This is a genomic window from Nocardioides oceani (assembly GCF_030412965.1).
In the GTDB taxonomy this organism is placed as follows: domain Bacteria; phylum Actinomycetota; class Actinomycetes; order Propionibacteriales; family Nocardioidaceae; genus Nocardioides; species Nocardioides oceani.
This window is the reverse complement of sequence record NZ_JAUHJQ010000001.1, coordinates 214743-327111: the sequence shown is the minus strand read 5'-3', so window position 1 is coordinate 327111 and position 112369 is coordinate 214743. Positions and strand designations below refer to the sequence as shown.

Sequence of the window (112369 nt, the reverse complement as noted above, 5' to 3'; positions counted from 1 at the left end):
CGTCGACCCCGACCCGCTCGACGCCGACCTGCGCCCCGAGCAGCCGCGCGCGTCGGTGCGCACCGCGCTGCGGTTCCTCCACGACGAGGGCTCGATGGGCTCGGCGGTGCACCGCTGCACCGGGGTCGGCAAGTGCGTCGTCCCCACCCTGCCCGGCCAGGGCGTCATGTGCCCCTCCTACCTCGCCACCCGGGAGGAGAAGGACTCCACCCGCGGTCGCGCGCGCGTGCTGCAGGAGGCCCTCGACGGCTCGCTCGTCGGCGGGCTCAAGGACCCGGCCGTCCACGAGGCGCTCGACCTGTGCCTGTCGTGCAAGGGCTGCGCCTCGGACTGCCCGACCGGCATCGACATGGCGACCTACAAGTCCGAGACGCTGCACCAGACCTACGCGGGGCGCCGCCGGCCGCTCACGCACTACACGCTGGGTCGGCTGCCGCGGTGGGCCGCGCTGGCCGCGCCGATGGCGCCTGCGGTCAACGCGATGATGCGGTCCAAGGCGCTGGCGCGCGTCGCCAAGGCGACCGCCGGGATCGACCGGCGTCGGTCGATCCCGACGTTCCCGGCCCGCACGCTGCGCAAGCAGGTCGCCGCCTCGGCTCCTGCGGCCCGCAGGGACACCCCCGACGTGTGGCTGTGGGCGGACTCCTTCACCGACCACTTCATGCCCGGCAGCGGCCTGGCCGCGATCCGGTTCCTGGAGTCCGCCGGGCTGCGGGTGCGGGTCATCCCGGAGGCGGCCTGCTGCGGGCTGACCTGGATCACGACCGGCCAGCTCGACAAGGCCCGCAGCATGGCCGCACGCACGGCGGCCACCCTGGCGCCGTACGTCGAGAGCGGCGTGCCGGTGATGGGGATGGAGCCGTCATGCCTGGCCTCGCTGCGCAGCGACCTGGCCGAGCTGACCGACGACCCGCGGGCCGAGGTGGTGGCGCGCGGGGTGCTGACCTTCGCGGAGGCCCTCGAGCGGCTCGACGTCGCGCTGCCCGACCTCACCGGCGTCGAGGTCGTGGCGCAGCCGCACTGCCACCAGTCGGCGGTGCTGGGCTGGGCCGCGGACCAGCGGCTGCTGGAGAAGGCCGGCGCGAGCGTCACCCGGGTGCCGGGGTGCTGCGGTCTCGCGGGCAACTTCGGCGTGGAGAAGGGCCACTACGAGGTCTCGGTCGCGGTGGCCGAGACCCACCTCCTGCCGACCGTGCGCGCCCATCCCGGCGCCGTCGTGCTGGCCGACGGGATGTCGTGCAAGATCCAGCTCGACGACCTCGCCGACGTCCCCGCGCTGCACCTGGCCGAGCTGCTCGCCAGTAGGCTCGAGGAGTGAACCCGCGCCACCGCAGACTCGTCATCCCGGTCGCGCTGGCGGTCCTCCTGGTCATCGTGGTCGTCTCGGCCGTGGTGAACCGGTGAGCGAGCCGCTCCTGCGCGTCCTCGCCCGGATGCGGGGCCACCTGCTGGACCCCGACACGCTCGTCCGGGCGGTCGCCTCCGGGCGGCAGAAGGGCCAGCAGCCGCGCTGGCGCCGCGTCGAGCTGCGCTACGTCGACATCAAGGCCGGGCGCCACCTCCAGGTCACGGCGTACGACGCCACGCAGGCGCACACCGCCAACCACGCGGTCGGCGAGGCGGCCCGCGACGCGGTCGACGAGCTGCTCGACGAGCCGTTCGCGAGCTGGCACGTCGAGACGACGACCGAGTCCCACCAGGTCCGGGTCACCAAGAAGCTCGAGGCCGTCGTGCACACGACCGCCCGCCAGGAGCCCGTCGAGCCCGACCGTGGCCACGACCGCGACAAGGAGCGGCTGCTCCCCGAGGACGACCCGGTCTTCAAGGCGCTCGGCCTGGCCGACGCGCAGGGCCGCCTCAAGCCCAGCCGGCACGCGAAGCTGCGCCAGGTCGAGGAGTTCCTGCGCCTGCTCGACGCCTCGGTCACCGACGCGATGGACAAGGGCCACCTGCGCCGGCCGACCGCCCAGGAGCCGCTGCGGATCGCCGACCTCGGCTGCGGCAACGCCTACCTGACCTTCACCGCGCAGCGCTACCTCGCCGAGGTCCGCCGGCTCCCCGTCGTCGTCACGGGCGTCGACGTCAAGGAGCAGTCGCGCGAGCACAACAGCGCGGTCGCCGCGGAGCTCGGCGTGCACGCGGAGTTCGTCGTCGGCTCGATCGCCGGCGCGCAGCTCGACCCCACCCCGGAGGTGGTGCTCGCGCTGCACGCCTGCGACACCGCCACCGACGAGGCCCTCGCCCGCGCCGTCGAGTGGGGCGCCCAGCTCGTCCTCGCCGCGCCGTGCTGCCACCACGACATCGCCGCCCAGCTGCGCCGCTCGCCGACCCCCTCGCCCTACGCGCTGCTCACCCGGCACGGCATCCTGCGCGAGCGCCTCGCCGACACCCTCACCGACGGGCTGCGCGCCGCCCTCATGCGGATGCAGGGCTACCGCGTCGACGTCGTGCAGTTCGTGGAGTCCCAGCACACCCCGCGCAACACCATGCTCCGGGCGGTGCGCACCGGGTCGCCGGTCAAGGGCGGCGGCGTGCGCAAGGAGTACGACGAGCTGGTCACCTCCTGGGCGATCCGGCCGAAGCTGGCCGAGCTGCTCGGCGTCGGCTGACCGGCGAGCGGTCCCCGATGGTGCTCGAGCGCGTGCTCACTGGCCTCGCCGCGGTGCCCTTCCTGCTCGCCGCGGCGGCCGCCCCGGCCGGCGCCGACGCGCAGGTCGTCCTCCGCTTCACCGACCCCGAGATCGTCGAGTCCAGCGGCCTCGCCGTCGTCGACGGGCTCTTCGTCACCGTCAACGACTCCGGCGACACCGGCCGCGTCTTCGCCGTCGACCCCGCCACCGGGGACACCGTCGGCGTCACCCGGTGGGCCGAGGACCCGGTCGACGTCGAGGCGGTGGCGCCCGCCGGCGACGGCTCGGTGTGGGTCGGCGACATCGGCGACAACCCCGGCTCCCGGGACTCGGTCACGGTCGCCCGCGTGCCGGTCGGGCGTGGGGACCGGTCCGTCGCGGGCTCGGCCGGCCCGGCGACGTACACGCTCGTGCACCCGGAGGGACCGCAGGACGCCGAGTCGCTGCTGGTCGACCCGCGGACCGGTGGGCTGGTCGTGGTGAGCAAGACGATCTTCGGCGCCGAGGTGCTGGAGGCACCTGTGCGGCTCGACCCCGACCGCCCCAACGAGCTGGTGGCGGTGGGTGGCGCCCTGCCGGTCGCGACCGACGGGGCGTTCTTCCCCGACGGGCGGCACCTGGTCCTGCGCGACTACGCGCGCGCGGTCGTCTACACGTGGCCCGGCCTCGAGCAGGTGGGCGAGGTGCGGCTGCCCGAGCAGCAGCAGGGCGAGGGGATCGCCGTCGACGAGCGGGGGCGGGTGTTCGTCAGCAGCGAGGGCGTCGAGGCCCCGGTCCTGCGGGTCCCCCTGCCGGCCGCGGTGCGCGACGCGGTGGAGCCGGAGGAGCCCGAGGAGCCGAGCCCCGGCCCCGCGACGGCGCCCGACGGGAGCGGCGGCCTGGGCGTGGACCTGACCGAGGTCGAGGAGGCGGACCGGCCGGAGTGGCCGTGGTTCCTCGGCGGGTTCGTCGCGCTCGGGGTGCTGCTCGCGCTCGTGCGGTCGCTGCGCCCCCGCTGACGGTTTGGTGCGACCGCGCGCGGGACACCGTCGAGCATGCCCCGCCTGCGTCGCACGTCGCCGGACCAGCCCGGCTGGACGCGCCGGCGTGCCGGCAAGGGGTGGGTCTACCTCGACCAGCACGGCCAGCGGCTGCCCGACGAGGAGGTCGGCCGGATCCGCGACCTGGTGATCCCGCCGGCGTGGAAGGACGTCTGGATCACGCCGTACGCCAACGGTCACCTGCAGGCCGTCGGCACCGATGACGCCGGGCGGCGGCAGTACCTCTACCACCAGGCCTGGCGGGAGCGGCGCGACGCGGAGAAGTTCGCGCGCATGGAGCAGTTCGGGGCCGCGCTCACCCGCGCCCGCGAGCTCGTCGTCGCCGACCTCGGCCGCGAGGGGATGCCGCTGGAGCGCGCGTGCGCGGCCGCGGTGCGGCTGCTCGACCTCGGCTACTTCCGGATCGGCAACGACGTGTACGCCGACACCAACGGCAGCTTCGGCCTGACGACGCTCGAGCGGCGGCACGTGCGCCGTCACCAGGACCGCCTCGTGTTCGCCTTCGTCGGCAAGTCGGGGGTGCAGCACCGGATCGAGATCGACGACGCGGTCGTAATCGAGACCATCGACGCGATGCGCCGGCGTCGCGGCGGGCCGGGTCGCCTGCTGTCGTACAAGGAGGGGCGGTCCTGGCGCGACGTCCTCCCGGCCCTGGTCAACGAGTACGTCCGGGCATCGACCGGCCTCGAGGCGACCGCGAAGGACTTCCGCACCTGGCACGCCACCGTGCTCGCCGCCGCGGCGCTGGCCGAGACGCCCGAGCACGGGGAGAGCAAGGCGTCGCGCAAGCGCGCGGTCTCCGGCGCCATGAAGGAGGTCTCGTCGTTCCTCGGCAACACGCCCACGCTCGCCCGGTCGTCGTACGTCGACCCCCGCGTCGTGGAGGCCTACGAGGGCGGGCGGACGATCCGGGAGGCGACCGGCCGGGAGTACGACAACCCCGACGAGCGCCAGGCCGCCCTCGAGCGCGCGACGCTCGACCTGATCAGGACGGAGTGAGCCGGTGCGGATCACCGTCGTCGAGGGCGACGTCACCGCCCAGGACGTCGACGCCGTCGTCAACGCCGCGAACCGCGGGATGCGCGGAGGCGGCGGGGTCGACGGCTCGATCCACGCCGCCGGGGGACCGGAGGTCCTCGCGGACTGCGTGCGCCGCTTCCCGCGCGGCCTGGCCACCGGCGACGCCGGCTGGACCACCGCCGGCCGGATGCCCGCCCGCTGGGTGATCCACGTCGTCGGCCCCAACCACCGCGCCGGCGAGACCGACCGCTCGCTGCTCACCTCCTGCTACCGCCGGGCCCTCGAGGTCGCCGACGAGCTCGGCGCCCGCACCGTCGCCTTCCCGCTCGTCTCGGCCGGCATCTACGGCTGGCCCCGCGAGGACGCCGTCGACGCCGCTCTCGAGGTGTTCCGCTCCGCCGACACGTCCGTCGAGGAGGCGCGGATGGTGGCCTTCGGGCGGTCGGCGTACGACCTGATCCGGTCGCGGTTGGACGACGAGCGGCCGCCAGCGGCGTCTGGATGACATGCTCGGGAGGTGGCGACGATCCCCCTCGACATCGACGGGCACAGGTTCGGCATCGACCGTGCGGTCGAGGCAGACGTCCCCGCCCTGGTCGGGCTGCTGGCCGACGACGTCCTCGGAGCCGGACGGGAGTCCCTCGACCTCGCGCCGTACCTCGCAGCGTTCCGGGAGATCGACCGCGATCCGAACCAGCTCCTCGTCACCGTCAGGGACGCTGACGGCGCCGTCGTCGGCACGCTGCAGCTGACGCTCATCCCCGGTCTCGCCCGGCAGGGTGCCACGCGGCTCCAGGTCGAGGCGGTTCGTCTCGCGAGCAGCGCGCGTGGGAGCGGGTTGGGCTCGGCGCTCTTCGCGTGGGCGCACGGGTACGCCCGCGAGCACGGCGCGACGCTTGTGCAGCTGACGACCGACAAGACGAGGACCGACGCTCACCGCTTCTACGAGACCCTCGGGTATCGAGCCAGTCACGAGGGCTACAAGCTCCACCTGTGAGCCGGCGCGCCCGTGCCCCGCCGGCTGGGTGCTCCGGCGGGGTGTGGGGCGGGGTGGCTATGGCTGTGGAGGCGTGGACTCGGGTGGTGGTTCGGGGCCGAGGTCGTGGGTGCCGTGGTGGTCGACGCGATAGGTGAGGCCGGTCGGACTGCGCCACTCGAACGTGCCCGGGGCTGGAACGGGGCGCCCTCACCCGCGAGGCAGACCGCTTGTCGCCGAACCCGCGGAACACCGACCAAGCCGGCGGCGGACCGCGACCAGGCGGCGTATCCGGCCCCGTAGCTGCCGAGACCGCAGCCACCCACGGTCCGCGCGCCGAAGTCACTGACAGGGGTCTCGACACGCTCGCTGGCGCCCGCTGCCCGACCAGCGGGTCGCGACGTCAGACGAGGCGGTCGAGGACCCAGTCGATGGAGGCGGTGAGGGCTTCGACGTCGGCAGGGTCGACGGCGGGGTACATCGCGATCCGCAGCTGGTTGCGGCCGAGCTTGCGGTAGGGCTCGGTGTCGACGATGCCGTTGGCGCGGAGGACGGCGGCGAGGCGGGCGGCGTCGACCTGCGGCTCGAAGTCGATGGTGCCGATGACGAGCGAGCGGTGGGCCGGCTCGGCGACGTACGGGAAGGCGAGTGGGGAGGCCTCGGCCCAGGAGTAGAGGGCGCTGGAGGAGGCGGTGGTGCGCTCGACCATGCCGGCGAGCCCGCCGTGGGCGAGCATCCAGTCCAGCTGCTCGGCCATGAGGAACAGCGTCGCGACCGAGGGGGTGTTGTAGGTCTGGTCCTTGGCCGACTGCTCGATGGCGGTGGGCAGGTCGAAGAACGCCGGGACGTGCCGGTCCGAGGCGCCGATCCGGGCTGCGCGCTCGAGGGCGGCGGGGGAGAGGACGGCCAGCCAGAGGCCGCCGTCGGAGGCGAAGCACTTCTGCGGCGCGAAGTAGTAGGCGTCGACCTGGGTCAGGTCGACGGGCAGGCCGCCGGCGCCGGAGGTGGCGTCGACCAGCACGAGCGCCTCGTCGGCGGAGGTGCCGGCGGGGCGTACGACGGGCGCCATGACGGCGGTCGACGTCTCGTTCTGCGCCCAGGCGTAGACGTCGACGCCCTCCTCGGCGACGGCCATCGGCAACGACCCGGGCGGCGCGGAGACGACGCTCGGCTCGTCCAGCCACGGCGCGGCGGATGCCGCGGTCGCGAACTTCTGCGAGAACTCCCCGAAGACCAGGTGCTGGCTGCGCCGCTCGACCAGGCCGTACGTCGCCGCGTCCCAGAACGCCGTCGCGCCGCCGTTGCCGAGCACCACCTGGTGCCCGTCGGGCATCGAGAACAGCTCGGCCAGGCCCTCGCGGACCCGCCGCACGACCGCGCGCACCGGCTCCTGGCGGTGCGAGGTTCCCATCAGCGTGGCCCCGGTCGCCGCGAGCGCGTCGAGGTGCTCGGCCTGCACCTTGGAGGGGCCTGCTCCGAACCGCCCGTCCGCGGGCAGCAGGTCGGCCGGGATCCGGAGCTGGATCTGGGGGTCCACGTCGGTCATGAACTGCCTTCCGGGTGGGTAGGAGTGGCTCCCTGACGACGCTGTCAGCGCCCCTGGAGTCTGGCAGCAGCGTCGAGGCTTCACGGAATCGGAGGACACCATGACCAGCACCAACCCGGGTCTGCGCAACCAGGCCGGCGCCCGCACCTTCTTCCGCGTCGCCGGCTGCGTGCTGGCTCCGGTCGGCATCGCGGTGTGCGCCTACGGCTTCATCACCTTCATCTCCTACGACGGCTGGGACGGCCCGCCGCTCAGCTCGATCGCGTGCTTCATGGGCGGCTTCCTGCTCTTCGCGGTCGGTGCCATGTTCCTCAACGCGGGCTTCGCCGGCGTGGCCGCACGCTACGGCGCGGGCGAGACGATGCCGGTGGTCAAGGACTCGGCGTCGTACCTCTCCGACGGTCGGGGGATCATGGGTGCCGGCCGCACCGTCGACGACGGCTCGCACGCTCGCGAGGCCACCGCTGCCGGCCCGTACTGCCGCTCCTGCGGCGTGCGCAACGACGCTGATGCGAGGTTCTGTGACGGCTGTGGAGGTTCGCTCGCCTGAGTCCGGCGACGGGGGGCTGCGGGTCGTCCGCGTCGACTACGGCCACCCCGACGCGCTCGCGCTGATCGAGCAGGTCCAGGAGGAGTACGTCGCCAGGTACGGCGGTCGCGACGAGTCACCGGTCGAGCCGGCGATGTTCGTCCCGCCGACCGGCAGCTTCTTCGTGGGGTACGTCGGCGACGACCCGGTCGCGACCGGCGCGTGGCGGCGCTCCGGCGTCGAGGCGCTCGGCACCGTACGGACCGCCGAGGTCAAGCGGATGTACGTCGTGCCCGCGGCCCAGCGCCGCGGGCACGCCCGCCGGATGCTCGCGCACCTCGAGCAGACCGCGGCCGCGGCCGGCTTCGAGGCGCTGGTCCTCGAGACCGGCCTGCGGCAGCCGGAGGCGATGGCGCTCTACGAGTCGGCGGGCTACGCGTCGGTGCCGGGCTTCGGCTACTACAAGGACGCCCCGCTGTCCCGCTGCTACGCCAAGGTGCTGACCCCGGCCTGAGGGCTCAGCCGAGCACGCGTCGCACCGCCTCGCCCAGCGGGGTGACCGGCCGGCCGAGCAGCGTCTCGAGGTCGATCGGGTCGACGGCCAGCTCGCCGGCGGCGATCGCCCGGTCGACGTCGGCCAGCACGGCGTCCATCGGCGCGGGCACGCCGGCGCCGGCGAGGACCTGCTGCAGCTGGTCGACGGGGACGTCGGTGTAGGCCACCTCGTGGCCGATCGCCTGCGAGACCGCGGCGGCGACCTCGGGGAGCGTGACGGCGGGGCCGCCGAGCTCGTAGACCCGGCCCTCGTGCCCCTCGCCGGTCAGCACGGCGGCCGCGGCCGCGGCGTACTCCTCGCGCAGGGCCACCGAGACCCGGCCCCCGCCGGCCGCGCCGAGCATGCCGTGCTCGCGGTAGGTCGCGACCTGGTCGGTGTAGTTCTCGACGTACCACGCGTTGCGCAGCACCGTCGTGGCGAGCCCGCTCGCCGCCAGCAGCTGCTCGGTCTCGCGGTGGGCGGCGGCGAGCAGCATGGAGGTGGTGCTGGCGCGCGGCGCGGAGGTGTAGACGAGGTGGCCGACGCCGGCGGCGACCGCCGCGTCGACGACGGTGCCGTGCTGCGCCACCCGGTCGGGCTCGGTGCCGGAGACGAGCAGCACCTTGTCCGCGCCGGCCAACGCCGCGTCGACCGCCGCGCGGTCATCGAGCTCCACCCTCAGGACGCGGACGCCGCGCTCGGCGAGGTCGGCGACGCGCTCGACCGCGCGGCCGGTGGCGGTGATGTCGGCGGCGGGCACGCCACGCTCGAGCAGGGACTCGACGACGAGGCGGCCGAGGTGGCCGGTGGCTCCGGTGACGACGATGGACATGGGTTCCTCCTGGGTTGGTGGGCTTCGGTCGCCGGTCGCAACCGGCGCCGGCCGCCCATGCTTCCCATCGGGAAGCACGCACCTTGAGGTGCACCTGTTACCCGCGGGATAGTGACCAGGTGAGCGCGCTGAGCACCGCCGTCCCGGACCCGTACGCCGCCGACTGCCCGACCCGGTCGGTGCTCGACAGGATCGGCGACCGCTGGACGGTGCTCGTCCTGCTGCTGCTCTCGCGGCGCAGCCACCGGTTCACCGAGGTCTCCCGGGCGATCGCGGGGATCAGCCCGAAGGTCCTGACCCAGACGCTGCGCGCGCTCGAGCGCGACGGCCTGGTGACGCGGGAGGTCTTCGCCGAGGTGCCCCCGCGGGTGGAGTACGCGCTGACCGACCTCGGGCACACCCTGGTCGAGGCCGTCGCGGCCCTCGCGGCGTGGTCGCGGGAGCACTTCGACGAGGTGCTCGACGCGCGGGCGGCGTACGACGCCCGGTGAGCCGGGGCATGGCCCGTCCCGGTGGTCGCGCCCGCCGATCGGGCGGACCTGCGCCGAACCGGCCCGGTCGGCCCGGCGGCGTACCTAGCCTCCTGCGGTGCTCCGTCGACTCGCCCTGCTCCTCGCCCCGATGCTCCTGACCGCCGTGCTGCTGCCGGCCGCGCCGGCGCAGGCGGCGCTGGAGGACTACGCGTCCTACCAGCCGCAGACGAAGTGCTCGCCCGGCGCCAAGCCCGGCACGGTGGCGTTGGGCCGCTGGCTGGTGCGGACGTACGGCGGGTCCTACGGCGGCGTCTCCCGGGCGTGCGGGGGCGGCACCTCCGAGCATGCCGAGGGCCGGGCGTTCGACTGGACCCTCGACGCCCGGACCAAGCAGGGCCGCCGCACCGCACGGGCGTTCCTCCGCGACGTCGTCGCGCCCGACCGCAAGGGCCGTGAGCACGCCAAGGCGCGGCGGATGGGGATCATGTACGTCATCTGGGACGACCGGATGTACGCCGCGTGGGACGCCTTCGCGCCCGAGCCGTACCTCAGCTCCTCGTGCCGCAAGCGCGCCCGATGCTCGGCCACGCTGCGCCACCGCGACCACGTGCACATCTCCCTGACCCGCCGGGCGGGCAAGGGGCGTACGTCGTGGTACGCGGGGCGCCTCGCCGACGACCGCCCGGGCGACCAGCAGGGCTGAGCCCTACTCCGCCCAGGCGGCCTTCCAGCCGTCGACGGTCTCCGGGCCGCGCGCGGCGGGGCCGGTGTAGACGGCAGAGGGGCGGATGAGCCGGCCGGTGCGCTTCTGCTCGAGGATGTGGGCCGACCAGCCGCCGGTGCGCGCACAGGTGAACATCGACGTGAACATGTTCGCCGGCACCTCGGCGAAGTCGAGCACGATCGCGGCCCAGAACTCGACGTTGGTCTCGAGCACGCGGTCCGGGCGGCGCTCGCGCAGCTCGGCCAGCGCGGCCTTCTCGAGCGCCTCGGCGACCTCGTAGCGGGGCGCGTCGAGCTCGCGGGCGGTGCGGCGCAGCACGCGGGCGCGCGGGTCCTCGGCGCGGTAGACGCGGTGGCCGAAGCCCATCAGCCGCTCGCCGCGGTCGAGCAGGCCCTTGACGTACGCCTCTGCGTCGCCGGACTCCTCGACGTCGCTGATCATGCCGAGCACCCGCGAGGGCGCGCCGCCGTGGAGCGGGCCGGACATCGCGCCGATGGCGCCGGAGAACGCGGCGGCCACGTCGGCGCCGGTGGAGGTGATGACGCGGGCGGTGAAGGTCGAGGCGTTCATGCCGTGCTCGGCCGCGGAGGACCAGTAGGCGTCGATCGCCTTGACGTGCTTGGGGTCCGCCTCGCCCTTCCAGCGGATGAGGAACTTCTCCGCGAGGGTGGCGCCCTCGTCGACGACCGACTGCGGCACGACCGGCTGGTGGAGGCCGCGCGCGGACTGGGCGGCGTAGGACAGGACCATGACCGCGACGCGGGAGAGGTCCGCGCGGGCCTGCTCGTCGGAGATGTCGTAGGTCTGCTGGAAGCCGAAGGCCGGCGCGAGCATCGCGATCGCCGCCTGGACGTCGACGCGCACGTCGCCCGTGTGGACCGGGATGTTGTAGGCCTCGGCCGGCGGGAGCCCGGGGTCGAAGGAGCCGTCGATGAGCAGGCCCCAGACGTTCTCGAACGGCACCCGGCCGACGATGTCCTCGATGTCGACGCCGCGGTAGCGCAGCGCCGAGCCCTCCTTGTCGGGCTCCGCGATCTCCGTCTCGAAGGCGACGACGCCCTCGAGCCCGTGGTGCACGTCCACCATCGTCCTGACTCCTTGTCGCAGTGCGTGACGCACCCGGACGGGTGGGCCCCCGGCATTCTGTACCCATCCCTACGCTGGCGGCATGGCCGACCCCGCTCCCGACGCCGCCCGCGACCAGCTGGACCTGCGCAGCCTGCGGCACGAGTACGCCGCGGCCGGCCTGGCCGAGGACGAGCTGGCCCCGGACCCGGTGACGATGTTCCGCCGCTGGTTCGCCGAGGTCGAGGACGCCGTCCACGAGCCCAACGCGATGGTCGTCGCGACCGTCTCCGCCGAGGGACAGCCGTCCTCGCGGATGGTGCTGCTCAAGGGGCTCGACGAGCGCGGGTTCGTCTTCTTCACCAACACCTCCTCCCGCAAGGGCTCCGAGCTGACGGCCAACCCGCGCTGCGCGCTGCTCTTCCCGTGGCACCCGCTCGAGCGCCAGGTGCGGGTCGACGGCGTCGCCGAGCCGCTGTCGCGCGAGGCCGTGGCGGACTACTTCGCGGTCCGGCCGCGCGGCTCGCAGCTGGGCGCGTGGGCCTCGCACCAGTCCCGCCCGGTCGCCGGCCGCGACGAGCTCGCGGCGGCGTACGACGAGGTGGAGCGGCGCTTCGCCGACGTGCCGGACGGCGAGCTCCCGGTCCCCGAGGAGTGGGGCGGGTACGTCGTGCGGCCGGAGGTCGTCGAGTTCTGGCAGGGCCGCCCGGGCCGGATGCACGACCGGCTCGTCTACACCCGCTCGGGTGACCGGTGGGTCATCGGCCGGTTGGCGCCGTAATTGCCTTGAGCGCCCCCCGTCCGCGACCTACCTTTGCTGCACACGGGAAAGGAGGTGGTCCGAAGAATGAGTTCTTCTTGGACGCGTGAGGTGGCTGCCCGCTAGCAGCCCCAGCAGGACGACGGGGCACATGTGCCCCTGACGCTGCTGGCGAATCCCAAGCAGCTACCCGACCCGCAGGTGAACCGGCTCCGTCCGCCGGCTGGGTCCTCGAGATCGAGGGCCACACCTGCGGGTCGCTGCATTTCCGGGGTACCGGGCTGTGGCGCACGACAAGTTGCCGGTGGCAACGACCACGGAATAAAGTTGTCGTTGTCAACCTTTGAACTCCCGTGACCGCGACACCCCTATCGACGAAGCGAGACCCCGTGACACAGGCACCACCCGCACCGACCGCCGAGCAGTCCGGCGAGATGTCCCACCGCGAGATCCTGGAGGCGCTCTCCGGCCTCCTGCTCGCGATGTTCGTCGCCATGCTGTCCAGCACGGTGGTGAGCAACGCCCTGCCGCGCATCGTCACCGACCTCGAGGGCAGCCAGAGCGGCTACACCTGGGTCGTCGTCGCGACGCTGCTGACCATGACGGCCACGACCCCCATCTGGGGCAAGCTCGCGGACCTGTTCAGCAAGAAGCTGCTGGTGCAGGCCGCGCTCGTCATCTTCGCGGTGGGCTCCCTCGTCGCCGGCCTCGCGCCCAACATGGAGGTCCTCATCGGCGCTCGCGCCTTCCAGGGCCTCGGCGTCGGCGGCCTGACCGCGCTGGTGCAGGTGGTCATCGCCTCGATGGTGAGCCCGCGTGAGCGCGGCCGCTACTCCGGCTACATCGGCGCCGTCTTCGCCACGGCGACCGTCAGCGGCCCGCTGCTCGGCGGCCTCATCGTGGACTCCCCGCTCGGCTGGCGCGGCTGCTTCTACGTCGGCATCCCGGTCGCCCTGCTGGCGTTCCTCGTCCTGCAGTTCAAGCTGCACCTGCCGGTCGTCAAGCGCGAGGTCAAGATCGACTACGCCGGCGCGACGCTGATCGCCGGCGGCGTCTCGATCCTGCTGGTCTGGGTCTCCCTCGCCGGCGACCAGTTCGACTGGGCCTCCCGCACCACCGCCGTGATGCTCGCCGCCGCCGTGGTCGTCATCGCCGCCGCGCTGTACGTCGAGGCGAAGGTCGCCAGCGAGCCGGTCGTCCCGCTCCGCCTCTTCCGCGACCGCACCACGTCGCTGGCCACGCTGGCCTCGGTGATGATCGGCGTCGCGATGTTCGGCTCGACGGTCTACCTGAGCCAGTACTTCCAGATGTCGCGCGGGATGACCCCGACCCACGCGGGCCTGATGTCGATCTGCATGGTCGGCGGGCTGCTCGTCTCGAGCATCGTCTCCGGCAAGGTCATCACCGCCACCGGGCTGTGGAAGCGCTGGCTCGTCGCCGGCTCCGTGCTGGTCGTGGTCGGCTTCGCGCTGCTCTCCCGGATCGACGCCGAGACCCCGCTGGTCGTCGTCGGCCTCTTCATGGCGGTCCTCGGCGTCGGCATGGGTGCGACGATGCAGAACCTCGTCCTCGCGGTGCAGAACAACGCCAAGGCCGCCGACCTCGGCGCCGCCAGCTCGGTCGTCGCGTTCTTCCGCTCCATCGGCGGCACGGTCGGCGTCTCCGCGCTGGGCGCGCTGCTCGCCCACCAGGTCGCCGACAAGGTCTACGCCGGGCTCGTCGCGAGGGGTGTCGACCCCTCCCAGGCCGGCGGCGGCGGCACCGGTGCCATCCCGGACCTCTCCCAGGTCGACCCGCTCCTGCGCCAGGTCTACGAGGGCGCCTTCGGGGAGGCCACCGGCCACCTGTTCCTGGTGTCGGTACCGTTCGCGGTGGTCGCGCTGGTCTGTGTGCTCTTCATCCGGGAGGTGCCGCTGCGCACCACCACCGGCGACCAGCCCGCGCCCGAGTCGGTGGCGCCCGGGGCGACCGAGGAGCTCAGCCGACGATGACCGCCACGACCGTGACCGCCACGAGCCGGGCCGGTGCGGCCGACGCCGCGGTGGGCCGCGACGACTCCCTGCGGCGACTGGAGCAGGAGGTCGGCGTGCTCATCCGGCGCGTGCGCCGCGTCATCGGCGAGCGGGCGCGTGCGGTGCACGCGGACCTGCAGCCGGCGTCGTACCTCATGCTGGGCTACCTCGCCAGCCACGGCCCCGTGCGGGCCTCGGTGGTGGCGGAGGTCTTCGGCATCGACAAGGGCGCGATCAGCCGGCAGGTGCAGCACCTCATGGAGCTCGGCCTCCTCGACCGCTCGCCGGACCCGAACGACGGCCGCGCCACGCTGCTGGCCGCGAGCGAGGACGCCGTGCGCCGCCTCGACGAGGTCGCCGCGATGCGCCGGGAGTACCTCGACGAGCGGCTCGGCGACTGGTCCGACGACGACCTCGCCGACTTCGCGGGCACGCTGGCCCGCTACAACGCCACCCTCGGCGTCGACTGAGTCCCGCCTGGAGTCCGCCTCGTGATGCCGAGCGTGCGCTCCAGCGCACGCTCGGCATCACGAGCGCTGTCCGGTCAGGCTGAGACCAGCCAGGCGGTGGTGTCGGGCGGGAGCCCGTCGACGACCGGCCCGCTGCCCAGCAGCAGCTCACCCTCGGGCAGCGGAGCCGTCGCGCTGCCGCAGTTGACCACCACCGTCACGGTGCCGCGGCGGAAGACCAGGACGTCGTCGCTGCTCGACACGACCTCGACGGCGTCGCCCGCGGTGGTGGCGAAGGTACGCCGCGCGGCCAGCGCCGAGCGGTAGAACGCCAGCGTCGAGTCGGGGTCGGCGGCCTGCGCCTCCACGCTCAGCGCGGCCCACTCCAGCGGCTGGGGGAGCCACGGCTGCTCGGCACCCGGGCCGAACCCGAACGGCGGGGCGTCGCCGCTCCACGGCACCGGCACCCGGCAGCCGTCGCGGCCGACCTCGCCGGTGCGGAACCAGGACGGGTCCTGGCGGAACTCCGGCTCCACGTCGACCTGCTCCAGGCCCAGCTCCTCGCCCTCGTAGAGGTAGGAGGACCCCGGGAGGGCGAGCATCGCCAGCGTCGCGGCGCGGGCGCGCGCCAGGCCGACCGCACCGCCGCCGTACCGCGTGACGTGCCGGACGACGTCGTGGTTGCTCAGCACCCAGGTCGGCGAGGCGCCCACCGGGGCGACCGCCTCGAGGGTGCCGGTGATGACGTCGGCGAACGCCGTGGCCGACCACGGCGCCAGCAGCCAGGCGAAGTTGAACGACTGCTGCATCTCGTCGGGGCGCACGAACCGCGCCATCGACTCGGGCGTCTGCGTCCACGCCTCGGCCACCATCATCCGGTCGCCGTCGTACGCCTCGAGGACGGCGTGCCAGCGGCGGTACACGTCGTGGACCTCCGGCTGGTCCCACATCGGCTCGTCGCGCAGCGTCCGCTCGACCATCGAGTGCTCCTCGTTGATCGGGGCGCCGCTGCCGAGCTCCTCGCCCTCGCCGACCTCCTGGTCGCGCAGGCCCTCCTCCTTGACCAGGCCGTGCGCGACGTCGACGCGGAAGCCGTCCACGCCGCGGTCGAGCCAGAAGCGCAGGACGTCGACGAACATGTCGCCGACCTCCGGGTTGCGCCAGTCGAAGTCGGGCTGGCTGGAGTCGAAGAGGTGGAGGTACCACTGGCCGTCCGGCAGCTGGGTCCACGCGGGCCCGCCGAAGACCGAGAGCCAGTTGTTCGGCGGCTCGCCGGGCCGGTCGGCGGGGGAGTCGCGGAAGATGTAGCGCGCGCGCTCCGGGCTGCCGGGCTCCGCCGCGAGCGCGGCCTGGAACCACACGTGCTCGTTCGAGCTGTGGTTGGGGACCAGGTCGACGATCACCTTCAGCCCCAGGTCGTGGGCCGTCGCCACCAGGGTGTCGGCGTCGGCCAGGGACCCGAAGCGCGGGTCGACGTCGCAGTAGTCCGCGACGTCGTAGCCGTGGTCGTGCTGCGGCGAGGTGTAGAACGGCGTGATCCACAGGGCGTCGACCCCGAGGTCGCGCAGGTACGGCAGCCGCGAGGTGATGCCGGGCAGGTCGCCGATGCCGTCACCGTCGCTGTCGGCGAAGCTGCGGACGTAGACCTGGTAGGTGACCGCGTGCCGCCACCACTCCGTGCCGGTCGGGGTTGGATCGTTCAAAGCCATGTGTCCATGAAACCAGACCGGCAGGCGAGGATGGCGGGGTGACGACACCGACCGCCCCGACGCTGACCGTGCCCGCCCCGTTCAACGGACCGCCCGGCTCGGGCAACGGCGGCTGGTGCGCCGGCGCGCTCGCGCAGCACGTCGGGGCGGGCGGTGCCGGCCGGGGCCCGGTCGAGGTCCGGCTGCGCAAGCCGCCGCCGCTGGAGGTCGCGATGCCGGTGGGCGAGCAAGACGGCTGGACCGTCGCGACCCTCGGCGGCGAGGTCGTGCTGCAGGCGCGGCCCGGCCGCGCGCCCGAGCCCCTGCCCGCGGTCGACCCGGAGGTCGCGCGGGCCGCCGCAGCGGCGTACGACGGCCTCATCGCCCACCCGTTCGGCCACTGCTTCTCCTGCGGCCCCGAGCGGGCCGAGGGCGACGGGCTGCGGGTCTTCCCCGGTCCGACCGGGCGGCCGGACGTGGTCGCGGCGCCCTGGACGCCGCACGCCGGCCACACCACCGCCGAGGCGACCTGGGCCGCCATCGACTGCGCCGGCGCGTGGGCCGCCGGGATCGGCGAGCGCGCGATGGTGCTGGGCTCGATGACCGCCGAGGTCCACGCCCTCCCCGAGCCCGGCGCCGAGCACGTCGTCGTCGGTGCCGTCCGCTCCCGCGACGGCCGCCGGCACCACACCGCGACCACGCTGCGCACCGCCGGCGGCCGCCTGCTCGCCGCCTCCGAGCAGGTGTGGTTCGAGATCGACCCCGCGAACTTCACCGGCTGAGGCACGTCCCGCCGAAGTGCTGGGCCAAGTCCGTCACCCGTCCGTGTTCCTGCAGGTCGCCGCGCCGGCGCGGGCACTTCGTGCAGCACTTCGGTGGGAGCCGACGTCAGCGGGCCCGCTCCCAGCGGGCCAGCGCCTCGCGCCGCTCGTCGGCGTGGTCGACGACCGGCTCGGGGTAGCCGACGGCGGCGCGCACCTCGCTCGAGGGCTCGTGCGGGTCGGGGACCCGGTCGGGATCGGCGAGCTCGGGGACCCAGCGCCGCACGTAGGACCCGTCGGGGTCGAACTTGCGCCCCTGGCCGGTCGGGTTGAAGACGCGGAAGAACGGCGAGGGGTCGGTGCCCGACCCGGCCACCCACTGCCAGCCGTGGTTGTTCGACGCGAGGTCGCCGTCGGCCAGCCAGTGCAGGAAGTGCCGGGCGCCGTGCTGCCACTCCACGTGCAGGTCCTTGACCAGGAAGCTCGCGGTGATCATCCGGACCCGGTTGTGCATCCAGCCCACCGAGCGCAGCTGCCGCATCCCGGCGTCCACGACCGGGAAGCCGGTCCGGCCCTCCTGCCAGGCGGTGAACAGCTCGCCGGGCTCGTCGTAGGCGAGGTTGGCGTACTGCGTCTTGTAGTACTCCCGCGCGGTCCGCGGCTGGTGCCAGAGCACGTCGGCGTAGAACTCCCGCCACGCCAGCTCCTTGCGGTACGTCGCCGCGCCGGCGCTGCGGCGACCCGCCAGGTCGGCCAGGAGCTGTCGGGGGTGCACCTCGCCGTACTTCAGGTGCACCGACATCCGTGAGGTCCCGTCCGTGCCGGGGACGTTGCGCTCCTCGTCGTAGTCGTCGACCCGGTCCTCGAGGAAGGAGCGCCACCGCTCGAGGGTCGCCTCCTCCCCGGCCTCGGGGAGCTCGAGCCCCGCGGGCAGCCGCGGGCTCGGGAGGTCGACGGTGCCCGCGTCGAGGGCCAGCCAGTCGGCGTGGGCGGGGGCGTCCTGCGGGGCCGGGCGCCCCTGCTGCTCCCAGACCCGGTGGAAGGGAGTGAACACGCGGTAGTGGTCGCCCGAGCCGCTGGTGACCGTCCCGGGCGGCACGGCGTAGGGCGAGCCGGTCCGGACGAGCCCGACGCCCTGGTCGGCCAGCGCCTGCTCGACGGCCGCGTCCCGCTCGCGGCCGTAGGGCCCGAAGTCGGCGGCGACGTGCACCCGCTCGGCGCCGGCCGCGCGGGCGGCGAGCGGCACGCGGCGCACCGGGTCGCCGCGCACGACCTGCAGGCCGGGCGCCCCGAGGTCGCGGAGCGCGGCGTCCAGGGACCGCAGCGAGGCGGCGAGGTAGCCGCGCCGGCTCGGCCCGGCCGGACCCCACAGGTGCGGGTCAAGGACGAACAGCGGGAGCACCGCGCCCTCCGCGCACGCCTCGAGCAGGGCGGGGTTGTCACGCAGGCGCAGGTCGCGCCGGAACCACATCACACTGGACACGGGTCCCCGGTGCCCAGCCGGGTGCCGGTGCACGGCCCATGGGACACAATGACCGGCGTGAGCGACCTGATCGACACCACCGAGATGTACCTCCGGACCATCTACGAGCTGGTCGAGGAAGGGATCGTCCCGCTGCGTGCGCGGATCGCCGAGCGCCTGCACCAGAGCGGACCGACGGTCTCCCAGACCGTGGCGCGCATGGAGCGCGACGGTCTCGTCACCGTCGAGGGCGACCGGCACCTCGAGCTCACCGACGAGGGCCGGCGCCTCGCGGTCCGCGTGATGCGCAAGCACCGGCTCGCGGAGCGGCTGCTCACCGACGTCATCGGCCTGGAGTGGGAGCTGGTCCACGAGGAGGCGTGCCGCTGGGAGCACGTCATGTCCGAGACCGTCGAGCGGCGGCTGCTCGAGCTGCTCGGCCACCCCACCGAGTCGCCGTACGGCAACCCGATCCCCGGGCTCGCCGAGCTCGGCCAGGAGTCGGCGCCCGAGGGCTTCATGGAGGGCGTCGAGCCGCTGTCGAAGGCGGCGGGGTTCGACGAGGGCCGCGTGCTGGTGCGCCGCATCTCCGAGGAGATGCAGAAGGACGAGGTCCTGATGAGCGCCCTGCGTCGGGTCGGCGCACTGCCGGACAAGACCGTCACCGTCGTGGCGACCGAGGAGGGTGTTCTCGTCGGCTCCGGCGGCGAGACCGCCGAGATCGTCCCCGAGGCGGCCAACCACATCTTCGTCCGGCGGCTCTGAGCCCGGCCGGCGATCATCGGCAGCGCCGAGCGCCGGCTGAGGAGATCGCGGTCCGGTCGCTGGAAGCTTTCCTCGCGGTCTGTACCGCCGCCGCCTAATCTTGCCGGTGGCGTCACCGAACCCCCCGCGGTGCCGTTGTGGATGCGCAGGCCCGCCCGGGTCGGCGACCTGGTTGGAGGGGAGACCGCGTTGCACCGCTTGACGTCGTCGGAGCCGGTCCGTGCCGCGGGCCGGGTGCGGGTCGCGCACTCGGCCACCACCTTGGCCTTCGGCCTCGAGCCCGGCGAGGGCGTGGTGCTCGAGGACCTCACCGGCGAGCAGCACCTCGCGGTGGTCGCCGACTTCGAGTTCGAGCTCGAGGACACCGTCTACCTGCTCGAGGTCGGTGGCCGCCTCCCGGCCGAGATGGCCGACCGGCTGGTCACCGGCGCCGCCGAGCCGGCGGGCGAGGAGGGGCTCACCGCGGTGGTCGAGCTCCTGGGACAGCTGCGGCGCCGCGTCGCCCGGCAAGGTCGCTGAGCAGCTCGCTGCACCCCACGTCGAGCTTGTACGTCGCCAGGTCGTCGCCGCGGGTGGCGCCCCGGTTGACCACCACGACCGGCGTGCCGGCCTTGGCCGCGCGGCGCACGAACCGCAGGCCGCTCATCACCGTGAGGCTCGAGCCCGCGACCAGCAGCGTGCCGCCGGTCGCGGCCAGCCCGTCGACGGCGTCGTAGCAGCGCTCGACCCGGTCGGCGGGGACGTTCTCGCCGAAGAACACCACGTGCGGCTTGAGCACCCCGTCGCACTCGTCGCAGCCCGGCACCACGAAGCCGGCGACCGCCTCGGCGTCGTCGAGCTCGACGTCGCCGTCGGGGTTGACTGCGACCGCGGCGTGCCGCTCGGTGAAGCCCGGGTTCGCGGCGGTCATCCGGTCGTGGAGGACCGCGCGGCTCGAGACGGCCCGGCACTCCAGGCAGACGACCTCCGCGATCCGGCCGTGCAGCGCGACGACGCTGCGCTGGCCGGCCCGCTCGTGCAGGCCGTCGACGTTCTGGGTGATGAGCAGCCCGGGGTCGAGGGCGGCCAGCGCCCGGTGGCCGGGGTTCGGCTCGGCGTGCCGCATCCGGCCCCAGCCGAGGTGGCTGCGCGCCCAGTACCGCTGGCGGGCGGCCGGACCGGACACGAACTCCCCGTAGAGCATCGGCGCGCGCGGCGGGCGGCCCGGCCCGCGGTAGTCCGGGATGCCGGAGTCGGTCGAGAGCCCGGCGCCGGTGAGGACGACGAGCGGTCCGTCCGCGAGGAGGTCCAGCGCGGCGGCGTACTCGTCCGGAGCGGTCACCGCGCGTAGCGGAGCGCGGCCCGGGCGCGGGCCTTCTCCGCCTCGACCTCGCGGTCCTTCGGCGGCGCGGTGGTGACCAGGTCGTCGAGGAGGTGCTGGGTGATGTGGGCGATCTCGGCCACCGCGCGGTCGAACGCCGCCTGGTTGGCCTGGGAGGGCTTGGTGGTCCCGCTGACCTTGCGGACGTACTGCAGGGCCGCCGCGCCGACCTCGTCGCCGGTCGCGGGCGGCTCGAAGTTGTTGAGGGGGCGGATGTTCCGGCACATGCCTCCAGCGTACGTTTTCCGCATGGCCAGCGACCGTGCATCCGACCGCCCCCACGACCTCGTCCTGCTCGGCGCGACCGGGTTCACCGGCGGGCTCACCGCCGAGTACCTCGCCGAGCGCGCGCCGACGGGCCTGCGCTGGGCGATCGCCGGGCGCAACGCGGACAAGCTGGCGGGGGTCCGCGACCGGCTGGTGCGCATCGACCCCGCCTTGGCCGACCTCCCGCTGCTGACCGCCGACAGCGCCGACCCGGCCTCGCTGGCCGAGCTCGCCCGCAGCACCCGCGTCGTCGCCACGACCGTCGGGCCCTACCTCACCCACGGCGAGCCGCTGGTCGCCGCCTGCGCCGAGGCGGGCACCGACTACCTCGACCTCACCGGCGAGCCGGAGTTCGTCGACCGGATGTTCACCGCCCACCACGTCACCGCCCAGCGCACCGGGTCGCGGATCGTCCACGCCTGCGGCTTCGACTCCATCCCGCACGACCTCGGCGCGTACTTCACCGTCCAGCAGCTCGCCCCCGTCGACGGCCCGCTCACCCTGCGCGGCGTCGTCCGCGGCGGCGGCACGGTCTCCGGCGGCACCTTCCACTCGGCGATGACGCAGTTCTCCCGCGCCCGGCAGATGCGGTCTGCCTCCTCCGAGCGCCGTGCGCTCGAGAAGCAGCTGGGCCAGCGGCCCCAGGGCCGCTCCTCCCGCGCGACGGCCGGCAAGCCCGGCAAGGACCCTGTCACCGGCTACTGGCTGCTGCCGCTCCCGACGGTCGACCCGTTCATCGTCGCCCGCAGCGGCGACGCGCTCGCGTCGTACGGGCCGGAGTTCCGCTACTCCCACTTCGCCGGCACCAAGACCCTGCGGTACGCCGCCGGGGGCGCCGCCGGCGTGACGGCCCTGACCCTCGCCGCGCAGGTCCCGCCGGTGCGCAACGCGCTCCTCGGCCGGATCAAGCAGGGCGAGGGGCCCGACGAGGCCCGCCGCGCGAAGTCGTGGTTCACCGTCGACCTCGTCGGCGAGACCGGCGGGCGCACCATCCACACGCGGGTCTCCGGCGGCGACCCCGGCTACGGCGAGACCGCCAAGATGCTCGCGGAGTCCGCGATGTGCCTCGCCCTCGACGACAACCCGCCGACCTCCGGCTCGGTCACCACCGCCGCCGCGATGGGCGACCACCTCCTCGCCCGCCTGCAGTCCGCCGGCATGCGCTTCGAGGTCCTCGGCTGATCGCCAGGACTGGTGTCTCGGCCGGAACCGGGTGCCCCAGGCAGGAGTCGAACCTGCGACCTTTCGCTTAGGAGGCGGCTGCTCTATCCGCTGAGCTACTGGGGCGGCGCGACCATCCTGGCAGGAGGCGAGTATGCCCGCGATGTGAGGGTCACCGGGTCGGTTCCTTAACCTTGGGTTTCGGGTCCGCGACGATTTCGGGAGAGGGGGACCGGTGGCGCGACGGGTGCTCGTCCTGATGGCGATCGTGCTGGGCGTGAGCGTGCTCGTGACCGCCGCGCTGGCGTCCCCCATGCGCAAGGACGTCGAGCGCACGCAGGCGACCGCCCCGACGGCCGGCCAGCGCTCCGGGATGAACCCCGACGGCTGGGAGTACGAGCGGCCGCGGCACCTCCCCGCCGCCAAGCGGGCCGGCGACGACCGGCCGAACGTCGTGCTGATCACCACCGACGACCAAGCGCTCACCGACATGCGGTGGATGCCCAAGACCCGCCGGTGGCTGGGCCGCGGCGGCGTGACGTTCCGCAACATGATCTCCCCGCACCCGCTCTGCTGCCCCGCCCGCGCGGAGATCATCACCGGCCAGTACGCCCAGAACAACGGCGTCCACACGAACGCCGGCCCCTACGGCGGCGCGGGCGCCCTCGTCGACCCCGACAACACGCTCGCCGCGTGGCTGCAGGCCTCCGGCTACCTCGTCGGGATGAGCGGGAAGTACCTCAACCAGTACGACGCCACCCAGGGCGTCCCGGACGGCTGGGACTACTGGAACGTCGCCACGACCAACGAGTTCGGCTACCTGCGCTTCCCGATGTACGGCAACGGCGAGCCGGTCTTCCACACGCGGGACTACTCCAGCGACGTCGTCCGCGACGACACGGTCCGGCTCGTGGAGGACTGGTCGGAGACCGACCAGCCGTTCTTCCTCTGGGCCTCCTACTACGCCCCGCACGGGCTCTGCAAGGACGTCGCCGGCTGCGCCAAGCCGCCGCTGCCGGCCCCGCGGCACCGGAAGCTCTACCGCCACGCCGCGGCGCCGTCGGTGGGCAAGCCGTCCTTCGACGAGGACGACGTGCGCGACAAGAGCCACGAGATCCGCAAGCGCGAGAAGGTCGGCCGGCGCTCGGCGACGTACCTCCACCGCCAGCGGATCCGTGCGCTCGCCGCCGTCGACCAGGGCGTCGACCAGACGTTCAAGGCGCTGCGCCGCACCGGCGAGCTGGACGACACCGTCGTGCTGTTCACCTCCGACAACGGCTACCTGCTCGGTGAGCACCGCTACCGCGGCAAGATCCTCCCGTACGAGGAGTCGATCCGGGTGCCGCTCCTGGTCCGCGGCCCGGGCGTGCCGAAGGGCGCCACGCGGGACCAGACCGTCACGACGGTGGACCTGGCGCCGACGGTCCTGGAGCTCGCCGAGGTCGAGCCGGGCCGCGTCCTCGACGGCCGCTCGGTCCTGCCGTTCGTCCGCCACCGCGACCGCCCGCGCCCCGACACCGACATCCTGGTCCAGGCCGGTGGGCGGCCCGACGAGTCGCCGACGCCGTGGTGGTACCGCGGCGTCCGCAACGAGCGGTGGACGTTCGTGCGGTGGAGCGAGACCGGCTTCCTCGAGCTCTACGACAACCGCCGCGACCGCTACCAGCTGCGCAACCTCGCGTACGACGGGCGCCACCGGCCGGTCGTGCGCGAGATGCAGCGCCGGCTGCGGCAGCTGCGGGACTGCGCCGGCGAGGAGTGCCGCGTCGACCTCGGTCCGCCGCCGCGACCCCGCTCCTGATCCTGCCCGGCTGAGAAGTCCCTGAGGGTTTTTGGGGTTCCCCGCGGCCGCCGGTCACAATGGGACGTTCCCGCCGACCGAAGGTGACCCATGCCCGACGAGCAGCCCGAGCAGTCCGAGCAACCGGCGCAGCCGGAGCTCGGCCCGGCGCGCGCCGAGGCACGCCGCAAGCCCGACACCCGCGGCCGCTCGGGCCGTCGCCGGGGTCGCACCCGCCGCCGCCACACGGTCGCCCGGGTCCTCGGCATCACCGTGCTCGTGCTCGCGATGGTCACCGGCCTCTCGGTGGTCTTCCTCTACCGCTCGCTCGACGGCTCGCTGGCCACCGAGGACCTCGGTGAGCAGCTCGGCGACGACCGGCCGACCGCAGTGCCGGTCGAGGGCCCGCAGGACCCGCTCAACATCCTGGTGATGGGCGACGACACCCGCGAGGGCGCCGGCAACGCGATCGACCGCGAGACCGGTGGCGGGTCGGACACGACCATCCTGTTCCACCTCTCCGCGGACCGGGAGAGCGCCTACGGCGTGAGCATCCCGCGCGACACGCTCGTCGACCGCCCCGAGTGCTACACCGAGGACGGCGACACGATCCCGCCCTCGAGCGGGGCGATGTGGAACGCGGCGTACTCCGTGGGCGGGCCGGCCTGCACGATGCGGCAGTTCGAGCAGGTCACCGGGATCAAGCTCGACAACTACGTGGTCGTCGACTTCCAGGGGTTCCAGGACATGGTCGACGCCATCGACGGCGTCGAGGTCTGCATCCCCGAGGACATCGTCGATCCCGACCACGGCATCAACCTCGAGGCCGGCACCCGCGAGATCCAGGGCCGCGAGGCGCTCAACTACGTGCGGGTCCGCGACATCGGCAACGGCTCGGACATCAGCCGGATCAAGCGGCAGCAGGCCTTCATCGCCGCGATGGCCAAGAAGGTCGTCTCGGGCAACGTCCTGGCCCGGCCCGACCGCGTCCTGAACTTCCTCGACGCCGCGATCGGTTCGCTGACTACCGACTTCGAGAACCTCTGGGACCTGAGCAAGGTCGGCTACAGCTTCCAGCACATCGGTCTGGACAACATCAAGTTCGTGACCGCGCCGTTCGAGTACAGCGAGTCCCAGCCGGGCCGCGTCGAGCTGCTGCCGGAGGCCGAGCGCCTCTGGGAGCGGATCAAGAACGACGAGCCGTTGACCCGCCGCCTCCAGGACGGCGTGATCAGCGCGGACGACGTGCCCGGCGTGAACGACGACGACCCCGGCGCCGGCACGTCGGACGGCCCGTCCGCGTCGCCGTCGGGCACGCCGGAGGACGCGGCCCGCGACGAGGAGCTCGCCGCCGTGGGGCTGTGCACGTGAGCGAGGAGCGGCCGCTGACGGAGTGGGAGCGGGCCCGACGCCGGGCCGAGGTCTTCGGCGAGGCGCTGCCCGAGACCACCCGCGACGAGCGCGACGAGACCGACCGCCGGGGCGAGCGTCGCGACGGCGACACCTGGCTGCGCGAGCAGGTGCCGCCGCACCACGGCGGCTGACCCGCGACCGGAGGCCGACCGGAGGCCGGCCGGGGCCGGGGCTCGTTCAGGCCTGCGGCTTCTGGGCGGCCAGCAGGTCGCGGATCTCCTGCAGCAGCTTGATCTCCTCGGGCGTGCCCGGGGGAGCGCTGGGGAAGTAGCGCTCCTTGGCCTTGACGTAGGGCGTCACCACGAAGAAGTAGACGACCGCGGCGAGGATGACGAACGCGACGAGAGCGGTCAGGAACGGCCCGATCAGGACGTCGCCGGGAGCGAACTTGTCGAAGTTCGGCTCCTTGCCGCCGGTGACCTTGGAGATCGCCGACATGAGCATCGAGGTGAACGCGGTGACGACGGCGGTGAACGCGGTGCCGATGATGACGGCGACCGCGAGGTCGACCAGGTTGCCGCGGAGCAGGAAGTTCTTGAAGCCGGTGAGCATGGTGCCTCCGAGGGTCCGAGGGGCGCGAGGGATCGCCCGGCACGCTAGCGGCTCCAGGCGTAGGTGAGGAAGGACCGGGTGGCGGCGTCCGCCAGCACCGTCACCTCGGTGGCCGCGGCGCCGACGACGACCAGGCGCCCGGTCAGGCCGTTGCCCCCGACGGACGGCTCGTCGTCGACCGGCAGGGCCAGGACGGGCACGCCGGCGGCGACCACGACGGCGCCGCCCGAGCCGCCAGGACGGGGGTCGGCCGCGAGCAGGTCGATCTCGTCGCCGACCTCCAGCAGCGCGGCCATGCCCGCGTCGGGCAGCCGGACCGGCACGGCGGTCAGGTCGGGCCGCCCCTCGGTGAGGCGGGGGCCGACGAGCCGGACGTCGGTCACCGGCTCGCCGCTCCGGACCGGTGCGGCCAGCACCCGCCCGACCGGGTCGGGCAGGTCGGCCGGCGCGGACCCGGGCGCCCAGGCCGCGGTGGCCAGGTCGCCGGGCGTGACCACCGCGCCCGCCGGCAGGTCCCGTGCGGCGACGGTGACGGCCACGGTGGCGGGCGGCGGCTCGGCGGTCGCCTGCAGCCCGGCGGCCACCGCGACGGCGGTGAGCACCGCGGCCAGCAGGCGGCGGCGTGCCAGCACGGCGCGGCGTACCGCGCGGGCGGAGCGGGTCAGGCGGTCGGGCAGGCGCATGGCCCGACGGTAGGCAGTTCCGCGGCGCCGTGCGCCGCGCTCTCCACAGGCGGGTGGGTCAGGAGGCGGCGGCGGTGCTCGAGGACGACGAGGAGCCGGACGAGCCGGTGCTGCTCGTGCTGCTCGTGCTGCTGCTCGAGGAGGAGTCGCCCGAGGAACCCGAGGAACCCGAGCCCGAACCCGAGGAGCTGGCGGACCCCGAGGACGAGGCGGCGGTGTCGCTCGAGGAGGAGCTCGACCGGCTGTCGGTGCGGTAGAAGCCGGAGCCCTTGAAGACGACGCCGACCGCGTTGAACAGCTTGCGCAGGCGGCCCGAGCACTCGGGGCACTCGGTGAGCGCGTCGTCGGAGAAGCTCTGGAACTGCTCGAAGGCGTGGCCGCACTCGGTGCAGGCGTACTGGTACGTGGGCAACGTTCACTCCGGGGTCTGGTCGCTCGGGGACGGGAGGCGTTGGCACTCTCGTCGTGCGACTGCCAATTCTACGACACGGCAGAATGACGCACCATGCCCGACCAGCAGACGCAGGCCCCGCGACGCCGACCGCTGGCGGCGGTGCGCGCCTGGCCGCGCTGGGCGCGCGTGTCGACGTACGTCGCGTGCGGGCTCGTCCTCGCCCTGCTCGCCGCGGCGGTGACCGTCGGGGTGCTGGTGCGCCGCCCGCTGCCGCAGACCTCGGGCACCGCCGAGCTGCCCGGCCTCGACGCCGACGTCGAGGTGCTGCGCGACGAGCACGGCGTGCCGCAGGTCTACGCGGACACGCTGGGCGACCTGGTGATGGCGCAGGGCTACGTGCACGCGCAGGAGCGGTTCTTCGAGATGGACGTGCGGCGGCACGCGACCGCGGGCCGGCTCGCAGAGCTGTTCGGCGAGTCCGCGCTCGCCAGCGACAAGGCCGTCCGCACGATGGGGTGGCGGCGGGTCGCCGCGCGGGAGCTCGCGATCGTCTCGCCGCGGACCCGCCAGGTGCTCGAGGCGTACGCCGACGGGGTCAACGCCTACCTGGCGGACCGGTCGCCCTCGCAGCTCGCGGTGGAGTACGCCGTCCTCAACGGCTCGGGCCTGGGCTACCAGCCCGAGGAGTGGTCGCCGGTGGACTCGCTGGCCTGGCTCAAGGCGATGGCGTGGGACCTGCGCGGCAACATGGGCGACGAGGTCGACCGCGCGCTGACGGCCGCCGCGGTCGGGCGCGACCGCGCGGAGCAGCTGTGGCCGGCGTACCCCGTCGACGAGCACGCGCCGATCGTGCGGCAGGGCGCGGTGGTCGACGGCGTCTTCCAGGCCGAGGCGGTGACCGGCGGCACCCGGCTGCCGCAGCGGCCGGGGTGGTCGGCGGGACAGGGCTGGTCCGGTGCCCTGCGCAGCGTCCGCGACGCGCTGGACGCGGTCCCGTCCTGGCTGGGCCGGGGCGACGGCATCGGCTCGAACAGCTGGGTCGTCGACGGCGAGCACTCCGAGACCGGTGAGCCGCTGCTCGCCAACGACCCGCACCTCGGCGCGTCGATGCCCGGGGTGTGGATGCAGATGGGGCTCCACTGCCGCACGGTCTCCGAGGCGTGCCCGCTCGAGGTCGCCGGCTTCACCTTCTCCGGCGTGCCCGGCGTGGTCATCGGCCACAACGCCGACGTCGCGTGGGGCTTCACCAACCTCGGCCCCGACGTCACCGACCTCTACCTCGAGCGGGTGGTCGGCGACGGCTACCGGTACGACGGGGAGGTGCTGCCGCTGCGCCGGCGCACCGAGACGATCGAGGTGCGCGGGCAGGACCCGGTGACCATCGAGGTGCGCTCGACGCGGCACGGCCCGCTGCTCTCGGAGGTCGACGAGGACCTGGCGGCCGTCGGCGGCGAGCAGGCCGTCGCCCTGGCCTGGACGGCGCTGCAGCCGAGCGCGACCGCGGACGCGATCCTGGCCATGAACGCCGCCACCGACTGGGACTCCTTCCGCGAGGCGGCCTCCTCCTTCGCCGTGCCCGCGCAGAACCTCGTCTACGCCGACCGCGCCGGCCACATCGGCTACCAGGCGCCCGGGGTCGTGCCGGTCCGCAAGTCCGGCAACGACGGGCGGTGGCCGGCCGAGGGCTGGCGGCCCGAGGACGACTGGACCGGGGAGAGCGTGCCCTTCGACGGGCTGCCGAGCGTGCTCGACCCCGACGAGGGGTTCGTCGTGACCGCCAACCAGGCGGTGGTCGGGCCGGACTACCCCTACGCGCTGACCCGTGACTGGGACCGCGGCTACCGCTCCCAGCGGATCCGCGACCTGCTCGAGGAGGAGCTCGACGAGGACGGCGGCCTGTCGGTCCAGGAGATGCTCGACGTGCAGCTCGACGACCTCAACCCGATGGCCCGCACGCTGGTGCCCCACCTCCTCGACATCGACCTCCCGCACGGCTACCGCTCCGACGGCCAGCGGCTGCTGGAGGGCTGGGACGGCTCGCAGCCCGCGGACAGTGCGGCCGCGGCGTACTACAACGTCGTGTGGCGCACCCTCCTCGAGCGCACCTTCCACGACGAGCTGCCCGAGGAGGTCCGGCCCGACGGCGGGCAGCGGTGGTTCGCGGTGGTCGCCGACCTGCTCGACGCGCCGGACGACCCCTGGTGGGACGACGTGAGCACCGAGGTGGTCGAGCGCCGCGACGACGTCCTGCGCCAGGCGCTGCTCGACGCCCGCGACGAGCTCACCCGCCTGCAGTCGCTGCACCCCGAGGACTGGTCGTGGGGCGGGCTGCACGCCCTCGAGCTGCGCTCGCCGACGCTGGGGGAGTCCGGCATCGGTCCGGTCGAGGCGCTGGTCAACCGCGGCGACTGGGAGCTCGGCGGCGGCTCGTCGGTCGTGGACGCGACCGCCTGGGACGCGGCCGAGGGGTACGCCGTCACGTCGGCGCCCTCGATGCGGATGGTCGTGTCGCTGGCCGACCTCGACGCGTCGCGCTGGATCAACCTGACCGGCGTCTCCGGCCACCCGGCCAGCGGTCACTACACCGACCAGACCGACCTGTGGGCGCGCGGCGAGACGATCGCGTGGCCGTTCTCCTCCGCTGCCGTCGAGGAGGCCGCGGAGGAGACGCTCAGGCTGGTGCCGGCCGGAAGCGGGTGATCCCCGCGGGGGTCGCCGCGGCGAGCACCGGCCGGTCGTGCGGCTCGGCCGGCACGTCGCGGCCGACCTCGTCCTCGAAGAGCAGCACGCACGTCCAGGTGCCGACCGGCACCCGGGCGAGCGCCCGGTCGTAGGACCCGCCGCCGCGGCCCAGCCGCAGCCCCGCGCCGGAGACGGCGAGGCCCGGGACGAGCACCGCGTCGGCGCTCGCCACCGCGTCCACGCCGAGGGAGTCCTCCGGCTCGAGCAGGCCGAGCCGGGCCGGGGCCAGGGCCGCCGAGCCGCGCCACGTGCCCCAGTCGAGGTCCCCGTCGGGGAGCAGCCGCGGCAGCACGACGCGCGTGCCGGTCGCCGCGAGGGCGTCCAGGAGGTGGGACGTACCGGGTTCCCCACCGATCGAGACGTACGCCGCGACGGTGGCCGCGCGGCGTACCTCGGGGGCCGCGAGGAGGTGCTCGGCGGTGGCGCGCGAGGCCTCCCCGAGCTCGACCAGCGGGCGTCGGCGCCGGGCCGCGAGGACCTGGTCGCGCAGGGCCGTCTTGGCGGGCAGTTGCGGGTCGCTCACCCCCCGAGCCTACGATCGAGCGCATGGGTAGTGCTGGCCTGAAGAAGGCACGCGAGAAGATGCTCGCCGCGGGGGTGGACGAGGTCGCGATCGAGACCTTCGCCCACTACTACCGCCTCCTCGAGCACGGTGAGACCGGGATGATCCCGGAGTCGACGATCGACCCGGTCGACATGGAGTCGCTCGCCGACGTGGAGGTGCCCGACGAGGTCGGCGCCGAGGCGCTGCGCACGACCGCCGTGATCAAGCTCAACGGCGGCCTCGGCACGTCGATGGGCATGGACCGCGCGAAGTCGCTGCTGTGCGTGCGGCGCGGGCTGTCCTTCCTCGACATCATCGCCCGGCAGGTGCTGCACCTGCGCAAGCAGCACGGCGCGACGCTGCCGCTGATCTTCATGAACAGCTTCCGCACCTCCGCGGACACCATGGCCGCCCTGGCGCGCTACGAGGACCTCGCGGTCGAGGGGCTGCCGCTGGAGTTCCTGCAGAACAAGGAGCCCAAGCTCCTCCTCTCCGACCTCTCGCCGGTGGCGTGGCCGCGCGACCCCGACCTCGAGTGGTGCCCGCCGGGCCACGGCGACCTCTACACCGCGCTGCGCGGCACGGGGCTGCTCGACCGGCTCGTCGAGGCCGGCTACGAGCGGGTCTTCGTCTCCAACTCCGACAACCTCGGCGCCGTCCCCGACCCGGTGGTCGCCGGCTGGTTCGCCCGCTCGGGTGCACCCTTCGCGATCGAGGCCGTGCGGCGGACCCCCTCGGACCGGAAGGGCGGGCACTTCGCCCGCCGGAAGTCCGACGGCCGGATCGTGCTGCGCGAGACCGCCCAGACGCTGGACGAGGACAAGGCGGCGCTCGCCGACCTCGACCGCCACCGGTTCTGCTCGACCAACAACCTGTGGTTCGACCTGCGCGCGATGAAGGAGGCGCTCGACGTCCGCGAGGGCATCCTCGGGCTGCCGATGATCCGCAACGTCAAGAACGTCGACCCCGGCGACAAGAGCTCCCCGGAGGTCGTGCAGGTCGAGACGGCGATGGGCGCGGCGATCGAGGTCTTCGAGGGCTCCACGCTCATCGAGGTCGGCCGGGACCGGTTCGTGCCGGTGAAGACGACCAACGACCTGCTGGTGCTGCGCTCGGACGTCTACGACATCGGCCAGGACTTCGTGCTCGACCAGGTCGCCTCCGGCATCCCGTTCGTCGACCTCGACCCCGAGCACTACAAGCTGGTCGGCGAGTTCGACAAGCGCTTCCCCGAGGGCGCGCCGTCGATGCGCGAGGCGTCCTCGCTGCGGGTCAACGGCGACTGGACGTTCTGCAAGGGCGTCTCGGTCGTCGGCGACGTCGAGCTCGACGGTGCCTCGAACGGCCGCGTCGACGCCGGCACCGTGCTGGGCGACCCCGCCGCGTCCTCGGATGGCTGACCCGGACCCGCGCTCGGTCGAGCAGCACCTCGAGCAGGTGCTCGCGGCGATCGAGCCGCTCTCCGCACACCCGCAGCCGCTCATGGAGGCGCTCGGCCTCGCCGCGGCCGAGGACGTCGTCGCCGGCGTCCAGCTGCCGGGCTTCGACAACTCCGCGATGGACGGGTACGCCGTCCGGCGGGCCGACGTGGCGACCGCGACCGCGGAGTCGCCGGTCCACCTGCCGGTCGTGGGGGAGATCGGCGCCGGGCAGTCCACCGGCCTGCTGGCGCTCGCCCCCGGGACGGCGGCGAAGATCATGACCGGCGCTCCGGTGCCCTCCGGGGCGGACTGCGTGGTGCCCTACGAGTGGACCGACCGCGGCGTCGCCCAGGTGCGCGTCGAGCGCGCCCCCGAGGTCGGCCAGCACGTCCGGCTGGCCGGTGAGGACGTCGCGGTGGGCGACCTGCTCGTCGAGGCCGGCACCGTGCTCGGCCCGCGGCACCTCGGCCTCCTGGCCTCGGTCGGCCGCTCGACGGTCGTCTCCCGGCCGCGCCCGCGCGTGGTGGTGCTCTCCACCGGCTCCGAGCTCCGCGATCCCGGCCAGCCGCTGGGGACCGACTCGATCTACGACGGCAACTCCTTCCTGCTCGCCGCATCGGCGCGCCGTGCCGGCGCCATCGCCTACCGGGTCGGGATCGTCCCGGACGAGCCGCGCGCGTTCCTCGACGCGCTCGAGGACCAGCTGGTGCGCGCCGACGTGGTGGTCACCTCCGGCGGCGTCTCGCAGGGCGACTTCGACGTGGTCAAGGAGGCGCTGCGACCGCACGGCGTGTGGTTCGGGCCGGTGGCGATGCAGCCGGGCAAGCCGCAGGGCTTCGGGTTCGTGGGGGAGGACCGGGTGCCGATCTTCACGCTGCCGGGCAACCCCGTCTCCTCCTACATCTCCTTCGAGACCTTCGTCCTGCCCGCCCTGCGCAAGCTGATGGGCCTGCGCCCCCACGCCCGCCCGCAGGTCCGCGCCCGGCTCACCCACGCGGTGACGTCGCCCGCGGGCAAGCGGCAGTTCCTGCGCGGCGAGCTCGACGGCTCCGGGAGCGTCCTGCAGGTCGCGCCGGTCGGCGGGCCCGGCTCGCACCTGATCGGCGACCTGGCCGCCTCGGACTGCCTCATCGTCGTGCCCGAGGACGTCACCGCCCTGGCCGCCGGCGACCCCGTGTCCGTCGTGCGGCTCGACGAGGAGTTCTGATGACCGTGCCCGAGCAGCCCCGCCTCACCCACGTCGACGAGGCCGGCGCCGCCCGGATGGTCGACGTGTCCGCCAAGGACGTCACCGCCCGCACCGCCACCGCCTCGGGCCGGGTGCTCGTCTCGCCCGCCGTCGTCGGGCTGCTCCGCGGTGCGGGCGTGCCCAAGGGCGACACCCTCGCCGTGGCCCGGCTGGCCGGGATCATGGGCGCCAAGCAGACCTCCACGCTCATCCCGCTGTGCCACCCGCTGGCGCTGTCCGGCGTCGTCGTGGACCTCGCGGTCGCCGACGACGCGGTCGACATCACCGCGACCGTGCGCACCACCGACCGCACCGGCGTCGAGATGGAGGCGCTCACCGCGGTCTCGGTCGCCGCGCTCACGGTCGTCGACATGGTCAAGGCCGTCGACAAGGCCGCGGTGATCACCGACATCCGCGTCGAGACCAAGACCGGCGGCAAGTCCGGCGACTGGGCCCGCCCGTGAGCACCCCCGCCGCCGGGTTGCCCGCGGCGGTCGTCGTGGCGTCCAACCGCGCGGCCGCCGGGGTGTACGACGACACGACCGGCCCGCTCATCGTCTCCTGGCTGGCAGAGCTCGGCTTCGTGGTCGACGAGCCCGCCGTCGTACCGGACGGCGAGCCGGTGGGCGAGGCGGTCCGCGCCGCGGTCGAAGCCGGCGCCCGGGTCGTGCTCACCACCGGCGGCACCGGCCTGACGCCCACCGACCGGACCCCCGACGTCACCCGCCCGCTGCTCGACCGCGAGGTGCCCGGCATCGCCGAGGCGATCCGCGCCCACGGCGTGGCGAAGGGCGTCCCCACCGCGTCGCTCTCGCGTGGCCTGGCCGGGGTCGTGGGTACCTGCCTGGTCGTGAACCTCCCCGGCTCCCGCGGCGGCGTCAAGGACGGCCTCGCCGTGCTCGAGCCGCTGCTCCTCCACGCCGTCGAGCAGGTCGTCGGCAGCGACCACGGGCGGGGCGCCGGAGGCGGCGGGAGCGAGGCGTGACCCGCGCTTGGCCGGCGCGACTGACCTCCCGGGACGTGACCCTGCGGCCGCTGTCGTACGCCGACGCCGGGCCGTGGCGCGCCGCCCGCAGCCGCAACGCCGCCTGGCTCGGCCCCTGGGACGCGACCGTCCCGCCCGGCGGCGACGCCCGCCCGACGTCGTACCGCGCCCTCGTCCGGCGGCTGCACCAGCAGGCCCGCCGCGGCACGACGTACCCCTTCGCCGTCGAGGTCGACGACCGCTTCGCCGGCCAGGTGACGGTCAACAACGTCGTCCGCGGGTCGGCGCTGTTCGCCTCGATCGGCTACTGGCTCGACCGGGACCTCGCCGGTCGCGGGGTGATGCCGCGGGCGGTCGCGCTGGCCGTGGACCACTGCTTCACCGCGGTCGGGCTGCACCGCATCGAGATCGCGATCCGCCCGGAGAACTCGAACTCGTTGCGGGTCGTCGAGAAGCTCGGCATCCGCGAGTACGGCTACGCCCCGCGCTACCTCCACATCGACGGCGCCTGGCGCGACCACCGGCTCTACGCCGTCACCGCCGAGGAGTGCCCCGGCGGGCTGCTCGCCCGGCTCGACGGCGGGGTCGGCCCGGAGCTGTAACGCGACGTTCGCTGCTGTGTCGGCACGCTGCAACGTGCCGACGGAGCAGCGAACAGCGCGTTACATGCGCTGCCCGCGACCCACCGGTCACTCCAGTCACACGAGCAATTTGCGACACACCTCTTGACATCCGCCCCAGTCCCGGCCCGCGTCCCTACGCTCGGGCCCGTGGACCTGAGCGCACTCATCTTCGTCGCCCTGGCGGTGGCCTGGGCCGTCTACCTGATCCCGAAAGCGCTCAAGCACCACGACGACGTGCAGCGCAGCCGGTCGGTCGACCGCTTCTCCGACACCATGCGCGTGCTGGCACGGCGCGAGCCGGTCGACAGCCGCGGGGCCCGGCTGGTGGTGACGCCGGGCCGCCCGGCGAGCGCCGCGGTCGTGGTCACCAAGCCGTCGGTGCGCGTGCCCGCAGGGGCGCCGAGCGTACGTCGCGCGGCCGCCGCCCAGGCCGCCCGCCGGCGTCGCCGGGTGCTCGGTGGCGTGCTGGTGCTCAACGCGGTCGTCGTGGCCCTCGCCGCCACGTCGGTCGTCTCCTGGTGGTCGGTCCTGGCCCCCGTCGCCGTCCTCGTCGCGTGGCTCGTCGCCTGCCGGCTCATGGTCCGCCAGGAGCGGGGGATCGGTCGCGCCGAGCGGCCGGCGCGGGTCCCGGTCGCCGACGAGCCGGCGGAGCAGCCCGAGCCGGCCGAGGCCGCCGAGGCCGCCGAGGCCCCCGAGGCCCCCGCGGAGCCGGTCGCAGCCCAGCCGCTCGACGACGACACCCAGGGCTTCGACGCCGTCCGCGTGGAGGACCAGCCCCGCGTGGTCGAGGCCGACGTCGACCCGTCGCTGTGGGAGCCGGTGCCGGTCACCCTGCCGACGTACGTCACCAAGCCGGCCGCCCCGCGGCGCACCGTCCGCACGATCGACCTCGACGCCACCGGCGTGTGGACCTCGGGCCGCACCGACGCCGACGCCGCCCTGGCGCGCGAGGCCGACCAGGCCGCCCGCGCGGCGAAGAAGTCCGCCGGTCCCAGCGAGGACCACCGGGCCGTCGGGTCCTGATTCGGTGCCCGCCGAGGCGGGTGCTAACGTCTTCCCTCGCGTCCCGGGTGACAACGCCCAGGGGTCGCACTGGGGCTGTGGCGCAGTTGGTAGCGCGTCTCGTTCGCAATGAGAAGGTCAGGGGTTCGAATCCCCTCAGCTCCACCACCACGATCCGCTCCTCACCGGCCACGGTGGGGAGCGTTTCTGCTTGACTCCCGACGTGACTGCGACGCCGCCGGCCGGTTGGTACCCCGACCACCACACGCCCGGCCTGCGCCGCTACTGGGACGGCACCGCCTGGACCGAGCACACGGCGCCGGTGCCGGCCCCGCCCGCGTACCCGGCCCATCCCACCCAGCTGCCGGCGCAGCCCGTCGTGCCGGCGATCAGCCGTGTCGCGAAGGTGCTGATCGGCGTCGGGGCGGCGGCGCTGGTGCTGCTGTCGGTGGCTGCGTTCGTGCTCGGCGTCCGCACGGCCGGCGGCTTCAGCGCCGACCGGGCCGGCGCGCTGTCCGGCCTGGACGCCGCGGAGGCCTGCGAGACGACGGTGGCCGAGGCGGTGCGGATCAGCGAGGAGCAGGCGCCGCCGGTGCAGCTGGAGGACGTGCGTGACCTGAGCGTGGTCGAGGACCGCCGCGAGACCTACACCGAGCCCACCGGCGACGGCGAGGCCACCGTGCTCACCTGCCGGGGGACCGGCGCCTGGTCCGACGGCGACACGACCACCGAGGTCGAGGTCGGCGTCACCGTCGACGCGGAGGGGACCTACTTCGTCTTCTACGAGGCCGTCGGCCCCGCAGGCCCCCTCGGCTGACCCGCGCCCGACCCCGGCCGGCGGCGGTGATCTGCACACAAACTCCACACGTCGTCCCCGGCTCGCACCGGTCCGCGCTCCTACGCTCGGCGGCATGAGCAGAGCACGCCGTCGGGTCCTCGTCGTCGAGGACGACCCGGTCATCAACCAGGCGGTCGCGGACCGGCTCGTCGCGGAGGGGTACGACGTCGTGCGGGCCGTCGACGGGCCCGGCGCGGTCGCGGCGCACGCCGAGCACCGGCCCGACCTCGTGGTGCTCGACCTCATGCTCCCGGGGTACGACGGCCACGAGGTGTGCCGCCGGATCCAGACCGACCGGCCGGTGCCGGTGCTGATGCTGACCGCGCGTGCAGACGAGGCCGACGTGCTGGTGGGGCTCGCGGTCGGCGCGGACGACTACCTCACCAAGCCCTTCCGGATGAAGGAGCTGGTGGCCCGCGTGGCCGCCCTGCTGCGCCGGGTCGACCGGGCGGCCGAGCTCGTCGGCCGCCGCGCCCTGGAGCTCGGCGACCTGCGGGTGGACCCGCCGGCGCGCCGGGTGTGGCGCGGCGAGGAGGAGGTGCGGCTGACGCCGACCGAGTTCGACCTGCTGCTGTGCCTGGCCGCGACGCCCGGCGCGGTCGTCACCCGCGACCGGCTGATGGCCGAGGTGTGGGGGTGGGCCGGCGCCTCGGGCACCCGCACCGTCGACAGCCACGTCAAGGGGCTGCGCGCCAAGATCGGCGCGGACCGCGTCCGGACGGTGCACGGGGTCGGCTACGCGCTGGAGACCCCCGCGGGCGGTGCGTCGTGACCCCGCAGCCGCTCGCGGCGGTCCGCTCGATCAAGGTCAAGCTCGGGCTGCTGGTCGCGGCGAGCGTCCTGGTGGCGACCGCGGTCGCCACGCTCGGCCGGGCCGGCGGCGTACCTGCGTGGTTGGGGGTGCCGGTCACCGTCGCCCTCGCGCTGGCCGTGACCCAGCTGCTCGCGGCGGGGATGACCGCGCCGCTGCGGCAGATGACCGCCGCGGCGCGCCGGATGGCGACCGGCGACCACGGCGCCCGGGTCCCGGAGACGTCGCGCGACGAGGTCGGCGAGCTCGCCCGCGCGTTCAACACGATGGCCGCCGACCTGGCCGCCGTCGACCGCCAGCGCCGCGAGCTGGTCGCGAACGTCAGCCACGAGCTGCGCACCCCGTTGACCGGCATGCGCGCGGTGCTGGAGAACCTCGTTGACGGCGTCGGCCCGGCCGACCCCGAGGCGCTGCGGCCCGCGCTCGACCAGGCCGAGCGCACGAGCCGGCTCGTCGAGGACCTGCTCGACCTCGCCCGCGTCGACGCCGGCCGGGCCCCGCTCACCCCGCAGCAGGTGCCGCTCGGCGCGCTGCTGGCCGAGGCGGTCGCCGAGGCCGCGCTGCTGGGCCGCCCGGTGACGTACGACGTCGTCGTCTCGCCGCCGGACCTGGCGGTCGCCGCCGACCCCGCGCGGCTGCACCAGCTGGTCGCGAACCTGCTCGACAACGCCTCGCGGCACAGCCCCGCGGGCGGGACGGTCCGGGTGGTCGCGGAGCAGGCGGGGGAGCGGTACGTCGTCGAGGTGCGCGACGAGGGGCCCGGCGTGGCCACGGCCGACCGGGAGCGGGTCTTCGAGCCGTTCGGCACGCTCAGTGCCGGCGACGCCGTCGGCGGGAGCACCGGCCTCGGGCTCGCGATCGCCCGCTGGGTGACCGACCTGCACGGCGGGACCATCGGCTTCGTCGAGCCCGCCGCCGGCCGTGGGGCGCGCGTGCGGGTGGACCTGCCGCTCGCGCCGCCCGAGCGGGGTGGGCCGGTGGGTCTCGAGACGGTCGTTGCGCGACCTCCTCGACCGACCGGGGACGTCGCTGCGCGACCTCCTCGACCGACCGAGGCCGAGGCGGCCGCGGAGAGCGACGTGCCCGGCCTGCTCGACGACGTCTTCGGCTCGTTCTGGCCGGCGCGGGGCGTGCCGGCGCGGGTGGGACTGCTGGCGGGCGCGGTCGTCACCGGCGTGCTCGCGGCGGCGCTGCTGCCAGAACGCGACCTGGGGCTCGGGACGCTCGTGGTCCTGCTCGCGGCCGGCGGCGTGCTCGTCACCGCGACGCCCCGCCGCCGGGACCCGTGGACGCTCACCTGCGCAGGGCTCTGCCTGCTCCTGGCCGGGGTGACCGTCGTCCGCGACGCGGAGTGGCTGGTGGTGCTCTGCCTGCTGGCGGCGGTCGCGACCGCCCTCTGCGGCGTCACCGGCGCGAGGTCGGCCGCGGGGATCGCGCTCTCCGGCCTCGCCTGGCCGCTGGCCGGCCTGCGCGGGCTGCCCTGGCTCGGGCGCACGCTGGCGACGCTCACCGGGCGCGGCGGCGGCGCGGCCCTGCTGCGCACGCTGGTCTGGTCGGCGTTGGGGCTGGTGGTCTTCGGGGCGCTGCTGGTCTCGGCCGACGCGCTGCTGGCGGAGTGGGTCGACGCGGTGGTGCCGGACCTCACCAGCGACCTGCTGGTGGCCCGGGTGTTCCTGACCGTCGCGGTCGGTGGCGTGGTCCTCGCCGCGGCGTACCTCGCCCTGGACCCGCCCCGCGTCGACCGCGCCGACCGCGACCCGCGTCCGGTCGGCCGGCGCTTCGAGTGGCTGGCGCCGGTGCTGGTCGTCGTCGGCGTCCTGGCCGCCTTCCTGGCCGCCCAGGCGACCGTGGTGCTCGCCGGGCACGACCACCTGCGCCGCACGACGGGCCTGACCTACGCGGAGTACGTCCACCAGGGCTTCGGGCAGCTCACCGTCGCCACCGCGCTCACGCTCCTCGTCGTGCGCGTGGTGGTCCGCCGGGCGCCACGAGCGACGGTCGCGGACCGCGTCTGGCTGCGCGCCGCCCTGGGCCTGCTCTGCGTGGAGACGCTCGTGGTCGTCGGGGCCGCGCTGCACCGGATGCACCTCTACCAGGAGGCCTACGGGTTCACCTCGCTGCGCCTGCTCGTCGACGTCGTCGAGGGCTGGCTCGGCCTGCTGGTGCTCGCCTCGCTGGCCTCGGTGGTCGTGCTCCGCTCGGCGTGGTTCCCGCGGTTCGTCCTGGTCAGCGGCGTGGTCGCCCTGCTCGGGCTGGCCGCCGTGAACCCGGAGGGCTGGGTCGCCGAGCACAACCTGGAGCGGTACGCCGCCACCGGCCGGGTCGACTGGGAGCACCTGCAGGGGCTCTCCGACGACGCGGTCCCGGCGCTGGTCGGCGGCTCCGCCGACCTCTCCGCGGACGACCGGGCATGCGCGCTCGGCGGCCGCTCCGAAACCGGCGAGGACCGGGACCTGTGGGAGTGGAACGCCGCCCGCTCCCGCGCGGACCGGGCGCTCGACGACGTACCACTGGAGTCCGGGGTGGCCGCTACGACCGGCTCTTCCGCGTCTCCTTGCGGTTCGCCTTCGTGATCGCGTCGACCAGCTCGTCCTTGTTCATCGTCGACCGGCCGGAGATGTCGAGCCTCTTCGCGACGTCCATCAGGTGCTTCTTCGTGGCGTTCGCGTCCACGCCCTCGGCCGTCCTCCCGCCCTTGCGCGCGGAGCCTCCGGACTTGCTCGCCTGCTTGTCGGAGGGGCCCTTCTCGTCCTTGGCCTCCCAGTGGTCGCCGACCTTCTCGAAGGAGTGCTTGAGCGCCGAGAACGCGGTGCGGTGCGCGCGCTCGCCCTCGCCGTACTCCTCCACCGCGCTGTCGTGGGCCTTGGACCAGGTGCGCTGCGCCTTCTTCGGGGAGCGCTGCAGGGTCGAGGGGAGTTCTTCCTTCGCGGGCATCGTCGCCTCCTGCATACGTCGGGAACGCTTCGTGACCGGGCCGGTACCCACCTCGGCGCGCGTCCTGCCCGCCGATCCCACCGGCGGGGACGGGGCGCGCTACAGTGGAGGAGCCGGTCCGCGTCGTCCCTCCTGTGTCGTCGCACGACCGGAGCCGCGGCCACCGACCGGTGGTCGCCCGATCCACACCGCGTGCGGACGCCTGCCTCGCCAGGCGTCGCCCCGCCCCCGCAGCAGCGGCCGGCAGCGCGTGCGGTGTCGGCGTCCCGCCGTGCCCGTGCACGGCACCGGGAGGAGAAGGCTTTGGCTCGAGGAGGCCAGCGCCGGACCGGCGCGCCCCGCAACGCCCCGCGCCGCCGTGCGCGCGAGCTCGACAACGAGGGCCTGATCCCGGTCCTCGCCCGCGCCGTGCGCGAGGTCGAGGCCAGCGCCCAGCGCGGCACGGTCAGCCCGTCGGCGCGCACGAAGTTCCAGGTCGTCGCGCAGCTGGCCCGCGAGGAGCGGGGCCGGGTCAAGACCGACACCGAGCAGACCGAGGCGCAGAAGGCCGAGCAGCTCAAGCGGCTCGACGGCATCGGCACCATCCTCGCCAAGACCACCGCCCGCGACACCTCCCTGCTCTCGCTGCTCGCCGAGGACGCACACGTCTCGGACGCCGCGCAGGAGCTCAAGCTGCGGATGCTCCGCGCCGCCGGCATGGAGCCCGAGCCGGAGCCCGAGCCCGAGGAGGAGGCCCCCGGCGCGGCGCCGGCCCCCGAGCGCCGGATCCCGCAGTCGGTCATCGCCCGCCAGCTCGCGAATCCGTTCCTCCCGCCCGACTTCAGCGTCGCCGAGGCGCGGGTCAGCCGCCCGCGGCGGCTGGCCACCTGGGAGCTGCTCGGGCCGCTCTTCCGCTCCTTCGAGTACGCCGGCGGCGGCGCGGTCTCGTGCATGCCGCTCCCGGACGCCGACGAGGCCCGGGCCGAGGTCAAGCTGCCCGGTGACCGCGAGCTGATGCCGCACCAGGCGCAGCTGGTCGCGGCCGCCGCCAAGGGCCACCGCACCTTCCTGCTCGCCGACGAGCCCGGCCTCGGCAAGACCGCGCAGGCCCTGCTCGCCGCGCAGGCCGCCGAGGCGTTCCCGCTGCTCGTCGTCGTGCCGAACGTCGTCAAGACCAACTGGGCCCGCGAGGCCGGCCTGTGGGTGCCGAACCGTCCGGTCACCGTCATCCACGGCGACGGCGAGAACGTCGACGGGTTCGCCGACATCGTCGTGGTCAACTACGAGGTGCTCGACCGCCACGTCGGCTGGCTCGGTGACTTCGGCTTCCGCGGGATGGTCGTCGACGAGGCGCACTTCATCAAGAACAAGACCTCGCAGCGGTCCCAGCACGTGCTCCAGCTCTCCGACCGGATCCGCCAGCGGATCGGCCGGCCGCTGATGATGGCGCTGACCGGCACCCCGCTGATCAACGACATCGAGGACTTCCGGGCGATCTGGCAGTTCCTGGGCTGGGTCGACGACAAGCGGCCGCTCGGCCGGCTCATGGACGCCCTCGAGGACACCGGCCTCACCCCGGCCGACCCGCCGTTCTACCCCGCCGCCCGCCGCTGCGTCATCGACATGGGCATCGTCCGGCGTCGCAAGGTCGACGTCGCCGCCGACATCCCGGCCCGACGGGTCGCGGACCTCCCCGTCGAGCTCGACGACGAGGCCGGCCGCTCCATCCGCGCGGCCGAGCGGGAGCTCGCCCGCCGCCTGGTCCAGCGCTACGACACGGCGCTGGCGACCCGCACGTCGGGCCAGACCGTCGACGGCATCGACCACGAGCTGGTCCGCCGGGTGGCGACGTGGGAGCGCGAGGACACCACCGACACCACCAGCGGCGAGAACGTCTTCGGCATGATGCGCCGCATCGGCCAGGCCAAGGCCGGGCTCGCCGCCGACTACGCCGCCCAGCTGGCGCGCAACGTCGGCAAGGTCGTGTTCTTCGCCAAGCACGTCGACGTCATGGACGTCGCCGAGGACACCTTCGCCCGCCGCGGCATCCGGTACTCCTCGATCCGCGGCGACCAGACGCCCAAGACGCGGCAGCGCAACATCGACGACTTCGTCGACGACCCCGACGTCGCGGTCGTCGTCTGCTCGCTGAGCGCGGCCGGCGTCGGGCTCAACCTGCAGGTCGCCTCGAACCTCGTGCTCGCCGAGCTCTCGTGGACCGACGCCGAGCAGACCCAGGCGATCGACCGCATCCACCGCATCGGCCAGGAGGAGCCGGTCACCGCGTGGCGGATCATCGCCGCGCAGACCCTCGACACCCGGATCGCCGAGCTCATCGACAGCAAGGCCGGGCTCGCCGCCCGCGCCCTCGACGGCTCCGACACCGAGCTGCCGAACAGCGCCGACGTCCAGCTCGAGGCGCTCGTCTCGATGCTGACCGACGCGCTGGTGCGTCGCGGGGACGCCGCCTGATGCGCCGGTCCCTCCCGGCGCTCGCCGTCGTCGGCCTGCTCGCGCTCACCGGGTGCTCGCAGGGCGAGGAGCCGCTGGTGCTCGGCGCGGACGGCTCCGGCGACTTCGACCGCGGCGCGAAGGTGACCGCCACGCTGCCGCCGGTCGGCGGCGAGGGCCCCGCCGCGGGCACGGCCCGCGCCGTGCCGGCCGGTGACGGTGTCCGCGTCGAGGTGCGGGTGCGCGGGCTCGAGCCCGGCACGTGGACCGCGACGCTCACGCCAGGCTCCCGCTGCAGCGGCGCCGTGGAGGAGGAGGGCGCGGTCGACCTGCCGGACCTGACGGTCGACGAGGACGGGCGCGGGCTGCTCGACGCGACGCTCGACGACGTACCCCTCGAGGACCTGGAGGCGGGTGCCGCCCTCACGCTCCAGGGCGCGGGCAGCACGACCTGCGGGACGCTCGCGGACTACTGAGCCCGGCCCGGGGTAACGGGCGGCCACTGACGTCGAGCAGAAGAGGTGGCGACCAGGTGGCCTCCGTGCAGCCACGGACCGTGGGGGTGGAGGAGGAGCTCCTCCTCGTGGACCCGGAGACCCGTGCCGCCGCACCCGGCGCTCAGCAGGCGCTGGCGCGCGGCTCCGACGAGCTCGACGCCGAGCTGTTCCGGCACCAGCTGGAGACCCAGACGGACCCGCTGACCGACCTCGGCGAGCTGCGCGACCAGCTGGTCCGCTCCCGCCGGCTCGCGGCCGAGGCCGCCGCGGCCGCCGGGCTGCTGACGGCCGCCACCGGGACCAGCCCGGTCGCGGGTGGTGAGCCGCAGCTGACCCGCGAGGACCGCTACCTCGACATGGGCGAGCGGTACGGCGAGGTCGCGCGGCCCGAGGGCACCTGCGGCATGCACGTGCACGTCGCCATCGACTCGCCCGAGGAGGGCGTGGCCTGCCTCGACGGGCTCGTGCCGTGGCTGCCGGTGCTGCTGGCGGTCAGCGCGAACTCCCCGTTCGACGCCGGACGCGACACCCGGCACGCCTCCTGGCGCTCGCAGGTCTGGTCGCGCTGGCCGAGCGCCGGGCCGACGGAGCGGTTCGGGTCGCTCGAGCGCTACCGCGAGGTCGGTCGGCTGCTGATCGCCTCGGGGGCCGCCCGCGACCAGGGGATGCTCTACTTCGACGCGCGGCTCTCCGCCGACCACCCGACCGTCGAGGTGCGGGTGGCCGACGTGTGCACCGACCCCGACGACGCCGTGCTCCTCGCCGCGCTGGTGCGGGCGCTCGTCACCCACCTCGCGGCCGGCCGCGGCCCCGTCGAGGGCGACCCGCCGGAGGACCTCTGGCGCGTGGAGCTGGTGCGCGCCGCGCAGTGGCGGGCCGCGCGCTACGGGTTGGCCGAGCGGCTGCTCGACCCGTGCACGGCCGAGCCCGTGCCCGCCCGCGACGTGCTGCGCACGCTCGTGGCGACCGTCCGCGAGGAGCTCGAGGCCGCGGGCGACCTGCCGCTGGTCGAGGAGGGCGTGGCGCGGGTGCTCGCCGCGGGCGGCGCCTCCCGCCAGCGCGCCGCCCTCGAGCGGGGGAGCGGCAGCCTCACCGCGGTCGTCGACGACCTCGTCAGCCGGACCAACCAGGCCTGGCGCGGCTGACCGGGCGGCCCGGGGGGACCACCCGGGTGGTGCGGACGTGACCGTTCGACGGTCGCCTGTGGGGTGGCGGCCCGCCTAGGATCGCCGTGCTCCCTCGAAAGGCTCCCTCCACCATGATGCGCAATCGCACCCTGTCCACCCTGCTCGCCCCCCTCGTCCTGGCGCTCGGGCTGTCGGTGACCCTCACCGCCCCGGCCAGCTCGCTGCGGCCGACGACCGCGGCGTCCACCTCGGTCACCGCCCCGTCGGAGGGCTACGGCTTCACCGACGGCATGGGCATCCTGGCCCTGTCCGACGCCGACCTCGACCGCACCCTCGACGCCGTGGCCGCCACCGGCGGCAGCTGGCTGCGGATGCCCCTGCCGTGGGCCCTCGTCGAGCGCACCCAGGGCTCCTACGACTGGACCCGCACCGACCGCGTGGTCGCCGAGGCCCGCGAGCGCGGCCTGCGGGTCATCGGCGTCGTGGCCTACGTGCCCGACTGGGCGCGCACGAGCGACGCCCCGACCGCCCCGCCGGCCGACCCGGCCGCGTTCGGCGCCTTCGCGGGCGACCTGGCCGAGCACTACGCCGGCTCCGTCGACACCTTCGAGATCTGGAACGAGCCGAACCTCGCGCCGTTCTACGGCGGGCAGCCCGACGCCCGCTCCTTCACGGCGCTGCTGCGCGCGGCGTACCCCGCGATCAAGGCCGTCCAGCCGCGCTCGACCGTCGTCCTCGGTGGCCTCTCCAAGGCCCGCAGCGACGCCACCGCGCCCAACACCTTCCTCGGCAACGTCTACAAGTACGGCGGCCGCGGCTTCTTCGACGCGGTGGGCTTCCACCCCTACGTCAACGCCACCGGCTACGCCGCGGACTCCCAGCGGGTCTGGCAGCAGGTCGCGAACCTGCGCGCCACGATGGTGCTGCGCGGGGACCTGCTCAAGCAGATCTGGTTCACCGAGTCCGGCATGTCGACCTGGGCCGGCGGCTACACCGCGCAGCAGCAGGCCGACGCGGCGGTCGACCAGCTCCGCAAGGCCGCGCAGGCGTCGTACGTCGGTCCGTCGATCCTGTACTCGGTCCGCGACAGCGGCGTGGTCCCGACCGACGTCGGGCAGAACTTCGGCGCGCTGATGACCCACGACTGGCGGGCCAAGCCGCTCGCGGCGGTCCTCGCCGACTGACGCCGCACGGGGCGGGTCAGGGCCGGTCCGGGCGGGTACCGGACCGGCCATGACCACCGAACCGCTGACCCCCGAGCCGCTCACCGACCCCGACCCGGACGTCGTGCCCAGCACCGATCCGGCGACGAACCCGGTGCCCACGCCGGACGCGCCTCCGGCCGAACCGGCCCCGGCAGGCGTGTAGTCCTGCCACCATGCGGGGCGTGAGCGCCCCCGAGACCGCGGACCGGGACGACCCGTTCGGTCGACCGGTCCTCCTCAGGCCCAGCGCGCACCCGCACCTCGTGCGGGCGCTGCTGGGCCTGCTCGTCGTCGCGGTCTCCCTCCTCGTCCTCGCCGCGCCGGTGTGGTTCTTCATGCACGCCACGGCCTCGGCGTGGACCGAGGAGCAGGTCGTGACGGTCCGGGTCCCGGCCGACGCCGAGTGCCGCACCGGCCCGCCGCCGGGCAGCCCGCGCACCTGCGAGGCGCTCTGGCAGGGCCCCGGTTCGGCCGACGCGACGGTCGAGGGCGAGGTGAGCGACCGGTACGGCGGCCCCGAGCCGCGACCGGGCGACTCGGTGACCGCGCGGGTGGTCGGGGACGACCTGGCGTTCACCGGCTACCAGGGAGCGCTGCTGTGGTGGGCCCTCGCCGCGCCGTACGCCGCCGTCGGCGGGCTCCTCCTCGGGGCGCTCGCCGTCGCCGGGCTGGTCCGGTACGACCCCCGCTGGTCGAGCACGCGCACCGACCTGCCGCGGCCGACGCCCGCGACGGCGGCGAGGCCCGCCGCGCTCAGAACAGCCCGCGCGACCCCAGGAACCGGTCGACGGAGATCCGCAGCGCCACGCGCTCGGGGTTCTCGCGCGGCTGGCGGTAGCGGGAGGCATAGCGCTCGACGGCGCGCGCCACGTCGTCGGGCCGGTCGGTGACCTCGGCGGTCCCCTCGAGCGTGGACCAGCGGGCACCGTCGACCTGGCACACCGCGACCGGCCCGGGTGCCTCCAGCAGGTTCCGCGCCTTGCGCGACGTGCGCCCGGTGATCACCCAGGCGCAGCCCTGCTCCGGGTCGAGCGCGCAGCCGACCGGCACGACGTGCGGCCGTCCGTCGGCGCGCAGCGTCGTGAGCGAGCACAGGTGCCGCTCGGCCCACATCGCGGCGAGCGGCTCGGGCATCGCCGAGAGCCCGGAGGCGGCCGGCGACCAGCTGGTCACCGCGGGGCCGCCGTCGGTCCGGAGGGGCGTCGGTCGGCGTCTCGCGCGGCGGTCGTCACGGCCCCGACGGTAGCCCCGGCCCCGGCGGGCCGGCTCGTGCCGCCCTGCGATGATCGGCCCCATGACCGGTTCCCCGGGCGTGCTCGTGCTCGCCGCCACCCCCATCGGGCGCGTGGCCGACGCGCCGCCGCGCCTGGCCGAGGAGCTGGCCGGCGCCGACGTCGTGGCCGCCGAGGACACCCGCCGGCTCAAGCGCCTCACCACCGACCTGGGGGTCACGGTGACCGGGCGCGTGGTGTCGTACTTCGAGGGCAACGAGTCCGCCCGCACCCCGCAGCTGCTCGAGGCGCTGCTGGCGGGTGAGCGGGTCCTGCTGGTGACCGACGCCGGCATGCCGAGCGTGTCCGACCCCGGCTACCGCCTGGTCGTCGCGGCCGTCGAGCACGACGTGCACGTCACCGCCGTGCCCGGGCCCTCCGCGGTGCTGACCGCCCTGGCCGTCTCCGGGCTGCCGATCGACCGGTTCTGCTTCGAGGGCTTCCTGCCCCGCAAGGCCGGCGAGCGGTCGCGCCGGCTCGCCGGTCTCGCCGCGGAGGAGCGGACGATGGTGTTCTTCGAGGCGCCGCACCGGACCGAGACCGCGTTGGCGGCGATGGCCGAGGCGTTCGGCGGGGACCGGCCGGCGGCGGTGTGCCGCGAGCTGACCAAGACCCACGAGGAGGTACGCCGCGGCCCGCTCGCCGACCTCGTCGCCTGGGCGGCCGAGGGCGTGCGCGGCGAGGTGACGGTCGTGGTCGCCGGCGCCGTGCCGGCCGCGCTCGTCGGCGACGACCCGGCGAGCCTGCGCGCGGCGGTCGCCGAGCGGGAGGCGGCCGGCACGAGCCGCAAGGAGGCGATCGTGGAGGTGGCCCGGCTCGCGGGTGTGCCGAAGCGCGAGGTGTACGACCTGGTCCATCGGGGAGAGGGGAAGTCATGAGCGCACGCCTGGAGCGGTTCCACCACGAGGGCCTGACCTTCGACGTCCACGACAGCGGCCCGGAGGACGGCGACCCGGTCGTCCTGCTGCACGGGTTCCCCGAGCGGGCCACCTCGTGGCGGCACGTCGAGCCGCTGCTGCACGCGGCGGGCCTGCGGACCTACGCGCTGGACCAGCGGGGCTACTCGCCCGGGGCGCGCCCCGAGGGTCGCCGGCACTACCGCACCGAGCTGCTCGCCGGCGACGTCGCGGCGCTGGTCCGCACGATCGGCCGGCCGGTCCACCTCGTCGGCCACGACTGGGGCGCGATCGTCGCCTGGACCGTCGCCGGCCTCCACCCCGACCTCGTCCGCACGCTGACCGCGGTCTCGGTGCCACACCCCGCGGCGTTCCGCCGCTCGATGACCTCCTCGCCGCAGGCCCTGCGGTCCTGGTACATCGGGCTCTTCCAGGTCCCGCGCCTGCCCGAGCTGCTCCTCGGCCTCTCCGGCGGCCGGTTCCTCGAGCGCGCGATGATCGCGACCGGCATGTCGCGCGAGGACGTCACGCGCGTCCAGGACGAGGTCGTCGCCACCGGCGCGCTGCCGCACGCACTGGGCTACTACCGGGCGCTCCCGCTCTCGGACCGCTCCGTGCTCGGCCGGACCGTCCGGGTGCCCACCACGCTGGTGTGGAGCACCGGCGACACCGCGCTCGACCGGCGCGGCGCCGAGCTGACCGGCGACCACGTGGACGCGCCGTACGAGCTGGTCGTCCTCGACGGCGTCTCGCACTGGATCCCGACCCACGCGCCCGAGGCGCTCGCCGAGGCGATCCTGGAGCGGGTGGCCGGCACGTGAGCCGCGGCCCGGGGGAGCGCCCGCCCGTCCCCGACCCGCTGCCGGCCCCGGTCGTCGACAACCACTGCCACCTCGACATCGCGCGCGACCCCGACGGCGAGGTCGACGTCCCCGCCGCCCTCGCGGCGGCCGCAGCGGTCGGCGTGCCACGGATCGTCCAGATCGGCTGCGACCTGCGCGGTGCGCGGTGGGCGGTCGAGGCGGCGGCGACGTACGACGCGCTGGTCGCGGGCGTCGCGCTGCACCCGAACGAGGCGCCGCGCCTGGCCGAGCAGGGGACCGACCTCGACACCGCGATGGCCGAGATCGAGGCCCTCGCCGGCGCGCACCCGAAGGTCCGCGCGGTGGGCGAGACGGGTCTCGACCACTTCCGCACCGGCGAGGAGGGCCGGGCGGTGCAGGTGGAGTCGTTCCGCCGGCACGTCGACCTGGCCAAGCGGCTCGACAAGACGCTGGTCATCCACGACCGTGACGCCCACGACGAGGTGCTGCGCGTGCTCGACGAGGAGGGCACGCCCGACCGCTGGGTGATGCACTGCTTCTCCGGCGACGCCGCGTTCGCCCGCGCCTGCCTGGACCGCGGGGCTTACCTCTCCTTCGCCGGCACCGTGACGTTCAAGAACGCCCAGCCGCTGCGTGACGCGCTCGTCGTCACCCCGCGCGACCGCGTGCTCGTCGAGACCGACGCGCCGTACCTCACCCCCCACCCGCACCGCGGCCAGGTCAACGCCTCCTACCTCGTCCCGCTCACCGTCCGCGCGATGGCCGAGGTCCGCGGGGACGACCTCGAGACCCTCTGCGTCGCCCTCGACGCCACCACCGAGGAGGCCTTCGGCGGCCCCTGGTGACCCCCGCGGAGACGTCGCCGCGGGGCCCTGAGAGCCCTGATTACCGGGCTGAGAGCCTGCGCACACCCGTGGACGAGGGTTTGCGCTCGCCCGCCGAGCCTGTTCTGCTGGGTGACTGATGGCCGGGATCGGGAACGATCACGCCAGTGCGCGAGGCGCGGACGACCACGGGTGGGGAAGCCCTCGGACGCCGGTGCCTCGGGCCCGACGGGGTCGCCGTGAGCGGCCAGGGGGGTGCGCACGGGTGCCCGAGACCCGGGGAGTACGACGTTCGGAGAATCGTGCGCAGCAAGCTCGCACACTGGGTGACCCGGTCCAGCCGCAGTCGACCCGTGATGGTGGTGCTCGCCGCCGTGGTCGCCCTCGCGGTCGCCGGCAGCACCCTGGGCTACTCGGCCCTCAGCAAGTCCGTGACCCTCAGCCTGGACGGCGACGCCCAGGACGTCAGCTCGATGGCCTCGACCGTCGCCGACGTCCTCGAGGACCAGGGCGTCGAGGTCTCGGCCCGCGACCAGGTCGCGCCGGGCCTCGAGGAGGAGGTGCGCGACGGGATGGAGATCTCCGTCCGCTTCGCGCGCCCCGTCCAGCTGACCGTCGACGGTGACACCTCGACCCACTGGGTCACCGCGACCGAGGTCGCCGGTGCCCTGGGCGAGATCGGCCGGGACTTCCGAGGCGCCGACCTGTCGGCCAGCCGCGGCGGCTCGATCGACCGCGAGGGCATGGCCCTGGAGGTCGTCACCCCGAAGACGCTGAAGGTGAAGCTCGGCGCGAAGGACTGGAAGAAGCGCACCGTCACCGCGCTGACCGTCTCCGAGGCGCTCGAGGAGCTCGGCGTCGACGTCGGAGGTCGCGACGAGACCAAGCCGGGCCTCGGCTCGGAGCTCGCCGACGGCGACCGGATCGTGTTCACCGACGTCCGCGTCGTCACCCGCGAGGTGACCGGTGAGGCGATCGACTTCGCCACCACCGAGCGCGAGGACGGCTCGATGCTCGAGGGCGAGACCTCCACGGTCCGCGCCGGCCGCGAGGGCCTGCGGAACGTGACGTACCGGCTGATGTACCGCAACGGCGAGCTCGTCGGGCGGGTCGTGACGAAGGCCGAGGTCACCCGTCGACCCGTCGACGCCATCGTCCGCGTGGGCACCAAGGAGCCCGAGCCCGAGGTGGCCGCGCCCAACTACGCCTCCGGCGGCACCGTCTGGGACGCCCTCGCCAAGTGCGAGTCCGGCGGCAACTGGGCGATCAACACCGGCAACGGCTACTACGGCGGCCTCCAGTTCTCGCTGTCCACCTGGCATGCGTACGGCGGCCCCGGCTACCCGCACCAGCAGTCCCGCGAGACGCAGATCGCGATCGCCGAGAAGGTCCGCGCGGCGACCGGTGGGTACGGCTCCTGGCCCCACTGCTCACAGTCGCTCGGGCTGCCTCAGTAACCTGAGGCCCATGTCTGACACCTCCGCCGGTCCGAGGCTCCTCGGGCCGGCGGAGGTGCGTTCGCTCGCCGCGGCCCTCGACCTCCGCCCGACCAAGCAGCGCGGGCAGAACTTCGTCATCGACGCCAACACCGTGCGCCGCATCGTCCGCGAGTCCGGCATCACCGGCGACGACGTCGTGGTCGAGGTCGGTCCGGGGCTCGGCTCGCTCACGCTGGCGCTGCTCGAGGTGGCGGGCCACGTGGTGGCCGTCGAGGTCGACGAGCGGCTCGCGGAGGCCCTGCCGGCGACGATCCGCGAGCACGCCCCCGCCCAGGCCCACCGGCTCGAGGTCGTCCTCGCCGACGCGATGCGCGTGCGCGAGCTCCCCGGGCCGCCGCCGACGGCGCTGGTCGCCAACCTGCCGTACAACGTCTCGGTCCCCGTCCTGCTGCACCTGCTCCAGCTGCTGCCCTCGCTCGAGCGCGGCCTGGTGATGGTGCAGGCCGAGGTCGCCGACCGGCTCGCGGCCACCCCCGGCTCCAAGGTGTACGGCGTGCCGTCGGTCAAGGCCGCCTGGTACGCCGACGTCCGCCGCGCCGGCTCGATCGGCCGCAACGTCTTCTGGCCCGCGCCCAACGTCGACTCCGGGCTGGTCGCCTGGAGCCGGCGCGAGCCGCCCGCGACGACCGCGACGCGGGAGCAGGTCTTCGCCGTCGTCGACGCCGCGTTCGCCCAGCGGCGCAAGGCGCTCCGCGGGGTGCTGCGGGGGCTGGCCGGCTCCGCCGAGGCCGTCGACGCGGCCCTGACCCACGCCGGGGTCGACCCGCTGGCCCGGGGCGAGTCGCTGACGGTCGGGGACTTCGCCCGGATCGCCGAGGGCCTGCCCGGGGCGGGCGCCGCGTGAACCCGGTGACGAGCGCGGTGACGGTCCGCGCGCCCGCGAAGATCAACCTCCACCTCGGCGTCGGAGCGCCGCGCCCGGACGGGTTCCACCCGCTGACGACCGTCTACCACGCGGTCGGCCTGTGCGACGACGTCACCGCCACCCTCGCCGACGGCTGGGGCGTCTCCATGGCGCTGCCGGACTGGATCGACGCCGACGACCTCCCCGCCGACGGGGAGAACATCGTCGACCGCGCCGCGACGTTGCTCGCCGCCCACCACGGGATCGGCGTGACCGGCCTGGTGTCGGTGGTCAAGGCGATCCCGGTCGCCGGCGGGATGGCCGGCGGCTCGGCCGACGCCGCCGCGGCGCTGGTCGCGCTGGACCGCGTGTGGGACCTGCGTACCTCCGACGAGGACCTGCTCGCCATCGCCGCCCAGCTCGGCAGCGACGTGCCGTTCGCGCTCGTCGGCGGCACCGCGGTCGGCACCGGCCGCGGCGAGCTGGTCGAGCCGGTGGTCGACCACGGCACCTGGTGGTGGGTCGTCGTCCCCTCCGAGGAGGGCCTGTCCACGCCGGCGGTCTACCGCCACTTCGACGAGATGTTCCCCGACGCGGCGCCCGAGCCGTGCGGCGCCGACGCGCTGCTCGCCGCGCTCGCGACCCGCGACCCGCACCGCCTGGCCGACGTCCTGCACAACGACCTCCAGCTGCCCGCGATCGACCTGCGCCCCGACCTCGGCGAGCTCATCGACCGCGGCCAGAGCCTGGGTGCCCTCCGCGGGCTCGTGTCGGGGTCCGGCCCGACCTGCGTGTTCCTCTGCGAGTCCGCCGACCACGCCCGGTCGGTCGCCGCAGCCCTCGAGCAGGACCACGCCCTGGTCCTGGTCGCCAACGGACCGGTGGCCGGCGCCCACCTGGTGGAGTACGCCTGAGCATGAGCAACCTCCTCAACCTCGAGCGCGTCTCGAAGTCCTACGGCGTGCGCCCGCTGCTGACCGAGGTCTCGCTCGGCATCGGCGCCGGCGACCGGATCGGCATCGTCGGCCGCAACGGCGACGGCAAGACCACCCTGCTCGAGGTGATGACCGGGCTGGAGGAGCCCGACACCGGCCGCGTCTCGCGCCAGCGCGGGCTGCTCGTCGGCTACCTCCACCAGGGCGACGAGCTGGTCGACAGCCACACCGTCCGCGAGGCGGTGCTCGGCGGGCGCTCGGACCACGAGTGGGCGGCCGACCCGCGCACCCGCGAGATCGTCGAGGTGCTGCTGGCCGGCGTCTCGCTCGACCGCGCGGTCGTGGGGCTCTCCGGTGGCGAGCGCCGTCGTTGCTCGCTGGCCGCGCTGCTGCTGGGCGACCACGACCTCGTCGTGCTCGACGAGCCGACCAACCACCTCGACGTCGAGGCGGTCGCCTGGCTGGCCCAGCACCTCGCCGCACGGACGTCCGCGCTCGTCGTCGTCACCCACGACCGCTGGTTCCTCGACGCGGTGTGCCAGTGGACCTGGGAGGTCCACGACGGGCAGGTCGACGCCTACGAGGGCGGGTACGCCGCGTTCGTGCTCGCCAAGGCCGAGCGGCAGCGGCAGATGGCGGCCTCGGAGATCCGGCGCCAGAACCTCGTCCGCAAGGAGCTGGCCTGGCTGCGGCGCGGCCCGCCGGCGCGCACCTCGAAGCCGAAGTTCCGCATCGACGCCGCCAACCAGCTGATCGAGGACGTGCCGCCGCCGCGCGACCGCCTGGAGCTGCAGCGGTTCGCGACCCAGCGGCTCGGCAAGGACGTCATCGACGTCGAGGACGTCGACCTGGTCCGTGGCGACCGGACGCTGCTCTCGCACGCGACGTGGCGGATCGGCCCCGGCGACCGGATCGGCCTGGTCGGGGTCAACGGGGCCGGCAAGACCTCGGTCCTCTCGCTGCTCTCGGGCGACCTCGCGCCGGCCGCCGGGCGCGTCCGGCAGGGGCGCACCGTCGCGATGCAGCACCTCACCCAGCAGCTCGACGACCTCGACCCCGACGGCCGCGTGCTGCCGACGGTCGAGTCGATCCGCCGGGTCACCAAGACCCTCGAGGGCCAGGAGCTGACCGCGACCGCGCTGCTGGAGCGGTTCGGCTTCACCGGGGACCGGCTGACCGCGCGCATCGGCGACCTCTCCGGCGGCGAGCGGCGGCGCTTCCAGCTGCTGCAGCTGCTGCTCACCGAGCCGAACGTCCTGCTGCTCGACGAGCCCACCAACGACCTCGACATCGAGACGCTCAACGTCCTCGAGGACTTCCTCGACGGCTGGCCCGGCACGCTCGTGGTGGTCAGCCACGACCGGTACTTCCTCGAGCGGGTGACCGACTCGGTCTGGGCGCTGCTCGGCGACGGCCAGGTCTCGATGCTCCCGCGCGGCGTGGACGAGTACCTCGAGCGCCGCGCCGCGGCCCTCCACCTCCAGGGCGTCGACGTGCCGACGGGCCCGGACCCCGTCGCGGACGGTGGCCGTGGCGGTGGCGCGGTGGGTGGCGCGGGGGACCCTGACCCGCAGGCCGGCAAGGCGAAGGTCGGTGGCGCCGAGGAGCGTGCGGCCCGCAAGGCGATCAACCGCATCGACAAGCGGCTCGAGCGGATCGCCGAGCGCGAGACCGAGCTCAACGCGCAGGTGCTCGAGCACGCCCAGGACTACGCCGCTCTGGGCCGGCTGAGCGCGGAGCTGCAGGAGCTCGCGGCGGAGAAGGAGCAGCTCGAGCTGGAGTGGCTCGAGGCCGCCGAGGTCCTGGAGTAGGTCGCGCCTGCGGGCTGCCCTCGGGGCTGATGTGGGGGTGTTCAGCGACCCTGTGGTCGCTGCACACGCGGCGTACGGCGTGTGGAGCGACCGTATGGTCGCTGAAGACCCCCTCCGGGGTCAGGCGAACGGCGCGAGCAGCCGGCGCAGCAGGTCGGCCAGCTCGTGCCGCTCGGCCGGCGGCAGGTCGGCGAGCAGGCCCTGCTCGGCGCGGAGCAGCGCGGTGAAGGCGCCGTCGACGGCGGTCTTGCCCTCCGCGGTCAGCCGGACGATCACCCCGCGGCGGTCGTCGGGGTCGGGGTAGCGCTCGACGAGCCCGCGCGCCGCGAGCCGGTCGACGCGGTTGGTCATGGTCCCGCTGGTCACGAGGGTCTCGCGCAGCAACCGGCCGGGGGAGAGCTCGTACGGCGCGCCGGCGCGGCGCAGCGCGGCGAGGACGTCGAACTCCCAGGTCTCGATGCCGTGCTCGGTGAAGGCCTGCCGGCGGGCGAGGTCGAGGTGGCGTGCCAGGCGGGAGATGCGGCTGAAGACGGCGACGGCGTCGAAGTCGAGGTCGGGTCGTTCGCGCGCCCACGCCTCGACCAGCTCGTCGACCTCGTCCCGCATGCGTCGCACTGTAGCCGAGGTCGAGAATCTTGACATCAAGATAAAGCGGGCGCACGCTGGAGGAGTGATCACGCCGCCCCGCACCCCGCACCGCTGGGATCCCGACCGCTACCTCACCTACGCCGACGAGCGCGGCCGGCCGTTCCTCGACCTGATCGCCCGGGTCGCCGCGACCGCGCCGCGCACCGTCGTCGACCTCGGCTGCGGGCCGGGCAACCTCACCGCCCTCCTGCACGAGCGGTGGCCGGACGCCGACGTGCACGGCCTCGACTCCAGCGCCGAGATGGTCGAGCGGGCCCGCGGCCGCGACGACGGCGTGCGGTACGACGTCGGCGACCTGCGCGCGTGGCGGCCGGAGGCCCCGGTCGACGTGCTGGTCTCCAACGCGACCCTTCAGTGGCTCCCCGAGCACCTCGAGCTGCTCCCGCAGCTCCTCGACCAGGTGGCCGACGGCGGGTGGCTCGCCTTCCAGGTGCCCGGCAACTTCGAGGAGCCGAGCCACACGATCCGCCGCGACCTCGCGGAGCAGGAGCCCTACGTCGCCCACACCCGTGGCGTCGCGGTGCCCGCCAGCCACGACCCGGCGACGTACCTCGACCTGCTCGCGGGGCTCGGCTGCGAGGTCGACGCCTGGGAGACGACGTACCTCCACGTCCTGACCGGCCCGGACCCGGTGTTCACCTGGGTCTCCGGCACCGGTGCCCGGCCGACGCTGCAGGCGCTGCCGGACGGGCTGCGGGAGCGGTTCGAGGAGGAGTTCAAGGCGCGGTTGCGCACGGCGTACCCCGAGCGGCCGCACGGCGTGGTCCTGCCCTTCCGGCGGGTCTTCGTGGTGGCCCGCAAGGCCGGGGCGGTGCGGTGATGCGGCTCCACCACGTCCAGGTCGCCTGCCCGGTCGGCGGCGAGGAGGGGGCCCGCCGCTTCTGGCGCGACGGGCTCGGGATGTCCGAGGTGCCGAAGCCGCCCGACCTGGTCGGTCGCGGCGGCGCGTGGTTCCGGGCCGGCGGCGCGGACGGCGCGGAGGTGCACGTCGGGGTCGAGGACCCGTTCGCCCCGGCCCGCAAGGCCCACCCCGCGCTCGTGGTCGCCGACGCCGCCGAGCTGGAGCGGCTCGGCGGCTCGCTCGAGGCGGCCGGCTTCGCGGTGGACTGGACCGAGCGGCACACGTTCCCGGCGTACCAGCGCTTCCACACGCGCGACGCCCACGGCAACCGGGTGGAGGTCCTGGCGCCGGCGTAACCCGGCCCGGGCTGCGGCGTTGTCACGTCGCCGGTGGGAGACCCCCGCCTGCCCTGGGGGCTCGGGCCCCCGCGACTCCTGCACCGCATCCCCTGTGGAGGGCCCCGTCGTGAACGACCTCGACCCGCAAGCCACCCCGCACGTCGACGCGCCTCGGGCCCTGCCGACGGCCGGCGCCGAGCCGACCGCGTCCCCGCGCGCCGAGCCGGTCGCCGTGGCTGCCCCGACGGTGCAGGCGGTGGACATGTCTGCCGTGGTCAACCGGGTCAAGCGGGCCCAGGGCCAGCTCGGCGGCGTGCTCCGGATGATCGAGGAGGGCCGCGACCTCGAAGCGGTCGTCCACCAGCTCAAGGCGGTCTCCCGGGCCCTCGACCGGGCCGGCTTCGCGCTGATCGCAGCCGAGCTGCGACAGACCGTCGTCGACGGCGCCGACGTCGGCGAGCCCGAGCTCGCCAAGCTGGAGAAGTTCTTCCTGTCGCTGGCCTGAGCCGGCCCGCCCGCGCGCTTGTAACGCGACGTTCGCTGCTGTGTCGGCACGTTGCAGCGTGCCGACACAGCAGCGAACCTGTCGTTACATGGACCCCGGCCCGCCCGCGGTTACCCGCTGGTAACGTACGCCGGCATGAGCCGAGTCCTCAGCATGTGGCGCACGACGACGGGCCTGCCGGTGGTGGGCGCGACCCTGGGGGCGCGGGCGTTCTCGCTGCTGTTCTCCCAGCAGGCGCCGTACTTCGCGACGATCCGCCCGCGGTTCACCGAGATCCGCCCGAACCGGGCCGAGCTGGTGATCCCCAAGCGCCGCCGCGTCCACAACCACCTCGGCACCGTGCACGCGATCGCGCTGTGCAACGGGCTCGAGGCGGCGATGGGGGCGCTGGCCGAGGCGACCGTGCCGGCGGACAAGCGGTGGATCCCCAAGGGGATGGAGGTGGCCTACACGGCCAAGGCCACCAGCGACATCACCTGCGTCGCCGAGACCGACCCCGAGCAGTGGACCGGCCTGCCCGACGAGGGCGCCGACCTCCACGTGCGGGTCAGCGGCACCCGCGACGACGGCACGGTCGTCGTCGAGGGCACCATCCGGCTCTGGGTGACGCCGAAGAAGCGCTGAGCGCCGGGGCGGTCAGTCGCCGGCGCCGACCGCCGCCCCGCCGCCGCCCCCGCCGGCCTGCGCCCCGGCTGCCAGGCCGGCGAGCGGGGCCTTCTCCCCGACGAGCCGCCGCTGGACCCAGGTCGCCAGCGCCGAGAGCAGCAGGTTCACGACGATGTACATCGCGGCGAGCACCGTCGCTGTCTGGAACTGGTTGCCGAACTCGGTCCAGATCGACCGGCCGATGGTGGTCAGGCCGGGCGCGAGCACGTAGTAGCCGAGGCTGGTGTCCTTCAGGGCGACCACGCACTGGCTGATGATGGCCGGCAGCATGATCTTGACCGCCTGCGGGAGCAGCACGGTGACCATCACCTGGGTCTTGCGCATGCCGAGCGCGTAGGCCGCCTCGGCCTGGCCGCGCGGCACCGCGAGGACGCCGGCGCGGAAGACCTCGGCCAGCACCGCGCCGTTGTAGAGCGTCAACCCGATCACGACCGACCAGTACGAGCCGATCCCGTCGCCGGTGCCGTAGGTGAAGAAGACGAAGACGATGAGCAGCAGGAGCGGCACGGCGCGGAAGAACTCGACGACAAGCCAGCAGGGCCAGCGCACGAACCGGTGGTCGGAGAGCTTGCCGACACCGAGGACGACGCCGAGCACCACCGCCATCAGCACCGCGGTGGCCGCCATCTTCAGCGTGTTGAGGAGGCCGTCGACCAGGAGCGCCTCGAGGTACTCGGGCGTGACGAAGGGCTCCCACAGGTCGTAGGCGAGCTCGCCGCGGTCCTGCAGGAAGAGCACGAGGCCGACGAGCGCCGCGAGCAGGAGCGCCCCGGCGACGAGGGAGTAGATCCGGTGCCGGGCGCGGGTGCGCGGACCGGGGACGTCGAACAGGACGTTGCTCATCGGGCCACCCGCCAGCGCCGCTCGAGGCCCCAGGCCCCGACGGACAGGAGCTCGACGATGATGATGTAGCCCGCCGCGAAGACGAGGAAGACGATCGTGTCGTCGGGGCTGTTGTTGGTGAAGTACCGCATCCGGGCGGTCGCCTCGACGATCCCGAAGACCGCCGCGATGGAGGTGTTCTTGGTCATCGCGATCAGGACGCTGGCCAGCGGCGGGACGACGGCGCGGAAGGCCTGGGGGAGGATGACCGACCCCATCGTCTGGCCGAACGTGAGGCCGATCGCGCGGGCCGCCTCGGCCTGGCCGAGCGGCACCGCGTTGATGCCGGCGCGGATCGCCTCGGCGACGAACGGCGCGGTGTAGAAGCTGACCGCCAGCACGCCCTTGAGCAGGAAGGGCGTGCCGACCAGCAGCCCGAGGTTCGGGAACGCGACGAACACGAACACGAAGACGATGAGGAGCGGGGTGTTGCGCACGACGTTGACGTACGTCGCCGCCGCGACCCGCAGCGGAGCCACCGGGCCGACGCGCATGGCGGCCAGCACGGTGCCGAGCAGCACCGAGACCACGCCGGAGAGCGCTGCCAGCTGGATCGTCAGCCAGAAGGCCTGGAGCACGAGGTCGAACTCGGACGTGAGGTCGTCCACGCCGTCTCCTCTCGGTCGGACGAGCGGGGCGGTCCAGGAGGACCGCCCCGCTCGGGGTCGGGGCTCGGGCCCGGTCAGACCGGGCTCGAGCGAGGGTTCTCAGCCGGTCAGGCGGCCGGGCACTCGTCCATCGCCGGCGGCTCGGGGGTCTCCACGCCGGACTTGCCGAGCGTGGCCTCGAACGCGGTGTCCCAGTCGCCGCTCTCCTGGGCCTCGGTGAGGGTGTCGACGATCCACTGGCACATCTCGGGCTCGTCGAGCGAGTAGCCGACGCCGTACCGCTCCTCGGAGAAGGGCTCCACCACGACCTTGAGGCGGTCGGGGTTCTCCGCGGCGTACCCGAGCAGGATCGCGCCGTCGGTGGTCATGGCGTCCACGGTGCCGTTGAGCACCTGGTCGACACACTCGGAGTAGGTGTCGAAGCCGCGCGGGCGTGCGCCCTCGGCCTCGATGTTCTCCAGCGACGTCGAGCCGGTGACCGAGCAGACCTCGGTGCCCTTGACGTCCTCGATGCTGTCGATGTCGCTGTCGGAGCCGACGAGCAGCTGCTGGCCGGTGACGTAGTACGGCCCGGCCTGGCCGACGACCTGCCGGCGCTCGTCGGTGATGGAGTACGACGCGATGACGAGGTCGACCTCGCCGCTCTCGAGGAACGGCTCGCGGTTGTCGGAGATCGTCTCCTTCCACGTGATGTTCTCCGGCGCGATGCCGAGGTCCGCGGCGAGGATCTTGCCGATCTCGGGGTCGAAGCCGGCCGGGGCGTCGTCGGTCGCGCCCTTGAACCCGATGCCGGGCTGGTCGTACTTGACGCCGATGACGAGCTTGCCGTCCTCGGCCAGCTCCTTCATGCGGGTGCCGTCCTCGAACTCGTCGGCGGCGTTCTCGGCCACCTCGACGTCGACGCCCTCGGCGTCGTCGCTGCCGGCGTCGCCGCAGGCGGCCAGGCCGCCGGCCAGGAGGAGGGCGGCGGCGGCCACCCGGAATCGTGCATGACGCATGGTGATCTCCTTCAGTGCTGGAGGATCTTGCCGAGGAAGTCCTTGGCCCGATCGCTCTGCGGGTTGGTGAAGAACTGCTCGGGGGCCGCTTCCTCGACGATGGCGCCGTCGGCCATGAAGACCACGCGGTCGCCGGCGGTGCGGGCGAAGCCCATCTCGTGGGTCACCACGACCATCGTCATGCCGCGCTTCGCGAGGTCGACCATGACGTCGAGGACCTCCGAGATCATCTCGGGGTCGAGCGCGGAGGTCGGCTCGTCGAAGAGCATGACCTTCGGCTCCATCGCCAGCGCGCGGGCGATGGCGACGCGCTGCTGCTGGCCGCCGGAGAGCTGGGCGGGGTACTTCTCGGCTTGGTGGCCGACGCCGACGCGGTCGAGGAGCTCGCGGGCGCGCTTCTCGGCGACGTCCTTCTTCTCCCCGCGGACCTTGATCGGGCCGAGGGTGACGTTCTCGAGGATCGTCTTGTGGGCGAAGAGGTTGAAGGACTGGAAGACCATGCCGACCTCGGCGCGCAGCGCGGCGAGCTCCTTGCCCTCCTCGGGCAGCGGCTTGCCGTCGAGGGTGATGGTGCCCTTGTCGATCGGCTCGAGCCGGTTGATCGCCCGGCACAGCGTCGACTTGCCCGACCCCGACGGGCCGATGACGACCACGACCTCGCCGCGGCCGATGCGCAGGTCGACGTCCTTGAGCACGTGCAGGTCACCGAACCACTTGTCCACGTGGTCGAGCACGACCAGGTCGTCCGTCGTCCGGTGCGTCGTCATGGCGCCGGACACTATCCACAACCGGCCCACCCGGGCCATGTCGGAGCCTGGGGTCGCGCCGACCGCGACCGGATCGTGACCAAAGGACGCACCTGCGCGCGATTCCGCGGCGTCGCGCGCCGCGCCGTACCCTCGGAGGCGCTATGTCGACGCCCCGCACCTACGAGGTCCGCACCTACGGGTGCCAGATGAACGTCCACGACTCCGAGCGGCTCACCGGGCTGCTCGAGGGTGCCGGGTACGCCGCCGCGCCGGCGGGCGAGCAGGCCGACGTGGTCGTGTTCAACACCTGCGCGGTGCGCGAGAACGCCGACAACAAGCTCTACGGCAACCTCGGCCACCTCGCGCCGGTCAAGGCGGCCCGGCCGGGGATGCAGATCGCCGTCGGCGGCTGCCTGGCGCAGAAGGACCGCACGACGATCACCGAGCGCGCGCCGTGGGTCGACGTCGTCTTCGGCACCCACAACATCGGCTCGCTGCCGGTGCTGCTGGAGCGGGCGCGCGTGCAGGAGGAGGCGCAGGTCGAGATCCTCGAGAGCCTCGACGTCTTCCCGAGCACGCTGCCGACCAAGCGCGAGTCGGCGTACGCCGCGTGGGTCTCGGTGTCGGTCGGCTGCAACAACACCTGCACCTTCTGCATCGTCCCGGCGCTGCGCGGCAAGGAGAAGGACCGCCGCCCCGGCGACATCCTGGCCGAGGTCCGCGCGCTCGTCGCCGAGGGCGTCACCGAGGTGACGCTGCTGGGCCAGAACGTCAACGCCTACGGCGTGGAGTTCGGCGACCGCCAGGCGTTCTCGAAGCTGCTGCGCGCGTGCGGGGACATCGAGGGCCTCGAGCGGGTCCGGTTCACCAGCCCGCACCCGGCGGAGTTCACCGACGACGTCATCGAGGCGATGGCCGAGACGCCGAACGTCATGCCGAGCCTGCACATGCCGCTGCAGTCGGGCTCGGACCGGGTGCTGCGCGCGATGCGCCGCTCCTACCGGTCCTCGAAGTTCCTCGGCATCATCGACCGGGTCCGCGCCGCGATCCCGCACGCCGCGATCACCACCGACATCATCGTCGGCTTCCCCGGCGAGACCGAGGAGGACTTCCTCGAGACGCTGCGGGTGGTGCGTGAGTCGCGGTTCGCGAGCGCCTTCACCTTCCAGTACTCCAAGCGCCCCGGCACCCCGGCCGCCGTCCTCGACGACCAGGTCCCGCCGGAGGTGGTCAAGGACCGCTACGGCCGCCTGGTCGACCTCGTGAACGAGATCGCCTGGGAGGAGAACAAGCAGGTCGTCGGCCGCACCGTCGAGCTGATGGTCGCCGAGGGCGAGGGCCGCAAGGACGCCGAGACGCTGCGGCTCTCCGGTCGCGCGCCCGACAACCGGCTCGTGCACTTCGCCGCCCCGGGCCCCGAGCACGGTGCCGCTGTCCGGCCGGGCGACATGGTCACCGTCGAGGTCACCTACGCCGCGCCCCACCACCTGGTGGCCGACCGGGTGCTGGCCGTGCGGCGCACCCGCTCCGGCGACGCGTGGGAGGCGCGCACGGCGGCCCCGGCCGCGCCGTCAGGTGTCTCGCTCGGCATGCCGGCGGTCGGCGTGCCCGCGCCGCTGCCAGCGGCGCCCGCCTGCGGCTGAGGGCTAGATGTCGGGCTTGGCGTCGAAGGGGTGCTCCTTCGAGCGCGGGTCCTTCGAGGGGTAGCCGGCCTTGGGCAGCACGGTGTCCGGGTTGTCCTCGGGGCCGCCCGCCGACTGCTCGGGAGGTACGTCGCCGCCGACCGCGTCCGGCTCGGCGAGCGAGTTGTCGCGGACGCCGTCGGTGCTCGTCTGCGCGGGGCCGGCGTGGCCGACCCGCTCGGAGCTGACGCCCATCCCGCCGGCGGCGCCCTGGGGGCCGTTGGCGTTGGGGTTGGACGCCCGCAGCGGCTCGGCGAGGTCGGGGTCGACCGGCGGCTCGCCCGGCAGGTCGCCGGTGCCGCCGGTCATTCGGCCTTGCCCTGCTCGGCGGCGCCCTCGTCCTGCGCCCCGGCCTCCTCGGCGCTGGCCTCGGTCGCCTCGGTCGAGGTGTCCTCGGACCCCGACATCTGCTCCTGGAGCGTGTCGGGGGTGCTGTCGTCGATCGCGGGGTTCTCCGCGGGGGTGAGGTCCGGGATGATCCGGTCGCCCGCCTCGTCGATGGCGTCGGCGCCGCCGGGAGCAGGCTCGCCGGGCTCGATCTGCGCGTCGGGCATGGGCGCGAGCTCTCCCGTCCCGGTGTCGGTGCGGGTCTCCTCGGACATCAGTCCTCCTCGTCGAAGCCGAAGGTCGAGTACGGCGTGCTGGTACCCGACCCGATGCCCCGCAACACGGCCGCCTCGTGCGGCACCACGGGGTCGGGCAGGGCGTCGAGCGGCCACCAGTGCAGGTCGGCGGCCTTGTCGGGCTCGACGACCCGCGGCTCGCCGGCCCAGCGGCGGGAGGTGAAGAAGAAGTCGACCCGTTCGTCGATCGGCTCCCCAGCGGCGGTGCGCTGCATGGCGGTCACGAACGACAGGTCGAGGTCGGCGATGCCGAGCTCCTCGCGCGCCTCGCGGTGCGCCGCGGCGTACGCCGTCTCGCCGCGCTCGACGTGCCCGGCCGCCGCGGCGGCCCAGTGCTCGTCCATGTACCCGGTCCCGCGGCGCAGCTGGAGCAGCACCTCCGTGCCGCCCGACACGCCGTCGCGGAGCAGGAAGACGTACGCCGCCGGGACGACGACGAAGCGGCCGTGCAGCGGGTCGGTCGAGGTCGGCTCACTCAGGGCGGTCACCGTGCCGGTGGTCGGCCTCGGAGCCGGCGACCGGCTCCTCCAGGTGCGACTCGTCGACCTCGCCGTGGGGCTCGCGGTCGGCCCCGGTGGGGGCCGCCGGCTCGTCGTCGCGCATCGGGGTCCCGGGCGCCTGCGGCTGCTCGGCGGGCTGGTCGGTCATGGCTGCTCCTCCTCGTCGGGCGTGGTGTCGTTCGGGGTGAGGGCCGGCTCACCGGTCGCTCCCTCGTAGACGGTGCCGGTGTCGGGGGACTCCGGCTCGTCGGGGGCGTACTCGTCGGCCTCGTTCTCGACCTGCTCGGGGGTGCTCTCGCTCATGGCTGCCTCTCCCGGCCCTACTGGCTGGGCTCGGGGAACGACGTCTCGGCGTTCTCCTCGCGGAGCTCCTCCTCGCCGGCGGACGGGTCCTGGCCGTCGGGCAGCTCGCTCCCGTGCTCGCCCGGCGGCTGCTCGTCGGTGTCGAGGAGGGGCAGGTCGCGCCCCTCGGGGATCGGCGCGGTCATGGTGACCTCCAGTCGGCTCGGGTGCGGTTCCTTGTCACACTAGCCACATGGCGCCGACCTCAATCCCGGGCCGGGTCCCGGGCCGGGCGCCGGTGGTCGCCGTCGTCGGTGCGACCGCGAGCGGCAAGACCGCGCTGTCGCTGGACCTCGCCGAGCGGCTCGGCGGCGAGGTGGTCAACACCGACGCGATGCAGCTCTACCGGGGCATGGACATCGGCACGGCCAAGGTCCCGGAGGCCGAGCGCCGGGGGATCCCGCACCACCTGCTCGACCGGCTCTCGGTGCGTGAGCCGGCGACGGTGGCGGAGTTCCAGGGCTGGGCGCGGGCCACCATCGCGGGCCTGCGCGACGCCGGCCGGGTGCCGGTGCTGGTGGGCGGCTCCGCGCTCTACACCCGCGCGGTGCTGGACCGCTTCGAGTTCCCCGGGACCGACGAGGCGGTCCGCGCCCGGCTCGAGGCGGAGCTGGCCGAGCAGGGCCCCGCCGCGCTGCACGCCCGGCTCGCCGGCGTCGATCCCGAGGCGGCCGCGCGGATCCTCGTCGGGAACGGCCGCCGCACGGTCCGCGCCCTGGAGGTCGTCGAGATCACCGGGCGCCCGTTCAGCGCCTCGCTGCCGCAGCTGGAGTACCTCGACCCGGCCACCCTCCAGGTCGGCGTCGACATCGACCGCCCGACCCTGGACGCGCGGATCGAGCAGCGGGTCGACGCGATGTTCGCCGCCGGGCTGGTCGGGGAGGTCGCGCGCCTGCTCGAGGAGGGGCTGGCGGAGGGCCGCACCGCGAGCCGCGCCATCGGGTACGTCGAGGTGGCGGCGTACCTCGCCGGCGAGCTGTCGCTCGACGAGGCTCGGGAGCGGACCGTCGTCGCCACGCGTCGCTTCGCGCGCCGCCAGGACGCGTGGTTCCGAAAGGACCCGCGGGTGGTGTGGGTCCGGCACGACGACCCGGACCGGGTGGCGCGCGCGCTCGAGGCGGTCGGCAGGGTGCGGGCATGAGGCGCACGCGACCGACCCCGACCGTCGACGACCTGCTCGCCCGGCGCACCGACGACGGCACCGGCCTGGTCGTGGCCGTCCGGACGCCGGCCGGCACGACGTACCACGCCCGGGGCGAGCTGCCCGACGGGCCGGCGTCGCTGTTCGAGATCGGCTCGGTCACCAAGACGATGACCGCGCTGCTGCTCGCCGACCTCGCGCGCGAGGGCGTCGTCGGCCTCGACGACCCGGTCGCCGACCACCTGCCGGTCGCGCCGCCGGTCAAGGGACGGCCGATCACCCTGCGCGACCTCGCCACGCACCACTCCGGCCTGCCGCGCCTGCCGCGGCGCGCGGCGTGGCGCGGCATGACCAGCGAGCGCCACGACCCGTACGCCCGCTACGACGAGGCGACGCTGTCCGCGGCCGTGCTCGCGACCCGGCCGCGGGTCGAGCCCGGTCGGCGCTTCGGGTACTCCAACCTCGGCGGCGGCCTCCTCGGGTGGGCGCTGGCCCGCGCCGCCGGCACCGACTACGCCACCCTCCTCGCCGACCGGGTCACCGGCCCGCTCGGCCTCGACGACACCGGGGTCGAGGTGCCGTCCGACCAGCAGCACCGGCTCGCCCCCGGCCACGGCTGGCGCGGCCGCCCGGCCGGCCGGTGGGACCTCGCGATGCTCGCCGGCGCCGGGGGCGTCGTCTCGACCGCCGCGGACCTGCAGCGCTACGTCGGCGCCTTCGACGCGGCGTACGACGGGCCGCTCGCGGCGGCCGCCGCCGACGCCCGGACCCCGCAGCAGCGGGCCGGGCGGGTCGGTCCGGCGAACGTCGCCCTCGGCTGGCTGGTCGTGCCCGGCGGGACGCTCTTCCACGACGGCGGGACCGGCGGCTACCGCTCCTTCGTCGGCTCCCGGCCCGACCTCGGCGTCTCCGTCGTGGTGCTGTCCGCGCGGGCCCGCGGCCTGACCGGGTTCGGGATCCTGCTGCTGCGCGCGGCCGTGGCGGACCCGTCCGCCTGACCCCAGGAGCGCAAGAACGGTCGGGCGCGGAGCGGCGGCGCGGCTCCACACTGGTCGGCATGGATGGACAGCAGGGCCGCGACCGGCTGCGGGAGCTGCTCGACGCGGTGCTCGACGAGGACAACCGGACGCTGGCGGACATGGCCGGCGACGCCTACGCCTCGCCGTACCACTTCTCCCGGCGGCTGCGCCGCGACGCCGGCGAGCCGCCGGTGGCGATGCGGCGACGGGTCGAGCTCGAGCGCGCGGCGTGGCGGCTGCGGCGGGGGACGAGCGTGACGGACGCGGCGTTCGCGGCGGGCTACGAGAGCGTCGAGGGCTTCAGCCGCGCGTTCGCGAGGGCGTACGGCGAGCCGCCGTCGGCCGTGGGCGAGGGCGCGGGCGGCTCCCGTGACCACTGGCTGCCGGCGCCGAACGGCATCCACTTCCACCCGCCGACCTCGCTGTGGATCGACGCCGGTGAGGCGGGCGGGACGACGAGCGGGCCGGCGGGCGACCCGGTCACCGAGCAGCTGGTGCGCCACGACCTCGACGACACCCGCACGCTGCTCGAGGTGGCGAAGGGGCTGGCGGCCGACGATCTCCGACGCGAGGTGCTGCCGGGTGCCCGGGTCCTCGCCTGGGACGGCGAGGAGCCGTCGCTGGCGGCGGTGCTGGAGAACCACGTCCACGCCACGGAGGTCTGGCTGGCCGCGATCGAGGGCCTCGACACCCCCGCCCGCGGCGACGGCGACCCGCGGGCGCTGCTCGAGCGGCACGACGCGGTCGCGCCCCGCTGGCTGGCGTTCGTGCGCGACGTCGATCGCCGTGGTGCGTGGGGCGACCGGCTCGTCGACGCGCTGTGCGAGCCGCCGGAGAGCTTCGTGCTCGGCGAGGTCGTCGCGCACGTCCTGACGTACGCCGCGCACCGGCGCCAGCTGGCCCGCCTGGTGCTGCGGGCGCTCGGGGTGCCGGTCGACGACGGCGACCCGATCACCTGGAACCGCGACCGCACGAGGAGCACCCGATGACCCGGACCGTCTACTACACCGCGACCACCCTCGACGGGTACCTCGCCGACGAGCAGGACTCGCTCGACTGGCTGTTCCCCCAGCCGCTCGAGGAGGGCGGGATGCTCGACTACGCGGCGTTCATCGACACCATCGGCGCGCTGGTCATGGGCGCGACGACGTACCAGTGGGTGCTCGACCACGCCGCCGAGACGGGTGAGCCGTGGTCCTACCGGCAGCCGACGTGGGTGATGACGCACCGCGACCTGCCGCGCGCCGCGGAGGACGTGACGATCGCGTCCGGCGACGTGCGCGAGGTCCATCCCGCGATGGTGGCGGCCGCCGGGGACAAGGACGTGTGGGTGGTCGGCGGGGGAGACCTGGCCGGGCAGCTCGCCGACGCCGGCCTGCTCGACGAGGTGCTCGTGTCGATCGCGCCGGTGACGCTGGGAGCCGGCCGCCCGCTGTTCCCGCGCCGGTTCGACCTGCGGCTGACCTCGCACGGGCGCAACGGCGCCTTCCTGTGCGCGACGTACGACGTCGTGGGCCCGCGCCCGCCTGCCTGAGACGGGCCCCGGGCGGGCACCTCGACAACTGTCGGCGGTCGGCGCCACAGTGGCCGGACCGCCTCGTCGCGGATCTTCTCGGGAGGAAACCCATGCGCCGTCTCGCCGCCGTCCCCGTCCTGGCGCTGCTCGCGCCCGCCCTCGTGGCCCTGCCGGCAGGCCCGCCGGCCGCCGCCGAGACGGGTCCGCCGAAGGTGCCCACCGCGGTCGGCACGGGCGGGGCGGTGAGCTCGGTCGACCCGGAGGCAACGAGGGTCGGGCTCGCGGTCCTGCGCGCCGGGGGCAACGCCGCCGACGCCGCCGTCGCGACCGCCGCGGCGCTCGGGGTCACCGAGCCCTACAGCGCCGGCATCGGCGGTGGCGGCTACTTCGTGCACTACGACGCCTCGACCGGGAGGGTCGCCACGATCGACGGGCGCGAGACCGCCCCGATGGCGATCGAGCCCGACGCGTTCGTCGACCCGGCGACCGGCGAGCCGTACCGGTTCACCCCCGAGCTGGTCACCAGCGGCGTCAGCGTCGGCGTGCCCGGCACGGTCGCGACCTGGCAGCGCGCGCTCGACCGCTGGGGGAGCCGGTCGCTGAAGCAGGTCCTCGGCCGGCCGGCGGCCCTCGCACGGCGCGGCTTCGTGGTCGACGAGACGTTCCGCCAGCAGACCGAGGACAACCGCGAGCGGTTCCGCGCCTTCACCTCGACCAAGGCGCTGTTCCTGCGCGGCGGTCGCCTGCCGGCCGTGGGCAGCCGGTTCCGCAACCCGGCCCTCGCCCGCACCTACGACCTGCTCCGGGACGCGGGCCCGCGGGCGCTCTACCGCGGTGCGCTGGGCCGCGACGTGGTCCGCACGGTCCGCAGGCCCCCGACCACCGGCTCGACCGGCCTGCCGGTCCCGCCCGGCTCGATGACGCGGCGCGACCTGCGCGACTACCGCGTCCGCGACGGTGTCGCCACCCGCACGAGCTACCGGGGCCTCGACGTCCACGGCATGCCGCCGTCCTCCAGCGGCGGCTCGACCGTCGGCGAGGCGCTGGAGATCCTCGAGCGCTACGACCTCGCCGCGATGGACGACGCCCAGGCGCTGCACCTCTACCTCGAGGCGAGCGCCCGCGCCTTCGCCGACCGCACGGCGTACGTCGGGGACCCGGCGTACGTCGACGTCCCGCTGGCCGACCTGCTCTCGCCGACCTTCGCCGCCGAGCGCGCCTGCACGATCGACCCCACCCGGGCCGCGGAGAAGCCGGTCGAGCCGGGCGACGTGTCGTCCTACGACGGGGAGTGCGCGACCTCGGTCGGCGTCGAGCCGGTCGAGGTCCCCGACACCGAGAACGTCGAGACCACGCACCTGGCCGTCGTGGACCGCTGGGGCGACGTCGTGTCCTACACGCTGACCATCGAGCAGACCGGCGGCTCCGGCATGGTCGTGCCGGGCCGCGGCTTCCTGCTCAACAACGAGCTGACCGACTTCACGACCGAGTACGACGCCGCCGACCCGAACCGGATCCAGCCCGGCAAGCGCCCGCGCAGCTCGATGTCCCCGACGATCGTGCTGCGCGACGGACGGCCGGTGCTCGCGCTCGGCTCGCCCGGCGGCTCGACAATCATCACGACGGTGCTCCAGCTGCTGGTCGAGCGGTTCGACCGCGGGCGCAGCATCGCCGAGGCCATGGCCGCACCGCGGGCGGCGCAGCGCAACACCGCGACGGTGACCGCCGAACCGGCCTTCATCGAGACCTACGGGCCGCTGCTCGAGGCCTACGGCCACGAGCTCGCCCCGGCCGGCGACGCCTTCACGAGCGCCGCCGAGATCGGGGCCGCTGCGGCGATCGAGATCGGTCCCGGCGGGCTGCTGACGGCCGTCGCGGAGCCCACGCGGCGCGGGGGCGGTTCGGCCGGCGTGGTCCGGCCGCGGGAATCGCGGTGAGGTGAGGGGGCGGCGCGCACTACCGTGGAGAGGTGACCGACACCGCCGCCCCGCCCGCCAGCGACATCACGAGCGTCGAGGAGCTCGTCGCGCTGCTGGGCGAGCCGAACCAGCGGGCCCGGGACAAGTCGCGCCCCGCGCTGCTCCCCGTCGACCGGGACTGGCTGGCCGCCTCGCCGTTCTGCGTGATGGCGACCAGCGACGCCGAGGGCCGGTGCGACGCGTCCCCGAAGGGCGACCCGCCCGGCCAGCTGGTGCACGTCCTGGACGACGCGACGATCGCGCTGGCCGAGCGGCCCGGCAACCGGCGGGCCGACGGCTACCGCAACATCCTGGTCAACCCGCACGTCGGGCTGAACTTCTTCATCCCCGGCCGGGGCGACACGCTGCGGGTCAACGGCCGGGCCCGGCTGGTCAGCGACGCGCCCTGGTTCGACGAGCTGGTCGTCAAGGGGCACCGACCGCTGCTGGCGGTGGTCGTGGAGATCGAGGACCTGTTCTTCCACTGCGCCAAGGCCTTCCTGCGCAGCGGGCTGTGGCAGCCGGAGACGTGGGACCCCGAGGCGAAGGTCCCGCGCCGCGCGCTCATCGCCAAGGAGGTCGAGGCCAACGGCATGGACATCGCGCAGCTCGACGACTACTACCGGCCGGAGAACTACGGGAAGAGCCTCTATGAGTGAGGGTTACCCCTTCCTGAAGGGGCACGGCACCGAGAACGACTTCGTCCTGCTGCCCGACCACGACGGCACGGTCCACGGCGACCTCGACCCCGCCCGGGTCGCGCGGCTGTGCGACCGGCGCGCCGGCATCGGCGGCGACGGCGTGCTGCGGGTCGTCCGCACCGAGGCGTACGCCGCGGCGCGCGAGCACGCGGACCCCGCCGAGGCGGAGTGGTTCATGGACTACCGCAACAGCGACGGCTCGCTCTCGGAGATGTGCGGCAACGGCGTGCGCGTCTTCGCGCGGCACCTGCTCGAGGAGGGTCTCGTCGAGCCGGGCCGGCCGATCCCGGTCGGCACCCGGGCCGGGGTGAAGGTGATCGAGGTGGACGGCGACCGGATCACCGTCGACATGGGGCGCCCGCAGGTGCTCGGCACGACCGAGGTCGCGGTGGGGTCGGCCCGGTGGGCGGCCGCGCACGTCGACATGGGCAACCCGCACGCGGTGGCGTTCCTCGACGAGGGCCAGTCGCTGGCGGTCGACGGCCCGGTCGGCCCGCTCGCGAGCGAGCCGGACTTCGACCGGTCGGTCTACCCGCACGGGGTCAACGTCGAGTTCGTCGAGCGCCGCGGCGCCGGCCACGTCGCGATGCGGGTGCACGAGCGCGGCTCGGGGGAGACCCGGTCCTGCGGGACCGGTGCGTGCGCGGTCGCGGTCGCGGCGGCGGTGGCCGACGGCCGGGCCGCCGGGGGACCGGGCGCGGACGCGACGTACCGGGTGGACCTGCCGGGCGGCACGCTGGAGATCACCTGGACCGCCGACGACCGGGTGCTGATGAGCGGCCCGGCGGTCGTGGTGGCCCGCGGAACCACCGCCCTGTGAGGCGCGGCGGGCCACTACAGTCCGCTGCATGGAACTCAACGGAGCCAGTGCCATCGTCACGGGCGGAGCGTCGGGCATCGGCGCTGCCTGCGCCCGCCAGCTCGCCGCCCGCGGGGCCGTCGTGGTCGTCGCGGACCTCCAGGCCGACAAGGGCGAGGCCCTCGCCGCGGAGATCGGCGGCGTCTTCGCCCGCGTCGACGTGACCGACAGCGAGCAGATCGCCGGCGCCGTCCGCGCCGCCGCCGAGATCGCGCCGCTGCGCGCGGTCGTCAACTCCGCCGGCATCGGCTGGGCCGCGCGGACCATCGGCCGCGACGGCACGCTGGAGTCGGCCCACGACCTCGACGCGTTCAAGAAGGTCGTCGCGATCAACCTGGTCGGCACCTTCGACGTGGTCCGCCAGGCCGCCACGGTGATGAGCACCCAGGAGCCGACGTCGACCGGCGAGCGCGGCGCGATCGTCAACCTCGCCTCGGTCGCCGCGTTCGACGGCCAGATCGGCCAGGCGTCGTACTCCGCCTCCAAGGGCGGCGTCGTCGGCATGACCCTCCCGATCGCCCGCGACCTCTCCGCCGCCGCGATCCGCCTCAACACCGTCGCCCCCGGCCTCATCGAGACCCCGATCTACGGCGAGGGCGAGGGCGCGGAGGCGTTCAAGGCCAAGCTGGGCGAGAGCGTGCTGTTCCCCAAGCGCCTCGGCACCCCCGACGAGCTGGCCTCGATGGTGCTGGAGTGCGTGACCAACTCCTACATGAACGCCGAGACGATCCGCGTCGACGGCGGCATCCGGATGCCTCCCAAGTAGGTCCCCCCGCCTCGTGATGCCCAGAGTGCGCTCCGCCGCACGCTGGGCATCACGAGACGATCGTCGGGGTCGGCGCGGCGCGGCGGGGTACCGGTCGTCCCATGACGGAGTTCAAGAAGGGCGACAAGGTCGAGTGGAAGTCCCACGGCGGCACCGCCGAGGGCGAGGTGGAGAAGAAGATCACCTCCGACACCCACGCCGCGAAGCGGGACGTCAAGGCGAGCAAGGACGATCCGCAGTACCTCGTGAAGAGCGAGAAGTCCGGCGGGGAGGCCGTGCACAAGCCGGGCGCGCTGAAGAAGAAGAGCTAGCCGGCCGGTGGCGCGGGGTACGCCGCCCACCCGGTGAGGTCGACGACGCGGTCGGCCCGGCGCGCGGCGGCGTCGACGAGCCGCGCGTTGGGCTCGTCCACGCGGGCGACCCACGCCTGCGCCTCCTCCGAGGTCTTGCCGTGCCGCACGTGGCGGGCGACCAGCCGCTCCTGCCGCAGGTCGTCGTCGACGTGCAGGTGCCAGACCTCGTCGAGCTGCGCGCGCACCGCGTGCCAGCGCGGCTCGTCGAGCAGCAGGTAGTTGCCCTCGGTCACCACCGTGCCGGCCGCCGGCACCGCGATCGCCCCGGCGAGCGGCTGCTCGAGGTCGCGGTCGAACGAGGGGGCGACCACCGACGGCTCGCGCCCGCGCACGCGCCGCAGCAACGCGGCGTACCCCTCGGCGTCGAAGGTCTCCGGCGCGCCCTTGCGGTCCAGCAGCCCGCGCCGGGCCAGCTCGACGTCGGCGTAGTGGAACCCGTCCATCGGGACCACGGCCAGCCCGTGCTCGGCTGCCAGCGCCGCGGCGACCGTGCTCTTGCCGACGCCGGGCGCGCCGGCCAGGCCGAGCAGGCGGATGGCGGGCGGCAGCGCGGGGAAAGGGTTGTCCACGAGACCAGTCAAGCGGGCATAGTGGAGGACCCGGAGGCGTTGAGATCTCCGAGATGACGCTGAGCACCACACCTGGCAAGACACGGAGGCACATGACCAACGCGAACGCACGGGACTTCTCGCTCGACACCGAGCTGGAGGAGACCCGCGGCTGGGACGAGGACGAGGGCACCGCCGAGCTCGACGAGCACGACGACCTCGATGACCACGACCAGGACGACCTGGACGACTTCGAGTCCGGGTACGCCGACGAGCCCGACCCCGAGGAGGAGCTGACCACCGGCCAGCTCGACCTCGCCGAGCGCCACGAGCTGCGCCGCGTCGCGGGGCTGCGCACCGACCTCGAGGACATCACCGAGGTCGAGTACCGCCAGCTGCGCCTCGAGCGCGTCGTCCTGGTCGGCGTGTGGACCGAGGGCAGCGTCGCGGACGCCGAGAACTCCATGGCCGAGCTCGCGCTGCTCGCGGAGACGGCCGGCTCGGAGGTGCTCGACGCGATCTACCAGCGCCGGCAGCGGCCCGACCCGGCGACGTACATCGGTCGCGGCAAGGTCGAGGGGCTCAAGGAGATCGTCGCCGCCACCGGCGCGGACACCGTGATCTGCGACGGCGAGCTCGCGCCGAGCCAGCTGAGGAACCTGGAGGACCGGCTCAAGGTCAAGGTCGTCGACCGGACCGCGCTGATCCTCGACATCTTCGCCCAGCACGCGAAGTCCAAGGAGGGCCAGGCGCAGGTCGAGCTGGCGCAGCTGACCTACCTCAAGCAGCGCCTGCGTGGTTGGGGTGGCAACCTGTCGCGCCAGGTCGGCGGTCGTGCCGCCGGCGGTGTCGGCATCGGCGGCCGTGGCCCCGGTGAGACCAAGATCGAGACCGACCGGCGCCGGATCAACACCCGGATCGCCAAGCTCCGCCGTGAGCTGCGCGAGATGAAGGGCACCCGCGACACCAAGCGCCAGGAGCGCCGTCGCCACCAGGTGCCTGCCGTCGCGATCGCCGGCTACACCAACGCAGGCAAGTCCTCGCTGCTCAACCGGCTCACCGGTGCCGGGGTGCTCGTCGAGGACGCGCTGTTCGCGACGCTGGACCCCACGACGCGGCGTACGACGACGGCCGACGGCCGGGTCTACACGATGTCGGACACCGTCGGGTTCGTGCGGCACCTGCCCCACCAGCTCGTCGAGGCGTTCCGCTCCACGTTGGAGGAGGTGGCCGACGCCGACCTGGTGCTCCACGTCGTCGACGGCTCCCACCCCGACCCCGAGGGGCAGATCGCCGCGGTGCGCGAGGTCTTCGCCGAGATCGGCGCGGACCAGGTGCCCGAGCTCGTGGTCATCAACAAGGCCGACGCGGCCGACCCGATGGTCCTGGCCCGCCTCCAGCAGCGCGAGCCGCACTGCGTCGTGGTGAGCGCCAGGACCGGCGAGGGCATCGACGAGGCGCTCGCCGTGGTGGAGGGCGAGCTGCCCCGGCCGGGCGTGGAGTTCTCCGCGCTGCTGCCCTACGAGCGGGGCGACCTGATCAACCGGCTCCACCAGCAGGGCGAGATCGACTCCCTCGAGCACACCGGCGACGGCACGATCGTCCGCGGCCGCGCCAACGAGGACCTCGCGGGCGAGCTGGCGGCGTACGCGCTGGCCTGACCCGCGTCGACGGCTGAGGCCGGAGCCCCGGCCGCGGGGTGCCGGTCCTGCCTGAGAAGTCGGTCATTTTGCGGCGATCCGGCAACGGTCCTGCAACAACGCCGGCGGGCGGGCGGGGCGTGCCGCACCATCGGTGCGTGCTCCTCGCCCGTCGCCCGTCGGGGCGGTCCCTCGCCCTGGCCCTGTGCCTGCTGCTCGTCGTCGGCGTGCTGCTCGTGCAGCTCGCCGAACGGGCGCGCGGTGACGGCACGAACCGCTGCGAGCGGTTCACCGCCGACTCGGCCGAGCGCGCGGAGATCGTGACGGGCGCGGGCCGCGACGTCGTCGTGATCGGCGACTCGTGGTCGGCCGGCCTCGGCCTGGACGAGATCGGTACGTCGTGGCCGTCGCGGCTCGCGGGCCGGGTCCGGGTCGCGGGTTTCTCCGGCTCGGGGTTCAGCGCCGGCGCGAGCGCGTGCGGCCCGTCGGTGTCGTTCGCGGAGCGGGCGGCTGGTGCGCTGCGCGGCCCGGTCGACCTGGTGGTCGTCGAGGGCGGGCTCAACGACGTCGACCAGCCCGACGCCGCGATCCGTGCCGGGTTCGAGCGGCTGATGGACCGGGTCGAGGCGCGGGCCGGCGGGGCGCCGGTCGTGGTGGTCGGCCCCGCGACGGCACCGTCGCGGGCAGCGCGGGTGCCGCGCGTGGACCAGCTGCTCGCGGGGCTCGCGGAGCAGCACGCGGCGACGTACGTCCCGACCAGCGGGCTGGACCTGGCCTACCTCGACGACCGGCTGCACCTGACGCCGGAGGGCCACCGCGCCTTCGGCGACGCCGTGGCCGCCGCGATCGCCGCCGCCGGCGTCTGAGCGGATCGGTCGGGGACCGCGCTAGGAGCTGAACGCGGCGTCGAAGGCGGCGCTCGGCGGGTCGTAGTCGAAGCGCCGGAGGAACGCCAGCGCCTCGGGCGCGCCGTGGAGGCGGTCCATGCCGGCGTCCTCCCACTCCACCGAGATCGGGCCGTCGTAGCCGATGGCGGCGAGCGCGCGGAAGGAGTCCTCCCAGGGCACCTGCCCGCGGCCGGTGGAGACGAAGTCCCAACCGCGGCGGGGGTCGCCCCACGGCAGGTGGGAGGAGAGCCGGCCGTTCCGGCCGCCGCCCACGCGCAGGCGGGTGTCCTTGCAGTCGACGTGGTAGATCCGGTCGGCGAAGTCGGAGATGAACGCGACCGGGTCGAGGTCCTGCCACAGCATGTGGCTGGGGTCCCAGTTGAGCCCGAACGCCTCGCGGTGGCCGATCGCCTCGAGCGTGCGGACGGTCGACCAGTAGTCGTAGGCGATCTCCGAGGGGTGCACCTCGTGGGCGAACCGGACGCCGCACTCGTCGAAGACGTCGAGGATGGGGTGCCACCGGTCGGCGAAGTCCTGGTAGCCGGCGTCGATCCGGGAGGCCGGGACCGGCGGGAACATCGCGACGTAGGGCCAGATCGAGGAGCCGGTGAAGCCGACGACGGTGGAGACGCCCATCCGCTGGGCGAGCCGCGCGGTCAGCCGCATCTCCTCCGCGGCGCGGCTGCGCACGCCCTCCGGGGCGCCGTCGCCCCAGACCCGCTCGCGGACGATCGCGCGGTGGCGCTCGTCGATCGGGTCGTCGCAGACGGCCTGCCCGGTCAGGTGGTTGGAGATCGCCCAGCAGCCCAGGCCGTGCCGCTCGAGGATCTCCAGCCGCCCCTCGACGTACCCCGGCTCGTCCCACCGCCACGCGTCGAGGTGCTCCCCGGACACGGCGATCTCGAGGCCGTCGTAGCCCCAGCCGGCGGCCAGGCGCGCGACCTCCTCCAGCGGCAGGTCGGCCCACTGGCCGGTGAAGAGGGTGAAGCGCTTGCCCATCTCAGCTCTCCTGGGGGGTCGGGGCGGGTGCGGGTACGTCGACGCGGGCGCCCGAGCGTCCCGCACTCTCCTCGATGGCCGCCAGCACCCGCTGGACGGCCAGGCCGTCGGCGAACGACGGCGACGGCTGGGTCCGGTTCGCGACCGCGGTCAGGAAGTCGGCGGCCTGCGAGGTGAACGTGCTGTCCCAGCCGAGCGTGTGGCCCGGCGGCCACCAGGCGTCGAGGTAGGGGTGGGTGGCCTCGGTGACCAGCACGCGACGTACGCCGCCGTCCGGGTCGAGCGCGCGGTCGTCCACGCCGAGCTCGTTGAGCCGCTCGAGGTCGAAGGAGAGCGAGCCGGTCGTGCCGTAGACCTCGAGCTGCAGGGCGTTCTTGCGGCTGGTCGCCATCCGGCTGACCTCCACGCTGGCCACCACCCCCGAGGCGGTCTCGAGGGTGGCCCACGCGGCGTCGTCCACGGTGACCGGCTCCGGGCCGTGGTCGCCGGCACGCTCGGGCACGAAGGTGCGCAGGTGGCCGCTGGCGGCCACGACGGGCTCGCCGAGCAGGTGGTGGAGCTGGTCGACGACGTGCGAGCCGAGGTCGCCGAGCACGCCGGAGCCGGCCGACTCGCGGCGCAGCCGCCACGTCATGGGGGCCGCCTCGTCGACGAGCCAGTCCTGGAGGTAGCTGGCGCGGACCTGGCGCACCGTGCCGATGCGGCCCTCGGCGATCATCCGGCGGGCGAGCGCGAGCGCCGGCACGCGGCGGTAGTTGAAGCCGGTCATCGTCACCACGCCGCGCTCGGCGGCGGCCGCGGCCGCGGCGACCAGCGCCTCGGACTCGGCGACCGTGTTCGCGAGCGGCTTCTCCACCAGCACGTGCTTGCCGGCCTCGAGCGCGGCCAGCGCGATCTCGGCGTGCAGGTGGCCGGGGGTGCAGATGTCGACCACGTCGACGTCGTCGCGGGTCACCACGTCGCGCCAGTCGGTGGCGGTGTCGGCCCAGCCGTAGCGGTCCGCCGCCGTCTTGAGCGCCGCCGGGTCCCGGCCGACGAGCACCTGCCGGCGCGGCCGGGGGACGTCGGGGAAGAAGGCACCGACGTTGCGCCAGGCGTTGGAGTGCGCCTTGCCCATGAAGGAGTAGCCGACGACGGCCACCCCCGGCCCGGTCGCGTCCGTCATGGGGTGCCTCCTGGGGCGTGGGCGGCGGTCGCGGTGAGCGAGCGCAGGAAGGTGAGGCCGTCGCGGGCGAGGTCGTCGGGCGAGGCGGCGAGCGGTCGCCAGATCGAGGCGGCCACGGCGATGGCGGCGTTGTCGGGGGTGAAGCTCTCGATGTTCAGCGCGCCGGCGTACCCGACCTCGTCGAGCGCGGCGAGCAGCGCCGGCCAGTCGGTCTGGTCGTGGCCGGGGGCGCCACGGTCGTTGCCGCAGACCTGGAGGTGCACCAGGTGCCGGCCGGCGCGGCGCACGGCGTCGGCGCTCGAGCGCTCCTCGATGCCGAGGTGGTAGGTGTCGAGCGCCAGGCCGAGGGTGGGCCCGAGCAGCGGCTCGAGGGCGGTGAGGGCCTGGTCGACGGTGTTGACCAGCGACGTCTCGTAGCGGTTGAGCGGCTCGATGCCGATGACCACGCCGGCGGCCCGGGCGTGGTCGAGGACCGGCGCGAGGTTCGTCCGCCACTCGTCGTACGTCGCGTGGCGCTCCTCGGCGGTCATCCGCCACACCCGACCGGTCGCGGCGTAGAACGGGCCGCACACCGAGGGCGCGCCGAGGGCGGCCGCGAGGTCGACGCAGCTGCGCAGGTAGTCCTGCGTGCGCGACACCGTCGCGGCGTCGGTGGCGACGAGGTCGCGGCCGGGGGCCATCGCGCCGACGACGTACGGCACGAGGCCGGCGTCGCGGACGGCGGCGGCGGTCCGCGCGGGGTCGAGGTGACCGGGCTCCTCGAGCGGCAGCTCGACGGCGTCGAAGCCGAGGCCGGCGACGAGGTCGAGCATGCGGGGGAGGTCGGCGTCGGTGAGCGGGGAGGTCCAGACCCAGGTGTTCACGCCCAGGGGGCGGGGTTGCGCGCGCACGGGCACACCTTCCGGTCGGCGGGAGGGGGAGGGAGAGGGATCGGGAGGGGCGGGCGGGGCACCGGCCGGGGGTCGGTCCGACGACCCCCGGCCGGCGGGGATCACGGGATCTGGCGCTCCTGCCAGACCTCCGGGTAGCCCGTCAGGTCCTCGCCGCCGAACTTGGCGTAGTGGCCGTCGGGCATGCCCTCGTTGGCCGCGAGGAAGTCGGCACGCTCCTCCTCGGTGATGGGGGTCTGCGGGAGCACCCACTCCTTCGGGACCTCCTCGCCGGCGACGATCTTCTGGATCGCCAGGAGCGGGGTGCGCCACTGGAAGTTGGAGTACACCGGGGCGAGGCCGGTCAGGCCGGTCTCCTCCCACTTGCGCAGGAAGCTCATCTCGTCCTCGCCGGTCATCACCGGGTAGTCGACGCCCTGGTCCTCGAAGGCCTCGATCGCGGCGACGGCGCCGTCACCGGCGTCCATCCACACGCCCGCGACGTCGCCCTTGGTGAGCTCGTCGGTGATGATCCCCTTGATCTTGGTGGGGTCGGCGCCGGTGAAGTAGTCGACGGCCTCGATGCCGTTCTCCTCGAAGATCTTCTCGGCCGCGGCCCAGCGGGTCTCCAGCACGTCGACGCCGGGGAGGATGCGCAGCGCGACGACCTTGTCGCCCTCCTCGAGGTTCTCGACGAGGAAGTTGGCGGTGTCGATGCCCCAGGCGTAGCCGCCGATGGGGTGGATGAAGGTCGTGTAGCAGTCGGTCTCGACGCCGCGGTCGAAGACGATGACCGGCTTGCCGGTCTCGCAGGCGCGCTCGACGGCGGGCGTCATCGCGGCGGTGGAGTTGGGGGAGATGACGAAGACGTCGCAGTTCCCCTCGCTGATGAAGTAGTCGATGTCGGCGATCTGGGTGTTGTCGTCGTCCTGGGCGTCGCGGGTCTCCATCTCCGAGATCACGCCGGCGTCCTGCAGCTCCTGGAGCTGCTGGTTCATGGTGATCCAGCCGGTCTGGCGCCACGGGTTGGAGATCGAGGCGTTGGCGAAGCAGACCTTCTGGGCCTCCTGCGAGGCGTAGTCCGCGGTGTCGGTCATCTCGCCGTCGATGTACTGCAGGTACGGCTGCTCCGGGTCGCCCTCGAAGGTCGCCGAGCGCTGCTGGTCCTGCTCGTCGAAGTCGGCCTGGACGAACCACTCCTCGCTGCCGCCCGACCCCTCGCTCTCCGAGGTGGACTCCTCACCCGCCTGCGGGGCCGGGTCGTCGATCGACTCGTCGGTGCTGCACGCGGCCAGGGCGGCCAGTGCCGCGACGGACGCCACGGCGCCCCTGAGCGACCTGCTTCGCAACGGTGTGCGCATCAGTTGTCTCCTGTGGTTGTGCCCGGGGTGGGCTGGTGGTGGGTGAGGTGCCGAGACGAGGTGGCCGAGGAGGAGCCGGTACGCCGGGGGCGACGGCCGCGCTGCCAGGCGCGACCGGCCACGGCGACGGCGGCGATGATGATCAGTCCCTGGACGGTGGCGCGCCAGGTGGACTCCACGCCGAGCGCGGTGAGCAGCACGAACAGCAGCTCCAGTGCGACCGCGCCGGCGGCGGCGGAGAGGACCCAGCCGCGGCCGCCGCCGAGGACGACGCCGCCGAGGACGACCGCGGTGATGGCGGTGAACTCGTAGCCCTGGCCGACCGAGGGGTGCACGCCGGCGTACCCGACCAGGATGATGCCGGCCACGGTGGCCGACAGCGAGGAGATGACGAACGCGCGGGTCTTGAGCCACCACAGCGAGCTGCCCGAGACGCGGGCGGCGTCGGGGTTGTCGCCGGCGGCGACGAGGCTGCGGCCGAACGGTCGGCGCATCGACCACGAGGCGAGCGCGCCGAGGACCGCCAGGATGATCAGCGGATAGGGGATCACGTCGACGACCGGCACGTCCTCGATGCCGCCGCGGCCGATCTCGCGGAACGAGTCGGCGGGGTTGCCGGTGGCCGCGCCGCCGGTGAGGTGGTCGACCAGGCCGCCGAGCGCCAGCATCATGCCGAGGGTGACGATGAAGCTCGGCACGCCCAGCAGCGTCGTGCCGAGGCCGTTGAGCACGCCGATGAGCACGCCGACGGCGAGCATGAGCAGGGTGACCGGGAGGATCCGGCTCTCGTCCTCGCCGATGAGGTTGCCGGCCATGACGACCTGCGCGGCGACGACGGCGCCCATGGAGAGGTCGAACTCCCCGGAGACGATCACGTAGTACTGGCCGATGGCGGCGATCGCGATCGGCGCCGTGCGGCCGAGGAAGCGGATCACCACGCCGGGGTCGCCGAAGTTCGGGTTGGCCAGCACGGTCGCCACGAGCAGCGCCACGACCAGGACGTAGACCGCACCGCCGGGGGTGGCGAGCGCCGCTGCGGCCCGCCCCGTCCAGCTGCGATGGTGCTCGGGGAGCGGCGCTCGCTCCGTGCGCTCGAGGAGCGGGGTCGAGGTGGTCACTTCGCCTCCTGGAGTGCGGCGTCGAGGCCGGTGGGCCGTTCGAACCGGGCGGGCCGGCGGTCGATCTCGCGGCGGGCGTAGACCGCGACCGCGACGACGATGACCAGGCCGCGGACGACGTCCTGCAGGAACGCGCTGACGCCCATGACGCCCATGACGTTGTCGAGGACGGAGAAGATCGCGACGCCGGCGAGGGTCCCGACGACGTTGCCCTTGCCGCCGGCGAGCAGCGTGCCGCCGAGCACGACCGCCGCGATCGACATCAGGTCGTAGTCGCCCTGGCTGCCGATGGTCGGGCTGCCGACGCTGAGCCGGGCCACCAGCAGCAGCCCGGCCAGCGCGGCCAGCACCGAGGACAGGGTGTGCGCGACGAGGACCGGCACCGACGTGCGGATGCCGGAGAGCCGCGCCACCTCGCGGTTGCCGCCGACGGCGTACAGGTGGTGGCCGACGCGGGTGCGCCGGAGCATGAGCACGACGAGCACCGCGCAGCCGAGCAGGATGAGCGTCGAGAGCGGCACCGGGCCGACCTGGGTGGCGCCGACCAGCCGGAAGGAGCGCGGCGCGGAGCCGTGGCTGCCCTGGTAGTTGGTCGCGAGGTAGCCGCTGATGACCAGGCCGGTGCCGAGGGTCGCGATGAACCCGTGGACGCCGAGGTAGGCGACGATCGCGCCGTTGACGAGCCCGACCGCGGCGGCCACCAGCAGGGCGAGGGCGACGGCGGGGAGCACGTTGCCGTCCTGGCCGGCCATCGTGCCGGCGGCCAGCACGCTGACCAGGCTGACGACGTACGGCACCGAGAGGTCGAGGCTGCCGACGAGGATCACCAGCGTCTGCCCGATGGCGATGAAGCCGAGGATGCTGATGCCGGTCAGCAGCGCCGAGATGTTGCCGGAGCTGAGGAAGTTGCGGCCCTCGACGGCGGTCAGCACGAAGCCGGCGACCAGGCTGACCGCCAGCAGCACCAGCACGATGCCGGTGGAGGTCAGCGGCGTCGTGCGCCGCGTGAGCGCGCTCATGCGTCCACCCCCGTCGCGACCTGGAGCACCTGCTCCTCGGTGGCGCCCGCGGGCAGCTCGCCGGCCACCCGTCCGTCGCGCATGACGACGATCCGGTCGGACATGCCGATCACCTCCGGGAGCTCGCTGGAGACCATGAGGACGGCCACGCCGCGGGCCGCGAGCGCGCGCATCAGCTCGTAGATCGAGTGCTTCGCGCCGACGTCGATGCCGCGGGTGGGCTCGTCCATGAGGACGACCCGGGGGTCGGTGGCCAGCCAACGGGCCAGCACGACCTTCTGCTGGTTGCCGCCGGAGAGGAACTGGACCTCCTGGTCGGTCGCCCGGGCCGAGACCTCGAGGGAGGACAGCAGGCCGGGCAGGTCGCGACGGGCGGCGCCGGTGCGCCGGGGGAAGACGGCCCGCACGACGCCGAGCGCGTTGTCGAGGATCGTCTGGTTCAGTGCCAGGCCGGTGGCCTTGCGGTCCTCGGTCACCATCGCCAGGCCGGCGCGGATCGCGGCGCGCGGCGAGCCGGGGCGTACGTCGCGTCCGCCGACGCGCATGGTGCCACGGGTCAACGGGCGCACGCCGAAGACGGCCTCCAGCAGCTCGGTGCGGCCGGAGCCCTGCAGGCCGGCGATGCCGACGACCTCGCCGGCGCGCAGCGTGAGGTCGACCCCGTCGACGTACCCGTTGCCGGCGCCGCGCAGCTCCAGCAGGGGCTCGCCGACCTCGGTCCCGGGGAGCGGGTCGGGGAAGAAGGAGGAGATCGAGCGGCCGACCATGAGGCGCACCAGCTCGGCGTCGTCGAGGTCGCCCGCCGGCCGGGTGGTGACCTGGCGGCCGTCCTTGAGGACCGTGATGGTGTCGCAGAGGTCGAAGATCTCCTTGAGCCGGTGGGAGACGTAGACGATGGCCACGCCGCGGGCGGTGAGCCGGGCGATGACGGCGTAGAGCAGCTCGACCTCGTGCTCGGCCAGCGCCGCGGTCGGCTCGTCCATCTGGATGACCCGCGCGTCGTAGCTGACGGCCTTGGCGATCTCGACCAGCTGCTGCTCGGCGACCGAGAGGGTCCGCACGCGCTGGCCGGCGCGCAGCCCCGTGACGCCGAGCCCCTCGAGGAGCTCCTCGGTGTCGCGGTGCATCCGCTCGACGTCGACGAGGCCGCGCCGGCGGGGCTCCCGGCCGAGGTAGACGTTCTCGGCCACCGAGCGCTCCGGCAGGAGGTTGAACTCCTGGAAGACCGTGGAGAGGCCGGCCTGCTGCGCCTGGACCGGGTGGGTGAACGACACCGGGTCACCGGCGACCTCGACCGTGCCGGCGTCGGGGGAGTGCACGCCGGCGAGGATCTTCATCAGGGTCGACTTGCCCGCGCCGTTCTCGCCGACGAGGCCGAGCACCTGGCCGGCGTGCAGCTCGAGGTCGACGTCCTCCAGGACGGTGTGGCCCGCGAAGCCCTTGGTCAGCCCGCGGGCGCGGAGGACGACGGCACCGGTGGGCGCGGTGCCGTCGGAGGGCGGGCCGGGGGTTCCGGGGGTGCCCGGGCTCTCGGTCGGCGACGTGGTGGTCACGAGCGGCACTGTGGCACGCGTCACTCACTTCTGTCGAGCGTTCGTCAAAAGTCGTTTGCTGGACGTCCAGAAGTCTCCGTGGAACACTTCCCGCCGTGCGGACCAGCGACGTCTTCGAGCTCCTCCGGGACGGTCAGCCCCGCACCCGGGCCCAGCTCGCCGACCTCTCCGGGCTCGCCCGCTCCACCATCGCGTCCCGGATCGACACGCTGATGAAGCTCGGCCTGGTGGCGCCGTACGGCGGCGGGGTCTCGACCGGCGGGCGCCCGCCGTCGCTGCTCGCGCTCAACCCGACGGCCTGGGTGGTGGCCGGTGTCGACATCGGCGCCAGCCACGCGACCGCGGCGCTGTCGGACCTCAGCGGCACGATCCTCGTCGAGCGTCGCGCCGACCTCGACGTGGCGCTCGGGCCCGACCACGTCCTCGGCTGGGTCGAGCGCGTCGTGGCCGAGCTCCTCGCCGACCAGCGCCGCGACCCGCGGGACCTGGCGGCCATCGGGATGGGGCTCCCCGGTCCCGTCGAGCACTCGACCGGCCGGGCGATCAACCCGCCGATCATGCCGGGGTGGGACGGGTACGACGTGCCCGGCCACGTCCAGCGGGCCTTCGACGTGCCCGTGCTCGTCGACAACGACGTCAACATCATGGCCCTCGGGGAGCAGCACGCCCACCTGCCCGACGTCGCGGACCTGGTCTTCATCAAGGTCAGCACCGGCATCGGAGCCGGGTTGATCTCCGGCGGCCAGCTCCAGCGCGGGGCGCAGGGAACCGCCGGCGACCTCGGCCACGTGGCCGTCGCCCGCGCCGCCGAGGTGCTGTGCCGGTGCGGGAACCAGGGCTGCCTCGAGGCCGTGGCGGCCGGGCCGGCGGTCGCCCGGTCGCTGCGTGAGGTCGGCGTCGACGCGGCCGGCTCGCCGGACGTCGTGGCGCTGGTGCGCAGCGGGGACCCTCGGGCGGTCCAGGCGGTGCGGCAGGCCGGCCGCGACCTCGGCGAGGTGCTCGCGACGCTGGTGAACATGATCAACCCCTCCGCGATCGTCATCGGCGGCTCGCTGGCCGACGCCGGCGAGAGCCTCCTGGCAGGGATCCGCGAGGTCGTCTACCAGCGCTCGCTGCCGCTGGCGACCCAGCACCTGGCCGTCACCACCTCCCGCGCCGGCGAGCGGGCCGGCGTCATCGGCGCGGCCGCGCTCGCCATCGGCCACGTCCTCTCGCCCGAGCACATCGACCGGGCCGGTGCGCTGGTGGTCGAGGCGGGCGCGACGGCGGGGCGGGTGTGACGACAGGTTCGCTGCTGTGTCGGCACGCTGCCATGTGCATGCAGAGCAGCGAACGTCGCGTCACATGGGCGTCGGCGGCGCGGCGCCGGTCACTGTCCACAGGCGACGCGCGCGACCGCGCCGGGTCTGTCGGCGCCCGCCGTTAGGGTTCTCGGGTGCCGCCGACCTCCGCCCCGACGACCCCGCCGACGACCCCGCCGACGACCCGCGTCAGCGAGGTTCTCGGGGGTGCCGTCCGTGCGCTCGGGGGCGCCGAGCGAGCCGGTCAGGTGCGGATGGCCGAGGCGGTGTCGAAGGCGCTCGCCGACGAGGAGCACCTGCTCGTCCAGGCGGGCACGGGCACCGGCAAGTCGCTGGCCTACCTCGTGCCGGCGCTGCTCCACCCCGACCGGGTCGTGGTCGCCACCGCGACGCTGGCCCTGCAGCACCAGCTCGTCGAGCGCGACCTCCCGCGGCTGGTCGAGGCGGTGGCCCGGGACGAGTCGGCCCGCGACGTCGACACCTCCTACGCCGTGCTCAAGGGCCGCTCGAACTACGCCTGCCTGCACCGCGTCCGCGAGGGCGTGCCCGACGACCAGGGGGCGCTCGTCCAGCTGCCCGAGGGCTCGATGGGCCAGAAGGTGCTCGAGCTGCGGGCGTGGGCGGAGGAGCAGGCCCAGGAGGACGGCAGCGGCGAGCGCGACAACGCCCCGCGGCACACCGACCGCGAGTGGCGCCAGGTCTCGGTCAGCCACCGCGAGTGCCTGGGGGCGACCAAGTGCCCCTTCGGCCAGGAGTGCTTCGCCGAGCTCGCCAAGGAGAAGGCGCAGCGCTCGCACCTGGTGATCACCAACCACAGCCTGCTCGCGATCGACGCGATCGAGGGCGTGCCGATGATCCCGGAGTACGACGCGGTCGTCATCGACGAGGCCCACGAGCTGACCGCGCGGGTCACCCAGGCCGCGACCGACGAGCTGTGGGCCGCCGAGGTCGAGCGGGCCGCGCGGCGCAGCCAGCGCCACGTCGAGGGCTCGCAGGCCGACGACCTCGCCGACGCCGCGGAGGCGCTGCGCTCGGCGATGACCGACGCGCGGCCGGGCCGGTTCGAGCGGATGCCGCAGGAGCTCGGCGACGCCCTGGTGCTGGTCCGCGACGCCGCGCGCGCCTGCCTGTCGGCGTACCCCAAGGGCGACGACAAGGGCGACAAGTCCGCCGACCCCGGCCTGACCCAGGCCAAGGGCTCGGTCCAGGAGGTCTTCGCGACGGCCGAGCGGATGGCCGCCGACCTCGACTCCGACGTGCTGTGGATGACCGAGGGCAGCGAGCGGATGCCCCCGCGCCTGTGCGTGGCGCCGCTGCAGGTGTGGGGCCCGATGCGCGACAAGCTGCTGCGCGAGAAGAGCGTGGTGTTCACCAGCGCCACGCTGATGCTCGGCGGCGACTTCGGCTCGGTCGCCACCAGCGTCGGGCTCAAGCCGTCCGAGCGCGTCGTCGACGAGACGGCCGACGCCCAGCGGACCGACACGGTGCTGCCCTGGCGCGGGATCGACGTCGGGTCGCCGTTCGACTACGGCCAGCAGGGGATCCTGTACGTCGCCCGCCACCTGCCCGCGCCCGGGCGCGACGGGCTCGTGAAGGCCCAGCTCGACGAGATCGTCGAGCTCATCGACGCCGCCGACGGGCGGGCGCTGGGGCTGTTCTCCTCCCGCCGGGCCGCCGAGACCGCCGCCGAGGCGGTCCGCGAGCGGCTGCCCCACCTGACCACCCTCGCCCAGGGCGACGCCCAGCTGCCAGAGCTGGCCAAGCAGTTCGTCGAGGACCCCCACACCGTGCTGTTCGGCACCCTCTCGCTGTGGCAGGGCCTCGACGTGCCGGGCGACACCTGCCAGCTGGTGCTCATCGACCGGATCCCGTTCCCTCGGCCCGACGACCCGCTGATGTCGGCGCGGCAGAAGGCGGCCGACCAGGCCGGTGGCAACGGGTTCATGCAGGTCGCGGCCACCCACGCCGCCCTGCTCATGGCCCAGGGCGCCGGCCGGCTGATCCGCACGACCAGCGACCGCGGCGTCGTCGCCGTGCTCGACCCGCGGCTCGCCACCGCCCGCTACGGCGGGTTCCTCAAGGCCAGCCTGCCCCCGATGTGGACCACCACGGACCCCTCCATCGTCCGCAAGGCGCTCGCCCGGCTCTCCGCCTCCGCGCGCGGCTGACCGCGGCCAGCCGCGAGTGCCGGCGCCTCCGCTCGTTGAGCAGCGAGCGCCGGCGTGTCCCGCTGGTTGAGCAGCGAGCGCCGGCGTGTCCCGCTGGTTGAGCAGCGAGCGCCGGCGTGTCCCGCTGGTTGAGCAGTGAGCGTCGGCGTGTCCCGCTGGTTGAGCAGTGAGCGCCGGCGTGTCCCGCTGGTTGAGCAGCGAGCGCCAGCGAGCGTGTCGAAACCCGGTGAGGGACCTGTGACCTCGGGCCCTGCGTCGGTTGCGGGGGTTTCGACACGGTCGGCGCCGGGGGCGAGCGCCGGCGCCCCCGCTGGTTGAGCAGCGAGCGCCAGCGAGCGTGTCGAAACCCGGTGAGGGACCTCTGACGTCAGGCCCTGCGTCGGTTGCGGGGTTTCGACACGGTCGGCGCTGGGGCGCCTCCCTGCTCAACCAGCGGGGGTTCCGCGCTGGGGCGCCTCCCTGCTCAACCGGCGGGGGTTCTGCGCGGGGGCGCCTCCCTGATCAACCAGCGGCCAGCCGCGAGCGCCCGTCCCAACCGCCACGCGGCGCGCCGCGCAGCCCGAAGAACGACGCGATGGTGGGCGCGACGTCGACGGTCGCGGCCAGCTCCGAGGACACGGCCTTCGCGGCGGCCGGGTGGCCGCCGCCGATGAAGAACGGGATCGGTCGCGTCGCCGGGTGGCCGTGGTTGCCGGGGATGGGGTTGGAGACGACGTCGGGGTCGCTGAACCGCCAGCCCGCGCGGCAGTAGGCGATGACGTCGCCGGCGTTCGGCCCCAGGCGCAGCCACGAGGTGCGGGCCCGGTCGTGGGCCGAGAGGACGCCAGGGGTGCTCCGGGCGACGGCGAGCATCCGGGCGACGCCGCGGTCGCGCTGCCCCTCCGGTCCGGTCCAGTAGAGCAGGTCCGCGCCGCCGTTCTGGGCCACCGCGACGTTGCCGGCCAGCAGCGGGTCCTCGGCGAGCGGCGAGGTCAGGGAGACCACCCGGTCGGGCCGCGACCAGTCCATCGAGTGGTCGGCGAGCACGACGACGATCGAGCGCCCCCACCGGCCGGTCGACCTCAGCATGTCGACGAAACGCCCCACCTGCAGGTCGGTCGAGACGAGCGCGGCCCGGCGCAGCGCCTGCAGGGTGCCGCCGGTGAGGTCGCTGTGCCCCACCCGGTCGACGTCGCCGAGGTTGACGAAGACCAGGTGCGGGTCGAACTCCTCGACCATCCCGAGCGCGGCCTCCATCGTGAACACGTCGGGCGCGTGGTCGGTCACCGGCAGCAGCGGGAACGGCTCCCACCGGTGCGTGGCGCGCTCGCCGAAGACCCCGTAGAGGTAGTCCTTGCTCAGCACGGTCCCGGTCCGGAGCCCCTGCCGGTTGAGCCGCTCGATGACGGTGGTGGTGCGGATGTCGCTCGGCCGGTCCATCGTGCGGGTCTCGCCCAGCCCGCGGTCGTAGATGTCGTTGGCGGGCACGCCGCTGCGGTCGGGGCGGACGCCGGTCATCATCATCACGTGGTTCGGCACCGTCTCCATGACGGGCAGCGAGTGCGCCCGCGGGTGGTGCCGCCCGCCGGCCCGGAGCGCGGCGAGGTTCGGCATCAGGCCGCTGTCGATCTCGTCGGGGCGGCACCCGTCGACCACCAGCACGTAGGCGCGGCGGCGGTCACGGTTCCCGGCGGCGTACGTCGGGGTGCCGAGGGCCGTGGAGAAGGTCAGCGCGAGGCCGCCGGCGCCCGCGACCTTGAGGACGGTACGCCGGTCGCTCGCGGCCGGCGGGGTGGTGCGGCCGGTGCCGGGCACGCACATCAGCGCACCGGCCGATCGACGGCGACGACCTTGTTGGTGCCGGCGCGGGTGGCGAAGGAGCGTGACCAGGTGGCGCTCGTGGTCCGGTCGAGACGGGAGCCGATGACGTACCAGTCCATCTGCACGCGGGCGGGGGTCACGTCGAGCACGGAGTACCCGTGGGAGTCGAAGTCGAGGTACTTGATGTGCGGGTTGGCGGCGAGGATGGCCTGCTCGACCGCACGGCTCGCGGTGCGCGGCGGCACGCCCAGGATGTCCTTGAGGTTGTCGGAGGTGACCGACGAGCAGACGAACTCCACGCCGGCGGTGTCCCCGGCGACCGGGTACAGCCCGCGGTCGAAGGGCAGGTCCGAGGCCCACCCGGAGTGGATGTCGCCGGTGAGGAAGACGGTGTCCTTGATGCCGCGGTCGCGGATGTGGGCGAACAGCTCGCGCCGGTCGTCGGTGTAGCCGTCCCACTGGTCGACGTTGTAGGGCAGCCCGTCCTGGGGGAGCAGGCCGGTGACGTCGTTGACCGGGGTGACGAGGTCCGCGGGCAGCGCGGCGAAGGTGACCGGCGCGATCATCACCGGGTTGCCGACCAGCTTCCACTGGGCGGCGTCGCGGGCCAGCGACGCCTTGAGCCAGCGCATCTGCTCGCGGCCGGTGATGGTGCGGTCGGGGTCGCTGACGGCCGGGTCGAGGGCCGGCACGGCGACCTGCTCGCTGCGGTAGGTGCGCAGGTCGAGCATGCTCAGCTCCGCGAGGGTGCCGAACTGCAGGCGGCGGTAGAGGCGGGTCCCGTCGCCGAGGCGCGCCGTGCCGTCGAGGCGGACGGGCATCCACTCGTCGTAGGCCCGGTGCGCGCGGGCGCGGCGCCGACGCCAGGCGCCCTCGCCGCCGGCGCCTGACCCGGCCGTGTGGTTCTCGGCGCCCTCGCGCCAGGCGTCGTTCGCGCTCTCGTGGTCGTCCCAGACGGTGATGAACGGCGCCGTCGCGTGGAGGTCCTGGAGGTCCTGGTCGGCCTTGTACTGCGCGTGCCGCTGCCGGTAGTCGTCGAGGGAGACGATCTCCCCGGCCGGCTCGTGGCGGCGGACGATGACGTCGCCGGCGCCGTAGTAGCCGGCCTCGTACTCGTAGAGGTAGTCACCGAGGTGCAGCACGGCGTGCAGGTCGTCGCGGCGGGCGAGGTGGCGGTACGCGCCGAAGTAGCCGGCCTGGTAGTTCGCGCACGAGACGACGCCGAAGCGCAGGTTGCGCGGCGTCGCACCGGGCGCGGGGGCGGTGCGGGTGCGACCGACGCGGCTGCGCTGGCCGGCGGCGGTGAAGCGGTAGTGGTACCAGGTCGCGGGCCGCAGGCTGGTGACGTCGAGCTTGACGGTGTGGTCGCGCCCGGCGCTGGTGACGAAGGTGCCGCGGCGCACGACGTCGCGGAAGGCGCGGTCGGTGGCGACCTCCCAGCGCACCTCGGTCCGGGGCCCGCGGCCCGACCCGGGCGTCGCCGCCCGGGTCGGCGTGACCCGGGTCCAGATCAGCACCGACTCGGGGAGCGGGTCGCCGGAGGCGACGCCGTGCTGGAAGACGCGGTGGCCCCGCGCGGTCGGGGCGGCGGTGGTGCCGGTGGCGGGGACGGCCGAGGCGACCGACGCGACGCCGAGGCCCACGGCCCCGGTGGCGACGACGGTGCGGCGGCCGACGGTGCCCTGCGGGCCCGGCCGGTCGGGGTGGGTCGTGGTCACGCTGCGTCAACGACGGGGGAGCGCGGATGTGATGCCCCCACGGGTGTGAGCACCGTCTGTTCAGGCGGCGTACGTCGCGTGGTCAACGCGCCGTGACCTGCACCCGCGCCCCCTGCCCGTCGCCGAGGGGCCGGCCGCCGCAGGCGAAGTCGGTGCGCTGCCAGCACTCGTACCGGACGTCGGCGTTCGCGACCGTCACCTCCACCGCGATCACGGACCCGGCGGCGAACGGCGCGGTGGCCGTCCCGTGGCCGGCGCCGTCGAGGGGGATGAGGTAGCTCGAGCTGGTCCCGTCGGTGAGGACGACTGTGGCCACGGCTCGGACCGCGCCGCTCGCGGGCAGGTCGACCACGATGGCCGCGCTGGTCGCGGAGGCGGGCGGCTTGGCGGCCAGCGTGGCGCTGGTGAGGTGGTCCACCCGGGGGCTCCACGTCGTGGGGGCGCCGAGGGCGAGGGTCGCGGTCTCCGCGGCCGGAGCCGGGTCGTACTCCGTCGCCGAGCCCTCGGCGTACCACTCCGCCGGCCGGCGGTTGGCGGTCGCGAACCCGGCGAAGGTCGACGGCAGGTCGGTTCCGGCCGCCTCGAGCACGGCGCTGACGGCGTCGGTGGAGTGCAGGTCCGGGGCACCCTTGCGGGCGTCCGCGGCGCGCCAGATGTCGCGGACCACGACCGGCAGCCCGCCCTCGCGCTCCGGGAGCACGCCGGCGAGGTGCTCGAAGAACAGCCAGGTGCCGTAGTGGAAGGTGCCGCCGGAACGGTCCATCGGCCGCCCGGGGTGCGACAGGGGGCTGGAGGAGAGGTACTGCCGGTTGTCGTCGACCGCGTCGAACAGGGCCTCCTCCACCCACGCCGCGCTGCCCTCGAGCAGCCAGGTGTCCTCGTAGGAGTCGTAGGCGAACTGGACGGCGTGGAAGTACTCGTGTGCCACGGTCACCTGCAGGTTCTGCAGCGGGGTCCCGGTCGGGAAGCCGCGGTAGTCGTTGTCGACCACGCAGTAGGCCCACACGTCGAAGGCCTTGGTCTTCTGGTCGCTGGTGCAGTAGCCGTAGAGGCCGTCGTCGAGGTCCTGGACGTAGACGTCGGTCTTGGCGTTGCCGCCCACCGTGCCGTCGGCCTTGGGCGAGCGGTAGCCGGCCGTGGTCAGCGTGCGGTGCACCGACCCGGTGATGGCGAGGACCCGCTTGGCCCAGGCCGTGGTCGCCCGGTGGCGGCCCGACGTCGACCAGTGCACGCACACGACCGTGCACGAGCGCTTGCGGCTGGCGGGACGGGCGAGCAGTCGGTCGGCGGCGCGCCGGTCGGCCCGGTCCAGGGAGGAGCGCGCCATCCGCAGCTGCCGGAGCGCCTCGGTCGCGTCCCGCCCGTCGCCGGCGAGGGCGGAGCGGGCGGCGGCGAGACGGCCGGCGGCCGCTCGGCGGCTCGCCGCGTCGGCGGCGTACGTCGCCGGCCGGCTCGCTCCCGCGTCCTGCCCGGTCCGGTTGCCGGCCGTGGGCGTCGCCCCGGCCAGCCCGGGCACGAGGGCGACGGCCAGCGCGAGCAGCCCCACGACGAGGGTGCGGCCGAACGGACGGGACGGGCGGGTGCGTGGCATGACGGCTCCGTGCGGGTGGGGGACTCCGGCGACGGGTCCACGCCCGGGCCGACGCTCAGCCAACCGTGGTGGAGCTGTCCTGCCTATGACCCGTCGGGACCATCTTCGGGCCGTTCGCAGCGGCCGGCTCCGAGCGCGGGTGGTCCGGTCGGCGATCCAGCCGGCGATCCAGCCGGCGATCCAGTCGGCGATCCAGTCGGCGGCCGAGCCGGGCCGCCAGGAGGAAGCCCACGCCGATGACGAGCCAGCCGGCGACGGCGTCGAGGACCCAGTGGTTGCCGGTGCCGACGATCACCACGGCGGTGACGGCGGCGTGCCCCCAGCCGAGGGCCCGGGTCCAGGGCCGGCGGGCGTTGGTCTGGACCACGATCGCCACCCACAGCGCCCAGCCGGCGTGGAGGGAGGGGAACGCGGCGAGCTGGTTGGTCAGGCCGCCGAGCCCCTTCGGGGCGGAGGCGTCCGAGCCCCACCAGCCGTCGGCGGCGTGGAGCGAGAGCACGTCGACGTACCCGTCGACGAAGCGGGGGGGAGCGGTCGGCAGGAGGAGGTAGAGGGCCAGGCCGACCAGCGTCGCCGCGACGAGGGCGCGGCGGGCGGGTACGTACTGGCGCTCGCCGAGGCGGTAGAGCCACAGCAGCGCGACGGCGGTGACGACGTAGTGGGCGGTGGCGTACCAGTAGCTCGAGAGCAGGCCGAGCACCTTCATGTCCACGAAGACCTGGTTGAGCGCGGCCTCCCAGTGCAGGCCGACGAGCTCCTCGACGTCCAGCAGCTCCTGGGCCCGGAGCACGGCGGGAGCGAGGGAGTCGTCGGCGAACAGGCGGGAGCCGCTGTAGAGGACGTAGAGCGTCAGGACCAGGACCAGCTCGGCCCCGCCGCGCCGCAGGCGGGGGTACCTCGTGGGGCTGCTGGGACTGCTCACGGCCCCAGATTGCCGCATCCCGGCCCGGTTGAGCACCTGGCTTAGCCCCGAGTCGCACCTGAGTCGCACCTGATTCGCCCCTGATCCGTCACCCTTTCCGGCCGGTCGGGGACCGCCGGAGCCACCCGAACGGGCCATTTCCGGACCGTTCCACCTCCTGCGGCAGTCCCCGCCCCTAGCGTCGGTCCCGCTTCGCTCGCCCGCGCCCCCGTCGTCCCTGGAGAACCCATGTCCCGAACCCGTCCCGTCCTCGGCTCCACCCTGGCGGGCGTCGTGCTGCTCGCCGGCGCACTCACCTCGACCGGCGCCCTGCTCACGCCGGCGCTGGCCGACGAGCCCAGCAACGACGACTTCGCGAACGCTCAGGCGATCCCCACCACCGGCGGCACGGTGACCGGTGACAACACCGAGGCGACCGGGCAGGACGGCGAGCCCAACCACGCCGACTCCGACTGGGAGGAGCCGCTGGCCTCGATGTGGTACTCGTGGACGGCCTCCGCCGACGGCGCCACGGTCGTGCACACCTGCACCGGGACCACCTTCGACTCCCGCCTCGCGGTCTACACCGGCACCGCGCTGCGGACCGTCACCGAGGTCGCCGCCAACGACGACTCCCAGGGCTCGACCTGCCGGGGGTCGCTGTTCTCCGAGGTCAGCTTCACCGCAGTCGCCGGCACGACGTACCGCATCGCCGTCGACTCGGTCGAGGGCATCGACGACGGGGAGCCGGTCGGGGCGTTCTCGCTGACCGTCGTGGCCCCCGAAGGCTCCGGTGGCCCGGTCGACCCCGAGCCGGTCGACCCGCCGCAGACGTACACGATGAAGCGCTTCATCCCCACGTGCGCCGGTGTCACCGCCACCTCGACGAAGACCTGCGGCGCCAAGGCCACCAAGATCTCCTTCACCCGGCTGCCCGCGGTGAAGAAGGCCGTCGCGGGCCTGAGGGCCCAGGGCTTCCCGATCACGCTCAAGGTCACCGAGAAGCCGGCCGGCTCGCAGAACGCCGCGATCGCCGCGGCGCTGCGCAAGAGCGGCAAGGGCGGTGAGGTCCTCACCCAGAGCATCGCGCCGCGCGCGGTCGTCGACGACCAGTCCACGACGGTTCTCAAGGTCGCCGTCTTCGCCGGCTGAGCACAGCTCCACCACGCACGGACGACTCCGCCCCGATCGGCCAGCGGCCGATCGGGGCGGAGTCGCGTCGTCGTCAGTCACCGGCGCCCGAGCAGGAGCGGTCGGTCACATCCGGCGCAGGACCGCGGTCACCTTCCCGAGGATGGTCGCGTGGGTGCCGTCGATCGGCTCGTAGGCGGCGTTGTGGGGCAGCAGCCAGACCTTGCCGTCCTTGCGCTGGAAGGTCTTGACGGTGGCCTCGCCGTCGATCATCGCCGCGACGATCTCGCCGTTGTCGGCGGTCGGCTGCTGGCGGATGACGACGTAGTCGCCGTTGCAGATCGCCGCCTCGACCATCGAGTCGCCGGAGACCTCGAGCAGGAAGAGCTGGCCGTCGCCCACGAGCTGCTTGGGCAGCGGGAAGACGTCCTCCACGCGCTCCTCGGCCAGGATCGGCCCGCCCGCCGCGATCCGGCCCACCATCGGGACGTACTGCGCCTCCGGGAGCATGTCGCCCACGCCCGTCTCGTCCACCGAGCCGTCGTCCGCGCTCGACATCGCCCGGCGCGCGGCCATCACCTCGGGGAGGAAGACCTCCAGGGCGCGCGGGCGGTGCGGGTCGCGCTTGAGGAACCCCTTCTCCTCCAGGACCTTCAGCTGGTGGGCGACGCTGGAGGAGCTGGTCAGCCCGACCGCGTCGCCGATCTCGCGCATGCTGGGCGGGTAGCCACGCCCCTCGATGCTGTCGCGGATGTGGGCGAGGATCCGGGTCTGGCGCGGGGTCAGGCCGGTGACGTCGGGCGCGCCGTCGGGCATCTCGGTGACCTTGGGACCGGGGTTCTTCGCCATGAGAGAGGTGCCTTCCGGGGTAGCGCGGTGACGGGCGAGCGGCGGTGGGGGCTGCTGGCAGCACCGTAGAGCGTTCCGTGCCCGTGTTCAAACACCTGTTCGAAGGCGTGTCGCGATCTGTGGACGACCGCCTCCGACGGTCGGCCGAGGACCGTGGGCGGGGCGCTGGTTGGATCGGTCCATGGAGAACACCAGCTGTGTCGTCACCGGCGCGGCTCGCGGCATCGGCCGCGGGATCGCCGAGCTCATGGTCGCGCGGGGTCACCGGGTCGTGGTCACCGACGTCGACGGGGAGGGAGCGGCCCGCACGGCCCGCGAGATCGGCGCGGTCGAGGGGATCGCCCAGGACGTGCGCGACCCCGCCTCGCACGCGGACGCCGCCGAGGCGGCCGCGCGGCACGGCGAGCTCGTGGCCTGGTTCGCCAATGCCGGCGTGGGTGACGACGGCGTCCTGGCCGACCTCACCGACGAGCAGGTGCGCCGGCTCGTCGAGGTCAACCTGCTGGGCGCCGTGTGGAGCACCCGCGCGGCGCTGGCGGCCTTCGGGTCGCGCGGGGGCGACGTCGTGCTGACGGCCTCGCTGTCCGGCCTCGGTCCGGTGCCCGGCCTGTCGTTGTACGCCGCCACGAAGGCCGCGGTCGTCTCGCTCGCCGCCTCGGTGTCCCTCGAGGCGCCGCGCGGGGTGCGCGTGCACGCGCTGTGCCCCGACGGCGTCGACACCGCGATGGTCGCCGAGATGCGCCAGGACGGCCTGGCCAAGCGCCTGGTCACCTCCGGAGGCCGGATGCTGACCGTCGAGGAGACCGCCCGGGCCGCGGTCGACCTCGTGGGCTCGCGCCGGGTCGTGCGGACACTGCCCGGCTGGCGCGGCGCGGCGATGCGGGTCGGGCAGCTCGCGCCGTCGGTCTCCGGCCCGGCGCTGGCCGCCTTCGCGGCCCAGGGGCGTCGCCGGCTGCGCTGACCCGGGGGCGGGCGGCCGCGCCTCGGCGCCGTCGCGCGCGAGAAGCCTTCGAACATCCGTTCGCACAGATGCTTGATCTGTTCGAACATGTGCTCTACGGTCGTACACACGTTCGATCGAACGTCTGCTCGATGCCTGGTCGCCACCCACTGTCGGTGGTCGCGGTTAGACATCACCCAGACCGAGATCGACACGACCAGAGGCTGACCGCCGCTTCCCCAGGAGGTCCCGCAATGAGCACCATCACCGCCACCCGCGCCCCGTACGTCCGCACGCCCCAGCTCGCCGGCCGTCCCGCGACGGTGCGGCTGACCCGGCGCGGCCGGCTCGTGGTGTTCCTGCTGTCGCTGGCGTTCGTGCTCGGCGTGGGCCTGTTCATCGCGGCCGGCTCGGTCGCCACCGGGGAGGCCGGCACGCCCGAGCCCACCCGCGTGGTGATGGTCGGGACCGGCGACACCCTCTGGGGCATCGCCGCCGACCTCGCCGACGACGGCGACGTGCGCGGGATGATGGCCGAGATCGAGCGGCTCAACGCGCTCGACACGGCCGTGCTGGACGCCGGCCAGCGCCTCGTCGTCCCGGTGTCCTGACGACCGGAGAGCCACCACAGACGTCGCCAGCCGCTTCGACCCCGGCTGGCGAACCGGGGAAGACAGGGGCGGGGCCGTTCGCGGCCCCGCCCCTGCGGCTTGTCCGGGGGCACCCCTGTCCGGGCGGGACGGGTCCCGTGCTCGGGCCGTCAGCTTCATCAGGCCCCCGCTGAACCTCTTGGCGCCCGGCTGGAGCTCAGCCCGGGGACCGTCAGCTCCAGCGGGGCCCCGATGAAGCTCGCGGCTGCGGCGACCGACTCCACGCGATGCGAGCCCGTCCGGCCGGGGAGTGACCAGGAGGTCCGATCAGCGGGCGGCGCGCCGGCCGCCGGGAGTGGCGGGCCGGTCCGGGCGGTCGGGCTGGTCCTCGCGCGGCGGCGGGGGAGAGGTGATGCCGAGCGCGCGCAGCAGGCGGGCGACGAGCATCAGCCCGGCGAAGAGGCAGGCGACCGCACCGACCGAGGCGAGGCCGAGGAACCACCACGCTGCCGACTCGCCACCGCGCGCGGTCGCGCCGAAGTCGATGGCGGCGTACACGAGGTAGCCCCAGGCGACGACCAGCGCCGTGATGCCGAGGGCCAGCAGGGCCAGCCGCGGCTGGAACCCGGGCCGGCGCTTCGCGCCCCGCCTCGATCCCGCCCGCTTGCCCGCCGCCACGTCAGGCATTGTGGCTGATCGGGTGGCGGTCCGCGCGGCCGACCCGCACGGCGCGATCCGCCGCGCCGCGCCGGCGAGGAGTCCGGCGTGATCGTCGCGCGCCGGAACGGCCCGGAGGCTTTACGCTGTCACCCGTGCAAGGCGAAGTGGGGACCTCGTCGGTGCCGGGCGGGGGCCTCGGCGCGTCGACCGGACCCATGCCGATGCTGGACCCCTTCCTGCGCGACGCCCACGACGTCGACCAGGTCGTCCGGGCCGTCCTGGCCGTGGTGGCCGGTGGCCCGGCGGTCGTGCGGGCGGCGCTGGCGCTGAGCGAGGGCGGCGGCCGGCGGTTGCGGTTCGTCGACAGCGTGGCGGCCCTGGAGCAGGCGGACCTCGACTGGTGCCACGTCGACGCCTACGACGACGTGCCGCTGACGACGGTGGTGCGCACCGGCGAGGTGGTGAGCGGCGGGCTCGAGGAGTTCGGCGACCGCTACGCCACCTACCTGCAGCGCCAGCGCGACCGCGGGGTCGCGGCGCTGGCCGCGCTGCCGTTGCCGGGGACCGGCTCGCCGATCGGTGGTCTGCTGGTGTTCTTCGGCGACCGCTCCGCCCTCGACGAGCGCCGGCTCGCCACCTTGCACTCGATCGCGCGCCGCGCCTCGGACGCCGTACGTCGCGTGCGGCTCGTGTCCGGTCGGCAGGGATCCGACGCGGTCCCCGAGGAGCCGGCCGTGCCCGAGGGGGCGCTGACCGCCAGCGTGCTGCTGGAGAGCAGTCCGCGGGCGACCGGGGCCGCGCGGCGGTTCCTGCGCGAGCGGCTGCACGCGTGGGACGTCGAGGGCGAGGTGGTCGACGACGCGCAGCTGTGCCTCTCGGAGCTGGTCACCAACGCGGTCGTCCACGCCGGCACCGCCTCGGAGCTGCGGGTGGTCCTCGACGGCGGGGTGCTGACGGTGACCGTCCGCGACCTCGGTGGGCTCGGCAAGCCGAGCGCCGGCGAGCCGCACCCCTCCGAGGACCTCGACCCGCTCCGCGTCTACGGCCGCGGCCTGCAGCTGGTCGACGCGCTGTCGACCCGCTGGGGCTCGGAGCGCGACGCGACCGGGACGACCGTGTGGTTCGCCCTCGAGCTCGCCGAGGCCCCGACCACCGTCGCCTGAGCCGACCGCCTGGTCCCGGCCGAGGCTCCGCAGGTCACCCGCCCGCGGCGACCGCCTCGAGGTAGCGCACCCAGTCGCCGTGCTCGGAGATGTCGCGCCCGCTCGCCGCGGCGTCCGCGGCGCACCCGAAGCCGGTCACCCACGTCCCGTCCTCGAGCTCGACCCGGCCCAGTGCCATCGGCGCCGGCAGGGCGGAGAGGAAGTCGCCCAGCGCGGCGACCGGCAGCTGCCACAGCTCGCCGACCACCCCGACGCCGCCCGCTCCGGGGGCGGCGCGCACCAGTCCGGGCTTGGGCGGGACGGTGTCGAGGGCGAGGAGCCGGTACGCCGCGGACGTGCGCGCCGTGCCCGCCCAGCGCGCGCCGCGGGAGGTGAGCTCGTGCTCGAGCGGCTGGCCGCGCCGGTGGGCGCCGACGACGAGCAGCGGCACCGACGACGCACCCGCCATCACGGACCACGGCACCCCGGGGCGGGGCAGGGGAGCGGCGGCGCCGGGGGCGGCGACCGGCTCCGGCGCCAGGAGCACCAGCCGCGCCAGGTCCGCCGCGACGGCGTCGTGGAAGGGGCGCGCCAGGACGGTGACGCCGAGCTGCGCGGGCCCGGCCGGCCCCTCGTCGACGGTGCCGGCCGGCACGGCCACCGCGCAGAGGTCGAGCAGGTTGCAGAAGTTGGTCCAGGTTCCGAGCCAGGAGTTCACCCCGACCGGGTCGGCGGCGACGGCCTCCCGGGTCGGGTGGCCCGGTGCGGTCGGCACCAGCAGCGCGTCGTACCCCGCCATGGCCGAGGCGCACACCGCGCCGAGCTCCTCGAGCCGCGCCAGGTCCCGCACCATCGCGGAGCCGGTGAGCGAGCCCGCGCGGGCGATGATCGCGGCGACGGTGGGGTCCAGCCCGGCGTCGGGGTCGTCGCGGTGGGCGTCGACGAACGCGCCGACGGCGGCGTGCCGCTCGGCCACCAGCGCGCCGTCGTACAGCAGTCGGGCCGCCTCGAGGAACGGCGCGAACGAGATCGCCTCGACGGTGCACCCCGCAGCTCGGAGCCGCTCGACGGAGGCCGCGAAGCCCGCCGCCCAGGCCGGCGCGAGACCGAGGAGGTCGTCGGGCACCGCCACCCGCGCCCCCGGCGGCGCCGCCAGCGGCGCGTCGGCGGGCCACGGGCGGGTGCCGGGCCCGCCGGCCATGGCGCCCATCGCGGCCTCGGCCGTGTCGAGGTCGCGGGCGAAGACGGTCACCGCGTCCCAGGAGCGGCAGGCGGGCACGACGCCGGCGGTCGACACGACACCGAGGGTCGGCTTGATCCCGACGATCCCCTGGAAGGCAGCCGGGACCCGACCGGAGCCGGCGGTGTCGGTGCCGATCGCGACGTCGGCCAGCCCGAGCGCGACGGCGACCGCCGAGCCGGAGCTCGACCCGCCGGAGACGTACGCCGGCCGGCGGGCGTCCCGCACGCCGCCGTACGGGCTGCGCTGGCCGACCAGGCCGGTGGCGAACTGGTCGAGGTTGGCCACGCCCAGCACGCTCGCCCCGGTCGCGCGGAGCCGCGCGACGGCGGTCGCGTCGGCGGCGGCCGGCCCCGCGGCGTACGTCGGGCAGCCGGCGGTCGTGGGGATCCCGGCGACGTCGACGTTCCCCTTGACCGCGAGCAGGAGGCCGGCGAGCGGCCCGCCGGCGGCGAGCGCCGCGTCGTGCTCCGCCTGCACCTCGGCCTCCGGGCGCAGCGCGATCCACACCTCGGGCCGGTCGACCGCATCGATGCCGGCGTACGCCGCCCGCACCCGGCTCACGCGACCGGCTCCAGCACCACAAGGGCGTCGCCGGGGGCGACCTGCGTGCCGGGATTGGCGAGCACCTGCACGACGCGACCCGGACCGGGCGCGGACACGTGCGTCTCCATCTTCATCGCCTCCAGCGACACGAGCGTCTGTCCCTCCTCGACGACGTCGCCGGCGGTGACGTCGACCTTCCACACGTTCGCGACGAACGGCGCGTCGACCCGGGAGCCGCCGTCCGGCACCTCGACGTCGGCCGTCTCGGTGACGACCGCCGCCTCCGCGGCCTCGGCGCGGTCGAACTCGCCCGAGGCCTCCCACGCCGCGCGCTCGGCGCCGAACGCGACGGCCTGCTGCTCGCGGAAGGCCGCGATCGAGGTGGCCTCGCGGTCCAGGAACGCCTGGTAGTCGGCGAGCGAGAACGACCCGTCGGTGATGTCGACGCTGCCGCGGCCGGCAGCGAGGTCGGCGCGGAGGTCGAGCAGCTCCTCGGCCTCGACGGGGTACCAGCTGATCCGGTCGAAGAACCGCAGCAGCCACGGCGAGCCCGGCTCGAAGGCCGCGCTCGTGCGGTGCCGCGACCACACCTGCGTGGTGCGCCCGACGAACTGGTAGCCGCCAGGCCCCTCCATGCCGTAGATGCACAGGTAGGCGCCGCCGATGCCGACGGAGTTCTCGGCGGTCCAGGTGCGGGCGGGGTTGTACTTGGTGGTGACCAGCCGGCGCCGCGGGTCCAGCGGCGTGGCGACCGGGGCGCCGAGGTAGACGTCGCCGAGGCCCAGCACGAGGTACTCCGCGTCGAAGACCGTCCGGTGCACGTCGTCGACCGACGCCAGCCCGTTGACCCTCCGGATGAACTCCAGGTTCGACGGGCACCACGGCGCGTCGTCGCGGACGCCGGCGGTGTAGCGCGCGATCGCCTCCCGGCAGGCCGGGTCGTCCCAGCTCAGCGGCAGCCGGACGTGCCGCGAGGGCACGACCAGCTCCGAGACGGCCGGCAGCGACTCCTCCACCTCGGCGAGCAGGTCGAGCAGGACCGGCACCGGCAGCACGTCGGGGTCGACGTGGACCTGCAGCGAGCGGATGCCCGGGGTCAGGTCGACGACGCCGCGGACGCGCCGCTCGGCCAGCGCGGTGTGCAGCGCGTGCACCCGGGCCCGCAGCCCGAGGTCGAGCACCAGGTCGCCGTACTCCACGAGCACGTTGTCGTCGCCGCTGCGCCGGTAGGTCACCGGCACCTCGCCGTCGCGGCGGCGCAGCACGCCGTCGTCGCCGTCGCCGCCGGGGACGTACGCCGGCAGCGCGAGCGGCCGCGTGGACGGTGCCGCGTCGGCGCGGACCGGCACGAAGCGGACCGTGTCGCCGGGGCGCAGCTGGCCGAGCTTCCACCGGTCGGCGCGGACGACCGTGACCGGGCAGACGAAGCCGCCCAGGCTCGGGCCGTCGGGGCCGAGCAGGATCGGGGTGTCGCCGGTGAAGTCGAGCGCGCCGACGGAGTAGGCGTTGTCGTGGATGTTCGAGGGGTGCAGGCCGGCCTCGCCGCCGTCGCTCCGCGCCCAGGTGGGCTTGGGCCCCACCAGCCGCACGCCGGTGCGCGCGGAGTTGAAGTGGACCGCGTAGTCGGTCGCGAACAGCTGCTCCATGTCCTCGCGGGTGAAGAAGTCCGGCGCGCCGTGCGGCCCCTCGGTCACCGCGAGCTCCCAGTGGCTGTCGACCTGCGGACGCAGGGCGGGGTCCACCGGGCCGGTGCCGGCGCCCGGTGCCGGTGCCGGTCCGGTGCGCAGGACGTCGCCGGGCCGCAGCGCGCGGCCGCCGTGGCCGCCGAACTGGCCGAGGGTGAACGTCGCCGCGCTGCCGAGGTACGCCGGCACGTCGAGGCCGCCGGCGAGGGCGACGTACGTCCGCATCCCGGCGGTGGCGTCGCCGACGTCGAGCGTGCCGCCGGCGGGCACCTCGACCGGCTCCCACATCGGCACCGGCGTGCCGTCGACGGTGACGACCGCGGGGGCGCCGGTGACGCAGACCCGCGTCGCGTGGGTGAACCGCAGCGCGGGGCCGGTGGCGGTGCTCTCCAGTCCGGCGGCGTTCCCGTCGTTGCCGAGCGCGAGGTTGGCCAGCCGCAGCGAGCGGCCGTCCATCGCGCCGCTCGGCGGGACGCCGACCTGCCAGAGGCCGAGACGGCCGGTGACGTCCTGGACGGTCGTCATCAGGCCGGGTCGGTCCACGGTGATCCGCGGCTCGGGGTCGCCGGCGCCGTCGAGGGTGCGGGTGGAGTGGGTGGCCGCGGCGAAGCCGGGCAGCGCGAGGACCGCGCGGAGCATGCCGAGGTTGACCTCGATGCCGTCCATCCGGGTGCGGTCCAGCGCGGCGGCGAGGGTGGCGACGGCCTCCTCGCGGGTGGCGCCGGTGCCGATCACCTTGGCCAGCAGGGGGTCGTAGGCGGTGGTCACGTCGGTGCCGGTCTCGACCCAGCCGTCGACGCGGACGCCCGGGCCCTCGGGCAGGTCGACGCCGGTGAGCAGCCCGGCGCTGGGCCGGAAGTCGAGCGCCGGGTCCTCGGCGTACACCCGGGCCTCCACCGCGTGGCCGGTCACCGGGACGGCCCCGGTCCTGGCGTCGCCGAGCACCTCGTCGAGGCCGGCGGTGTCCCCGTCGGTCAGCCGCAGCATCCAGCCGACCAGGTCGACGCCGGTGACCTGCTCGGTGACCGGGTGCTCGACCTGCAGCCGCGCGTTGACCTCGAGGAAGGATGCCTCCTCGCGCTCGGCGTCGTAGACGAACTCCACCGTGCCGGCCGAGCGGTAGTCGAGCGAGGCGGCGAGGTCGCGCGCGGAGGCGTGCAGCCGCTCGCGGACGACGTCGGGCAGCGCCGGGGCGGGCGCCTCCTCGACGACCTTCTGGTTGCGCCGCTGCAGCGAGCAGTCGCGGTCGCCGAGGGAGACCACGCGGCCCGCGCCGTCGCCGAACACCTGGACCTCCACATGGCGGGCGTGCTCGACGTACCGCTCGGCGAAGACGCCGGTCGACCCGAAGCTCGCCCCCGCCAGCCGGCTCACCGAGGCATAGCCGGCGCGGAGCTCGTCGGGGGTGCGGCACACGGTCATGCCGATCCCGCCACCACCGCCGGTCGCCTTGAGCATCACCGGGTAGCCGATCGCCTCGACCTGCGCCACGGCGTCCTCGGCGTCGGCGAGCAGGCCGGTACCCGGGAAGACGGGTACGCCGGCGGCGGTCGCGGCCTCGCGGGCGGTGTGCTTGGCGCCGAAGACGCGCAGCTGGTGCGGCGTCGGGCCGACGAAGGCGATCCCCGCGGCCTCGACCCGCTCGGCGAAGGTCGCGTCCTCCGAGAGGAACCCGTAACCGGGGTGGATCGCGGTCGTCCCGGTCTCGGCGGCGGCGCGCAGCACCGCGTCGACGTCGAGGTAGCTCTCCCGCGGGGCCGTCGGCCCGAGGTGCACCGAGGTGTCGGCGAGGTGGACGTGCGCGGCCCCGCGGTCGGCGTCGGAGAAGACCGCGACCGTGCGCCAGCCCAGCTCGCGGGCGGTCCGCAGGACGCGGCAGGCGATCTCGCCGCGGTTGGCGACCAGCAGCGTGCCGCTCATGCCGGGTCCGTCACGATCATCTCGGCGCGGCTGGGGTCGAAGCCGTTGCACGGGTTGTTGACCTGGGGGCAGTTGGAGACGACGACGAGCACGTCCTTCTCGGCGCGCAGGCTCAGCGAGAGCCCCGGCGCGGAGATGCCGTCGACGATGCCGAGCGCGCCGTCGGGGTCGACCGGCACGTTCATGTACCAGTTGACGTTCGCGACGTGGTCGCGCTTGCCCAGCCCGTAGCGCGACAGCTCGCGCATGAAGTTCTCCACGCACGCGTGCTGGCCCCACGTGTGGTGGCCGTAGCGCAGGGTGTTCGACTCCTTCGAGCAGGCGCCGCCGAGCGTGTCGTGCCGGCCGACCTCGTCGGCGACGACGGTCAGCAGCGGGGCGGACTCGTTGTCGCGCAGCACACTTCCGGTGGTGAGGAAGACCGAGTCCTGCGCCTGCAGGGTCGCCTGCGCGCTGTAGGCCCGCGAGGTGTCGTGGGCGTCGTAGGCCAGGAAGTCGACGGCCTGGTTGCCGTCGAGGTCGACGATGGTCAGCACCTGGCCCCGGGTCAGGGTCCGCGACCACGGCGCACGCGGTGCCACGGTCTCGCGGTGGACCTCGCGGACGCCGGTCGCGAGCGTCGTCTCGGTGGTGGTCACAGTCCCAGCCCCTTCCGGAGGTCGGCGGTGTTCTCGAAGGCGCGGCGCCCCTCGGGCGTCGCGTCCCACAGCGGGTCGTCGGGGGCCGTCGGCTGCCCGCGCCAGGCGAGGACCTCCAGCGGACCGACGGTGTACGCCGCCCGGGGGTCCAGCGGGTGCGCCGCGTTGGCCAGCAGCAGCACGACCGGGAGCTCGGTCCGCAGGGTGACGCTCCGGCCGGGGCCGGCCGAGCCCTGCCAGGCCGGACGGCCGCCGTCGTCGATCCGGACGCCCTGGAAGAACGAGACCGACGGCGGGACGTCGCGGCGGCCCAGCCCGTGCTTGACCGCGCCGAGGACGAACAGCTCGCGGCCCGCGGGAGAGGGGCCCTCGGGCGACCCGTCGCCGTACCGCTCCTCGTTGCGCGCCTGCGTCGAGGCGCCGTACACCGCGTCGTGGTGGCCCGAGGTGTCCTCGAGGACCGTGGCCAGGACGCGGCCCTGGTCGCTGAGCAGCAGCTGGCCGGCCGCGGAGTAGACCTGCCACTGCACCTTGACGGTGTCGGCGACGTTGAGTCGCTCCCACGGCATGCCGGCGTGGTGGAGCAGCAGGCCGGCGCACGCGTCGCCCGTCGTGTCGGTGAGCCGGACGGTCGTGCCGGCGGCCAGCACGCGGTGGCCGTAGCCACCGCCCGCGACGGTCTCGGCCCAGACGACGTCGTCGGCGGCGACGCCCGCGGGCAGGCCGCCGGGGAGCCCGGCGGCTCCGGCGGCCGGGACGGTCGGCATCGTGTCGGCGACCGTCCCCTCCTGCGCGCGGGCGTGGTCGCGGGCCCCGGCGGTCGTGGCGGTGCTGCTCATGGCGCTCCTTCGTCGACTTTCGGTTGAACAACAGAAAGTCAACGGGCGCCGCGCGACCGGCCCGTTCCGGAACGGTTAAGTCCGTGTAACCGCTGCCCGGGAGGCCGGCTGCTAGGTTCCCCGCCATGGCCAGCCGCGGCATCGGACGACCCCGCAGCCGCGCGTCCACGTCGGGTCTCTCCACCGAGGAGGACATCCTCCGCGCGGCCGCCACGCTGTTCTGCGAGGTGGGCTACGGGTCGACGAGCACGTACGCGATCGCCGAGTCCGCCGGCATCTCGCAGGCGAGCATGTACCACTACTTCGGCGGCAAGCACGCGATCCTCCTCGCCCTCCTGCTGCGCACCGTCGAGCCGTCGGTGGCTGTCGCCACCGCACTGCTCGACCGCGGGGAGCCGGCCGAGGCGCGGCTGTGGGCGCTGTGCTCCTACGACGTGCGGCTGCTGGTCTCGGGGGAGCAGAACACCGGCTCGCTCTACCTGCTGCCCGAGCTCTCCGACGAGCGGTTCGCGGAGTTCCACGTCGAGCGGCAGCGGCTGGCCGACGTGTACGCGGGGCTGGTGGCGGCGGTGGGGGCCCGGGTCGCGGGCGGCGCGGCCGCCGAGGCGTCCTGGCTGGTGTTCGGCCTGGTCGAGTCGGTCATCCTCCGGCGGCGTACCGGCTCGGTCGGTGGGGACGTCGCCGGCCAGATCGCCGACGCGGCCCTCCGCGTGCTCGGCGTCCCCGAGGACCGGATCGCCGCCGCCCGTGCCGACGGCGAGGCGCTCCTCCACTCGCTCTGACCCGGACCCGGCGCCCACCCGCGATTTACACAGATGTGAGGTTCCGGGGCGGCTCGGCGAAACACGGCGCCGTCTCAATGGTGAGCAGTACCTGTCGGTCGATCGAAAGTCGGTCGGGTCGCCGGCAGCCACCAGCCAGGAGTCCTCCATGATCATCACCGGAGTCGCGCTCACCGTCGTGCTCGTGCTGGCCGTCGGCATCGCCGTGGCCCGCAAGGTCGACGGCGACAGCGCCAACTACCTCGTCGCCGGCCGCTCGCTCGGCGTACCCCTCGTCGCCGTCGCGCTCACCACCGCCGCGGTCGACAGCAACGCGACCGTCGGCAACACCGACCTCAGCTCGGCGTACGGGTTCTGGGCCGGCGCCTCGCTGGCCCTCGGCCTCGCGATCTGCCTGGCGCTGGCGGGACTGTTCCTCGCCAAGCCGATGAACCGGATGGGGCTCTACACCCTCGGCGACTTCTTCGCCCGCCGCTACGACCGCCGGGTGGAGGTGGCGGCGTCGCTGCTGATGATCTTCGCCTTCACCATCCTGCTGGCCGGCAACCTGGTGGCGATGGGCTTCCTGGTGGAGTACTTCACGCCGCTGGGCTACGAGCTCGGAGTCGTCCTCGCGGTCCTGCTCGTGCTGACGTACACGATCGGCGGCGGCCTGTTCTCCGACGCCTACACCGCCGTCATCCAGGCCGTGATCACCATCGTGGCGACGGTCGCGCTGTTCTGGTGGGTCGCGGTCGAGTACGGCCTGTCGGTGCCGAGCGGCATGGGCCCCCTCGACCTCGGCCAGCTCACCGACACCTCGCAGGGCGCGGCGGTCAACTGGGCCACGCTGGTCTCGCTGGGCATCGGCGACCTGGTCGCCATCGACTTCATGCAGCGGATCTTCGCCGCACGTACCCCCGAGATCGCCCGGCGCTCCTGCTACGTCGGCGCCGCGATCACCGCCGCCATCGGCGTCGTGTGGTCGCTCATCGCGCTCAGCGCCACCGACGTGCTCGGCCTCAGCCTCGACGACGGCCCGGTGATGTACCAGCTGCTCGACGGCCCCGCCCCGGCGCTGCTCGCCGTGCTCTCGCTCTCCGGCATCGTCGCGGCGTCGTTCTCCACCGCCTCCGGCGCGATCCTGGCGACCTCGGCGGTCGCGGTCCGCAACATCCTCGGCGTACGTCGCGTGGTCGCCGAGGGCCAGGCCGACCCGCTCCTGCGCAACACCCGGATCGCGATGGTCCCGGTGGTCGTGCTCGGGGTGTACCTCGCGATCCGCGTCAGCCAGACCGGCATCCTGCTCACCCTGGCCTTCGACCTGATGCTGGCCTGCCTCATCGCGCCGTTCATCCTCGGCCTGTTCTGGCGGGGCTCGACGTCGGTCGCGGCGCTCGTCGGCTGCGCCGTCGGCCTGGTCGTGCGGGTGGTCCTGCTCGCGCTGACCCCGACGCTGTACGGCGTCCCGAACGACCTGCTCCACGTCGACAACGACCTCGTGGGTGCCGGGTTCGACGGCTGGGCGACCTTCGTGGCGTTCGCGGCCGGCGCCGGTGCGTTCGTGGTCACCGCGCTGGCCACCCGCTCGCACGACTCCGAGGAGACCGCCCTGCGGCACGCCGACCGGTTCGCCGAGGAGGGCGCGCCGGAGCCCGTCGCCTGACCGGCCGATCCTCTCCCGCGCCCGTGTGGCCGGTGGCCCGAGAGGTCACCGGCCGCGCGTGGTGATGGTCCTCCCGCCGATCGTGGCGCCCGAACCGGTCGTGGTGTTCTGCGGGCTCGCGGGCGCGGCGAGCACCAAGCACCGCGACCACTACTACGAGGGGCCGGGCAACAGCTTCTGGTCCTCGCTGCACCTCGCCGGCTTCACCGCCCGCGAGCTGGAACCGCACGAGGACCGCCTCCTCGCCGAGCCGGTCGACGGGACCGCGCTCGGCCTCACCGACCTGGTGGGGCACTGGGATCCGCGCTGGGTCGAGATCGACCGGCTCGTCGAGCAGGTGGAGGCGTGGGAGCCGGAGTGGCTGGCGATCACCGGCAAGGGCGCCGCCCACGAGGCGGCCAAGGCCCTCGGCCGCCGCGGCAGGCCGCACCTGGGCGTGCAGGACTGGTACGTCGGACCCGCCCAGGTCTTCGTGCTCCCCGGCCCGTCGGGCGCCAACCAGCGTCGCGACTACGACGGCCGCCCCAACCGGCTCTCCTGGTGGCGCGACCTCGCGACGATCTGCGGCGTCGCGCCCGGCTGACGCCCGCCGAGGCGCCGGAGGCGCACCATGGCCCCATGACCCGACGCCTCCTGACCGCCACCGCCCTCGTCCTCCTCGGCACGGGCCTGCCCGGGTCTGCCGTGCTCGCCGCCCCGGAGGAGCCGCCCGGCGAGCCGGCGGCCGAGCGGGCGGTGACGGTCCGCGGCGACTGCACCCCGACCGGCCGGGTGGTGCTGCGGCAGGTGGGCGACGGCACCACCACGACCGTCACCGTGAAGGGCCGCGGGGTCCCCGACGGCCGCTGGCGAGGCGAGCACCTGCTCGAGGTCGGCGTCGACGACACCCAGGACACCCGGCTGTCCGTGCGGGTCCGGGAGCACGCGTTCACCCGCATCTTCGAGGTCGACGGCGCCGCGGTCGGGGGAGTGCTCCGCCTGGTCGACCCGGCCGGCGTGGTGTGCCACGCGGCGTACTCCGAGGCGGGCTCGATGGTCGTCGTCGCCGACGACCGGCTCAGCGGGGTCGTGCGGCGGTCGGGCCCGCGGCGGACCGTCGTCCGCGCCGAGGTGGCGTGCGGCGGACGGCAGCGGTGGTCGCTGGAGATGTCCTGGAGCGACGAGGGGAGCGGCACCGGGTTCGGCGCGCCGCCGCAGCGGTGCCGCGACGGCCGCGTCGTGCTGCGGGAGGCCGTCCTCGACCCCGACGCGACCCTGCCGACGGCCGTCGAGGTGAGCGCACGGAGGGCCGGCGGCCGCCTCCTCCGGCTGCGGTACGCCGCCTCCTCGGCCGCCCCGCTCGACGTCCCTACCCGGCGCTGACCTGCGGGTTTGCGGAGGGCCCCGACTGGTGGTCCGGACCAGCCCCCGCGGCATCGCGACGAGACACGCCGATCAGGTTGCGCGTCGTCCGACCCCGGCGTACGGTTCCACCACATCTAGTACTTACACGGATGTAGTTATCCACATCTAGTGCACAGCGCCAGGGTGGAAGCCACACAGAAAGCCCGTTGTTCTACACAGGGACGGGCCCGATATCCCCAGACGATCCACAGGTACCGACGCCCTCACGAGCCTGTCACAGGCGCGCCCGGAAGGAGGCCCCGAGATGCACTGCCCGTACTGCCGCGGCACCGACACCCGGGTCCTCGACTCGCGTGTCGCCGACGACGGCGGCTCGATCCGCCGGCGGCGTACCTGCTCCTCGTGCTCGAAGCGGTTCACCACCATCGAGCAGATGCAGCTGACCGTGCTCAAGCGCAGCGGCGCGACCGAGCCGTTCACCCGCGAGAAGGCCGTCGCCGGCGTCCGGAAGGCCTGCAAGGGCCGCCCGGTCACCGAGGACCAGCTCGCCTGCCTCGGCCAGGCGGTCGAGGACGCCCTGCGCCTCTCGGGCGCCGCGGAGATCCCGGCCCACGAGGTCGGCCTGGCCATCCTCGGCCCGCTCCGCGAGCTCGACGAGGTCGCCTACCTGCGGTTCGCCAGCGTCTACCGCGCCTTCGAGAGCGCGGACGACTTCGAGGACGAGATCGCCAAGCTCCGTGCGGACCGCCCCGCGGTCCACGCCGAGCCCCAGCCCACGGGCTGACCACAGACCGCCCGGCACGTAGTGGGGAAGCTGCGTGCCGGGCGCACCAATCCTTCCCCCGCAGGACTGTCGGTGGCACCCGCCACCATGGACGTGGAGCCACCGACGGACCGCTGAGCCCGACCCGGGACAGCTCAGCACCACTCAGCACACAGCCGACACGAAGCAGCACGGGACAAGGGAGACGGCATGACGGAGACGGTGAGCGGCGCGGCGACCAGCGGCGCAGCGGCAGCAGGCAAGCGCCTCACGATCGAGCGGGTGTTCAGCACCGACGGCGTGCACCCCTACGACGAGATCACCTGGGAGCGTCGCGACGTCGTCCAGACGAACTGGAAGACCGGCGAGTCGGTCTTCGAGCAGCGCGGCGTGGAGTTCCCGGACTTCTGGTCGGTCAACGCCTCGACCATCGTCACCACCAAGTACTTCCGCGGCGCCGTCGGCACCGACGCCCGCGAGACGAGCCTCAAGCAGCTTGTCGACCGCGTGGTGAAGACCTACACCAAGGCCGGCCGCGAGCACGGCTACTTCGCCACCGAGGGCGACGCCGAGGTCTTCGAGCACGAGCTCACCTGGCTCCTGGTCCACCAGTACTTCTCGTTCAACAGCCCCGTCTGGTTCAACGTCGGCACCCCGTCGCCGCAGCAGGTCTCCGCCTGCTTCATCCTCTCCGTCGACGACTCGATGGACTCGATCCTCAACTGGTACAAGGAGGAGGGCTTCATCTTCAAGGGCGGCTCCGGCGCCGGCCTGAACCTCTCCCGCATCCGCTCCTCCAAGGAGCTGCTCTCCTCCGGCGGTACCGCCTCGGGCCCCGTCTCCTTCATGCGCGGTGCCGACGCCTCCGCGGGCACCATCAAGTCCGGTGGCGCCACGCGCCGCGCGGCGAAGATGGTCGTCCTCGACGTCGACCACCCCGACATCGAGGAGTTCGTGCAGACCAAGGCGCGCGAGGAGGACAAGATCCGCGCCCTGCGCGACGCCGGCTTCGACATGGACCTCGGCGGCGCCGACATCACCTCGGTGCAGTACCAGAACGCCAACAACTCCGTCCGCGTCTCCGACGAGTTCATGCGTGCGGTCGAGGACGGCACCGAGTTCGGCCTGCGCGCCCGGATGACCGGCGAGGTCATCGAGAAGGTCGACGCCCGCGACCTGTTCCGCAAGATCGCGACCGCTGCCTGGGAGTGCGCCGACCCGGGCCTGCAGTACGACGACACGATCAACGACTGGCACACCAACCCCGAGACCGGCCGGATCACCGCGTCCAACCCGTGCTCGGAGTACATGTCGCTCGACAACTCCTCGTGCAACCTGGCGTCGCTGAACCTGCTGAAGTTCCTCAAGGACGACGACACCTTCGACGGCGAGCTGTTCGCGAAGGCCGTGGAGTTCATCATCACCGCGATGGACATCTCCATCTGCTTCGCCGACTTCCCGACCGAGGCGATCGGCCAGACCACCGTCGACTACCGCCAGCTCGGCATCGGCTACGCCAACCTCGGCGCGCTGCTGATGGCGATGGGCCTCGGCTACGACTCCGAGGGTGGCCGCTCGATGGCCGCGACCATCACCTCGCTGATGACCGGCACCTCCTACAAGCGCTCCGCCGAGCTCGCCGGGATCGTCGGCCCGTACAACGGCTACGCCCGCAACGCAGAGGCGCACAAGCGCGTCATGCGCAAGCACCAGGCGGCCAACGACGCGGTCCGCACGGTCCACATCGCCGACGCCCAGGTCCACAAGCTCGCCACCAAGGCGTGGGCCGACGTCATCGCCCTCGGCGAGACCAACGGCTTCCGCAACGCCCAGGCCTCGGTGCTCGCGCCCACCGGCACCATCGGCTTCATGATGGACTGCGACACCACCGGCATCGAGCCCGACTTCTCCCTGGTGAAGTTCAAGAAGCTCGTCGGCGGCGGCTCGATGCAGATCGTCAACCAGACGATCCCGCGGGCGCTGAAGAAGCTCGGCTACCAGCCCGAGCAGGTCGAGGCGATCGTCGCCTACATCGGCGAGCACGGCCACGTCATCGACGCGCCGGGCCTGAAGACCGAGCACTACGAGGTCTTCGACACCGCCATGGGCGCCCGCGCGCTCAAGCCGATGGGCCACGTGCGGATGATGGCCGCGGCCCAGCCGTTCCTCTCCGGCGCCATCTCCAAGACAGTCAACCTGCCGGAGACGGCCACGGTCGAGGAGATCGAGGAGGTCTACCTCCAGTCGTGGAAGCTCGGCCTGAAGGCGACCGCGATCTACCGCGACAACTGCAAGGTCGGCCAGCCGCTGGCCGACGGCGGCGGCAAGGCCAAGAAGGACGCCGCCGACGCGGCGGCCGCCACCGAGGCCGCGGCGACCAAGGTCGTGGAGAAGGTCGTCTACGCCCCGACCCGCAAGCGCCTGCCGAAGTCCCGCGTCTCGCGGACCACGTCCTTCACCGTGGGTGGCGCCGAGGGCTACATGACCTCCGGTGCGCACGACGACGGCGAGCTCGGCGAGATCTTCCTCAAGCTCGGCAAGCAGGGCTCAACCCTGGCCGGCGTGATGGACGCCTTCTCGATCGCGGTCTCGATCGGCCTGCAGTACGGCGTCCCGCTGGAGACCTACGTCTCGAAGTTCACCAACCTGCGCTTCGAGCCGGCCGGCCTCACCGACGACGCGGACGTCCGGATGGCGCAGTCGATCATGGACTACATCTTCCGCCGCCTCGCGCTGGACTACCTGTCCTTCGACCAGCGCTCCGCCCTCGGCATCTACTCCGCCGAAGAGCGCCAGCGCCACCTCGAGACCGGCTCGTATGAGCCGGTGGAGGAGACCGGCGGCGCCGCCGAGCTGCTGGTTGAGCAGCGAGACAGCGCCGAAGGCGCTGGCGAGCGTGTCGAAACCCCCGCAGCCCACGAGGCGACGGTGATCGACGTCGAGACCAAGGACACCCACGGCGCCGAGGCCCGCGAGGTCCCGGCCAAGCCCGCCACGGAGGCCCACACCACCGCCGAGCTCCTGGAGAAGATCAGCGGCACCGCCATCGACTCCCCGCTCTGCTTCACCTGCGGCACCAAGATGCGCCCCGCCGGCTCCTGCTACGTCTGCGAGGGCTGCGGCAGCACCTCCGGCTGCAGCTGACAGCTGGCCG

112 protein-coding genes and 2 tRNA genes (1 of these 114 running past the window's edge) are annotated in these 112369 nt (G+C 74.2%); 71 read left to right on the top strand and 43 right to left on the bottom strand.

Annotated elements, in window-relative coordinates; all coding sequences use genetic code 11:
- From QWY28_RS01645 to QWY28_RS01620, 6 genes are all read left to right on the top strand, one after another.
- Window positions 1–1318 carry the final stretch of an FAD-binding and (Fe-S)-binding domain-containing protein gene (locus tag QWY28_RS01645; RefSeq protein WP_300950561.1) on the top strand. The gene continues 1523 nt to the left of window position 1, outside the view, so 1318 of the gene's 2841 nt are visible here — the last part of the coding sequence; its start codon lies off the left edge, out of view; its stop codon occupies window positions 1316–1318.
- A gap of 82 nt (window positions 1319–1400) precedes the next feature.
- Window positions 1401–2609: a class I SAM-dependent methyltransferase gene (locus QWY28_RS01640; protein ID WP_300950560.1), complete on the top strand. Its 1209-nt coding sequence runs from the start codon at window positions 1401–1403 to the stop codon at window positions 2607–2609.
- 17 nt (window positions 2610–2626) lie between these two features.
- Window positions 2627–3628, top strand: coding sequence for a hypothetical protein (locus QWY28_RS01635; RefSeq protein ID WP_300950558.1), 1002 nt, complete (start codon window positions 2627–2629; stop codon window positions 3626–3628).
- Window positions 3629–3664: 36 nt separating this feature from the next.
- A complete protein-coding gene (locus QWY28_RS01630) occupies window positions 3665–4669 on the top strand; it encodes a DNA topoisomerase IB (RefSeq protein WP_300950557.1) in 1005 nt (334 codons plus the stop codon).
- 4 nt (window positions 4670–4673) lie between these two features.
- Window positions 4674–5195 (top strand): O-acetyl-ADP-ribose deacetylase, encoded by a 522-nt coding sequence (locus QWY28_RS01625; RefSeq protein ID WP_300950556.1) that lies wholly within the window; start codon window positions 4674–4676, stop codon window positions 5193–5195.
- Window positions 5196–5207: 12 nt separating this feature from the next.
- The gene (locus QWY28_RS01620) at window positions 5208–5687 is read left to right on the top strand and encodes a GNAT family N-acetyltransferase (RefSeq protein ID WP_300950555.1); all 480 of its coding nucleotides are present in this window, start codon (window positions 5208–5210) and stop codon (window positions 5685–5687) included.
- Window positions 5688–6069: 382 nt separating this feature from the next.
- Here QWY28_RS01620 and serC read toward each other — a convergent pair whose 3' ends face one another.
- The gene (gene serC / locus QWY28_RS01615; protein ID WP_300950554.1) at window positions 6070–7212 is read right to left on the bottom strand and encodes a phosphoserine transaminase; all 1143 of its coding nucleotides are present in this window, start codon (window positions 7210–7212) and stop codon (window positions 6070–6072) included.
- 100 nt (window positions 7213–7312) lie between these two features.
- Between serC and QWY28_RS01610 the strand changes: the two genes are divergently transcribed.
- Both QWY28_RS01610 and QWY28_RS01605 read left to right on the top strand, forming a co-directional pair.
- On the top strand, window positions 7313–7762 hold the full coding sequence (locus tag QWY28_RS01610) for a hypothetical protein (RefSeq protein ID WP_300950553.1): 450 nt from the start codon (window positions 7313–7315) through the stop codon (window positions 7760–7762).
- Window positions 7743–8255, top strand: coding sequence for a GNAT family N-acetyltransferase (locus QWY28_RS01605; RefSeq protein ID WP_300950552.1), 513 nt, complete (start codon window positions 7743–7745; stop codon window positions 8253–8255). Before QWY28_RS01610 ends, QWY28_RS01605 begins: the two co-directional genes overlap by 20 nt.
- 4 nt (window positions 8256–8259) lie before the next feature.
- On the opposite strand, the gene QWY28_RS01600 is transcribed toward QWY28_RS01605, so the two are convergent.
- Entirely contained in the window at window positions 8260–9108 is an 849-nt protein-coding gene (locus QWY28_RS01600; protein WP_300950551.1) for an NmrA family NAD(P)-binding protein, read from the bottom strand.
- A gap of 119 nt (window positions 9109–9227) precedes the next feature.
- Between QWY28_RS01600 and QWY28_RS01595 the strand changes: the two genes are divergently transcribed.
- Complete coding sequence (locus QWY28_RS01595) at window positions 9228–9599, top strand: winged helix-turn-helix transcriptional regulator (RefSeq protein ID WP_300950550.1); 372 nt, start codon at window positions 9228–9230, stop codon at window positions 9597–9599.
- Between the two features lie 97 nt (window positions 9600–9696).
- Window positions 9697–10284, top strand: coding sequence for a VldE C-terminal domain-containing protein (locus QWY28_RS01590; protein ID WP_300950549.1), 588 nt, complete (start codon window positions 9697–9699; stop codon window positions 10282–10284).
- A gap of 3 nt (window positions 10285–10287) precedes the next feature.
- On the opposite strand, the gene QWY28_RS01585 is transcribed toward QWY28_RS01590, so the two are convergent.
- Window positions 10288–11391: a citrate synthase 2 gene (locus QWY28_RS01585; protein ID WP_300950548.1), complete on the bottom strand. Its 1104-nt coding sequence runs from the start codon at window positions 11389–11391 to the stop codon at window positions 10288–10290.
- An 82-nt stretch (window positions 11392–11473) separates the two neighbouring features.
- Here QWY28_RS01585 and pdxH point away from each other — a divergent pair, with 82 nt between their 5' ends.
- The 3 genes from pdxH (at window position 11474) to QWY28_RS01570 (ending at window position 14612) form a co-directional block, all read left to right on the top strand.
- The gene (pdxH, locus tag QWY28_RS01580) at window positions 11474–12151 is read left to right on the top strand and encodes a pyridoxamine 5'-phosphate oxidase (RefSeq protein ID WP_300950547.1); all 678 of its coding nucleotides are present in this window, start codon (window positions 11474–11476) and stop codon (window positions 12149–12151) included.
- Between the two features lie 368 nt (window positions 12152–12519).
- Window positions 12520–14121: an MDR family MFS transporter gene (locus QWY28_RS01575; protein WP_336622398.1), complete on the top strand. Its 1602-nt coding sequence runs from the start codon at window positions 12520–12522 to the stop codon at window positions 14119–14121.
- The gene (locus tag QWY28_RS01570) at window positions 14118–14612 is read left to right on the top strand and encodes a MarR family winged helix-turn-helix transcriptional regulator (protein WP_300950546.1); all 495 of its coding nucleotides are present in this window, start codon (window positions 14118–14120) and stop codon (window positions 14610–14612) included. The genes QWY28_RS01575 and QWY28_RS01570 overlap by 4 nt, the downstream gene beginning before the upstream one ends.
- A 74-nt stretch (window positions 14613–14686) precedes the next feature.
- On the opposite strand, the gene QWY28_RS01565 is transcribed toward QWY28_RS01570, so the two are convergent.
- The gene (locus QWY28_RS01565; protein WP_300950545.1) at window positions 14687–16300 is read right to left on the bottom strand and encodes a glycoside hydrolase family 13 protein; all 1614 of its coding nucleotides are present in this window, start codon (window positions 16298–16300) and stop codon (window positions 14687–14689) included.
- 38 nt (window positions 16301–16338) lie between these two features.
- Here QWY28_RS01565 and QWY28_RS01560 point away from each other — a divergent pair, with 38 nt between their 5' ends.
- Window positions 16339–17061 (top strand): hypothetical protein, encoded by a 723-nt coding sequence (locus QWY28_RS01560; RefSeq protein ID WP_300950544.1) that lies wholly within the window; start codon window positions 16339–16341, stop codon window positions 17059–17061.
- Between the two features lie 106 nt (window positions 17062–17167).
- Here QWY28_RS01560 and QWY28_RS01555 read toward each other — a convergent pair whose 3' ends face one another.
- Window positions 17168–18523, bottom strand: coding sequence for a cryptochrome/photolyase family protein (locus QWY28_RS01555; protein WP_300950543.1), 1356 nt, complete (start codon window positions 18521–18523; stop codon window positions 17168–17170).
- Window positions 18524–18580: 57 nt separating this feature from the next.
- Here QWY28_RS01555 and QWY28_RS01550 point away from each other — a divergent pair, with 57 nt between their 5' ends.
- Window positions 18581–19267: an iron-dependent transcriptional repressor DtxR gene (locus QWY28_RS01550; RefSeq protein ID WP_300950542.1), complete on the top strand. Its 687-nt coding sequence runs from the start codon at window positions 18581–18583 to the stop codon at window positions 19265–19267.
- 189 nt (window positions 19268–19456) lie between these two features.
- Window positions 19457–19786, top strand: a complete 330-nt coding sequence (locus QWY28_RS01545) for a hypothetical protein (protein WP_300950541.1) — start codon at window positions 19457–19459, stop codon at window positions 19784–19786.
- Here QWY28_RS01545 and QWY28_RS01540 read toward each other — a convergent pair.
- Window positions 19725–20588 (bottom strand): Sir2 family NAD-dependent protein deacetylase, encoded by an 864-nt coding sequence (locus QWY28_RS01540; RefSeq protein WP_300950540.1) that lies wholly within the window; start codon window positions 20586–20588, stop codon window positions 19725–19727. The genes QWY28_RS01545 and QWY28_RS01540 overlap by 62 nt on opposite strands.
- Entirely contained in the window at window positions 20585–20854 is a 270-nt protein-coding gene (locus QWY28_RS01535; RefSeq protein ID WP_300950539.1) for a DUF2277 domain-containing protein, read from the bottom strand. Before QWY28_RS01535 ends, QWY28_RS01540 begins: the two co-directional genes overlap by 4 nt.
- A 22-nt stretch (window positions 20855–20876) precedes the next feature.
- On the opposite strand from QWY28_RS01535, the gene QWY28_RS01530 reads away from it, so the two are divergent.
- Entirely contained in the window at window positions 20877–22076 is a 1200-nt protein-coding gene (locus tag QWY28_RS01530; RefSeq protein WP_300950538.1) for a saccharopine dehydrogenase family protein, read from the top strand.
- Window positions 22077–22108: 32 nt separating this feature from the next.
- On the opposite strand, the gene QWY28_RS01525 is transcribed toward QWY28_RS01530, so the two are convergent.
- A tRNA-Arg gene (locus QWY28_RS01525) sits at window positions 22109–22181 on the bottom strand.
- A 109-nt stretch (window positions 22182–22290) separates the two neighbouring features.
- On the opposite strand from QWY28_RS01525, the gene QWY28_RS01520 reads away from it, so the two are divergent.
- The 3 genes from QWY28_RS01520 (at window position 22291) to QWY28_RS01510 (ending at window position 25379) form a co-directional block, all read left to right on the top strand.
- Complete coding sequence (locus tag QWY28_RS01520) at window positions 22291–23856, top strand: sulfatase family protein (RefSeq protein WP_300950537.1); 1566 nt, start codon at window positions 22291–22293, stop codon at window positions 23854–23856.
- Window positions 23857–23946: 90 nt separating this feature from the next.
- On the top strand, window positions 23947–25206 hold the full coding sequence (locus tag QWY28_RS01515) for an LCP family protein (RefSeq protein WP_300950536.1): 1260 nt from the start codon (window positions 23947–23949) through the stop codon (window positions 25204–25206).
- Window positions 25203–25379, top strand: a complete 177-nt coding sequence (locus QWY28_RS01510) for a hypothetical protein (protein ID WP_300950535.1) — start codon at window positions 25203–25205, stop codon at window positions 25377–25379. Before QWY28_RS01515 ends, QWY28_RS01510 begins: the two co-directional genes overlap by 4 nt.
- A 46-nt stretch (window positions 25380–25425) precedes the next feature.
- On the opposite strand, the gene mscL is transcribed toward QWY28_RS01510, so the two are convergent.
- From mscL to QWY28_RS01495, 3 genes are read right to left on the bottom strand one after another with little or no spacing between them, the layout of a single operon-like run.
- Window positions 25426–25800: a large conductance mechanosensitive channel protein MscL gene (gene mscL / locus QWY28_RS01505; protein ID WP_300950534.1), complete on the bottom strand. Its 375-nt coding sequence runs from the start codon at window positions 25798–25800 to the stop codon at window positions 25426–25428.
- Between the two features lie 44 nt (window positions 25801–25844).
- Window positions 25845–26483 carry an SAF domain-containing protein gene (locus QWY28_RS01500; protein ID WP_300950533.1) on the bottom strand — a complete coding sequence of 213 codons (639 nt, stop codon included), beginning with the start codon at window positions 26481–26483 and terminating at the stop codon, window positions 25845–25847.
- Window positions 26484–26541: 58 nt separating this feature from the next.
- Window positions 26542–26895 carry an FmdB family zinc ribbon protein gene (locus tag QWY28_RS01495; protein WP_300950531.1) on the bottom strand — a complete coding sequence of 118 codons (354 nt, stop codon included), beginning with the start codon at window positions 26893–26895 and terminating at the stop codon, window positions 26542–26544.
- Between the two features lie 93 nt (window positions 26896–26988).
- On the opposite strand from QWY28_RS01495, the gene QWY28_RS01490 reads away from it, so the two are divergent.
- A complete protein-coding gene (locus QWY28_RS01490; protein ID WP_300950530.1) occupies window positions 26989–29577 on the top strand; it encodes a penicillin acylase family protein in 2589 nt (862 codons plus the stop codon).
- On the opposite strand, the gene QWY28_RS01485 is transcribed toward QWY28_RS01490, so the two are convergent.
- On the bottom strand, window positions 29549–30142 hold the full coding sequence (locus tag QWY28_RS01485; RefSeq protein WP_300950529.1) for a 5-formyltetrahydrofolate cyclo-ligase: 594 nt from the start codon (window positions 30140–30142) through the stop codon (window positions 29549–29551). The genes QWY28_RS01490 and QWY28_RS01485 overlap by 29 nt on opposite strands.
- Before the next feature lie 23 nt (window positions 30143–30165).
- Between QWY28_RS01485 and QWY28_RS01480 the strand changes: the two genes are divergently transcribed.
- The 10 genes from QWY28_RS01480 to QWY28_RS01435 all read left to right on the top strand — a co-directional run bounded on the left by QWY28_RS01480 (window position 30166) and on the right by QWY28_RS01435 (window position 39644).
- Window positions 30166–31563, top strand: coding sequence for a UTP--glucose-1-phosphate uridylyltransferase (locus tag QWY28_RS01480; protein ID WP_300950528.1), 1398 nt, complete (start codon window positions 30166–30168; stop codon window positions 31561–31563).
- The gene (gene glp, locus QWY28_RS01475) at window positions 31556–32791 is read left to right on the top strand and encodes a molybdotransferase-like divisome protein Glp (protein ID WP_300950527.1); all 1236 of its coding nucleotides are present in this window, start codon (window positions 31556–31558) and stop codon (window positions 32789–32791) included. Before QWY28_RS01480 ends, glp begins: the two co-directional genes overlap by 8 nt.
- Window positions 32791–33276 (top strand): cyclic pyranopterin monophosphate synthase MoaC, encoded by a 486-nt coding sequence (moaC, locus tag QWY28_RS01470; protein ID WP_300950526.1) that lies wholly within the window; start codon window positions 32791–32793, stop codon window positions 33274–33276. Before glp ends, moaC begins: the two co-directional genes overlap by 1 nt.
- Window positions 33273–33797, top strand: a complete 525-nt coding sequence (locus QWY28_RS01465; protein ID WP_300950525.1) for a MogA/MoaB family molybdenum cofactor biosynthesis protein — start codon at window positions 33273–33275, stop codon at window positions 33795–33797. Before moaC ends, QWY28_RS01465 begins: the two co-directional genes overlap by 4 nt.
- On the top strand, window positions 33794–34399 hold the full coding sequence (locus QWY28_RS01460; RefSeq protein ID WP_300950524.1) for a GNAT family N-acetyltransferase: 606 nt from the start codon (window positions 33794–33796) through the stop codon (window positions 34397–34399). Before QWY28_RS01465 ends, QWY28_RS01460 begins: the two co-directional genes overlap by 4 nt.
- 168 nt (window positions 34400–34567) lie before the next feature.
- The gene (gene sepX / locus QWY28_RS01455; protein WP_300950523.1) at window positions 34568–35443 is read left to right on the top strand and encodes a divisome protein SepX/GlpR; all 876 of its coding nucleotides are present in this window, start codon (window positions 34568–34570) and stop codon (window positions 35441–35443) included.
- A gap of 71 nt (window positions 35444–35514) precedes the next feature.
- Window positions 35515–35590, top strand: a tRNA-Ala gene (locus QWY28_RS01450).
- A gap of 55 nt (window positions 35591–35645) precedes the next feature.
- On the top strand, window positions 35646–36239 hold the full coding sequence (locus QWY28_RS01445; protein ID WP_300950522.1) for a DUF2510 domain-containing protein: 594 nt from the start codon (window positions 35646–35648) through the stop codon (window positions 36237–36239).
- A 94-nt stretch (window positions 36240–36333) separates the two neighbouring features.
- Window positions 36334–37032: a response regulator gene (locus QWY28_RS01440; protein ID WP_300950520.1), complete on the top strand. Its 699-nt coding sequence runs from the start codon at window positions 36334–36336 to the stop codon at window positions 37030–37032.
- The gene (locus QWY28_RS01435) at window positions 37029–39644 is read left to right on the top strand and encodes a DUF4153 domain-containing protein (RefSeq protein ID WP_300950519.1); all 2616 of its coding nucleotides are present in this window, start codon (window positions 37029–37031) and stop codon (window positions 39642–39644) included. The genes QWY28_RS01440 and QWY28_RS01435 overlap by 4 nt, the downstream gene beginning before the upstream one ends.
- Here QWY28_RS01435 and QWY28_RS01430 read toward each other — a convergent pair.
- On the bottom strand, window positions 39601–40005 hold the full coding sequence (locus QWY28_RS01430; RefSeq protein ID WP_300950518.1) for a ChaB family protein: 405 nt from the start codon (window positions 40003–40005) through the stop codon (window positions 39601–39603). The two genes, QWY28_RS01435 and QWY28_RS01430, sit on opposite strands and share 44 nt — an antisense overlap.
- Before the next feature lie 303 nt (window positions 40006–40308).
- On the opposite strand from QWY28_RS01430, the gene QWY28_RS01425 reads away from it, so the two are divergent.
- The 5 genes from QWY28_RS01425 to QWY28_RS01405 all read left to right on the top strand — a co-directional run bounded on the left by QWY28_RS01425 (window position 40309) and on the right by QWY28_RS01405 (window position 45427).
- The gene (locus tag QWY28_RS01425; protein ID WP_300950517.1) at window positions 40309–42456 is read left to right on the top strand and encodes a DEAD/DEAH box helicase; all 2148 of its coding nucleotides are present in this window, start codon (window positions 40309–40311) and stop codon (window positions 42454–42456) included.
- Window positions 42456–42911, top strand: a complete 456-nt coding sequence (locus tag QWY28_RS01420; RefSeq protein ID WP_300950516.1) for a hypothetical protein — start codon at window positions 42456–42458, stop codon at window positions 42909–42911. Before QWY28_RS01425 ends, QWY28_RS01420 begins: the two co-directional genes overlap by 1 nt.
- Before the next feature lie 65 nt (window positions 42912–42976).
- Entirely contained in the window at window positions 42977–44077 is a 1101-nt protein-coding gene (locus tag QWY28_RS01415; protein ID WP_300950515.1) for a carboxylate-amine ligase, read from the top strand.
- Between the two features lie 116 nt (window positions 44078–44193).
- A complete protein-coding gene (locus QWY28_RS01410; RefSeq protein WP_300950514.1) occupies window positions 44194–45243 on the top strand; it encodes a cellulase family glycosylhydrolase in 1050 nt (349 codons plus the stop codon).
- A gap of 49 nt (window positions 45244–45292) precedes the next feature.
- On the top strand, window positions 45293–45427 hold the full coding sequence (locus QWY28_RS01405; RefSeq protein ID WP_300950513.1) for a hypothetical protein: 135 nt from the start codon (window positions 45293–45295) through the stop codon (window positions 45425–45427).
- A 590-nt stretch (window positions 45428–46017) separates the two neighbouring features.
- Here QWY28_RS01405 and QWY28_RS01400 read toward each other — a convergent pair.
- Window positions 46018–46437: a pyridoxamine 5'-phosphate oxidase family protein gene (locus QWY28_RS01400; RefSeq protein ID WP_336622397.1), complete on the bottom strand. Its 420-nt coding sequence runs from the start codon at window positions 46435–46437 to the stop codon at window positions 46018–46020.
- Between the two features lie 121 nt (window positions 46438–46558).
- On the opposite strand from QWY28_RS01400, the gene rsmI reads away from it, so the two are divergent.
- The 7 genes from rsmI to QWY28_RS01365 all read left to right on the top strand — a co-directional run bounded on the left by rsmI (window position 46559) and on the right by QWY28_RS01365 (window position 54168).
- Complete coding sequence (gene rsmI, locus QWY28_RS01395) at window positions 46559–47413, top strand: 16S rRNA (cytidine(1402)-2'-O)-methyltransferase (RefSeq protein WP_300950512.1); 855 nt, start codon at window positions 46559–46561, stop codon at window positions 47411–47413.
- The gene (locus QWY28_RS01390) at window positions 47410–48252 is read left to right on the top strand and encodes an alpha/beta fold hydrolase (RefSeq protein WP_300950511.1); all 843 of its coding nucleotides are present in this window, start codon (window positions 47410–47412) and stop codon (window positions 48250–48252) included. The genes rsmI and QWY28_RS01390 overlap by 4 nt, the downstream gene beginning before the upstream one ends.
- Entirely contained in the window at window positions 48249–49100 is an 852-nt protein-coding gene (locus tag QWY28_RS01385; protein ID WP_300950510.1) for a TatD family hydrolase, read from the top strand. Before QWY28_RS01390 ends, QWY28_RS01385 begins: the two co-directional genes overlap by 4 nt.
- A gap of 281 nt (window positions 49101–49381) precedes the next feature.
- Entirely contained in the window at window positions 49382–50536 is a 1155-nt protein-coding gene (locus tag QWY28_RS01380) for a resuscitation-promoting factor (RefSeq protein ID WP_300950509.1), read from the top strand.
- A gap of 10 nt (window positions 50537–50546) precedes the next feature.
- Entirely contained in the window at window positions 50547–51422 is an 876-nt protein-coding gene (gene rsmA, locus QWY28_RS01375; protein WP_300950508.1) for a 16S rRNA (adenine(1518)-N(6)/adenine(1519)-N(6))-dimethyltransferase RsmA, read from the top strand.
- Window positions 51419–52336, top strand: coding sequence for a 4-(cytidine 5'-diphospho)-2-C-methyl-D-erythritol kinase (locus tag QWY28_RS01370; RefSeq protein WP_300950507.1), 918 nt, complete (start codon window positions 51419–51421; stop codon window positions 52334–52336). Before rsmA ends, QWY28_RS01370 begins: the two co-directional genes overlap by 4 nt.
- Window positions 52333–54168, top strand: coding sequence for an ABC-F family ATP-binding cassette domain-containing protein (locus QWY28_RS01365; protein WP_300951290.1), 1836 nt, complete (start codon window positions 52333–52335; stop codon window positions 54166–54168). Before QWY28_RS01370 ends, QWY28_RS01365 begins: the two co-directional genes overlap by 4 nt.
- 120 nt (window positions 54169–54288) lie before the next feature.
- Here the strand turns inward: QWY28_RS01365 and QWY28_RS01360 are convergent, their stop codons facing one another.
- Complete coding sequence (locus tag QWY28_RS01360) at window positions 54289–54774, bottom strand: MarR family winged helix-turn-helix transcriptional regulator (protein WP_300950506.1); 486 nt, start codon at window positions 54772–54774, stop codon at window positions 54289–54291.
- Window positions 54775–54838: 64 nt separating this feature from the next.
- On the opposite strand from QWY28_RS01360, the gene QWY28_RS01355 reads away from it, so the two are divergent.
- The 4 genes from QWY28_RS01355 (at window position 54839) to QWY28_RS01340 (ending at window position 57124) form a co-directional block, all read left to right on the top strand.
- Window positions 54839–55636 (top strand): trans-aconitate 2-methyltransferase, encoded by a 798-nt coding sequence (locus QWY28_RS01355; protein WP_300950505.1) that lies wholly within the window; start codon window positions 54839–54841, stop codon window positions 55634–55636.
- Window positions 55636–56013 carry a VOC family protein gene (locus tag QWY28_RS01350; RefSeq protein WP_300950504.1) on the top strand — a complete coding sequence of 126 codons (378 nt, stop codon included), beginning with the start codon at window positions 55636–55638 and terminating at the stop codon, window positions 56011–56013. The genes QWY28_RS01355 and QWY28_RS01350 overlap by 1 nt, the downstream gene beginning before the upstream one ends.
- Window positions 56014–56122: 109 nt before the next feature.
- A complete protein-coding gene (locus tag QWY28_RS24710) occupies window positions 56123–56500 on the top strand; it encodes a metal-sensitive transcriptional regulator (protein ID WP_439117215.1) in 378 nt (125 codons plus the stop codon).
- A 135-nt stretch (window positions 56501–56635) separates the two neighbouring features.
- A complete protein-coding gene (locus tag QWY28_RS01340; protein WP_300950503.1) occupies window positions 56636–57124 on the top strand; it encodes a hotdog fold domain-containing protein in 489 nt (162 codons plus the stop codon).
- A gap of 12 nt (window positions 57125–57136) precedes the next feature.
- On the opposite strand, the gene QWY28_RS01335 is transcribed toward QWY28_RS01340, so the two are convergent.
- The 4 genes from QWY28_RS01335 to QWY28_RS01320 form a co-directional block, all read right to left on the bottom strand.
- Window positions 57137–58009, bottom strand: a complete 873-nt coding sequence (locus QWY28_RS01335) for an amino acid ABC transporter permease (protein ID WP_300950502.1) — start codon at window positions 58007–58009, stop codon at window positions 57137–57139.
- Complete coding sequence (locus tag QWY28_RS01330; protein WP_300950501.1) at window positions 58006–58656, bottom strand: amino acid ABC transporter permease; 651 nt, start codon at window positions 58654–58656, stop codon at window positions 58006–58008. Before QWY28_RS01330 ends, QWY28_RS01335 begins: the two co-directional genes overlap by 4 nt.
- A 107-nt stretch (window positions 58657–58763) precedes the next feature.
- Window positions 58764–59654 carry a glutamate ABC transporter substrate-binding protein gene (locus QWY28_RS01325; RefSeq protein ID WP_300950500.1) on the bottom strand — a complete coding sequence of 297 codons (891 nt, stop codon included), beginning with the start codon at window positions 59652–59654 and terminating at the stop codon, window positions 58764–58766.
- An 11-nt stretch (window positions 59655–59665) separates the two neighbouring features.
- Window positions 59666–60421, bottom strand: coding sequence for an amino acid ABC transporter ATP-binding protein (locus QWY28_RS01320; protein ID WP_439117214.1), 756 nt, complete (start codon window positions 60419–60421; stop codon window positions 59666–59668).
- Window positions 60422–60564: 143 nt separating this feature from the next.
- Here QWY28_RS01320 and miaB point away from each other — a divergent pair, with 143 nt between their 5' ends.
- On the top strand, window positions 60565–62046 hold the full coding sequence (gene miaB, locus QWY28_RS01315; protein WP_300950499.1) for a tRNA (N6-isopentenyl adenosine(37)-C2)-methylthiotransferase MiaB: 1482 nt from the start codon (window positions 60565–60567) through the stop codon (window positions 62044–62046).
- A 3-nt stretch (window positions 62047–62049) separates the two neighbouring features.
- Here miaB and QWY28_RS01310 read toward each other — a convergent pair whose 3' ends face one another.
- From QWY28_RS01310 to QWY28_RS01285, 6 genes are read right to left on the bottom strand one after another with little or no spacing between them, the layout of a single operon-like run.
- A complete protein-coding gene (locus tag QWY28_RS01310) occupies window positions 62050–62394 on the bottom strand; it encodes a hypothetical protein (protein WP_300950498.1) in 345 nt (114 codons plus the stop codon).
- Entirely contained in the window at window positions 62391–62687 is a 297-nt protein-coding gene (locus QWY28_RS01305; RefSeq protein ID WP_300950497.1) for a hypothetical protein, read from the bottom strand. Before QWY28_RS01305 ends, QWY28_RS01310 begins: the two co-directional genes overlap by 4 nt.
- On the bottom strand, window positions 62687–63196 hold the full coding sequence (locus QWY28_RS01300; protein ID WP_300950496.1) for an NUDIX hydrolase: 510 nt from the start codon (window positions 63194–63196) through the stop codon (window positions 62687–62689). Before QWY28_RS01300 ends, QWY28_RS01305 begins: the two co-directional genes overlap by 1 nt.
- Window positions 63180–63356, bottom strand: a complete 177-nt coding sequence (locus QWY28_RS01295; protein ID WP_300950495.1) for a hypothetical protein — start codon at window positions 63354–63356, stop codon at window positions 63180–63182. Before QWY28_RS01295 ends, QWY28_RS01300 begins: the two co-directional genes overlap by 17 nt.
- Window positions 63353–63511: a hypothetical protein gene (locus QWY28_RS01290; RefSeq protein ID WP_300950494.1), complete on the bottom strand. Its 159-nt coding sequence runs from the start codon at window positions 63509–63511 to the stop codon at window positions 63353–63355. The genes QWY28_RS01295 and QWY28_RS01290 overlap by 4 nt, the downstream gene beginning before the upstream one ends.
- A 17-nt stretch (window positions 63512–63528) precedes the next feature.
- Window positions 63529–63696, bottom strand: a complete 168-nt coding sequence (locus tag QWY28_RS01285) for a hypothetical protein (protein ID WP_300950493.1) — start codon at window positions 63694–63696, stop codon at window positions 63529–63531.
- A gap of 47 nt (window positions 63697–63743) precedes the next feature.
- Between QWY28_RS01285 and miaA the strand changes: the two genes are divergently transcribed.
- The 9 genes from miaA (at window position 63744) to QWY28_RS01240 (ending at window position 71821) form a co-directional block, all read left to right on the top strand.
- Window positions 63744–64691, top strand: coding sequence for a tRNA (adenosine(37)-N6)-dimethylallyltransferase MiaA (gene miaA / locus QWY28_RS01280; RefSeq protein WP_300950492.1), 948 nt, complete (start codon window positions 63744–63746; stop codon window positions 64689–64691).
- Entirely contained in the window at window positions 64688–65689 is a 1002-nt protein-coding gene (locus tag QWY28_RS01275; protein ID WP_300950491.1) for a serine hydrolase domain-containing protein, read from the top strand. The genes miaA and QWY28_RS01275 overlap by 4 nt, the downstream gene beginning before the upstream one ends.
- Before the next feature lie 59 nt (window positions 65690–65748).
- Entirely contained in the window at window positions 65749–66699 is a 951-nt protein-coding gene (locus QWY28_RS01270) for a helix-turn-helix transcriptional regulator (protein ID WP_300950490.1), read from the top strand.
- Window positions 66696–67244 (top strand): dihydrofolate reductase family protein, encoded by a 549-nt coding sequence (locus QWY28_RS01265; protein WP_300950489.1) that lies wholly within the window; start codon window positions 66696–66698, stop codon window positions 67242–67244. Before QWY28_RS01270 ends, QWY28_RS01265 begins: the two co-directional genes overlap by 4 nt.
- A 92-nt stretch (window positions 67245–67336) precedes the next feature.
- Window positions 67337–69163 carry a gamma-glutamyltransferase gene (gene ggt / locus QWY28_RS01260; RefSeq protein ID WP_300950488.1) on the top strand — a complete coding sequence of 609 codons (1827 nt, stop codon included), beginning with the start codon at window positions 67337–67339 and terminating at the stop codon, window positions 69161–69163.
- A gap of 32 nt (window positions 69164–69195) precedes the next feature.
- Window positions 69196–69843, top strand: a complete 648-nt coding sequence (locus QWY28_RS01255; RefSeq protein ID WP_300950487.1) for a pyridoxamine 5'-phosphate oxidase family protein — start codon at window positions 69196–69198, stop codon at window positions 69841–69843.
- Entirely contained in the window at window positions 69836–70705 is an 870-nt protein-coding gene (gene dapF / locus QWY28_RS01250; protein ID WP_300950486.1) for a diaminopimelate epimerase, read from the top strand. The genes QWY28_RS01255 and dapF overlap by 8 nt, the downstream gene beginning before the upstream one ends.
- 28 nt (window positions 70706–70733) lie before the next feature.
- Window positions 70734–71510, top strand: coding sequence for an SDR family NAD(P)-dependent oxidoreductase (locus tag QWY28_RS01245; protein ID WP_300950485.1), 777 nt, complete (start codon window positions 70734–70736; stop codon window positions 71508–71510).
- 101 nt (window positions 71511–71611) lie between these two features.
- Window positions 71612–71821 carry a hypervirulence associated TUDOR domain-containing protein gene (locus QWY28_RS01240; RefSeq protein ID WP_300950484.1) on the top strand — a complete coding sequence of 70 codons (210 nt, stop codon included), beginning with the start codon at window positions 71612–71614 and terminating at the stop codon, window positions 71819–71821.
- Here the strand turns inward: QWY28_RS01240 and QWY28_RS01235 are convergent.
- Window positions 71818–72432, bottom strand: coding sequence for a nucleoside/nucleotide kinase family protein (locus tag QWY28_RS01235; RefSeq protein WP_300950483.1), 615 nt, complete (start codon window positions 72430–72432; stop codon window positions 71818–71820). The two genes, QWY28_RS01240 and QWY28_RS01235, sit on opposite strands and share 4 nt — an antisense overlap.
- A 92-nt stretch (window positions 72433–72524) precedes the next feature.
- Between QWY28_RS01235 and hflX the strand changes: the two genes are divergently transcribed.
- A complete protein-coding gene (gene hflX / locus QWY28_RS01230) occupies window positions 72525–74072 on the top strand; it encodes a GTPase HflX (protein ID WP_300950482.1) in 1548 nt (515 codons plus the stop codon).
- A 137-nt stretch (window positions 74073–74209) separates the two neighbouring features.
- Entirely contained in the window at window positions 74210–74917 is a 708-nt protein-coding gene (locus QWY28_RS01225; RefSeq protein WP_300950481.1) for an SGNH/GDSL hydrolase family protein, read from the top strand.
- A gap of 21 nt (window positions 74918–74938) precedes the next feature.
- On the opposite strand, the gene QWY28_RS01220 is transcribed toward QWY28_RS01225, so the two are convergent.
- From QWY28_RS01220 to QWY28_RS01190, 7 genes are all read right to left on the bottom strand, one after another.
- Window positions 74939–75937 carry a sugar phosphate isomerase/epimerase family protein gene (locus tag QWY28_RS01220; protein ID WP_300950480.1) on the bottom strand — a complete coding sequence of 333 codons (999 nt, stop codon included), beginning with the start codon at window positions 75935–75937 and terminating at the stop codon, window positions 74939–74941.
- A gap of 1 nt (window position 75938) precedes the next feature.
- Window positions 75939–77102 carry a Gfo/Idh/MocA family protein gene (locus QWY28_RS01215; protein ID WP_300950479.1) on the bottom strand — a complete coding sequence of 388 codons (1164 nt, stop codon included), beginning with the start codon at window positions 77100–77102 and terminating at the stop codon, window positions 75939–75941.
- Window positions 77099–77992: a sugar phosphate isomerase/epimerase family protein gene (locus QWY28_RS01210; RefSeq protein ID WP_300950478.1), complete on the bottom strand. Its 894-nt coding sequence runs from the start codon at window positions 77990–77992 to the stop codon at window positions 77099–77101. Before QWY28_RS01210 ends, QWY28_RS01215 begins: the two co-directional genes overlap by 4 nt.
- 101 nt (window positions 77993–78093) lie before the next feature.
- Entirely contained in the window at window positions 78094–79293 is a 1200-nt protein-coding gene (locus QWY28_RS01205) for a substrate-binding domain-containing protein (protein ID WP_300950477.1), read from the bottom strand.
- Between the two features lie 38 nt (window positions 79294–79331).
- Complete coding sequence (locus QWY28_RS01200) at window positions 79332–80450, bottom strand: ABC transporter permease (protein ID WP_300950476.1); 1119 nt, start codon at window positions 80448–80450, stop codon at window positions 79332–79334.
- On the bottom strand, window positions 80447–81469 hold the full coding sequence (locus QWY28_RS01195; protein ID WP_300950475.1) for an ABC transporter permease: 1023 nt from the start codon (window positions 81467–81469) through the stop codon (window positions 80447–80449). The genes QWY28_RS01200 and QWY28_RS01195 overlap by 4 nt, the downstream gene beginning before the upstream one ends.
- Complete coding sequence (locus QWY28_RS01190; protein WP_300950474.1) at window positions 81466–83022, bottom strand: sugar ABC transporter ATP-binding protein; 1557 nt, start codon at window positions 83020–83022, stop codon at window positions 81466–81468. The genes QWY28_RS01195 and QWY28_RS01190 overlap by 4 nt, the downstream gene beginning before the upstream one ends.
- Before the next feature lie 95 nt (window positions 83023–83117).
- On the opposite strand from QWY28_RS01190, the gene QWY28_RS01185 reads away from it, so the two are divergent.
- Together QWY28_RS01185 and QWY28_RS01180 are read left to right on the top strand one after the other, a co-directional pair.
- A complete protein-coding gene (locus QWY28_RS01185; protein ID WP_300950473.1) occupies window positions 83118–84302 on the top strand; it encodes an ROK family protein in 1185 nt (394 codons plus the stop codon).
- 275 nt (window positions 84303–84577) lie between these two features.
- The gene (locus QWY28_RS01180; RefSeq protein ID WP_300951287.1) at window positions 84578–86491 is read left to right on the top strand and encodes an ATP-dependent DNA helicase; all 1914 of its coding nucleotides are present in this window, start codon (window positions 84578–84580) and stop codon (window positions 86489–86491) included.
- Between the two features lie 501 nt (window positions 86492–86992).
- Here QWY28_RS01180 and QWY28_RS01175 read toward each other — a convergent pair.
- From QWY28_RS01175 to QWY28_RS01160, 4 genes are all read right to left on the bottom strand, one after another.
- A complete protein-coding gene (locus QWY28_RS01175) occupies window positions 86993–88285 on the bottom strand; it encodes an alkaline phosphatase family protein (protein WP_300950472.1) in 1293 nt (430 codons plus the stop codon).
- Between the two features lie 5 nt (window positions 88286–88290).
- Window positions 88291–90009, bottom strand: coding sequence for an alkaline phosphatase D family protein (locus tag QWY28_RS01170; RefSeq protein WP_300950471.1), 1719 nt, complete (start codon window positions 90007–90009; stop codon window positions 88291–88293).
- An 82-nt stretch (window positions 90010–90091) separates the two neighbouring features.
- Window positions 90092–91600 (bottom strand): MXAN_6640 family putative metalloprotease, encoded by a 1509-nt coding sequence (locus tag QWY28_RS01165; RefSeq protein WP_300950470.1) that lies wholly within the window; start codon window positions 91598–91600, stop codon window positions 90092–90094.
- 55 nt (window positions 91601–91655) lie between these two features.
- Window positions 91656–92522, bottom strand: coding sequence for a phosphatase PAP2 family protein (locus tag QWY28_RS01160; protein ID WP_300950469.1), 867 nt, complete (start codon window positions 92520–92522; stop codon window positions 91656–91658).
- Between the two features lie 228 nt (window positions 92523–92750).
- On the opposite strand from QWY28_RS01160, the gene QWY28_RS01155 reads away from it, so the two are divergent.
- On the top strand, window positions 92751–93653 hold the full coding sequence (locus QWY28_RS01155; RefSeq protein WP_300950468.1) for a hypothetical protein: 903 nt from the start codon (window positions 92751–92753) through the stop codon (window positions 93651–93653).
- A 105-nt stretch (window positions 93654–93758) separates the two neighbouring features.
- On the opposite strand, the gene lexA is transcribed toward QWY28_RS01155, so the two are convergent.
- On the bottom strand, window positions 93759–94481 hold the full coding sequence (lexA, locus tag QWY28_RS01150) for a transcriptional repressor LexA (protein ID WP_300950467.1): 723 nt from the start codon (window positions 94479–94481) through the stop codon (window positions 93759–93761).
- A gap of 181 nt (window positions 94482–94662) precedes the next feature.
- Between lexA and QWY28_RS01145 the strand changes: the two genes are divergently transcribed.
- On the top strand, window positions 94663–95442 hold the full coding sequence (locus QWY28_RS01145) for an SDR family oxidoreductase (RefSeq protein ID WP_300950466.1): 780 nt from the start codon (window positions 94663–94665) through the stop codon (window positions 95440–95442).
- A 233-nt stretch (window positions 95443–95675) separates the two neighbouring features.
- Window positions 95676–96032 carry a LysM peptidoglycan-binding domain-containing protein gene (locus tag QWY28_RS01140; protein ID WP_300950465.1) on the top strand — a complete coding sequence of 119 codons (357 nt, stop codon included), beginning with the start codon at window positions 95676–95678 and terminating at the stop codon, window positions 96030–96032.
- Between the two features lie 306 nt (window positions 96033–96338).
- Here the strand turns inward: QWY28_RS01140 and QWY28_RS01135 are convergent, their stop codons facing one another.
- Window positions 96339–96689 (bottom strand): hypothetical protein, encoded by a 351-nt coding sequence (locus QWY28_RS01135; RefSeq protein WP_300950464.1) that lies wholly within the window; start codon window positions 96687–96689, stop codon window positions 96339–96341.
- A gap of 134 nt (window positions 96690–96823) precedes the next feature.
- Between QWY28_RS01135 and QWY28_RS01130 the strand changes: the two genes are divergently transcribed.
- The gene (locus QWY28_RS01130) at window positions 96824–97834 is read left to right on the top strand and encodes an ATP-binding protein (protein WP_300950463.1); all 1011 of its coding nucleotides are present in this window, start codon (window positions 96824–96826) and stop codon (window positions 97832–97834) included.
- 34 nt (window positions 97835–97868) lie between these two features.
- Here the strand turns inward: QWY28_RS01130 and atzF are convergent, their stop codons facing one another.
- The 4 genes from atzF to QWY28_RS01110 are packed head-to-tail and all read right to left on the bottom strand — an operon-like array spanning window position 97869 to window position 104681.
- Entirely contained in the window at window positions 97869–99617 is a 1749-nt protein-coding gene (atzF, locus tag QWY28_RS01125; RefSeq protein ID WP_300950462.1) for an allophanate hydrolase, read from the bottom strand.
- Complete coding sequence (gene uca, locus QWY28_RS01120) at window positions 99614–103204, bottom strand: urea carboxylase (protein ID WP_300950461.1); 3591 nt, start codon at window positions 103202–103204, stop codon at window positions 99614–99616. The genes atzF and uca overlap by 4 nt, the downstream gene beginning before the upstream one ends.
- A complete protein-coding gene (locus tag QWY28_RS01115; RefSeq protein ID WP_300950460.1) occupies window positions 103201–103842 on the bottom strand; it encodes an urea amidolyase associated protein UAAP2 in 642 nt (213 codons plus the stop codon). Before QWY28_RS01115 ends, uca begins: the two co-directional genes overlap by 4 nt.
- Window positions 103839–104681 (bottom strand): urea amidolyase associated protein UAAP1, encoded by an 843-nt coding sequence (locus tag QWY28_RS01110; protein WP_300950459.1) that lies wholly within the window; start codon window positions 104679–104681, stop codon window positions 103839–103841. Before QWY28_RS01110 ends, QWY28_RS01115 begins: the two co-directional genes overlap by 4 nt.
- Window positions 104682–104806: 125 nt before the next feature.
- Between QWY28_RS01110 and QWY28_RS01105 the strand changes: the two genes are divergently transcribed.
- From QWY28_RS01105 to QWY28_RS01080, 6 genes are all read left to right on the top strand, one after another.
- Complete coding sequence (locus tag QWY28_RS01105; RefSeq protein WP_300950458.1) at window positions 104807–105463, top strand: TetR/AcrR family transcriptional regulator; 657 nt, start codon at window positions 104807–104809, stop codon at window positions 105461–105463.
- Window positions 105464–105611: 148 nt separating this feature from the next.
- Window positions 105612–107108, top strand: a complete 1497-nt coding sequence (locus QWY28_RS01100) for a high affinity choline transporter 1 (protein ID WP_300950457.1) — start codon at window positions 105612–105614, stop codon at window positions 107106–107108.
- A 64-nt stretch (window positions 107109–107172) separates the two neighbouring features.
- On the top strand, window positions 107173–107691 hold the full coding sequence (locus QWY28_RS01095; RefSeq protein ID WP_300951286.1) for a mismatch-specific DNA-glycosylase: 519 nt from the start codon (window positions 107173–107175) through the stop codon (window positions 107689–107691).
- Between the two features lie 35 nt (window positions 107692–107726).
- A complete protein-coding gene (locus QWY28_RS01090; protein WP_300950456.1) occupies window positions 107727–108470 on the top strand; it encodes a hypothetical protein in 744 nt (247 codons plus the stop codon).
- Window positions 108471–108756: 286 nt separating this feature from the next.
- Entirely contained in the window at window positions 108757–109236 is a 480-nt protein-coding gene (gene nrdR / locus QWY28_RS01085; RefSeq protein WP_300950455.1) for a transcriptional regulator NrdR, read from the top strand.
- 189 nt (window positions 109237–109425) lie between these two features.
- Window positions 109426–112359 carry a vitamin B12-dependent ribonucleotide reductase gene (locus QWY28_RS01080; RefSeq protein ID WP_300950454.1) on the top strand — a complete coding sequence of 978 codons (2934 nt, stop codon included), beginning with the start codon at window positions 109426–109428 and terminating at the stop codon, window positions 112357–112359.
- Window positions 112360–112369 lie beyond the last annotated feature (10 nt).

Bases quoted from the DNA above. Each gene is read 5' to 3' on its own strand.
- rsmI (WP_300950512.1), top strand. From the start codon at position 46,559: ATGACCGGTTCCCCGGGCGTGCTCGTGCTCGCCGCCACCCCCATCGGG.
- QWY28_RS01490 (WP_300950530.1), top strand. From the start codon at position 26,989: ATGCCCGACCAGCAGACGCAGGCCCCGCGACGCCGACCGCTGGCGGCG.
- QWY28_RS01270 (WP_300950490.1), top strand. From the start codon at position 65,749: ATGGATGGACAGCAGGGCCGCGACCGGCTGCGGGAGCTGCTCGACGCG.
- QWY28_RS01100 (WP_300950457.1), top strand. From the start codon at position 105,612: ATGATCATCACCGGAGTCGCGCTCACCGTCGTGCTCGTGCTGGCCGTC.
- miaB (WP_300950499.1), top strand. From the start codon at position 60,565: ATGTCGACGCCCCGCACCTACGAGGTCCGCACCTACGGGTGCCAGATG.
- QWY28_RS01195 (WP_300950475.1), bottom strand. From the start codon at position 81,469: ATGAGCGCGCTCACGCGGCGCACGACGCCGCTGACCTCCACCGGCATC.
- QWY28_RS01265 (WP_300950489.1), top strand. From the start codon at position 66,696: ATGACCCGGACCGTCTACTACACCGCGACCACCCTCGACGGGTACCTC.
- QWY28_RS01410 (WP_300950514.1), top strand. From the start codon at position 44,194: ATGCGCAATCGCACCCTGTCCACCCTGCTCGCCCCCCTCGTCCTGGCG.
- uca (WP_300950461.1), bottom strand. From the start codon at position 103,204: ATGAGCGGCACGCTGCTGGTCGCCAACCGCGGCGAGATCGCCTGCCGC.
- QWY28_RS01565 (WP_300950545.1), bottom strand. From the start codon at position 16,300: ATGGCTTTGAACGATCCAACCCCGACCGGCACGGAGTGGTGGCGGCAC.
- QWY28_RS01630 (WP_300950557.1), top strand. From the start codon at position 3,665: ATGCCCCGCCTGCGTCGCACGTCGCCGGACCAGCCCGGCTGGACGCGC.
- QWY28_RS01145 (WP_300950466.1), top strand. From the start codon at position 94,663: ATGGAGAACACCAGCTGTGTCGTCACCGGCGCGGCTCGCGGCATCGGC.
- miaA (WP_300950492.1), top strand. From the start codon at position 63,744: ATGGCGCCGACCTCAATCCCGGGCCGGGTCCCGGGCCGGGCGCCGGTG.
- QWY28_RS01360 (WP_300950506.1), bottom strand. From the start codon at position 54,774: ATGCGGGACGAGGTCGACGAGCTGGTCGAGGCGTGGGCGCGCGAACGA.
- QWY28_RS01305 (WP_300950497.1), bottom strand. From the start codon at position 62,687: ATGTCCGAGGAGACCCGCACCGACACCGGGACGGGAGAGCTCGCGCCC.
- QWY28_RS01420 (WP_300950516.1), top strand. From the start codon at position 42,456: ATGCGCCGGTCCCTCCCGGCGCTCGCCGTCGTCGGCCTGCTCGCGCTC.
- QWY28_RS01110 (WP_300950459.1), bottom strand. From the start codon at position 104,681: ATGAGCAGCACCGCCACGACCGCCGGGGCCCGCGACCACGCCCGCGCG.
- QWY28_RS01155 (WP_300950468.1), top strand. From the start codon at position 92,751: ATGTCCCGAACCCGTCCCGTCCTCGGCTCCACCCTGGCGGGCGTCGTG.
- QWY28_RS01105 (WP_300950458.1), top strand. From the start codon at position 104,807: ATGGCCAGCCGCGGCATCGGACGACCCCGCAGCCGCGCGTCCACGTCG.
- nrdR (WP_300950455.1), top strand. From the start codon at position 108,757: ATGCACTGCCCGTACTGCCGCGGCACCGACACCCGGGTCCTCGACTCG.
- moaC (WP_300950526.1), top strand. From the start codon at position 32,791: ATGACCGTGCCCGAGCAGCCCCGCCTCACCCACGTCGACGAGGCCGGC.
- QWY28_RS01600 (WP_300950551.1), bottom strand. From the start codon at position 9,108: ATGTCCATCGTCGTCACCGGAGCCACCGGCCACCTCGGCCGCCTCGTC.
- QWY28_RS01570 (WP_300950546.1), top strand. From the start codon at position 14,118: ATGACCGCCACGACCGTGACCGCCACGAGCCGGGCCGGTGCGGCCGAC.
- QWY28_RS01340 (WP_300950503.1), top strand. From the start codon at position 56,636: ATGAGCCGAGTCCTCAGCATGTGGCGCACGACGACGGGCCTGCCGGTG.
- QWY28_RS01430 (WP_300950518.1), bottom strand. From the start codon at position 40,005: ATGCCCGCGAAGGAAGAACTCCCCTCGACCCTGCAGCGCTCCCCGAAG.
- QWY28_RS01335 (WP_300950502.1), bottom strand. From the start codon at position 58,009: ATGAGCAACGTCCTGTTCGACGTCCCCGGTCCGCGCACCCGCGCCCGG.
- pdxH (WP_300950547.1), top strand. From the start codon at position 11,474: ATGGCCGACCCCGCTCCCGACGCCGCCCGCGACCAGCTGGACCTGCGC.
- QWY28_RS01140 (WP_300950465.1), top strand. From the start codon at position 95,676: ATGAGCACCATCACCGCCACCCGCGCCCCGTACGTCCGCACGCCCCAG.
- hflX (WP_300950482.1), top strand. From the start codon at position 72,525: ATGACCAACGCGAACGCACGGGACTTCTCGCTCGACACCGAGCTGGAG.
- QWY28_RS01220 (WP_300950480.1), bottom strand. From the start codon at position 75,937: ATGGGCAAGCGCTTCACCCTCTTCACCGGCCAGTGGGCCGACCTGCCG.
- QWY28_RS01325 (WP_300950500.1), bottom strand. From the start codon at position 59,654: ATGCGTCATGCACGATTCCGGGTGGCCGCCGCCGCCCTCCTCCTGGCC.
- QWY28_RS01585 (WP_300950548.1), bottom strand. From the start codon at position 11,391: ATGGTGGACGTGCACCACGGGCTCGAGGGCGTCGTCGCCTTCGAGACG.
- QWY28_RS01500 (WP_300950533.1), bottom strand. From the start codon at position 26,483: ATGCGCCTGCCCGACCGCCTGACCCGCTCCGCCCGCGCGGTACGCCGC.
- QWY28_RS01290 (WP_300950494.1), bottom strand. From the start codon at position 63,511: ATGAGCGAGAGCACCCCCGAGCAGGTCGAGAACGAGGCCGACGAGTAC.
- QWY28_RS01090 (WP_300950456.1), top strand. From the start codon at position 107,727: ATGACCCGACGCCTCCTGACCGCCACCGCCCTCGTCCTCCTCGGCACG.
- QWY28_RS01320 (WP_439117214.1), bottom strand. From the start codon at position 60,421: ATGACGACGCACCGGACGACGGACGACCTGGTCGTGCTCGACCACGTG.
- serC (WP_300950554.1), bottom strand. From the start codon at position 7,212: ATGACCGACGTGGACCCCCAGATCCAGCTCCGGATCCCGGCCGACCTG.
- dapF (WP_300950486.1), top strand. From the start codon at position 69,836: ATGAGTGAGGGTTACCCCTTCCTGAAGGGGCACGGCACCGAGAACGAC.
- QWY28_RS01530 (WP_300950538.1), top strand. From the start codon at position 20,877: ATGGCCAGCGACCGTGCATCCGACCGCCCCCACGACCTCGTCCTGCTC.
- QWY28_RS01350 (WP_300950504.1), top strand. From the start codon at position 55,636: ATGCGGCTCCACCACGTCCAGGTCGCCTGCCCGGTCGGCGGCGAGGAG.
- QWY28_RS01440 (WP_300950520.1), top strand. From the start codon at position 36,334: ATGAGCAGAGCACGCCGTCGGGTCCTCGTCGTCGAGGACGACCCGGTC.
- QWY28_RS01165 (WP_300950470.1), bottom strand. From the start codon at position 91,600: ATGCCACGCACCCGCCCGTCCCGTCCGTTCGGCCGCACCCTCGTCGTG.
- QWY28_RS01480 (WP_300950528.1), top strand. From the start codon at position 30,166: ATGGGTAGTGCTGGCCTGAAGAAGGCACGCGAGAAGATGCTCGCCGCG.
- QWY28_RS01310 (WP_300950498.1), bottom strand. From the start codon at position 62,394: ATGACCGGCGGCACCGGCGACCTGCCGGGCGAGCCGCCGGTCGACCCC.
- QWY28_RS01390 (WP_300950511.1), top strand. From the start codon at position 47,410: ATGAGCGCACGCCTGGAGCGGTTCCACCACGAGGGCCTGACCTTCGAC.
- QWY28_RS01535 (WP_300950539.1), bottom strand. From the start codon at position 20,854: ATGTGCCGGAACATCCGCCCCCTCAACAACTTCGAGCCGCCCGCGACC.
- ggt (WP_300950488.1), top strand. From the start codon at position 67,337: ATGCGCCGTCTCGCCGCCGTCCCCGTCCTGGCGCTGCTCGCGCCCGCC.
- QWY28_RS01215 (WP_300950479.1), bottom strand. From the start codon at position 77,102: ATGACGGACGCGACCGGGCCGGGGGTGGCCGTCGTCGGCTACTCCTTC.
- QWY28_RS01245 (WP_300950485.1), top strand. From the start codon at position 70,734: ATGGAACTCAACGGAGCCAGTGCCATCGTCACGGGCGGAGCGTCGGGC.
- mscL (WP_300950534.1), bottom strand. From the start codon at position 25,800: ATGCTCACCGGCTTCAAGAACTTCCTGCTCCGCGGCAACCTGGTCGAC.
- QWY28_RS01080 (WP_300950454.1), top strand. From the start codon at position 109,426: ATGACGGAGACGGTGAGCGGCGCGGCGACCAGCGGCGCAGCGGCAGCA.
- QWY28_RS01240 (WP_300950484.1), top strand. From the start codon at position 71,612: ATGACGGAGTTCAAGAAGGGCGACAAGGTCGAGTGGAAGTCCCACGGC.
- QWY28_RS01610 (WP_300950553.1), top strand. From the start codon at position 7,313: ATGACCAGCACCAACCCGGGTCTGCGCAACCAGGCCGGCGCCCGCACC.
- QWY28_RS01635 (WP_300950558.1), top strand. From the start codon at position 2,627: ATGGTGCTCGAGCGCGTGCTCACTGGCCTCGCCGCGGTGCCCTTCCTG.
- QWY28_RS01180 (WP_300951287.1), top strand. From the start codon at position 84,578: ATGGCCGAGGCGGTGTCGAAGGCGCTCGCCGACGAGGAGCACCTGCTC.
- QWY28_RS01295 (WP_300950495.1), bottom strand. From the start codon at position 63,356: ATGACCGACCAGCCCGCCGAGCAGCCGCAGGCGCCCGGGACCCCGATG.
- glp (WP_300950527.1), top strand. From the start codon at position 31,556: ATGGCTGACCCGGACCCGCGCTCGGTCGAGCAGCACCTCGAGCAGGTG.
- QWY28_RS01515 (WP_300950536.1), top strand. From the start codon at position 23,947: ATGCCCGACGAGCAGCCCGAGCAGTCCGAGCAACCGGCGCAGCCGGAG.
- QWY28_RS01275 (WP_300950491.1), top strand. From the start codon at position 64,688: ATGAGGCGCACGCGACCGACCCCGACCGTCGACGACCTGCTCGCCCGG.
- rsmA (WP_300950508.1), top strand. From the start codon at position 50,547: ATGTCTGACACCTCCGCCGGTCCGAGGCTCCTCGGGCCGGCGGAGGTG.
- lexA (WP_300950467.1), bottom strand. From the start codon at position 94,481: ATGGCGAAGAACCCCGGTCCCAAGGTCACCGAGATGCCCGACGGCGCG.
- QWY28_RS01095 (WP_300951286.1), top strand. From the start codon at position 107,173: ATGGTCCTCCCGCCGATCGTGGCGCCCGAACCGGTCGTGGTGTTCTGC.
- QWY28_RS01285 (WP_300950493.1), bottom strand. From the start codon at position 63,696: ATGACCGCGCCGATCCCCGAGGGGCGCGACCTGCCCCTCCTCGACACC.
- QWY28_RS01405 (WP_300950513.1), top strand. From the start codon at position 45,293: ATGACCACCGAACCGCTGACCCCCGAGCCGCTCACCGACCCCGACCCG.